Source organism: Streptomyces cadmiisoli (assembly GCF_003261055.1).
Classification (GTDB): domain Bacteria; phylum Actinomycetota; class Actinomycetes; order Streptomycetales; family Streptomycetaceae; genus Streptomyces; species Streptomyces cadmiisoli.
Window position 1 is genome coordinate 6,589,599 of sequence record NZ_CP030073.1, and the last position, 112,857, is coordinate 6,702,455.

The window sequence follows — 112,857 nt, forward strand, 5'->3', positions numbered from 1 at the left end:
GACCTCGGCAGTTGCGAGGCCGCCGCCGAGTCCAGCAGCCACAGGGTGCGGGCACGGCCCTGCGCGCCGGCCGCCGGGGCCTGGATCTCACCGGCACCGGACAGCGCGATCGCCGCGGCGTTCGCCTTGTCCTCGCCGGCGGCCAGGAGCCACACCTCACGGGCGGCCCGGATCGCGGGCAGGGTCAGGGTGATCCGGGTCGGCGGCGGCTTGGGCGCGCCGTGCACGCCGACCACCGTGCGCTCCGTCTCCCGCACGGCGGGCAGCTCGGGGAACAGCGACGCCACATGGGTGTCCGGTCCGACGCCCAGCATCAGCACGTCGAACGTGGGGACCGTGCCGTGGTTCTCGGGACCGCTCGCGCGGGCCAGTTCCTCGGCGTACGAGGCGGCCGCCGCCTCCACGTCCGAGCCGTACGGGCCGTCCGACGCGGGCATCGCGTGCACGCGCTTCGGGTCCAGCGGCACGGAGTCGAGCAGGGCCTCGCGGGCCTGGGTGACATTGCGCTCGGGGTCGCCCTCGGGCAGGAAGCGCTCGTCACCCCACCACAGGTCCAGCCGGCCCCAGTCGATCGCGTCGCGGGCGGGCGCGGCGGCCAGCGCGGCCAGCAGTCCGTTGCCGTTGCGGCCGCCCGTGAGGACGACGGACGCGGTGCCGCGCGAGGCCTGGGCGTCCACGATCTTCGTGATCAGCCGGGCCGCGGCGGCCTGCGCCATCAGCTCCTTGTCGTGGTGCACGACGAGTTGGGGAGTGCTCACTTCGCCGCCGCCTTCTTCACCGGTGCCGACCCCGCCGCGTCCTTCGCGGGAGCTTTCGCGGAGCTCCCGGCCGGAACCGGGACCGCGGCAGCTTCTCCTTTGGCCGGAGTCTGCCCGCCCTCGGGCCCGCCGTCGGTGGAGCGCAGCCGGTCCACTCCGTACCGCAGCGCCGAGGCGTAGGTGTCGTCGGGGTCGAGACGGCGCAGTTCCTCCGCGATCAGCTCGGCCGTGTCGCGGCGCTTGAGCGCCACCGCCCGGTCCGGCTGGCCCTGGATGGACAGGGTCGCCAGCGAACCGTCGGCCCGGTCCAGGGCGATCGCGCCGCAGTCGGTGTCCATACGGACCGCGGTCAGACCCGGCCCGGCGGACAGCGTGCGCCGCACGGGGACGGCGAGCCGGTCCGCGAGCCACATCGCCAGCAGCTCGCAGCTCGGGTTGAACTCCTCGCCCTCCACCTCGACGCCCCGGACCTCGCAGACCACCTGGTCGAGCGCCGCGGCCAGCATCGAGCGCCAGGGCGTGATGCGGGTCCACGACAGATCGGTGTCGCCGGGGGTGTAGGTCTTGGCGCGGGCCGCCAGGTCCCGCACCGGCTGCTCGGCCGCGTACGAGTCGGTGACCCGGCGCTGGGCCAGGGCGCCGAGGGGATCCTGCGCCGGGTCCACGGGCGCGTTCACCGGCCACCAGACGACCACGGGGGCGTCGGGCAGCAGCAGCGGCAGCACCACCGACTGGGCGTGGTCCGCCACGTCGCCGTACGTCCGCAGGACGACCGTCTCGCCGGAACCGGCGTCGGCGCCCACCCGTACCTCGGCGTCGAGCCGGGACTTGGTGCGGTCCCGGGGGCTGCGGGAGACCCGCCGGATGACGACCAGGGTGCGCGAGGGGTGCTCGCGCGAGGCGTCGGTGGCGGCCCGCATGGCGTCGTAGGCGTTCTCCTCGTCGGTGACGACGACCAGGGTGAGGACCATGCCGACGGCCGGCGTGCCGATGGCCCGCCGGCCCTGCACGAGCGCCTTGTTGATCTTGCTGGCGGTGGTGTCGGTGAGGTCTATCTTCATGGCCGGCGCCAGCTCCGTCCGTCTCGTTCGAGCATGTCGTCCGCCTCGACGGGGCCCCACGTCCCGGCCGGGTACTGCGCGGGCCTGCCGTGCTGGTCCCAGTACTGCTCGATCGGGTCGAGGATCTCCCAGGACAGCTCGACCTCCTCGGTGCGCGGGAAGAGGTTGGAGTCGCCGAGCAGCACGTCGAGGATGAGTCGCTCGTACGCCTCCGGGCTGGACTCCGTGAAGGACTCGCCGTAGGCGAAGTCCATGGACACGTCCCGGATCTCCATCGAGGTGCCCGGCACCTTGGAGCCGAAGCGGACGGTGACGCCCTCGTCGGGCTGCACCCGGATGACGATCGCGTTCTGGCCCAGTTCCTCGGTGGCCGTCGCGCCGAAGGGGGAGTGCGGGGCACTCTGGAAGACGACCGCGATCTCGGTGACACGGCGGCCGAGCCGCTTGCCGGTACGCAGGTAGAACGGCACGCCCGCCCAGCGGCGGTTGTCGATCCCCAGCTTGATCGCGGCGTAGGTGTCGGTCTTCGACCCGCGGTCGATGCCCTCTTCCTCCAGGTAGCCGATGACCTGCTCGCCGCCCTGCCAGCCGGCCGCGTACTGGGCGCGGACGGTGTTGCGGCCCAGGTCCTTGGGCACCTTCACGGCGCCGAGCACCTTGGTCTTCTCCGCGGCCAGCGCGTCCGCGTCGAAGGAGGCGGGCTCCTCCATCGCGGTCAGCGCGAGCAGCTGGAGCAGGTGGTTCTGGATGACGTCACGGGCGGCCCCGATGCCGTCGTAGTAGCCGGCCCGGCCGCCGATGCCGATGTCCTCGGCCATCGTGATCTGCACATGGTCGACGAAGGACCGGTTCCAGATCGGCTCGAACATCGTGTTGGCGAAGCGCAGCGCCAGGATGTTCTGGACGGTCTCCTTGCCCAGGTAGTGGTCGATGCGGAAGACCTGGTCCGGGGCGAAGACCTCGTGCACGACCTTGTTGAGCTCCTCGGCCGACTTCAGGTCGTGGCCGAAGGGCTTCTCGATGACCGCGCGCCGCCAGGAACCCCCCTTCTGGTCGGCCAGCCCGTGCTTCTTCAGCTGCTGGATGACCACCGGGAAGGAGCGGGGCGGCACGGACAGGTAGAAGGCGAAGTTGCCGCCCGTGCCCTGCGCCTTGTCCAGCTCCTCGATGGTGCCGCGCAGCCGCTCGAAGGCGTCGTCGTCGTCGAAGGTGCCCTGGACGAAGCGCATCCCCTGGATGAGCTGCTGCCAGACCTCCTCGCGGAACGGCGTGCGCGCGTGCTCCTTGACGGCGTCGTGGACCTCCTGCGCGAAGTCCTCGTTCTGCCACTCGCGGCGGGCGAACCCGACCAGCGAGAAGCCCGGCGGCAGCAGACCCCGGTTGGCGAGGTCGTACACCGCGGGCATCAGCTTCTTCCGTGACAAATCGCCCGTGACGCCGAAAATGACCAGGCCCGACGGCCCCGCGATACGCGGGAGCCGTCGGTCTGCGGGGTCACGAAGCGGATTCGCTCCTGTGACGAAGGGGGACAAGGTTTCAGCCCTCCGAGGGGGCGAGACGCTTCAGCTCGGCCTCGGTCGAGGCGAGCAGGTCGTTCCAGGACGCCTCGAACTTCTCGACGCCCTCGTCCTCCAGCAGCTGGACGACGTCGTCGTACTTGATCCCGAGCTTCTCGACCGCGTCCAGGTCGGCACGGGCCTGCTCGTAGGTACCGGTGATGGTGTCGCCGGTGATCCGGCCGTGGTCCTCGGTCGCGACGAGGGTGGCCTCGGGCATGGTGTTCACCGTGTTCGGCGCGACCAGGTCGTCGACGTACATGGTGTCCTTGTACGCCTTGTCCTTCACGCCGGTGGAGGCCCACAGCGCACGCTGCTTGTTGGCGCCCGCGTTCTCCAGCGCGCTCCACCGGTCCGAGGAGAAGACCTCCTCGTACGCCTGGTAGGCGAGCCGCGCGTTGGCGACCGCGGCCCGGCCGCGCGCGGCCTTGGCCTCGGGCGTGCCGAGCGCGTCGATCCGCTTGTCGATCTCGGTGTCCACACGGGACACGAAGAAGGACGCCACCGAGTGGATCAGGGAGACGTCGAGGCCCTTCTCGCGGGCCTTCTCCAGACCCGCCAGGTAGGCGTCCATGACCTCGCGGTAGCGCTCCAGCGAGAAGATCAGCGTGACGTTGACGCTGATGCCGTTGCCGATCACCTCGGTGATCGCCGGCAGGCCCGCCTTGGTCGCGGGGATCTTGATCAGGGTGTTCGGCCGGTCCACCAGCCACGCCAGCTGCTTGGCCTCGGCGACGGTCGCCCGGGTGTTGTGCGCCAGGCGCGGGTCGACCTCGATCGACACCCGCCCGTCCTGGCCGCCCGTGGCCTCGAAGACCGGGTGCAGGATGTCGGCGGCGTCCCGGACGTCCGCCGTGGTGATCATGCGGACCGCCTCTTCGACGGTCACCTTGCGGGCGGCGAGGTCGGCGAGCTGCTGCTCGTAGCCGTCGCCGCTGCTGATCGCCTTCTGGAAGATCGTCGGGTTGGTGGTGACGCCCACGACGTGCTGCTGGTCGATCAGTTCGGCGAGGTTGCCGGACGTGATCCGCTTGCGCGACAGGTCGTCCAGCCAGATCGCGACGCCTTCATCGGAGAGGCGCTTCAGTGCGTCTGTCATGGAAATTGCATCTCCTACGTGTCGTATATCAGCGTCAGCGCCGGGCGGCGGCGATCGATTCCCTCGCCTGGTCGGCCACGTTCTCGGCAGTGAAGCCGAACTCGCGGAAGAGGACCTTGCCGTCGGCGGAAGCACCGAAGTGCTCCAGGGAAACGATGCGGCCGGCGTCCCCGACGTACTTGTGCCAGGTCAGACCGATACCGGCCTCCACCGCGACACGGGCCTTCACGGACGGCGGCAGAACGCTGTCCCGGTACCCCTGGTCCTGCTCCTCGAACCACTCCACGGACGGCATGGACACCACCCGCGTGGGCACACCGTCGGCCTGGAGACGCTCGCGCGCCTCGACCGCCACGTGCACCTCGGAACCGGTCGCGATCAGCACGACCTCGGGCTCCGTGCTCCGCCCGGAGGACCCCTCCGCCTCGAACATCACGTAACCGCCGCGCGCGGCGTCCTCGTTGGGCTCGTAGGTCGGCACGCCCTGGCGGGTCAGCACGAGACCGTGCGGGGCGCCCTTGCCGAACACCTTGGTGTAGCGATCGAGGATCTCGCGCCAGGCGATGGCGGTCTCGTTGGCGTCGGCCGGGCGCACCACGTTCAGGCCCGGGATGGCGCGCAGCGAGGCCAGGTGCTCGACCGGCTGGTGGGTCGGGCCGTCCTCGCCGAGGCCGATGGAGTCGTGCGTCCACACGTACGTCACCGGCAGGTGCATCAGTGCCGACAGCCGCACCGCGTTGCGCATGTAGTCGGAGAACACGAGGAACGTGCCGCCGTAGACGCGGGTGTTGCCGTGCAGGGTGACGCCGTTCATCTCCGCGGCCATGGAGTGCTCGCGGATCCCGAAGTGGACCGTACGGCCGTACGGGTCCGCCTCCGGCAGGGGGTTGTCCGCCGGGAGGAACGACGACGTCTTGTCGATCGTGGTGTTGTTCGAGCCGGCCAGGTCGGCGGAACCGCCCCACAGTTCGGGGATGACCGGGCCGAGCGCCTGGAGCACCTTGCCGGAGGCGGCGCGGGTGGCGACGCCCTTGCCGGGCTCGAAGACCGGGAGCTTCTCCTCCCAGCCGGTGGGCAGCTCGCCCTTGCTGATGCGGTCGAACTCGGCGGCACGCTCCGTGTTGTTGCCGCGCCACTCCTGGAACGACTTCTCCCACTCCGCCTTGGCCGCGCGGCCCCGGTCGAGGGCCTGCCGGGTGTGGCCGAGGACCTCGTCGGAGACCTCGAAGGACTGCTCCGGGTCGAAGCCGAGGACGCGCTTGGTGGCCGCGACCTCCTCGTCGCCGAGCGCCGAGCCGTGGGCGGCCTCGGTGTTCTGCGCGTTCGGGGCGGGCCAGGCGATGATCGAGCGCATCGCGATGAAGGAGGGCCGGTCCGTGACCTGCCGGGCCGCCTCGATCGCGTCGTAGAGCGCGTGCGGGTCCAGGTCGCCGTCCGGCTTGGGGGCCACGCGCTGGACGTGCCAGCCGTAGGCCTCGTACCGCTTGACCGTGTCCTCGGAGACGGCGGTCTCGGTGTCGCCCTCGATCGAGATGTGGTTGTCGTCCCACAGCAGGATCAGATTGCCGAGCTTCTGGTGCCCGGCCAGGGAGGAGGCCTCCGCGGAGATGCCCTCCTGGAGGCAGCCGTCACCGGCGATGCAGTAGATGTAGTGGTCGAAGGGGGACTCGCCCTCGGGCGCGTCCGGGTCGAACAGACCGCGCTCGTAGCGGGACGCCATCGCCATGCCGACCGCGTTGGCGACACCCTGGCCGAGCGGGCCGGTGGTGGTCTCCACACCCTTGGTGTGCCCGTACTCCGGGTGGCCGGGGGTCTTCGAACCCCAGGTCCGGAACGCCTTCAGATCGTCCAGCTCCAGGCCGAAGCCGGCCAGGTACAGCTGGGTGTAGAGGGTCAGGGACGAGTGGCCCGCGGACAGGACGAAACGGTCGCGCGCGACCCACTCGGGGTCGGCGGGGTCGTGCCGCATCACCTTCTGGAAGAGGGTGTAGGCGGCGGGCGCCAGGCTCATCGCCGTACCCGGATGGCCGTTTCCGACCTTCTGTACGGCGTCGGCGGCCAGGACGCGGGCGGTGTCGACGGCCCGCTGGTCCAGTTCGGTCCACTCGAGGTCTGTGGTGGTCGGCTTGGTGCTCACCCTGGGTCAGGGCTCCTCTCCACATGTCGAAGGCCGGTGTCCTGGGCGTACACCGGCTGCCGGTGCACTTCGCGCCCACCGGCCGTTGTCGAGCCTACCCCCGTAGGAACACGCGTTTTTTCGAGTCATTCCAGACTGCCGGGAGTCGAGGCGATCCGCCTCCCGACCGGGCCGTTCCGTATTCGGCAAGTGAATACGGAACCGCTCATCCGACTGCTCAATCGACGCCCTGTCCGCACCTCGGAGCGCGCCGTCCAACACGACCCCACCCCCGCGAAGGTCGCGGTATGGGCAACGTCTACAGTGGCGTGGTACGCGCGAGCCTTTACCGGGACTTCACACGGGGAGGCTTGCTGGGATGTCTCTGTCAGGGGTGTGCGTGACGGCCGTTGAATCCCGTCCAGCGGGGGCGCTCGGGACGAACCGGCGCCAGAGCCACCGGCCGTTCGGGGCCCGTGTGATGGCGTTCGTGGCGCTGACCAAGCCGCGAATCATCGAGCTGCTGCTGATCACCACCGTTCCGGTGATGTTCCTCGCCCAGCAGGGCGTACCGGACCTCGGGCTGGTGCTCATCACCTGCCTGGCCGGTTACCTGTCGGCGGGCGGCGCCAACGCGCTGAACATGTACATCGACCGCGACATCGACGCGCTCATGGACCGCACCGCGCAGCGTCCGCTGGTCACCGGCATGGTCAGCCCGCGGGAGTGCCTGGCCTTCGGCATCGCGCTCGCGATCGCCTCGACCCTGTTGTTCGGCCTCGCCGTCAACTGGCTGTCGGCCTGGCTCGCCCTCGGCGCGCTCCTTTTCTACGTCGTCGTCTACACGATGATCCTCAAGCGCCGTACCGCGCAGAACATCGTGTGGGGCGGTATCGCGGGTTGCATGCCCGTGCTCATCGGCTGGTCGGCCGTGACGAACTCCGTGTCGTGGGCCTCGGTCATCCTCTTCCTGGTCATCTTCTTCTGGACGCCGCCGCACTACTGGCCGCTGTCCATGAAGGTGAAGGAGGACTACGCGCGCGTCGGCGTGCCGATGCTCCCGGTCATCGCCTCGAACAAGGTCGTCGCCCGGCAGATCGTGCTCTACAGCTGGGTGATGGTCGCGGTCTCGCTGCTGCTGACCCCGCTCGGCTACACCGGCTGGTTCTACACGGTGGTGGCGCTGGCGACCGGCGGCTGGTGGCTGTGGGAGGCGCACGCCCTCCAGAGCCGGGCCAAGGCCCAGGTGACGGGCGCGAAGCTCAAGGAGATGCGCCTGTTCCACTGGTCCATCACCTATGTGTCGCTGCTGTTCGTGGCCGTCGCGGTGGACCCCTTCGTGCGGTAGCCGGGCCCTTCCGGCGGCAGGACGGGCGGGGTGCGTGGGCGAGACCACGCACCCCGCCCGTCGCCGTTGGATCTACCCGTCGGTAGCATTCTGGCCATGGCAGACACGCAGCAGGTTGACGCGAAGGCCGAGCGCAAGGCGGCCCGGCTCGCCAAGCAGATCGGCTCCTTCGCCCGCGCCCACGGCGGCGCCGAGGGGAACATCGCTCACCTCGGGCAGCGGGGCGCCCGTATCGTCCTGGTCGGCGAGGACGGCGCCTGGGGCGACCTGGTCGCCCCCACCTGCGCCATCGCCGAGCAGGCGGTGCGGAAGGCCGGCATCACCACCCACGAGTCCTTCGACGGCGAGTTCGCGGCCAAGGTGCGGACGGGCCCCTACGAGTGGAAGCGCATGGCCGGCATCCAGCTCGGCGGCTGAGCAAGGCCGCCCGGACGCAACACCTCATCCCCGGTTCACCCGTTAGGCCCGTAAACGCACGAGCCACGGGAAGCCCGGATGATCGAAACGCCGTCCCTGGTGGACCAGTACTGCCACGGCGTCCTGAGAACAGAGCTGGGCCTCGGCACCTTCGAGGCCCAGCTGTCGCGCACCGAGGGCCCGCCGGCCCCCGGCACCACCCTTTTCGACACGCAGACCGGCTTCGCCGTGCGCAGATGGTGCCCGCCGCTGCTCGGCCTGGAGCCGCACTGCGCGCCCGCCCGCTACCTCGCCCGGCGCCGCGAACTCGGCGTACTGGAGGCGGACCGGCGGCTGCTGCGCGGCAGCGGCATCACCACCTACCTGGTCGACACCGGACTGCCCGGCGACCTCACCGGCCCCGCCGAGATGGCGAGCGCGTCGACCGCCGAGGCACGGGAGATCGTCCGGCTGGAGCTGCTGGCCGAGCAGGTCGCCGACACCTCCGGCACCGTCGAGTCGTTCCTCGCCAACCTCGCCGAGTCGGTGCACGGAGCCGCGGCCGGCGCCGTGGCCTTCACCTCCGTGGCGGGCGTACGGCACGGGCTCGCGCTCGCGCCCGAACCGCCGGGGCCGGGCGAGGTCCGGGGCGCGGCGGGCCGCTGGCTGGCCGGACGCCGGGTGGGCGGGGAACTGAGCGACCCGGTGCTGCTGCGCCATCTGCTGTGGATCGCGGTCGCCTCCGGCCTGCCCCTCCAGCTCCACGCCGGACTCGGGCAACCGGGGCTGCGCATCGACCGGACGGACCCGGTGCTGCTCACCGACTTCGTGCGGGCGACCGCCGGGATGGGCACCGACCTCGTCCTGCTGCACGGCTACCCCTACCACCGCCACGCCGCCCACCTCGCCGGGGTCTTCCCGCACGTCTACGCCGACTCCGGCGCCGCGCTGGTCCGCACGGGAGCGCGGGCCGCCACCGTGCTCGCCGAGATCCTGGAGCTCGCCCCCTTCGGCAAGATCCTCTTCTCCAGCGGCGCCCAGGGGCTGCCCGAACTGCACGTCGTCGGGGCACATCTGTTCCGGGAGGCACTCGGACGGGTGCTCGGCACCTGGGTCTCGGAGGGCGCGTGGTCGCTGGCCGACGCGGAGCGGGTCGCCGGTCTGATCGCGGCGGGGAACGCGCAGCGGGTGTACGGGCTGGAATGACACACGGGGTTCACGGGCCGCGACCGGACGGACAGACTGGGCGGATGCCGACCGACGCCCTGCTCGAACGGTTCCTCACGGAACTGAAGGTGCTCGCCCCCCGTGCCGTGTGGGCACACGGATCGCTGGCCGGCGGTGACTACCAGGAGGGCCGCAGCGACCTCGATCTGATCGCGGTGCTCCCCGGCCCCGTGACGCCCGGCGTGCTCTGGCGGGTGGCGGTGCTGCACAACCGGCTGCGCGCCCAGCCGCTCGCCGGGGGACTGCACTGCTCGTACCTCGCCCCCGCGGCCCTGGACGACCCCCGGCGAGCGCATCCGACATGGGCCCACCGGTGTCTGATGCGCCGGCCGGTCACCCCTGTCACCCGCCGTGAACTGCACACCTTCGGCCGGGTCCTGCACGGGGCACCGCCGGTGGGACTGCTCCCACCGGTGTCCGACCGCGAACTCGGCGACTTCGTCGTGCGCGACCAGCTGGAGTTCTGGCGGCCGGCGGTGCGCAAGGCGCGGCTGTGGACGCAGGACGCCTGGGTCGACGTGGGCCTGACGACCTTCGCCCGCGCCACCGTCACCGTGCGGGAGGGCCGGCTCATCGGCAAGCGGGAGGCACTGGACGTGCTGCCCGGCCTCGGGGCACCGGCCGAGGTGGTCGACGACATCCGGCGCCGGCGGTACGGGGATCCGGCGCCGCCCGCCGAGGAGTGGACCCTGCGGCGCGGCGAGCTGACCCGGGACTACCTGGGGTCGGCCATCGACGCGCTGGTCGCGGCGTACTCCTGAGCCGCCGGGGCCGGCACGTCGGCCGACTCGAGCTCCGGGCGTTCGCGCAGCGACAGCAGCACCCGCAGCACCCCGATCCACACCAGGCACGAGCCGAACATGTGCAGGCCGACCAGTACCTCGGGCAGGTCCGTGAAGTACTGGACGTAGCCGATGACGCCCTGGGCGAGCAGGATCAGGAACAGGTCGCGGGTGCGGTCGAGCGGGGCCTTCGGAGCGGCGACCGCCTTGAGGACGAACCACAGGGCGAAGGTGAGCGTCACCACGATCCACGCCAGCACGGCGTGCAGCTTGCTGACGGTCTCCCAGTCCACCGGCATGCGCGGCACATCGCTGGAGTCGCCCGCGTGCGGGCCCGCGCCGGTGACCACCGTGCCCACCACGATCAGCAGCGCCGTCACCGCGACCATGCACCACACCAGCTGCCGCACGGCCGTTCCGACCAGCTGCCGCGGCGGCGCGTCACCCTCCCTGGAGCGCTGCCACATGACCGCGGCGACCGTGATGAGCGCGGTCGTGGCCATGAAGTGGGCCGCCACCGTGTACGGGTTCAGACCGACGAGCACCACGATGCCGCCGAGCACCGCGTTGCTCATCACGACCCAGAACTGCGCCCAGCCCAGCCGGGTCAGTCCGCGCCGGTAGGGCTTGCGGGAACGCGCGGCGATGATCGCCCAGCCGACGGCCGCGCACAGCACGTACGTCAGCAGGCGGTTGCCGAACTCGATGGCGCCGTGCAGGCCCATCTCCCGGGTCGCGGTGAGCGAGTCGGAGGTGCACTTGGGCCAGGTCGGGCAGCCGAGGCCGGAGCCGGTCAGCCGTACCGCGCCGCCGGTGACCACGATCAGCACCGACATGACGAGCGCGGCGAGGGCCGCCCGCTGAACCGTCCGGGGTGCGGGGGTCCAGCGCGCGGCGATGAAGGCGAGGGGGTTGCGTACGGCGGCTGCCGCTCGGGCGCGGGTCACGTTTGGCACGCCGACCATCGTAGGCGGGTGTTTGTGCACGCTTTCACGAGGGGTCCCGGGCGGGGCCCGTCCGGCTCACTCCCAGCGGAAGAAGCGCCCCGCCGCGGCGAGGCCCGCGACACCCCAGCCGGCCAGCACGGCGACATCGCCCCAGGGCATCCCGGCGCCGTGCTGGAGCACGTCGCGCAGGCCGTCGGAGAGCGCCGTGATCGGCAGCAGCCCCAGCACGCCCTGCGCGGCGTCCGGGAACCTGTCCAGCGGGACGATCACACCGCCGCCGACCAGCAGCAGCAGGAAGACCAGGTTCGCGGCGGCCAGCGTGGCCTCCGCCTTCAGGGTGCCGGCCATCAGCAGACCGAGCCCCGAGAAGGCGGCCGTGCCCACCACCAGCAGCACGAGCACCGCGAGGGGGCTGCCCTGCGGCGACCAGCCGAGCGCGAAGGCGATCACCGTCACCAGGAGCACCTGGAGCACCTCGGTGACCAGCACCGACACCGTCTTCGCGGTCATCAGGCCCCAGCGCGGCAGCGGCGAGGAGGCGAGCCGCTTGAGCACTCCGTAGCGGCGTTCGAAGCCGGTCGCGATGGCCTGGCCGGTGAACGCCGTCGACATCACCGCGAGCGCCAGGATGCCCGGGGCGATGAAGTCGACGGCCTCGTCGGCGCCGGTGTCCACGACGTCGACCGCGCTGAACAGGACCAGCAGCAGCGTCGGGATGATCACCGTCAGCAGCAGCTGCTCGCCGTTGCGCAGCAGCATCCGGGTCTCCAGCGCCGCCTGCGCCGCGATCATGCGGGAGAGCGGGGCGGCGCCCGGCTTCGGCGTGTACGTACCCACGGTGGTCACGAGCGCAGCTCCTTGCCGGTCAGCTCCAGGAAGACGTCCTCCAGGGTGTGCCGCTCCACCGAGATCCGGTCCGGCATCACCCCGTGCTGCGCGCACCACGAGGTCACCGTCGCCAGCAGCTGCGGGTCGACCTTGCCCGCCACCCGGTAGCTGCCCGGCAGCAGCTCGGCGGCCGCGCAGTCCGCCGGGAGGGCCTTGAGCAGCGAGGCGACGTCGAGTCCGGGGCGGCCGGTGAAGCGCAGCGTGTTCTCGGCGCCGCCGCGGCACAGCTCCTCGGGGGAGCCCTGGGCGATGACCTTGCCGTCGTCGATGATCGCGACATCGTCGGCGAGCTGCTCGGCCTCGTCCATGTGGTGGGTGGTGAGGATCACCGAGACGCCGTCCCCGCGCAGGTCCCGCACGAGGTCCCAGGTGGCGCGGCGGGCCTGCGGGTCGAGGCCGGCCGTCGGCTCGTCCAGGAACACCAGTTCCGGGCGTCCGACCACGGCCATCGCCAGCGCGAGCCGCTGCTGCTGGCCGCCGGAGAGCCGGCGGTAGGCGGTCCGGCCGCAGCTGCCGAGACCGAGGCGTTCGATCAGTGCGTCCACGTCCAGCGGATGGGCGTGCAGGCCCGCCACGTGGCGCAGCATCTCCTCCGCGCGGGCACCGGAGTAGACCCCGCCGGACTGGAGCATCACACCGACGCGGGGGCGCAGCTCGCGGGACTGCCGCACCGGGTCGAGTCCCAGCACGCGCACGCTGCCGGAGTCCGGCCTGCGGTACCCCTCGCAGGTCTCGACGGTGGTGGTCTTGCCGGCGCCGTTGGGACCGAGTACGGCGGTGACGCCCGCCCCGGCCACCAGGTCGAGGCCGTTGACCGCGGTCTTGTCGCCGTAGCGCTTCACCAAGGCCTGGACCTGGAGGACGGGCTCACTTCGCATGGGTCCAGAGTCTAGGTAGGCGCCCTGTCCCTCGGACGGCCGGGTTCAGAACTCCTCGTCGCGCGGGCGGTGCACGGGCAGCCAGCGGGTGGCGTACGCCACCGCGTCCGCCAGCGGGAACAGGCGCGCGCCGGCCGCGCCCACCGCGCCCCGTACGACGGGGCGGTCCCGTTCGAAGTCGTGGCCCAGTTCGTCGAACCGGTCGGAGGAGATCGACACCTCGGTGACCACCTCCCAGCCGTCCGGCCCGGGACGGCCCACCGCGACGCGCGGGGCCGGGACGCGGTACTCGGCGAGGTGGAAGGCGGTGCAGGCGTCGTAGTCGGCGCCCAGCAGCAGGACCCGGGCGCCGAGTCGTTCCAGCCGGGCCAGCGGGCTCGCCTCGCCGAGCCGGCAGTCGGGGGCGTGCCCGTCGAGGATCTCGGCCGCGCGCGGGCCGAGCGCCGCGAACGAGGTCTGCGGGTGGGCGCTGCGCAGGGCGCCCGGCCAGGTCCGCACCGTCTCCGGGACGACCCCGACCCCGCGGGTGGGCGTGATGCGCGGGTCGTAGGCGGGCAGGCCGGCGCGGATCGCCTCCCACCACTCCTCGGGCACCGCCGGGCTGCTCCAGACCGCCGGATCGGACAGGTGCCCGGACTGGGCCGGAACCACCAGCGTGCCGTGCGGACCGAGCGCGTCGCACAGCGATCGGACGACTGTTTCGGCGCCGCCGCAGACCCAGCCGAGCGAGCTGAGCGAGGAGTGCACGAGAAGGATCTCGCCGGGGCGGACACCCAGCCCGCTCAGGTCCGCGGCGAGGCTGTCGCGGGTGACAAGAGGGCCGGTCGGAGAGGGTGTGGGCATGGTCCCGGAGTCTTTCGGACGGAGCCCGGCGGGGCCACCGGTTTGATCGATCAAAGATCGTTTGCGCAGGTCAGCTTAGGTATGCCTAAGTGACGCAGCGCACCGGCCGCTGATCCGGACGCCGCTTGTCACGCTCTCGGGAATTACGCAACAATGGCGTTGTGAAAAACGTCGGCGAGGCTCGAGAGACCCCCACGGGGGCCCCTCACGAGGAGCTAGCGACCGGTGAGCGCTCGACGCGCAACCGGGTCGCGCGGTCCATCCTGGACCACGGCCCGTCGACCGTCGCCGAACTCGCCGGACGGCTCGGACTCACCCAGGCGGCGGTACGCCGGCATCTGGACGCACTGGTCGCCGACGACGTCGTCGCGGCGCGCGAGCAGCGGGTCTACGGAGCGCGGACGCGCGGCCGTCCCGCCAAGGTCTTCGCGCTGACCGACTGCGGCCGGGACGCCTTCGACCAGTCGTACGATCAGCTCGCCGCCGACGCGCTGCGCTGGATCGCGGAGCAAGAGGGCGGGAGCGAGGCGGTCGCCGCCTTCGCCCGCGCCCGGATCGCCGCTCTGTCGGCCGCGTACCGCGAGGCGGTCGGGTCCGCAGCCCCCGAGGAGCGGGCCGAAGCGCTGGCCAAGGCCCTGAGCGCGGACGGGTACGCTGCAACGGCGCGCAGCGCTCCCACCGGCGAGCAGCTGTGCCAGCACCACTGCCCGGTCGCCCATGTCGCCGAGCAGTTTCCGCAACTGTGCGAGGCCGAGACGGAATTTTTCGCCGAGCTCCTCGGTACGCATGTTCAGCGGCTGGCCACCATCGCTCACGGCGACGGTGTCTGCACCACCTTCATCCCGAAGGTCCCGAACACTTCCACCACCCACAACGCATCTGCAAGCACGGCCGGGAGGAACCCCGCATGACTCTCCCCACGGAGACTGCCCACCCCGAACTCGAGGGTCTGGGCAAGTACGAATACGGCTGGGCCGACTCCGACGAGGCCGGTGCTGCGGCGAAGCGCGGCCTGAACGAGGACGTCGTCAGGGACATCTCCTCGAAGAAGTCCGAGCCGGAGTGGATGACCAAGCTCCGCCTCAAGGGCCTGAGGCTCTTCGAGAAGAAGCCCATGCCGAACTGGGGCTCGGACCTGTCGGGTATCGACTTCGACAACATCAAGTACTTCGTGCGCTCCACGGAGAAGCAGGCGGAGTCCTGGGAGGACCTGCCCGAGGACATCAAGAACACCTACGACAAGCTCGGCATCCCGGAGGCGGAGAAGCAGCGCCTCGTCGCCGGTGTCGCGGCCCAGTACGAGTCGGAGGTCGTCTACCACCAGATCCGCGAGGACCTGGAGGAGCAGGGCGTCATCTTCCTCGACACCGACACCGCGCTGAAGGAGCACCCGGAGCTCTTCAAGGAGTACTTCGGCACCGTCATCCCGGTCGGTGACAACAAGTTCGCGTCGCTGAACACCGCCGTGTGGTCGGGCGGCTCGTTCATCTACGTGCCGCCGGGCGTGCACGTCGAGATCCCGCTCCAGGCCTACTTCCGGATCAACACCGAGAACATGGGCCAGTTCGAGCGGACCCTGATCATCGTCGACGAGGGTGCCTACGTGCACTACGTCGAGGGCTGCACCGCCCCGATCTACAAGTCGGACTCGCTGCACTCCGCGGTCGTCGAGATCATCGTCAAGAAGAACGCCCGCTGCCGCTACACCACCATCCAGAACTGGTCGAACAACGTCTACAACCTGGTCACCAAGCGTGCCGTGGCCTACGAGGGCGCGACCATGGAGTGGGTCGACGGCAACATCGGCTCCAAGGTGACGATGAAGTACCCGGCCGTCTACCTGATGGGCGAGCACGCCAAGGGCGAGACCCTGTCCATCGCCTTCGCGGGCGAGGGCCAGCACCAGGACGCCGGCGCCAAGATGGTCCACATGGCGCCCAACACCTCGTCGAACATCGTCTCCAAGTCGGTGGCGCGCGGTGGCGGCCGTACGTCCTACCGCGGTCTGATCGAGATCGGCGAGGGCGCTGCGGGTGCGAAGTCCAACGTCCTCTGTGACGCTCTGCTCGTCGACACCATCTCCCGCTCGGACACCTACCCGTACGTGGACGTCCGTGAGGACGACGTGTCCATGGGCCACGAGGCGACCGTCTCCAAGGTCTCCGAGGACCAGCTCTTCTACCTGATGAGCCGCGGTCTGAGCGAGTTCGAGGCGATGGCGATGATCGTGCGCGGCTTCGTCGAGCCGATCGCCAAGGAACTGCCGATGGAGTACGCGCTGGAGCTCAACCGGCTGATCGAGCTGCAGATGGAAGGCGCGGTCGGCTGACCGCCCGCCGAAGAAGCAGCAGCAGATTTCTGACGTAGGAAGAGAGCACAACGACAGCCATGGCTGAGGCTCAGAACTCCCCCACCCTCAACTCCGTTCGGGCGGGGGGACCCCTACCGGTGGGCTCCACCACCGCCGGCTCGATCGCGGTCGCGGGCGAGTCGACCGTCGTCTCGCGCATGAGCGCGCCGCCCTCCTTCGACGTGGCGGACTTCCCCGTCCCGCACGGCCGTGAGGAGGAGTGGCGGTTCACCCCGCTGGAGCGCCTGCGCGGCCTGCACGACGGCACCGCCGTCGCGGGCGGCACCGGTGTGCGGGTGGACGTCCAGGCCCCCGAGGGCGTCACGGTCGAGACCGTCGGCCGCGACGACGCGCGGCTCGGCCGGGCCGGTACCCCGGTGGACCGCGTCGCCGCGCAGGCCTACTCGGCGTTCGAGAAGGCCGGTGTGGTCACCGTCCCCGAGGAGGCGGTCCTCACCGAGCCGATCCGCATCGCCGTGCACGGCGAGGGCGGCGTCGCCTACGGCCACCAGGTCATCGAGCTGGGAGCCTTCGCCGAGGCCGTCGTCGTCATCGACCACACCGGTGACGCCGTGCTCGCCGGCAACGTCGAGTACGTCCTGGGCGACGGCGCCAAGCTGACCGTCGTCTCCGTCCAGGACTGGGACGACAAGGCCGTGCACGTGGCGCAGCACGACGCGCTCGTCGGACGGGACGCCTCGTTCAAGTCCGTGGTCGTCACCTTCGGCGGCGACATGGTGCGGCTGCACCCGCGCGTCCGGTACGCCGGTCCCGGCGGCGAGGCCGAGCTGTTCGGGCTGTACTTCACCGACGCCGGCCAGCACCAGGAGCACCGCCTGCTGGTCACCCACAACACGCCGCACTGCAAGTCCAACGTCGTCTACAAGGGCGCGCTCCAGGGCGAGCAGGCGCACGCCGTGTGGATCGGCGACGTGCTGATCGAGGCCAGTGCCGAGGGCACGGACACCTACGAGATGAACCGCAACCTCGTCCTGACGGACGGCGCGCGGGTCGACTCGGTGCCGAACCTGGAGATCGAGACCGGCGAGATCGTCGGTGCCGGACACGCCTCCGCCACCGGCCGCTTCGACGACGAGCAGCTGTTCTACCTGATGGCCCGCGGCATCCCGGAGCACGAGGCGCGCCGCCTGGTGGTCCGCGGCTTCTTCGCCGAACTGGTCCAGCAGATCGGCCTCCCGGACATCGAGGAGCGCCTGATCGGCCGGATCGAGGAGGAGCTGGAGGCGTCGGTCGCATGACCACCTTCGTACGCGCGTGTGCGCTGAGCGAGCTGGAGGAGGACACCCCGAAGCGGGTGGAACTCGACGGCACGCCGGTGTCCATCGTGCACACCGAGGGCGAAGTGTTCGCGATCCACGACATCTGCTCCCACGCGAACGTCTCCCTCTCCGAGGGCGAGGTGGAGGACTGCCAGATCGAGTGCTGGCTGCACGGTTCCTCCTTCGACCTGCGCACCGGCAAGCCGTCCGGCCTGCCCGCGACGCGCCCCGTCCCCGTATACCCCGTAAAGATCGAAGGGGACGACGTTCTCGTCTCCCTCACCCAGGAGTCCTGAGGCACCCATGGCAACGCTTGAAATCCGAGACCTGCACGTCACCGTCGAGGCCGACAACGCCACGAAGGAGATCCTCAAGGGCGTCGACCTCACCGTGAAGCAGGGCGAGACGCACGCCATCATGGGCCCCAACGGCTCGGGCAAGTCGACGCTCGCCTACTCGCTCGCGGGTCACCCGAAGTACACGATCACCGGCGGCACCGTCACCCTCGACGGCGAGGACGTCCTGGAGATGTCCGTCGACGAGCGCGCCCGCGCCGGTCTGTTCCTCGCGATGCAGTACCCGGTCGAGGTCCCCGGCGTCTCGGTCTCCAACTTCCTGCGCACCTCCGCCACCGCCGTCCGCGGCGAGGCCCCCAAGCTGCGCACCTGGGTGAAGGAGGTCAAGGAGGCCATGGAGCGCCTGAACATGGACCCGGCCTTCGCCGAGCGCAACGTCAACGAGGGCTTCTCCGGCGGTGAGAAGAAGCGCCACGAGATCCTCCAGCTGGAGCTGCTCAAGCCGAAGGTGGCGATCCTCGACGAGACCGACTCCGGCCTGGACGTCGACGCCCTGCGCGTCGTCTCCGAGGGCGTCAACCGGGTCCGCGAGACCGGCGAGGTGGGCACCCTGCTCATCACGCACTACACGCGCATCCTGCGCTACATCAAGCCCGACTTCGTCCACGTCTTCTCGGCCGGCCGCATCGTCGAGTCCGGTGGCGCCGAGCTGGCCGACAAGCTGGAGAACGAGGGCTACGAGGCTTACACGAAGGGTGGCGTATCCGCGTGACACCTACCCGCCAAGGGCTTCCCGGCCTCCTCGACACCGAGGCGATCCGCAAGGACTTCCCCATCCTGGACCGCCAGGTCCACGACGGCCGGAAGCTCGTGTACCTGGACAACGCGGCGACCAGCCAGAAGCCGCGCCAGGTGCTGGACGCCCTGAGCGAGTACTACGAGCGCTACAACGCCAACGTCCACCGCGGTGTGCATGTGCTCGCCGAGGAGGCCACGGCGCTGTACGAGGGCGCGCGCGACAAGGTCGCCGAGTTCGTCAACGCGCCCAGCCGCAACGAGGTGATCTTCACCAAGAACGCCTCCGAGTCGCTGAACCTCGTGGCGAACATGCTCGGCTGGGCCGACGAGCCCTACCGGGTGGACTCCGACACCGAGATCGTCATCACGGAGATGGAGCACCACTCCAACATCGTGCCGTGGCAGCTGCTGGCGCAGCGCACGGGCGCGAAGCTGAAGTGGTTCGGCCTCACCGACGACGGGCGGCTCGACCTGTCGAACATCGACGAGGTCATCACCGAGAAGACGAAGATCGTCTCGTTCGTGCTGGTCTCGAACATCCTCGGTACGGTCAACCCGGTCGAGTCGATCGTGCGCCGGGCGCAGGAGGTCGGTGCGCTGGTCTGCATCGACGCCTCGCAGGCCGCGCCGCACATGCCGCTGGACGTGCAGGCCCTCCAGGCCGACTTCGTGGCCTTCACCGGACACAAGATGTGCGGCCCGACCGGCATCGGCGTCCTGTGGGGCCGCCAGGAGCTGCTGGAGGACCTGCCTCCGTTCCTGGGCGGCGGCGAGATGATCGAGACGGTCTCGATGCACTCGTCGACGTACGCGCCCGCTCCGCACAAGTTCGAGGCGGGCACCCCGCCGATCGCGCAGGCGGTCGGTCTGGGCGCGGCGATCGACTACCTCAACTCGATCGGCATGGACAAGATCCTCGCCCACGAGCACGCGCTGACCGAGTACGCGGTCAAGCGGCTGGCCGAGGTGCCCGACCTGCGCATCATCGGCCCGACCACGGCCGAGGACCGCGGCGCCGCGATCTCCTTCACGCTCGGCGACATACACCCGCACGACGTGGGCCAGGTCCTGGACGAGCAGGGCATCGCGGTCCGGGTCGGCCACCACTGCGCGCGGCCCGTGTGCCTGCGGTACGGAATTCCTGCGACCACGCGAGCGTCGTTCTATCTGTACTCCACGCCGGCCGAGATCGATGCTCTGGTCGACGGACTGGAGCACGTACGGAACTTCTTCGGCTGAGAGGCGTGAGCTGAGACCGTGAAGCTGGATTCGATGTACCAGGAAGTCATCCTGGACCACTACAAGAACCCGCACGGGCGTGGTCTGAGGGATGGCGACGCCGAGGTGCACCATGTGAACCCGACGTGCGGCGACGAGATCACCCTCCGTGTGAAGTACGACGGCACCACGATCAAGGACGTGTCGTACGAGGGTCAGGGCTGCTCCATCAGCCAGGCCTCGGCCTCGGTGCTGAACGAACTCCTCGTCGGCAAGGAGCTGGCGGACGCGCAGCGGATCCAGGAGACCTTCCTGGAGCTGATGCAGTCCAAGGGGAAGATCGAGCCGGACGACACGATGGAGGACATCCTGGAGGACGCGGTCGCGTTCGCCGGAGTCTCCAAGTACCCGGCCCGGGTCAAGTGCGCCCTCCTGAGCTGGATGGCGTGGAAGGACGCGACGGCCCAGGCCCTGGACGCCGACGCCGAAAGGAAGACGGCATGACCGAAACCGTGGAGATGAAGCCGGCGTCGGAGGAGGAACTCCGCGAGGCCCTGATGGACGTGGTCGACCCCGAGCTGGGCATCGACGTCGTCAACCTGGGCCTGATCTACGGCATCCACGTCGACGACTCCAATGTGGCGACCGTCGACATGACGCTGACGTCCGCGGCCTGCCCGCTGACCGACGTGATCGAGGACCAGGCCAAGTCGGCGACGGACGGCCTGGTCAGCGAGTTGCGCATCAACTGGGTCTGGATGCCGCCGTGGGGTCCGGACAAGATCACGGACGACGGGCGCGACCAGCTTCGGGCGCTGGGCTTCAACGTCTGAGCCGTACGCTTCGCACGCACGCAGTGGCCCCCGGCGGTGAGCCGGGGGCCACTGGCGTTCCCGGAGGCCGCCCGGGTCCCCTGCGGCGCTCGCGTCCTCGCGTACTCCGGCGTCGTTGTGTACGCACGTACGCATCGTTGTGTACGCTTGTACGCATGGGATATCTGCTGCTCGCCGGCGCCATCGCCGCCGAGGTGGGGGCCACCACGGCCATGAAGTACAGCGACGGTTTCAGCAGGCTGTGGCCCTCGCTGGTGACCGCGCTCGGGTACCTCGTCGCGTTCGCGCTGCTCGCGCAGACACTGAAGACGGTGTCGGTCGGCTCCGCGTACGCCATATGGTCCGGCGCCGGCACGGCCGTCGTCGCGCTGATCGGCACCCTGTTCCTCGGCGAGGGCATGACCGTCACGAAGGCCGCCGGGATCGCGCTGATCATCCTCGGTGTCGTGGTGCTCAACCTGGGAGGCGCGCACTGATGGCCCGCAGGTACGACCCCGAGCGCCGCCAGCGGATCATCGACGCGGCGATCCGGGTCGTCGGCGCGCAGGGCCTGGCCGGGCTGAGTCACCGGTCCGTCGCCGCCGAGGCCGACGTGCCGCTCGGCTCGACGACGTACCACTTCAAGACCCTCGACGAGCTGATGGTCGCCGCGCTGCGGCAGGCCAACGAGGGCTTCGCCGGCGTCGTCGCGGCCCGCCGCACCCTCACCGACCCGCACTGCGACCTCGCCGCCGAGCTGGCCGCCGTGCTCGGCGAGTGGCTGGCCGGCGACCGCACCGGCGTGGAGCTGGAGTACGAGCTGTACCTCGCGGCCCTGCGCCGGCCCGCTCTGCGCCCCGTCGCCGCGGAGTGGGCCGAGGGCGTCACCGAACTGCTCGTCCGCCGCACCGACCCGGTCACGGCACGGGCGCTGCTCGCGCTCATGGACGGGATCTGCCTCCAGGTGCTGCTGACCGACGTGCCGTACGACGAGGGGTACGCGCGCGAGGTGCTGGCCAGGGTGATCCCGGGTGGCGGCGAGGGCGCGCGGACCTGCGCGGCGCCCGTCACCTGAGACGGCCCGGCGCGGGTTCGCATCCGTGGCCCCCGGCCGGTTAGGTTGCCCTCATGACCGACACGACTGCTCCTCGCACCACCGGCGCCGTGGCCGCCGGCCTCGCCACGATCGCCGCCGACGGCACCGTTCTCGACACCTGGTTCCCCGCGCCCGAGCTGTCCGCGGCGAACGCCGACGCCACCGGACCCGCCGGCACCGAGCGCCTCGACGAGGCGCGCACCGCGGAGTTGCTCGGCGAGCACGGCGTCGCCGCCCTCGGCACGGACGAGGTGCGCGGCGTGGAGGTCGTGGCGGTCCGTACGGTCATCTCCTCGCTGGACGACAAGCCGCTGGACACCCACGACGCCTACCTGCGTCTGCACCTGCTCTCACACCGCCTGGTCCGGCCGAACGAGCTGAGCCTGGACGGCATCTTCGGTCTGCTCGCCAACGTCGCCTGGACCTCGCTCGGCCCGGTCGCCGTCGACACCCTGGAGACCGTCCGCCTCGCCGCCCGCGCGCGCCGACTGCACCTGAGCGTCTTCGGCGTCGACAAGTTCCCGCGCATGACCGACTACGTGGCCCCGGCCGGCGTGCGCATCGCCGACGCCGACCGCGTGCGGCTCGGCGCGCACCTGTCCGCCGGTACCACCGTCATGCACGAGGGCTTCGTCAACTTCAACGCCGGCACGCTCGGTACGTCGATGGTCGAGGGCCGGATCTCGCAGGGCGTCCTCGTCGGCGACGGCTCCGACATCGGCGGCGGCGCCTCCACCATGGGCACCCTCTCCGGCGGCGGCAAGGAGCGGGTCGCCATCGGCGAGCGCTCCCTCGTCGGCGCCGAGGCCGGCATCGGCATCGCGCTCGGCGACGACTGCGTGGTCGAGGCGGGCCTCTACCTCACCGCCGGCACCCGGGTCACCCTGCCCGACGGCCAGATCGTCAAGGCCCGCGAACTGTCCGGCGCGTCCAACATCCTCTTCCGCCGCAACTCGGTCTCCGGCACGGTCGAGGCCCGCCCGAACAACGCGGAGTGGGGCGGCTTGAACGAGATCCTGCACAGCCACAACTGACCGTCGCCGGCCGCCCCGTGCGGCCTGCCGGGCCCCGGTCGTCGGAGAGCGCCCTCCCGGAACCCCTGGAACGGGGTTTCCGGGAGGGCGCTCGCGCGTCTGCGGGGGACCGCGGTCCGGTCCGGCCCGGGTGGGGCGGACACCGTCGGTGACCGGGCCGGAGGTGCCCGCGAGGTGGCCGGTGATGCGGTCCGATCCTCTGACCTGCATATCAATCGGAACAGTCGCACCTCGCGTCGCCCTGGGATCACCGCGGTCGCTGGAAAGGATTACCGTCCGTGTCCTCGGGGTGCTTTCTGAAGATGAACGGGTGGACGCAGAGTCCGATCAGATGCCGAACCGCTGAGACGAGGAAGATCAATGACGAAAGAGCGGGCGAGGAGCGCGGCGCGCCGGCTGACCGGTGCGGTCGCGGCGGCGGCCGTGTGCTGGCTTCCGGCCGGTGTCGCGCACGCCGACGAGACCAACACGGCCTCGCACAACGGCCCGCGGGTCGGTCTGATCAACACCGGCCAGGTCGACGACCCGATGGAGGACGTACTGCAACACGTGGGCCTGATCGGCGACGAGTACATCTGGGGCTGACCGGCCGCCCCCCCCCCGGGCCCGGGGCCCGTACCGCGCACCCGCGCGGTACGGGCCCCGCCTTCGTTCCCCGCGGTTCGCGGCGGCTTGGGAGGCGGTGACGGAGATCTCGGCGCACAGGCATAGCGTCGGGCCGGTCCGCGCGTCACAGGGGAGTGGGGGCCGGGCACCGGGTCCGCCCCGGGGAAGAGAAGGTGACGATGGATGCCGACGCGCAGGAGGACTTCCGCAGATTCGTGGCGAACCGCTCGTCGGCGCTGCTGAGGACCGCGGTCCTGCTGTCCGGCGGTGACCGGCACGCAGCCGAGGATCTGCTCCAGAACGCGCTGATCAAAGCGGCCGGCCGCTGGCACCGGATCGAGGAGCCGGAGGCGTACGTCCGCCAGGTCCTGTACCGGCAGCAGATCAGCCGCTGGCGGCTGAAGTGGCCGCGCCGCGAACTGAGCGTCGCCGACCCGCCCGAGCCGGCCGCCGGCCGCGACACCACGTCGTCGGCGGAACTGCGCCTGGTACTGCGGCAGGCGCTGGCCCGGCTCACCGACCGGCAGCGCACCGTGCTGGTGCTGCGCTACTTCGAGGACCTCCCGGAGGCCGAGGTGGCCCGGCTGCTCGGCTGCTCCGTCGGCACCGTACGGTCCACCACCCATCGCTCGCTGGCCCGGCTGCGCGCCCTCGCGCCCGAACTGACCGCGCTCGGCCCCGGCGCCGAGCGCGGACCGCGCCCGTCCCGTGACAACTCGCCCGTGGAGGTGCGTCCGTGAACGTCGAGGAACTGGTGCGCGACTCGCTGCGCGAACAGGCGGCCGAACAGCGGCCCGCCGACCCCCGGTTCGCCGACCGGGTGCTCGCCGTCCGCAGGCGCCGCCGCACCCGCAGGCTGGCCTCGCTGGCCGGAGCCGCCGCCGTCGCGGTGGCCGTCGCGGTGGGGGTGCCGCTGCTGGACTCCGGCGACGAGCAGGTGCGCCCGGCCGGCCGGCCGGCCGGGTCCGGGACCAGCGCGCACCCCGACCAGTCCCCGCCCCGCGACCTGATCGCGGCGGGCGACACGGCGCTGGCCGCGTACTACACGACCGAGGTCGTCGCGCGCACCGAGGTCCGCGGCGTGGAGGAGCGCGCCTACTGGCTGCTGGACCCGGCAACCGGCCGGTACGAGAAGGACGGCAGGTGGTCCTTCGTCGCCGTCGCTCCCGGCCTGGGGACCGCCGCCGTGCTGGAACGGGCCCTGCCCGCCCGGCGGATCGGTCTGCTCGACCTCGCGACGGGGGAGGTCGAGCGGTGGATCCCGGCTCCGCAGGGCGCGGGCGGCCTCGCGTTCTCCGACGACGGCAGGCAGCTGATCGCGACGACCTACGACGAGAACCCGGATCTGCGCGACAGGGCGGCCGGGGCCGGGGGAGGGTCCGACTGGATCTCGCGGTTCGGCCGGTCGAGCCGGACCGGTTTCCTCGTCGCCGACGTGCGCGGCGGCGGTGCCGGCTGGAGCGCGGTCCCGGCGACGCTCGACATCAACGCACGCCAGGACTTCGCCTTCAGCCACGACGCCCGGCTGGTGTACACGCAGTTCATCGGCGGGCGGGACGGACTCCAGCGGTTCTACGACCTGACGGGCGAGCGGGTCGCCGCGCCCGTGGACGAGCGGCACCTCCGGTCGGACGTCACCGCGCGGCTGTCCCCGGACGGCCGGCTCGCCGCCCTCGGGCTGACGGCGGAGCGCAAGGACGCGTCGTACTCGGCGATCCTCGATCCGCGCTCGGGCAAGGAGGTCGCCAGGGTGCGCGGGGCGGAACTGCTGGCCTGGGCGGACGACCGGCGGCTCATCGCCTGGGAGCGGACGCCGGGTTCGGAGCCGTACCGGCCCCGGCTCGTCCTGGTGACCGTCGGCAGCGAGCGGGTCGTGCCCCTCAGTGGGGTCAACGCGCAGGGCCCGTCCGGTCCGGGGCGGAGGTGGTGGCCGGTCTTCGCGCCGCGCTGATCAGCCGGCGGCCGCGAGCCGTCCGTGCTCCGCCAGCAGCGCGTCGGCCGTCTCCCGGCCGGCGGGCCGCAGCGGCGGGCGGACCGGGCCCGCGGGCAGGCCGAGCGCGGCCAGCAGGGCCTTGGCGGTGACCGTGCCGGGCAGGCCCGCGGCCATCATCGCCTCGACCAGCGGCATGACCTGCCGCTGGCGGCGGGCCGCGCCCGCGGTGTCGCCCGCGTCGAACGCGTCGAGCACGGAGCGGATGTGGCGGGGGACCGCGTTCGCCACCGTGCTGACGCAGCCGGCCGCGCCCACCGCGTAGAGGGCGAGATTGTGCTCGTCGCAGCCCGCGTAGTACGCGAGGTCCGTCCGCGACAGGACCTTCTGGGTGCCGAGGAAGTCGTGGGAGCAGTCCTTGACCGCGACGATCCGCGGGTGCGCGGCGAGGCGGATCATCGTCTCCGGCTCGACGCGGGTGCCGGTGCGGCCCGGGATGTCGTAGACGACGACCGGCAGCCCGGAGGCGTCCGCCACCTCACGGAAGTGCGCCTCGACGGCGTCCTGCGGAGGCAGGCTGTAGTACGGGGTGACGACGAGTACGCCGTCCGCGCCCGCCTTCTCGGCCCGGAGCGGCAGCTCGACCGTGTGCCGGGTGTCGGAGGTGCCCACCCCGGCGACGACGGACGCCCGGTTCCCGACCGCCTCCCGGACCGCCCGGACGAGCGCCGTCTTCTCGGCGTCCGACGTGGTCGGCGACTCGCCGGTGGTCCCGTTGAGCACCAGGCCGTCGCAGCCCTCGGTCACCAGCCGGTCGGCGAGCCGCTGCGCGCCGTCGACGTCGAGCGCGCCCGAGGCGGTGAACGGCGTGACCATCGCGCACAGGACGCGTCCGAAGGGGGCGGCGGGAGAGGCGGCGAGGTTCGTCATGGGAGTAGTGTCGGCGCCGCGATCGTACAGCTCCACTTAAATCTTCTACGACGTATTGCTAAGCATCGCTGCGATGTTGTCGGGCGCGGCGCCCGAGGTGCCGTGCGCGGTTTCCGGCCCGCCCGTCAGTGATGCGCTCGGCGACCGTCGGCCCCTGTGCCCGCGGTGCGGCGGCGCCGGCCGGGGACGGCCCGGCTGGTACGCGCCGGCCCCCTGCTGCGCGGGCGGGCGGCCTCCGTGCCCCTGCCGCGGCGCCTGGACGGACGGACGGCCGGGAGCGGGAGGCGCGTCACGGCGGCCCGCGGCGGTGCCCCGCGCCGCCCGGTTTCGCCGCGTCCGGCGGTCCCGGCGCGCCCGAACCCGTCGCGGAGGCCGCCCTGTTGCCGGCCCGGCCCGGCCCGACCGGATCCGGAGTCGACCGGCCCGGCGAACCCGGCGGCGGCGCGGGCCAGGGGTAGGGCGGACCGGCCCGGGTACCCGGATGTTTCGAACCGAGAGGAGGCGGACACCGTGACCGGGATCCCGGACGCCGAGCCCGTGCGCGACGAGCGTCACTCGGTGGGCGAACTCGTGGGCCGGGCAACCGGACAGCCTTCCCGGCTCGTGCGGCAGGAAGCGGACCTCGCCGACGAGGAACTCGCGCAGCAGCGCCGGCGCGCGGGCCGCGGCGGCGGACTGATCGGCGCCGCCGGCGCCGTCGCGCACGCCGGACCGCTTACCCTCGCCGCCACGGCCACCGCCGCCCTCTCGCTGACGCTGCCCGTCCGGGCCGCGGCGCTCATCGTCACGGCGGTGCTCTTCGCGCTCGCCGGCGTGCTCGCCGCGAGCGGCCGCGCCCGACCGCGCCGGGCGGCACCCCCCACGCCCGAGGAGACCCTCGGCGGCGTCAGGGCCGATGTCGAGGAGATCAGGGAAAGGGCACACCGATGACGGACAGGACGAAGCACGGCGCGGGCGGGGCCAAGGGACCCGACGAGCTGCGCCGGCAGATCGAGCGCACCCGCAGCCAACTGGGCGACACCGTCGATCAGTTGGCGGCCAGGGCGGATGTGAAGGGCCGGGCGATGACCCGGGCCGCCGACCTGCGCGACAAGGCGGGCGCGCTGACCGTCCAGCTGCGCAGCAGCGCCGCCCAGGCGGGACACGCGGTCCAGGGCAGGGCGAGCCGGGCCGGCCACGCCCTCCAGGGCCGCGCCGGTCGGGCCGGCCACGCCCTCCAGGGCACGGCGGGCCGGGCCGGGCACACGATCGAGGGCCGGGCGGGGCAGGCCGGGCACACACTTCAGGGCCGGGCGGCGCAGGCCGGCGGCACCGTGCAGAACAAGGCGGCGCGGGCCGGCCGAGCGGTCGAGCAGGTCGCGCCGCAGCCCGTGCGCACGGCCGTGCGGGCGGCGCGGTTGCATCCGCGGCCGGTGCTGGTGGCCGGTGCCGCGGCGGTGGCGGCGGCGATGGTCGTGCAGCGGCGGCGCCACCGGCGGTGACGCGGTACGGGGCGGCCCCACCGGGCGCCCTTGACCTGAGGTCCGGTCGAGGCCGAAGGCTGGTCGGTGCGGTGACCGACCAGCCTTCGGCGGAGACCGACACGACCCGCGGCACAGACACCCCCCGGAGCTCACCCGCCCCGACGCCACGGCTCCCTTCTTCAGCACCTGGCGCGTCGGCACCCCCGAGCGGCGGCGGCGGACCATGGAGGCCGTGGCCCGCACCCGGGAGCGCCGCCCGCGGCCCGCCGCCGGACTGCTCGCCCACGACGTCCGCACGGGCCGCCGAGGCGCACTCCGCGGCCGACGCCGCCGAGCACGAACCACCCCCATGCACCACTCCCGGTGGGAGAGCGAGCGGTCCTGCGACGAGGCAGTCTCCGCACCCGGCGGGTGCGGACGCTCCCCGGAGCGAAGGGCTTCTCGGCCGCCCGCTACACCCGTGCCGTCGGTCTCGTGCCCGGATGACGCGCCGGAGGACGCCGCTCACCGAAAACTCTGGCCTCCTGGACAAAAAAAGTTTTCGGTGAGAGTGTGGGGGCCATGCTGGACGTGACCGTGATCGAGGACCCCGAGGCCGCAGCCGTCTCCCTGGACCCCACCCGGGCCCGGCTGCTCGCCGAGCTGGCGGCCGGCCCCGCGTCGGCCGCCATGCTGGCCGGAAAGGTCGGGCTGCCCAGGCAGAAGGTGAACTACCACCTCAAGGCGCTGGAGCGGCACGGCCTGGTCGAGCTGGCGGGGGAGCGCCGCAAGGGCAACGTCACCGAGCGGCTGATGCGGGCGACCGCCGCGTCGTACGTGATCTCGCCGCTGGCCCTGGCCGCGGTGCAGCCGGACCCGGACCGTTTCCGGGACCAGCTGTCCGCGCGCTGGCTGCTCGCGCTCGGCGCGCGGCTCGTGCGGGACGTCGGCACGCTGATCACCGGCGCGGCGAAGGCCCGCAAGCGGCTCGCGACCTACGCGCTCGACGGCGAGGTGCGGTTCGCCTCGGCGGCCGACCGGGCCGCGTTCATCGAGGAGCTGACGGCCGGCGTCGGCGCGCTGATCCGCAAGTACGACGCCCCCGATGCCGAGGCCGGCCGGGACCACCGGATCGTCGTCGCTGTCCATCCCACGGTCAAGCCCGAGACCCCCGAGAGTTAGAGCCCAGGAGCCCATGATGTCCAAGGAATTCGAGATCGCCCGAGAGTTCGAGGTCGACGCCCCGCCCCAGCAGGTGTGGGAGGCCGTGACCGCCGGGACCGGCGGCTGGCTGTGGCCGATGGAGGCGCCCGAGCCGCGCGAGGGCGGCCGGGGCCCCTTCGGGTCGAAGGTCACCGTGTGGGACCCGCCGCACCGCTACACCAACCGCGTCGAGGACGTCGACGGCATCGCCGAGCAGTCCGCCAACCAGCTGGACTACACCGTCGAACCGCGTGACGAGGGCCGGCGCGCCTGGGTGCGGTACGTGCACAGCGGGATCTTCGTCGACGACTGGGACAACCAGTACGACGGCGCCGGCCACCACACCGACTTCTATCTGCACACCCTGCGCGAGTACCTGACGCGCTTCGGCGGCCGTCCGGTCGTCGGCTTCGCCACCTTCGACGCCGCCCCCGAGGCCGCCAGGGCACCCGGCGCGCTCACCGCGGTCGCCCGGGCCCTGGGCCTGACCGAGGACACCACCGAGGGCGCGCGGATCCAGGCGCACGGGCCCGGGGGCCGGCCGGTCGACGCCGTCGTCGACTACCGCAACGAGTACTTCATCGGTCTGCGCACCCCGGACGCGATGATCCGCTTCTTCGGGCGCAACCACTGGGGCCACACGGTCGGCATGACGGTGCACGACTTCGCCCCGGACGCCGACGGCGAGGCCGCCGAGACCGCCTGGCAGGGCTGGCTGAAGGAGGTCTTCAGCCGGCCCTGACCGGGGTCTGCTACGGACGGAAGCGCAGTACCTGCGGGTCGTGGTCGCTGATCTGGTCGTGGAACTCGGCGTTGATGTGCACGCTGTCGTACTCGAAGTCGCAGTCGCGCCGGATCGACGGGCTGATCAGGATCTGGTCCAGCACCTGGCTGTTGCCCTGGTAGACGTACGAGTAGCGCTCGCGCCGGGGCAGCGACTTGACGGCCGACCACAGCTCGCCGTCGCCCTCCAGGACCTCGGTGGTGGCGGAGAACTCGAAGTCGTTGATGTCGCCGAGCGCGACGACGTCCGCGTTGCGCTGCGCGTCCAGGATCTCCTTGACGAAGGTGTTCACCGCGGTCGCCTGGAGGCGGCGCTGGGTCTCCGAGCTGCGCGCCGGCGGCTGGTACTGCGCGGTCAGACTCTGGTCGCCGCCCTTGGAGTTGAAGTGGTTGGCGATCACGAAGACCGTCTCACCCCGGAAGACGAACTCGCCGACCAGCGGCTTGCGGCTGTTCGTCCACGCCGTGTCCGCCGGGTCGATCCGGCCCGGGGAGGCGGTCAGCCGCGCCTTGCCGCGCACCTCGGTGACCCCGACGGGCGTCGTCGCGTCGCCGCCCGCACGGTCCGTGAAGGACACCCGCTCCGGGTCGAACAGGAACACCTGGCGGATGTTGCCGCCCGGCTCGCCGCCGTCGGCGTTGTCGACGGGGTCGACCGAACGCCACTCGTAGGCCGGGCCGCCCGCCGCGACGATCGCGTCGATCAGCGCGGTCACCGTCAGGTCGGCGGCGACCGTACCGTCGTTCTGCGCTCCGTTGTTGTCCTGGATCTCCTCCAGGGACACGATGTCGGGCGAGCGCAGGTTGTGCACGATCGCCGCGGCGTGCTCGTCGAAGGTGGCGTCGGACGGGTCGAGGTTCTCCACGTTGTAGGTCGCCACCGCCAGCTCGCCCCGGCGCGGCTCGCGGGTCGTCTCGCGCTCCAGGCCGCCCCGCTCCAGGGCGCCGATCTCGTTGGCGACCAGCGTGTAGCCGCCGAACTGGTTGTAGTCCAGCGGGCCGGTGGTGGCGCCCTCCAGGGAGTCGCCGACGTTCGCGTCCGGGAAGTCCGCGACCGGGCCGAGGGACTGGATCTGGAGGCGGCCGGTGTTCTGCGCGGTGTACGAGCCGTAGACCGCGCCCCCGTGGCCGCTGGTGTTCTCCCTCGGCTTGACGGTGACCCACAGCTCCGTGAACGGGTCGGTGGCGCCGACCACGCGGACGTCGGCGACCCGGACGTTCATGCCCTCCAGGGACTCGTAGAGGTCCAGGGCGTACTTCGACGGCCGCAGCGTGAGGCCGTTGACCGAGCCGTTCGCGGCGGTGTCGCCGGCCGGGGTGTAGCGGGACGGCACGGAGCGGGCGTCGATCACCGCCGGAGCCGGGACCGGGTTGCCGGCGGACACGACGGTGACCGTCGGGCGGGTGATCTCGGTGAGGGACTGGTTGCCGGAGGCGGCGCCGCCCGGGACGAACTCCGTGACCGTGCCCGAGACCGTCACCGCGTCGCCGACGGCGACCTTCGGGGTGGAGCTGGTGAAGACGAAAACGCCCTCGCTGGTGGCCGCGTCGCCGTCCGGGGACGGGTCCTGGATCCAGAAACCTCTCGACGATCCGTAGGTGCGCACGCCGGTGACGATTCCGGTCACGTCCGTGACCTGCTGACCGGCGTACGGAGATGTCCGGGTGGTGCCCTGGATGTCACGGATGCGCACGGTGTCGGCGTGCGCGGGCGACGTGAGGACGACGGTGGACGCCGCGGAGCACACGGCGGCGACGGTGAGCGCGGCGAGACGCGCGGAAGACTTGCTCGGCAACGGGATCCCTCCGGGGACGTACATGGGCGCCGGGACGAGGGTGAGGCACGGACAAAGGTGTGACGCGCGTAGAGACCGCGGTGACGGTGAACACTTGTCCCCCCACTTCTACGCGCGTCAATTTCCAGCCTGCTCGGGCCAGTTGTCAAGGTTTCGGCCATGTACGGGGCCCGGCCAGGAGATGAACCGGGCGGCATGGGTGGAAATCCGTCTAGGCTGAGCGGCTGAGACGAACATCGCCCGAGGAGACCCCCCGATGTCTGACAGCTCCCCCCTTCCGCCGGTGCTGCCGACCTCCGAAGCGGAGCTGGCGCGGGACGCGCTGTCCACGCCCCTGCTGTCCCGGGCCGCGCGGCTCGCCCGCTGGGCCGGGCCCGACACCCGCGTCGAGACCGGCGGCGGACTCGTCGACGATCAGTTGCCCGCCGCGGCCGAGGTGCTCGGGCTCGCCGGGGACGACGCCGCGGCGCTGGCGAGCGAGGCCTGGCGGGTGGCCGTCGACACCGGGCTCGTCGAGATCCTCGACGAGGAGGCCGGCACGGTCACCACGGGCGCCGGGACGGCCCTGCTCACCGGCGGTTCGCCGCACGACGTGCTCGGCGTGTGGCTGACCGCCCTGGAGACGGTGCTCGACGACGCGAGCGTGCCCGACCTCGACGACCTGGTCGGCGCGCTGGACGACAGCGGCCGGGTCGACTTCTCCTCGCTGGACTGGGACCCGCAGGCCGAGTCCGACTTCCTCGACGGCGTGCTCGGCAACCTCTACCTGATGACCGTCAGCGAGGACGGCGCCGGCCGGACGCCCGTTCCGCTGCCCGCCCTCGCGGCGTCCGTGATCGTGCCCGGCGACATGGCCGAGCCCACGAACGACGTGCTGGAGCAGGTCTCCGACGCGATGATGAAGCTCGACGACCGGTTCCGGATGCTGGAGCCGGTGGGGCTGGTGGAGTACCAGCCGGTCGACGAGGCGCTGATGGCCGACGCCGACGAGGAGCCGGCCGCCGTCGACGACACCGACGTCTCCCGCTACGGCATGGTCCGGCTCACTGCGCTCGGCCTGTACGGGCTGCGCGCCCGGCTGCTGGAGGCTGGCTTCGACGCGCCCGCCGTCGGCGACCTGGCCGACAAGGGTGCCGACGCGCTGCTCGACGGCACGGCCGGCTACGGGCCGGCCGCCGCGCAGGCCGAGATCGAACAGTGGCTGGCCCGCCACCGACCGCTCGTCGCCGCACGGGAGTTGCTGTCGGCCGCGCGCGGCGGCGACACCGGCGCCCCGCTGCGCCGACTGCGCTGCCAGCAGGCCCTGTCGCTGCTCGGCCCCGACGCCGAACCCGCCCTGCGCGAGGTCCTCGACGACGCCGAACTCGGCGGTCTCGCCCGGGTCTGGCTGACCGAGCACGGGTTCACGGACGTACCGCCCCCGTCCGAGGCGATGGTGTTCTGGCTCACCGTGGACACGCTGGCCGCCCAGCTCGCCGCCGAGGGCAACTCCGAGGAACTGCGCGCCCTCGTCGAGGGTCTGGCGCGGCAGCACAGCGGCTTCTTCGCGGCGGCCTGGCGGGTCGACCACCCGGCCACCGCCGACGTCCTGGAGGCGATGGGGCGCATCCACCCCGACCGGAAGATCGCGAAGGAGGCCCGCAAGGCCGCGTTCAAGGCACGGTCCCAGCAGGGCGGCTGACGGCGTCCCGGTTCCCGCGACGGGCGGGCCGGGCGCGGCGAGGCGGCCGGTTCCGGCGCGCGCGGCGTACGGATTCACGGAAGCGGGTGCGGTGAAGTCGCCGGGAGTTCAACCGGTGTTCAGCCCCGGGCGCGACCGTGTGGCCGCACCGAGGTCCGCCGTCCACGGCACTTCCCCCGTCACAGGAGACAGTATGTCGTTCACCCGCAGGGACTTCGCCAGAACCACCGTGATCACCGGGGCCGGGGTGGCCCTGGCGGGCAGCGTCGGCGTCCTCGCCACCGCGCCGGGCGCCCTCGCGTCCACGGAGACGGAGACCGCCGACGACGTGTCCCCGGCCGGGCACGGCGGCCTCGGCTACGGTCCACTGCTGCCGGACCCCGACGGCATCCTCGCGCTGCCCGCCGGGTTCTCGTACCGGATCCTCACCCACGCGGGCCGGACCAGGCTGGAGTCGGGCGAGTTCACCCCCGCCGACCACGACGGCACCGCCGCCTTCGACGGCCCGCGCGGCACCACGCTCCTGGTCAACAACCACGAGATGGACGGCCCCCGCTCCGACCACGAGCACCCCGTCCCGCTCGCCGAGGGCCTGGTCTACGACCCCGCCGCTCCCGGCGGCTGCACCGTCGTCGAGGTGCGCCCCGACGGCCGGGTCGCCGAGTGGGTCGGCATCGCCGGCACCGCCAACAACTGCGCCGGCGGCAGCACCCCGTGGGGCACCTGGCTGACCTGCGAGGAGAACGCCGACCGGGCCGGCGAGAACGGCATGACCAAGGACCACGGCTACGTCTTCGAGGTCGACCCCGGCGACCGGCGCGCCAACCGCGTCCCGGAGCCGCTGAAGTTCTTCGGCCGCTACGAGCACGAGGCCGTCGTCATCGACCCGAAGCGCGGCCACGCCTACCTCACCGAGGACGCCGACGAGCCCAACGGCCTCTTCTACCGCTGGACCCCGCCGAAGGGCTTCGAGCACGGCCCCCGCAGGTTCCGCGCCCTCGCCGACGACGCCGGTGTCCTCCAGGCGCCCAAGTGCTACAACTCCGGCGGCCGCTTCGTCGACGACCTCGCCCGGGCCACCAAGGTCGGCACCGTCTACGGCGTCGACTGGGTCGACGTCCCCGACCGGGACGCGAGGACGGTCCCCGTGCGCGAGCAGTTCGGGCCCGGCGAGGTCACCCGCGCCCGGAAGCTGGAGGGCATGTGGTGGGGGGACGGCGGCGCGTACCTCGTTTCCTCCTACGCCCGTGAGGAGAGCCCCGCCCGGCACGACGGCCAGGTCTGGTTCTACGACCCCAAGCGCCGCACGCTCACCCTGAAGGTCCTGCTGGGCGTGAACCCCGACCCCTCGGCGGACGGCGCCTTCGACGGCCCCGACAACATCACCGTCTCGCCGTACGGCGGCCTGATCATCGCCGAGGACGGAGAGGGCGTCCAGCATCTGTTCGGGGCGACCGACAGCGGCCGGACGTACCCCGTCGCACGCAACGAGCTGAACATCGGCACCGAGGAGGAGCCCGAGTACAGCGAGTTCACCGGCGTGACGTTCTCACCCGACGGAAAGACGCTCTACGCCAACATCCAGGAGCCCGGCATCATGCTCGCCGTCACGGGGCCGTGGAAGCGGCAGCGGCGGTGACCCCCTCGTGAACGGCGGCACGGCCCTGCCCCGCACTCCGGTGCGGGGCAGGGCCGTCGGCCGTCGCGGACCTCAGAGGGCCTGGGCGGCGGGCTTGACCATGTTGCGGACCGTGCGGGCCTTGACGAAGTCGCCCATCGCGGTCATCTCCCACTCGCCGGAGTACTGACGGATCAGCTTGGCCATCATCACGCCGGTCTGCGCCTCGGCGTTGGTGAGGTCGAAGCGGACCAGCTCCTCGCCGGTGGCGGCGTCCATCAGCCGGCAGTAGGCCTTGGCGACCTCGGTGAACTTCTGGCCGGAGAAGGAGTTCACGGTGAAGACCAGGCCGCTGACCTCCTGCGGGAGCCGGCCGAGGTCGACGGTGATCACCTCGTCGTCGCCACCGCCCTCACCGGTGAGGTTGTCACCGGAGTGGCGGATCGAGCCGCCCACGATCTGGAGCTTGCCGAAGTAGCAGCTGTCGATGTGGTTGCGCTGCGGGCCGTACGCGATGACGGAGGCGTCCAGGTCGATGTCCTTGCCGCGGTACGCGGGCTCCCAGCCGAGGCCCATCTTGACCTGGGAGAGCAGCGGGCGGCCGCCCTTCATCAGGGAGACGGTCTGGTTCTTCTGGAGGCTGACCCGGCCCTTGTCGAGGTTGATCTTCCCGGCGCCGGGCGCGGGGGCCGGCGGGACGGGCGGGGCCGGGGGAGCGGCCAGGCGCGGGTCCACGGCGGGGGCGGGCGGGGCCGCCGGGGGCTGCACCGGGGCCGGAGGCGGGGTCAGCGGCTGCTGCGGGGCGGCCGGCGGGGCGGGCTCCTCCACGCTGACACCGAAGTCGGTGGCGATGCCGGCCAGACCGTCGGCGTATCCCTGGCCCACCGCGCGGGCCTTCCAGGCGCCGTTGCGCAGATAGATCTCCACGACCACGAGTGCCGTCTCGGTGCCGAGCTGCGGGGGTGTGAACGTGGCCAGGACGCCGTTGTCGTCCGCGTTGCGGATCGTGGCCGTCGGTTCGACGCCCTGGAAGGTCTGGCCCGCGGCGTCCGGGCTCGCGGTGACGACGATCTTCTCGATGCCCGGGGGCAGGGCGGTGGTGTCCACCGTGATGGCGTCGGGGGCGGCGCCGCCTCCCGAGCGGTAGGTCACACCGGGGCCGGCGGGCTGGTTGTAGAAGATGAAGTCGTCGTCGGAGCGCACCTTGCCGTCGGCGGTGAGCAGCAGGCCCGATACGTCGAGCCGCACCGGGGCGGCGACGTCCACCGTCACACGGGCGGTGGGGAGAGGGATGTTCGAGCCGGGGGTCATAGCTGTCATGCCGGGTGAACGACCGGCGCCGCTTTACCGTTCCCTTACCGGACGCCGATCGGGTCACCGGCGGTTGCGGGGGTGCTCCCGGGCCGAGCGCTCGTTGCCCCGCCGGTAGTTTCCGGTCCAGCGGGCCATGACCAGCTGCGGGTCGCCGGCGTCGACCTCGGCCAGGAAGCGGGCGGCCCGGGGGCCGCGCAGGGTCCCGGCGGGCCGGTTGTGGTGGGTGATGACGACGGTGCCGGACGTGTGCGTCTCGTACCGGAATCCATGGGGTTGCGGCATGGACGGCAGGTTAGGGCCCGGGGCGTGCCCGGGCCCACCGGATTTTGCGCCGCCCGGGTGCCTACGGGACCACGACGATCTTCCTGCCGACGCCCGCCGCGAACTGGTCCAGGGCCTGCGGATAGCTGGTCAGGGGCAGCCGGTCGCTGATGAAGACCTCGGGGTCGAGGACGCCCGCCGCGAAGAGTTCGGCGGCCCGCTCGAAGCTGTGCAGGACCGCCATCGAGCCGGTGATGGTGATCTCCTGGTTGTAGATCCGGTACGGGTCGATCGTGACACGGGTCGCGTAGTCGGCCACACCGAACTGGAGGAACGTGCCGGCCTTCGCCACCCGGTCCAGACCGTCCTGGATCGCCGCCGCGTTGCCCGTCGCGTCGACGACCACGTCCCAGCCCTGCGGACGGTCCAGCTCGTCGGCGTTCGCCGCGGACGCCGAGACACCGAGCCGCCGCGCGGTCTCCAGGCGGGCCGGGTTCACGTCCACCATGTCCACGCTCGCCGCGCCCGTGCGTTTGGCCAGCTCCAGCATCATCAGGCCCATCGTGCCCGAGCCGTAGATCAGCACATGGGATCCCAGCCGGGAGCGCAGGACGTCGTAGCCGCGCACCGCGCAGGACAGCGGCTCGACCAGGGCGGCGTCCTGGGTGCGGATGTGCTCGGGGAGCTTCACGCAGTTCGCCACCGGTGCCACCGCGTACTGCGCGGCGCCGCCCGCCGTGGTCACGCCGATCGCGGCCCACCGCTCGCAGAGGTTGTTGTGGCCCGTGCGGCAGTACCGGCACTCGTGGCAGTACAGCGACGGGTCCACCGCGACCCGGTCGCCCCGCGACACCTCGGTGACCTGGGCGCCCACGGCCACGACCTCGCCCGCGAACTCGTGTCCGGGCACGATCGGCAGCTTCGGCGCGAACTCGCCCTGGAGGATGTGCAGATCCGTACCGCACAGGCCGCACGCGGCGACCTCCACGACGACCTCGCGCGGGCCCGGCGTCGGGTCCGGGACCTCGGCGACGACGGCCCGGCCCACGGACTCGATGACGGCGGCCTTCATTTCACGGCTCCCAACGACAGGCCCTGGACCAGCTTGTCCTGGGCGGCGAACCCCGCGGCGAGCACCGGCAGGGAGATGACGAGCGACGCGGCGCACACCTTCGCCAGGAACAGCCCCTGGCTGGTGATGAAGCCGGTCAGGAAGACGGGCGCGGTCTCGGCCACCACCCCGGTCAGGACCCGGGCGAACAGCAGCTCGTTCCAGCTGAAGATGAAGCAGATCAGCGCGGTCGCGGCGATGCCGGGCAGAGCCATCGGGGCGATCACCCGGGCCAGGACCGTGGGCAGCCGGGCGCCGTCCACCCGGGCGGCCTCGATCACCGCCACGGGCACCTCGGCCAGGAACGACTGCATCATCCACACCGCGATCGGCAGGTTCATCGAGGTGTACAGGACGACCAGCAGCCAGACGTTGTCCAGCAGCCCGGCGTTCTTGGCGAACAGGTAGACGGGCAGCAGGCCCGCCACGACCGGCAGCATCTTCGTGGACAGGAAGAAGAACAGGACGTCGGTCCACTTGCGCACCCGGCGGACGGACAGCGCGTAGGCGGCGGGGAGTGCCAGCAGCAGCACCAGCGCGGTCGAGCCGACCGACGCCACCGTCGAGTTGATCAGCGACGGCCAGGGGCTCGCCCCGCCGTCGGTGCCGAAGAACTCGCGGTAGCCGTCCAGGGTGAGCGCGGCCGTGAAGGACGGCGGGTTGGTGGCGGCGTCCGCCTCGGAGTGGAAGGACGTCAGCGCCATCCACGCGATGGGCAGGAAGAAGACGATTCCGGCCAGCCAGGCCACCAGGCCCAGGCCGACGCCCTTGCGGCGGACGCGTACGGCGGTGTCGCTCATGCGCGGGACCCCTCCTCACGGAACAGGGACGACACGACGCGCAGCGCGAAGGTCGCGATGATGATCGAGCCGATGACCACCAGCACGCCCGCGGCCGAGGCGAGGCCGTTCTCGTGGGCCTGGTAGAAGCTCTGGTAGACGGTGTAGGGGAGGTTCGCCGTGCCCAGCCCGCCGGACGTGATGGTGAACACCGCGTCGAAGTTCTGGACGATGTAGATCGAGCCGAGCAGGGCGCCGAGTTCCAGGTAGCGGCGCAGGTGCGGGAGGGTGAGATGGCGGAACACCTGCCAGTCGCTCGCGCCGTCGACCCGGGCGGCCTCGATCTGCTGGGGGTCGCGGCTCTGCAGGCCGGCCAGGATGATCAGCATCATGAACGGGGTCCACTGCCAGACCAGGGACGCCTCGACCGCGAGCAGCGGTGTGGAGGAGATCCAGTCCGGCTGCGGTCCGCCGACGTAGTGCAGCAGGCCGTTCAACAGGCCGTACTCGGGGTTGTACAGGACGTGCTTCCACAGCAGCGCCGCCGCGACGGGGACGACGAGGAACGGCGCGATCAGCAGCGTCCGGACGACACTCCGGCCCTTGAACCGGCGGTCCAGCAGCAGCGCCAGCAGCAGGCCGAGGACCAGGCTGACCAGCACGACGGTCACCGTCAGCAGCACCGTCGTCCACACCGAGCTGCGCAGGTCGGCGTCGGTCAGGACCTGCCGGTAGTTGTCGAGGCCGGTGAAGCGGCGGGCGTCGGGATAAAGGGAGTTCCAGTCGAAGAAGGAGATCACCAGCGTGGCCACGAACGGCAGCTGGGTCACGGCGATCATGAAGATCAGGGCGGGCAGCAGCGGGGCGCGGGTCGCCCAGGCGCGCAGCCGGGCCGACGGTTCGCGCCGCCCGGCGGGCGCGGACGGGGAGGCCACGGGGGCCGTGGTGGTGGCGGTCATCGTCCCTCGTACTCCTCGGAGATGCGCTCGGCGAGCTGCTGGGACTTCTTCAGGGCCTCGTCGACGGACTGGCGTCCGGCGACGGCCGCGCTGATCTCCTGGGAGACCTTGGTGCCGAGGTCGGTGAACTCGGGGATGCCGACGAACTGGATGCCGGGCGCGGGGCGCGGCTGCACACCGGGGTCACGCGGACGCGCTCCCTCGATGGCCTCCTTCGTCATCTCCTGGAAGGCGGCGGCCTCCTTGCGGTAGTCGGCGTTCCGGTACGTCGACGCCCGCTTGCCCGCGGGTACGTCGGACCAGCCGACCTTGTCGCCGACCAACTGCTCGTACTCCTTGCCGGAGGCCCAGGAGACGAACTGCCAGGCCTTGTCGGTGTTGCGGGAGGCGTTCTGGATGCCCCAGGCCCAGGTGTAGAGCCAGCCGGAGGACTCGGTCCGCTCCACGGGCGCGGGGGCGTAGCCGACCTTGCCCCGGACGGGGGAGTCGGCGGACTCCAGGGAGCCGGCCGCGGACGTGGCGTCGTACCACATGGCGACCTTGCCCTGGGTCATGTTGTTCAGGCATTCGGCGAAGCCGGACTGGGCGGCGCCGGACTGGCCGTGCTCACGTACCAGGCCGACGTAGAACTTCGTCGCCTTCTCCCACTCGGGGGAGTCGAGCCGCGCCGTCCAGTCCTCGTCGAACCAGGTGCCGCCGAAGGTGTTCACCACGGTCGTCAGCGGGGCCATGACCTCGCCCCAGCCGGGCAGTCCGCGCAGGCAGATGCCCTTCATGCCGGGCTCGGCGCCGTCAGCGCGGGCGGCGAGGTCGGCGATCTGCGTCCAGGTGGGGTGCTCGGGCATCGTCAGGCCCTGCGCGGCGAACACGTCCTTGCGGTACATGAGGAAGGAGGACTCGCCGTAGAACGGCTGGCCGTAGAGCTTGCCGTCGTCGCCGGTCAGCGACTCGCGCATGGGCTTGAGGACGTCCTGCTCGTCGTAGCCCGGGTCCCGCGCGACGTAGGAGTCCATCTCGTGCAGCCAGCCGTTGCGGGCGTAGATGGGTATCTCGTAGTTGGACAGGGTGGCCACGTCGTACTGGCCCGCCTGGTTGGCGAAGTCCTGGCTGATCTTGTCGCGGACGTCGTTCTCCGGCAGGACGGTGAAGTTGACCTCGATGCCGGTGTCCTTGGTGAAGTGGGCGGCGGTGAGCTTCTGGAGCTCGACCATCTGGGGGTTGTTGACCATCAGGACGTTGAGGGAGTCGCCGCCGGACCCGGACCCGCCCGCACCGACCCAGCAGCCGGAGAGCAGCGGGGCGAGCAGCGTCCCTGCGGCGGCCGCGGCGAGTGTGGCTCGCGGCCTCCGTCGGCTCTGGGTTCGCATGGATCGCTCCTGAAGATAGGGGTGCATATACGGATGTATGGGGCGCAGATGGGTGCGGGTATGGACCGCGGAGCGCCGGTCGGCTCTCCGGTGCGCGGGGCCGGCCCGCTCCTCAGACGCGGATGACCTGCGGGCCCAGCAGTGAGTAGCGGTGCGCCTCCGCCGCGGGGAGCAGCGTGCTCGTGACGATCGCCTCCAGCGCGCCGATCTCCGCGAACCGGCAGAAGCTGACCGCTCCGAACTTGGTGTGCACGCCCGCGAAGACGGTGCGCCGCGCGGCCCGCACCGCCTGCGCCTTGACCTCGCCGACGGCGGGGTCGGGTGTGGTCAGACCGTGTTCCCGGGAGATGCCGTTGGCGCCGATGTAGGCGAGGTCGACGACGAAGCCGGCGAGCATCTTGGTCGTCCAGTGGTCGACGGTCGCCAGCGTGCCGGAGCGCACCCGGCCGCCGAGCAGCAGCACGGAGAAGCCGTCGGCCTCGGCGAGCGCGCCCGCGACCGGCAGGGAGGCGGTGACCACGGTCAGCGGGCGGCCCCTGGGCAGTGCCTCGGCGATGAGCTGCGGGGTGAAGCCCTCGTCGACGAAGACCGTCTCGGCGTCCCCGAGCAGTTCGGCCGCGGCGGTCGCGATCCGCCGCTTCTCGGGCACATGGCTGGTGGCGCGGAAGGCGAGCGTCGTCTCGAAGCCGGCGCTCTCCACGGGGTAGGCGCCGCCATGGGTGCGGCGGATCAGGCCGTGGTCCTCCAGGGCGCGCAGATCCCGTCGTACGGTCTCCCTGGCCACGCCCAGTTGGGCGGCGAGCGCGGTGACGTCGACCGATCCGGCGGCGCGCGCGGCCCGCACGATCTCCCGCTGGCGTTCCTCCGCCGTCCTCGTGCCCATGGCCGACACCTGCCTTCGGTGATGCTGCGCTGCCCGTTCGGGCCCGGTGGGGCCCTTGGGGGAAGTTCTACAGCGGCGGTGCGGCACTGACCAGGCCTGTTGCATGCCCGATGCTGCCCGGGTGCGCCCGTTCGGCTCGTGGTGTGCCCGGCGCGGACCTGCGAGGTTGCGCGGCGGCGTGTGGGACCGGGCGGCCCGTGCGCCCGAACGCGGCGGCGGGCGGGCCCGTTCGGTGCCCGCCCGCCCCCTGCTTTCGGTCAGTAGGGCCAGATCGGGGGGTCGGTCACGAAGTGGCCGCCCAGGCAGGCGTGGGCCGGATCGGCCGGGTCGAGTTCACCGTGCTCGGCGACCAGCTTCGCCGCGTACGGCTCGGAGTCGTCCTGCGGTTCGTAGCCGAGGGCGCGTGCGCTGGACAGGTCCCACCACAGGCGGGTGTTGGCGGAGGAGCCGTGGACGACGGTGTGGCCGACGTTCTCGGCGGTCAGGGCCGCGTGGAACAGGCGCGCTCCGTCCGCGGGGCTCATCCAGACGGAGAGCATCCGCACGCTGGTGGGCTCGGGGAAGCAGGAGCCGATGCGCACCGAGACGGTCTCGACGCCGTGCTTGTCCCAGTAGAACTGCGCGAGGTCCTCGCCGAAGGACTTGGACAGCCCGTAGAAGGTGTCCGGGCGGCGCGGGGTGTCGATCGGGATCAGCGGGTCGTCGCCCCGGGGGCGGGGGGTGAAGCCGACCGCGTGGTTGGAGGAGGCGAAGACGATCCGCCCGATGTCCTCCTGGCGCGCGGCCTCGTACAGGTTGTAGGTGCCCTCGATGTTCGCCTTGAGGATCTTCTCGAACGGGGCTTCCAGGGAGATGCCCGCGAGGTGGACGATCGCGTCGACACCGCGCACGGCCTCGCGCAGGGCCTCCTTGTCGGCGAGGTCCGCGGTGATCGCGTCCGGTTCGCCCTCGACGGGGCGCAGGTCGAGCAGGCGCAGCCGGTAGCCGTACTTCGGGAGCAACTCCCGCATCAGGGTGCCGAGGCCGCCTGCGGCGCCGGTGAGCAGAACGGTGCGGGGAGCGGGCATCCTCGGGTCTCCTTGAGTGAGTGGCCGCATGCATGCACGTCATTCACATGCGTGGACACGCTAAGGAGCGGGCCTCCGGTGCGTCAAGTCTGCGGCGGATGCGGGAAATCCGCTGGTGTGATGGGTGTTGGTGCGCTTGACCGCCCCCAAGGGGGCGTCTTAGCGTGAAGATGTTCAGGAATGTGGACGCAAATCATAAATATATACCTTGGAGAGCCCGTGACGTCAGCACCGCTCCCCGACCGGCTCAGCGTCCCCAGCGGGCCGCTGTTCTTCCCGGTCACCGCCTACGGACCCGACGGCTCCGTGAACCTCGACGTCTACCGCGCCCATGTCCGCCGCGGCGTGGAGGCCGGCGCCGCCGCGGTCTTCGCGTGCTGCGGCACCGGAGAGTTCCACGCGCTCACCCCCGAGGAGTACGAGGCGTGTGTGGCGGCGGCGGTCGAGGAGACCGCGGGACGGGTCCCCGTAGTGGCCGGCGCCGGATACGGGACCGCGCTCGCCGTGCGCTTCGCGCGCCTCGCGGCCCGCGCCGGAGCGGATGGTCTGCTCGCCATGCCGCCGTACCTCGTCGTCGCCGGGCAGGAGGGACTGCTGCGGCACTACCGGGAGCTCGCGGCGGCCACCGAGCTGCCGGTCGTCGTCTACCAGCGCGACAACGCCGTGTTCACACCCGGCACCGTCGTCGAACTCGCCCGCACGGACGGGATCATCGGGCTCAAGGACGGACTCGGCGACCTGGACCTGATGCAGCGGACCGTCAGCGCCGTCCGCGGCGAGGTCCCCGGCGACTTCCTCTACTTCAACGGGCTGCCGACCGCCGAGCTGACCCAGCTCGCCTACCGCGGCATCGGCATCACGCTCTACTCCTCCGCCGTGTTCTGCTTCGTCCCGGAGATCGCCCTCGCCTTCCACCGCGCCCTGGAAACCGGTGACCGGGCCACCGTGCACCGCCTGCTCGACGGCTTCTACCGGCCGTTCGTCGAACTGCGCGCCCTGGGCCGCGGCTACGCCGTCTCCCTGGTCAAGGCCGGCGTGCGGCTGCGCGGCCTCGACGTGGGCGAGGTCCGGCCACCGCTGCACGAACCGGCGGAGGAGCACCTCAAGCAGCTCTCCGAGGTGATCGAGCGCGGCTGCGCGCTGCTGGAGGAGGACGCGTGAAGACGTCGGCGTTCGTCTACCCCTGGGACGTCAACGGGGACCCGGAGGCAGCCGCGCGGATCGCCGGCCTGGGCGTCGCGCAGGTGACGCTGGCCGCCGCCTACCACTCCACCCGCGCCCTCACCCCCCGCCACCCGCGCCACCGCGTCGTCACCGCCGGGCACGCCGCCGTGCTCTACCCGGTGGACGCCCGCTGGGACGGCCGGCCGCTGCGCCCCCACCCGGCGGGCGACTGGGCCCCGGGAGACGCGTACGGGCAGGCCGCGGAGAGCCTGGCCGGGGCGGGCCTGGACGTGCACACCTGGGTCGTGCTCGCGCACAACTCCCGCCTGGGCGCCGAGCATCCGCACACCTCGGTGGTCAACGCCTACGGCGACCGCTACCCCTGGGCGCCGTGCATCGCCCAGCCCGCCACGCGCGCGTACCTGGTGGAGCTGGCCGCGGAGGCGGCGGCACGGCCGGGCGCGCACGGCACCGAACTGGAGTCCCTGGGCTGGTACGGGCTGGCGCATCTGCACGCCCACGACAAGATCGCCGGGGTCGGACTCGGCGACGCCGGCCAGTACCTGATGTCGCTGTGCTTCTGCCCCGACTGCCGGGCCGGCTACGGCGCGCGGGGCCTGGACCCCGACGAACTGGCCGCCGCCGTACGGGCCGCGCTCGAACCGGTGTGGCGGGGGGCGCCGTCCGGCGGGGGCTGGGCCGGGGTCGGCGAACTCCTCGGCGAGGCGCGGGCCGCCGGCACGCGGGAGTGGCGGGACGAGACCGCGCGCACGCTCCAGACAGCGGCCGTCGCGGCCGTCCGGGCCGCGGCGCCGCGGGGCTTCCAGGTCCTCCTCCACGCCGATCCGGTGTCGTACCACTGCGGCGCCAACGCCGGGGTGGACCCGGAGCACATCCTGTCCGTCGCCGACGGAGTCGTGGTGCCCTGCACGGGCGGCGCCGAGGCGCTGACGCCGTTCGCGCGGCAGGGCCGCGAGGGCGCCGTCCTCGCGGCCAACCTCACCGTGGTCTCCGGCATGGGCGGCAGCCCCGGCACCCTCGCCGAGGACGCGGCACGCGCGCGTGACCTCGGTGCGACGGAACTGCGGCTCTATCACGCCGGGTTGGCCTCGGACGACGACCTGGAGTCGGTGCGGGCCGCTCTCAGGGCCGGCTGAACCGCCACCACCAGCAGCACCACGCCCAGCACCACCAGCACCGGCCGGTGGTCGACCAGAGCGACCAGGGCGGCACCCAGCGCCAGCCCGAACACGTTCGGCGCGTACATCAGGGTGCTCGCCGTCGCGGCCGTACGGCCGAGCAGGGCGTCCGGTGTCGCCCGCTGCACCGCGGTGAGCGCGGCGATCAGCACGCACGGCAGGCCCGCGCCGATCGCCGCGCCGCTCACCCACGCCACCGGGTCCGACGGCACCGCCCGCAGCGCCACCGCGACGGCGGTCAGCGCGATCCCGGCCGCCGCGAACCGGCGTTCGCCGAGCCGTCGCAGGGCGGGCCCGGACGCCAGCCCGGCCGCCACCGACCCCGCGCCCTGCACCGCGGCGAGCACCCCGGCGTAGGCCGGGGCGTGCCCGAGGCCCTCGACGACGGCGTACACCAGGGCGCCGTTGACACCCGCGCACAGCATCGTCGCGCCGCCCGCCGGCACCAGCAGGCGCAGCCCGGGGTGGGCCCACAGATGCCGGACGCCCTCCGCCGTCCGGGCGCGCCGTACCGTGCCGCGCGGCGGGGGAGGGGAGTCGTGGACCCGCAGCGCGGCGTACAGGGCCGCGGCGAGGACGAAGGTGAGCGCGTCCAGCAGGGCCACGCCCGCCCCGCCGTACGCCGCGTAGAGACCCGCCCCGGCCAGTGGCGCGACCAGCTTCGTGCCCTCGGTCGCGGTCATGCGCAGCCCGTTGAAGTCGCCGAGCAGGGCCGGTCCCACGGCGGAGACGACCAGCGCCGACTCCGCGGCGTCGTGCACGACGCCCGCGGCGCCGTACGCCGGCAGGACCGCGAACAGCAGCCACAGGTCCCCCGGCGCCTCGACGGTGACGAGGGTGAGCAGCAGGGCCGCCATGACCAGGTTCGTGCCGATCAGCAGGGGGCGGCGGCGGACCCGGTCGGCGAGCGTGCCCAGCAGCGGGCCGGCCAGGGTCGGCGCCCACATGGCGAGCAGGCACAGCGCGGCCAGCGGGTCCGAGCCCGTCAGGTCCTTCACCCACACCCCGGACGCCAGCCACAGGGCCGACGTGCCGAAGCCGGAGACCACCACGCCCACCAGGTACAGCCCCGCGTCGCGCTGCCGCAGCAGCCGCACCACGGCCCAACTCCTCGCGCCGGTCGGGGTGTTCGCCCCGTCCGCCCCTTCCGCCCCTTCCGCCCCTTCCGTGCCGTCCGTGCCGTCTGTGTTTTCCGGGCCGTTCATCTCGTTCATGCCGGTCATGCCCGGTCATCGTGGGGCTAAGGCCCGGGGGAGCGGATCGGCAGGATGCCGTAGAAACCGGGCCGCGCGGGCCGCCGCGTCCTCTCAACTCCCTTTGCCGGAAGCATTGACGAAACACACCGGCACTCCTACCGTCATCGCGTCGTACCTCGTACGTCATATATGAGACGCGATATGTGAGATCCGATACGCGAGATCCGAGAGGCGCGCATGACCTCTGTGCCCACCCCGATCCCCTCCCGCACGCAGTACGTGCTGGAGGAGATCAAACGCCGCATCCTCACCGGGCAGCTGACGCCAGGTCAGGCCCTGGTCGAGACCGACCTCGCCGCGCAGTTCGGGGTGTCCAAGACCCCGGTGCGCGAGGCGCTCAAGACCCTGGCCGGGACCGGACTGGTGATCATGAGCCAGTACAAGGGCGTCACCGTGCGCATGGTGGACGCGGACATGGCGCGCGAGGTGTACGACGTGCGGCTGCTCCTGGAGCCGGAGGCACTGCGCCGCAGCGTCCGGCGCGGAGCCTCCCTCGACGCCGCCCGCGACGCGCTGACCCGGGCCGACGGCGCCGCCGACACCGCCGAACGCTCCCTGGCCAACCGGGAGTTCCACCGCGCCCTGTACGCGCCGTGCGGCAATCCGCTGCTCGGCCGGATGCTCGACGAGGTCCGCGACCAGGCGGCGCTCGTCTCCGCCGTCGCGTGGGCCGCCGACCCCTCGTGGGAGCGGGAGGCCCAGGAACACCGCGAGATCCTGCGGCTGGCCCTGGCCGGTGACTCCGACGGCGCGGCGCGCGCCCTGCACGCGCACATCGCGTCGTTCGTGGAGCGGGCCTTCCCCGGCGCGGAGACCGGGGACCGGAACGAGGACGGTCAGCGATGACAACGACGTTCGAGTCCCAGCGGGCGGCCCTGGCCGACGTGGTGGCGATCCCGGTGACCCCGTTCGCCGAGGACGGCTCCGTCGACCGGGACACCCACCGGGCCCTGCTGCGTCGTCTGCTCGACGGTGGGGTCAGGACCCTCACCCCCAACGGCAACACCGGCGAGTTCTACGCCCTGGCGCCCGAGGAGCGGCGGCTGGTCACCGAGTCGACCGTCGAGGAGGCCGGGGAGCGCGCGGCGATCCTGGTCGGCGTCGGCCACGACGTGCCGACCGCCGTCGCCTCCGCCCGGCACGCCCGCGCCCTCGGTGTCCGCATGGTGATGGTCCACCAGCCCGTGCACCCGTACGTCTCGCAGAGCGGCTGGGTCGACTACCACCGCGCGATCGCCGAGTCCGTGCCCGAACTGGGCGTCGTCCCCTACATCCGCAACGCCCGGCTGGCCGGCGACCGGCTCGCCGAACTCGCCGACGCCTGCCCCAACGTGATCGGGGTCAAGTACGCCGTGCCGGACGCCGCGCGCTTCGCCGGCTTCGCCCGCGACGCGGGACTGGACCGGTTCGTCTGGGTCGCCGGCCTCGCCGAGCCGTACGCCCCCTCGTACTTCTCGGCCGGCGCCACCGGCTTCACCTCGGGACTCGTGAACGTCGCCCCGTCCGTCTCGCTGAACATGATCGAGGCGCTGCGCTCGGGCGACTACCCGGCCGCCATGAAGGTCTGGGAGCAGATCCGCCGCTTCGAGGAGCTGCGTGCCGCCGACGGCTCCGCCAACAACGTCACCGTCGTCAAGGAGGCCCTCGCCTCGCTCGGACTGTGCCGCCGGGAGGTCCGCCCGCCCAGCAGGCCGCTGCCCGAGAGCGAGCGCGCCGAGGTCGCCGCCATCGCCGCCGGGTGGTCGACATGACCGGCCGCCGGCGTCCCGAGGACCTCAGAAGCCATCAGTGGTACGGCACCGAGGGGCTGCGCTCCTTCAGCCACCGGGCCCGCACCCGTCAGCTCGGCTACCTCCCCGAGGAACACCTCGGCAAGCCCGTCATCGCGATCCTCAACACCTGGTCCGACATCAACCCCTGCCACGTCCATCTGCGCGACCGCGCGCAGGCCGTGAAGCGGGGCGTGTGGCAGGCGGGCGGTTTCCCGCTGGAGTTCCCGGTCTCCACGCTCAGCGAGACCTTCCAGAAGCCGACCCCGATGCTCTACCGCAACATGCTCGCGATGGAGACCGAGGAACTGCTGCGGTCGTACCCGGTCGACGGCGCCGTGCTGATGGGCGGCTGCGACAAGTCGACGCCCGCGCTGCTGATGGGCGCGGCCAGCGCCGGACTGCCCGCCGTCTTCGTGCCGGCCGGGCCGATGCTCCCCGGCCACTGGCGCAACGAGGTCCTCGGCTCCGGCACCGACATGTGGAAGTACTGGGACGACCGGCGGGCCGGCCTGATCGGCGACTGCGAGATGACCGAACTGGAGAGCGGTCTCGCGCGCTCGCCGGGCCACTGCATGACGATGGGCACCGCGTCCACGCTGACCGCCGCCGCCGAGGCACTCGGGGTGACCGTGCCGGGGGCGTCCAGCATCCCCGCCGTGGACTCGGGCCACGACCGGATGGCCGCGGCCTCCGGCATGAGGATCGTCGAACAGGTCCACCTCGGGCGCCCGCTGTCCGACATCCTCACCGCCGAGGCGTTCGAGGACGCGGTCACCACCGTGCTGGGGCTCGGCGGCTCCACCAACGCCGTCATCCACCTCATCGCCATGGCGGGCCGGGCCGGCGTCCGGCTCACCCTGGACGACTTCGACCGCATCGCCCGCACGGTCCCCGTCCTCGCCAATGTCCGGCCGGGCGGGCGGACGTACCTGATGGAGGACTTCCACTTCGCCGGCGGACTGCCCGGGTTCCTCTCCCGGATCCCGGACCTGCTGCACCTGGACCGGCCCACGGTGTCGTACGACACGATGCGCGAGCAGATCGCCGGCGCGCGGGTGCACAACGACGACGTCATCCGCACCCGGGACGACCCGGTCGCGAGCGAGGGCGGGGTCGCCGTGCTGCGCGGCAACCTCTGCCCGGACGGCGCCGTCATCAAGCACATCGCCGCCGAACCCCATCTGCTCAAGCACACCGGCAGGGCGGTCGTCTTCGACGACTACCGGACGATGCAGCGCACCATCGACGACCCGTCGCTCGGCATCACCGCGGACAGCGTGCTGGTGCTGCGCAACGCCGGTCCCAAGGGCGGTCCCGGCATGCCCGAGTACGGCATGCTGCCCCTGCCCGACCACCTGCTGAAGCAGGGAGTGCGGGACATGGTGCGGATCTCCGACGCCCGGATGAGCGGCACGAGCTACGGCGCCTGCGTCCTGCACGTGGCGCCCGAGTCGTACGTCGGCGGACCGCTGGCCCTGGTGCGCACCGGGGACGCCATCACCCTCGACGTCGAGGCGCGCCTCCTGCGGCTCGACGTGGACGACGAGGAACTGGCACGCAGGCGGGCGGAGTGGACACCGCCGCCCGTCCGGTACGAGCGCGGCTACGGAGCGCTCTACAACGAACAGATCACCCAGGCGGACACGGGCTGCGACTTCGAGTTCCTCGCCCGGCCGGGCAAGGTGCAGGACCCGTACGCGGGCTGAACCCCCTTCGGCCGCGCCCCGCTTTGGCCGAAATCTCGAACATTGATCGGCAAGCGCTTCACCCGCACGAGAACGTACAAGATCGGAGAACAGTCATGGCCCGAGCCGCAGCCGTGGCGAAACCGCCCGCGCCACCGGGGCGGCGCCGTGCCTCCGCCACGCCCCGCAGGCTGCCGTACCTGCTGATCGCCCCGGCGGCCCTGCTGATGCTGGGCTTCATCGCCTACCCGGTGCTCAGCGTCTTCTACTACAGCCTGCGCAACTACAACCCCACCAAGCCGTGGCGCAACGGCTTCGCGGGCTTCGACAACTTCGTCCACGCCTTCACCGAGGACCCGCAGTTCTGGGGCACGCTGACCTTCAGCGCGAAGTGGGTCGTCGTCGAGGTCGGACTCCAGCTGCTGTTCGGCCTGGCCCTCGCCCTCATCGTCAACCAGACCTTCGTGGGCCGGGCACTCGGCCGGGCCATGGTCTTCTCCCCGTGGGCCGTCTCCGGCGTGCTGACCTCCGCGATCTGGGTGCTGCTGTACAACTCCCAGACCGGCATCACCCGCTACCTCGCCGACCTCGGCATGGGCTCCTACGGCACGAGCTGGCTGTCGGACACCTCCACGGTGTTCCCGGCGGCGGTCGTCGCCGACCTGTGGCGCGGCGTGCCCTTCTTCGCCATCCTCATCCTCGCCGACCTCCAGTCCGTCTCGAAGGACCTGTACGAGGCCGCCGAAGTCGACGGGGCGAGCCGGCTGAAGCAGTTCTGGCACATCACCCTGCCGCACCTGAAGGACGCCATCGTCCTGTCGACGCTGCTGCGCGCGGTGTGGGAGTTCAACAACGTCGATCTGCTCTACACCCTGACCGGAGGCGGGCCGGCCGGTGTGACCACGACACTCCCGCTCTACATAGCCAACACCAGCGTCGACGCCCACGACTTCGGCTACGCGTCGGCCCTGACCACCGTCGCGTTCGTGATCCTGCTGTTCTGCTCGATCGTCTACCTGCGGCTGAGCAAGTTCGGAGGTGGGGACAAGTGAGCACCGTCGAGAAGGCCCCCGCGGTCGCGCCGGCGCCCGAGAGCGCGGTCCGCGCGCCGCGGGGCCCGGTGAACCGGCGCCGCGCCTGGGACGAGGCCCCGCGCTGGCAGATCTACCTGCCGCTGTCGGTCTACCTCCTCTTCACCCTGATCCCCTTCTACTGGATCCTGCTGTTCGCCCTGCGCCCGGCCGGCTCCACCTCGCTCGTGCCGTGGCCCATGACCTTCGACCACTTCGAGAAGGTCTGGACGGAACGCAGCTTCGGCACCTACTTCCAGAACAGCGTGTACGTCGGCCTCGCCACCCTGGTGCTGACCACCGGCGTCGCGCTGGCCGGCGGCTACGCCCTGGCCCGGTTCGACTTCCGGATCAAGCGGGGCTTCATGCTCGCCCTGCTCTGCTCGCAGTTCGTGCCCGGCGCCCTGCTGCTGGTCCCGCTGTTCGAGATCTTCGCCGAACTCCGCATGATCAACTCCCTGGGCAGCGTCATCATCGCCGAGACGGTGTTCCAGCTGCCGCTGTCGATGATCCTGATCAGCAACTTCATCAAGAACGTGCCGTACTCGCTGGAGGAGGCGGCCTGGGTCGACGGCTGCAACCGCATGACCGGCTTCCGGGTCGTCGTTCTCCCGCTGCTGCGCCCCGGGCTGATCGCGGTCGGGTCGTTCGCCTTCGTGCACTCCTGGAACCACTTCCTGTTCGCGCTGATGTTCCTCAACAACCAGCACAAGCAGACCATCCCGGTCGGCCTGAACAACCTGATGAGCGCCGACAGCGTCGACCTGGGCGCACTGGCCGCGGGCGGCATCATCGCCGCGGTTCCCGTGGTGCTCGTGTTCGCCTTCATCCAGAAGTGGCTCATCACCGGCTTCAGCGCGGGGGCGGTGAAGGGATGACGACACCTCGTACACCTCGTGCGCCTCGCCCGCCTCGCAGCCCCGGCCGAACCGGGGCGGCCGTCGGCGCCGCCGGCCCCGGCACGGCGTCGGCACCTCGCCCCGGCACGGCGTCGGCACCTCGCCCCGGCACGGCGTCGGCACCTCGCCCCGGCACGGCGTCGGCACCTCGCGCCGGCACGGCGTCGGCACCTCGCCCCGGCACCGGGAGGACCCCATGACCACACCCCTGCCCGTGGTGCTCGCGGGTGCCCGGGGACACGGCCGCTGGCACGTGGAGAACATCCGCCGACTCCAGCGCCAGGGCCTCGTACGGCTGGCCGGCGTCTGCGAGACGACCCCGCTCGCCGCGGCGGAGTTCGGCGGCGAGCCCCCGGCGCAGTCCGCCGACCTCGGCGCCCTGCTCGACGCCACCGGCGCCCGCGTCGCCGTCGTCAGCACCCCGATCCACACCCACGCCGACCTCGCGGTGACGGCCGCCCGCCGAGGCGTCCACCTCCTGCTGGAGAAGCCGCCCGCGCCCTCCTGGGCCGAGTTCCACCGGATGGCGGAGGCGGTCGCCGAGGCGGGCGTCGCCTGCCAGATCGGCTTCCAGTCGCTGGGCTCGCGCGCCGTGCCCGCGATCCGCGAGCTGATCGCCGACGGGGCGATCGGGACGGTCACCGGGATCGGCGCGGCCGGGGCCTGGGCGCGCGACGAGGCCTACTACCGGCGGGCGCCCTGGGCGGGCCGGCGCAGGATGAACGGCGCCGACGTCGTCGACGGGGCGCTGACCAACCCGCTCGCGCACGCCGTCGCCACCGCCCTCGCGCTGGGCGGCGCCGACCGGGCCGAGGACGTCACCGCCGTCGAGACCGAGCTGTGGCGGGCCAACGCCATCGAGTCCGACGACACCTCCTGCGTCCGCGTCTCCACCGCCGGCGGCGTCCCGGTCACCGTCGCCGCGACACTGTGCGCCGAACGGCCGCGCGAGCCGTACGTCCTGGTGCACGGCAGCCAGGGCCGGATCACCCTCTGGTACAAGCAGGACCGGGTCCTGCTCCAGCGCGCGGACCAGGGCCCGCGGGAGTTCGGCCACGACCGCACCGACCTGCTGGAGAACCTGGTCGCGCACCTCACCACCGACGCCGAACTGCTCGTCCCGCCGCACACCACGGGCGCCTTCATGCGCGTGGTGGAGGCGATCCGGCTGGCCCCCGACCCCGCTCGGCTGCCCGGCTCCGCCTGGCGGCTGCTCCCCGACGAGAACCGCCGGGTGGTGCCCGGGGTCGACGAACTCGTCGCGGAGGCGGCCGACACCCTCGCCCTCTACTCGGAGCTGAATGCCCCCTGGGCCCAGCCGAGCACGCCACGCGACCACCACCGAGGGGTGAGCACCCGATGACGCACCACGACACCGCGGTCCTGCGCGTCGCGGGCCGGCCCGTCGCCCGGTACACCGCCCGGCCCGCGATCCCGGCGCGGCTCGCCCCGCGCCCCTACCTGCACCCGGTCACCACCCTGGCCGGTACGGCGGTCACCGAGCTGAGCCCCGACGACCACACGCACCACCTCGGCGTCGGTGTCGCCGTACCCGACGTCGAGGGGCACAACTTCTGGGGCGGACGCACCTACGTCCGCGACCGCGGCCCGACCGAGCTCGACAACCACGGCGCCCAGCGGCACGTCGCCTTCGTTCGGTGCGACCCCGGCGGATTCGTCGAGGAGCTGCGCTGGGTGGCCGCGGGAGCCGAGCTGCTGCGCGAGCGCCGGACGGTCACGGCACGCGAACTCACCGACACCGCCTGGGCGCTGGACTTCGCCTTCGCCCTGACGAACACCACCTCCGGCCCGCTGTCGATCGGCAGCCCCGCCACCAACGGGCGCCCGGGAGCGGCCTACGGCGGCTTCTTCTGGCGGGCCCGCAGACAACAGGAGGCACCTTCCGTGTTCACCGCCGCCGGCGAGGGAGAGACAGAGGTCCACGGCACCCGCGCAGACTGGCTCGCCATGACCGCGCCGGACACCCCCCGTCCGGGCGGTGCCGACGGCGCGGGCGGCTGGACGCTGGTCCTCGCCGGGGCCACCGACGCCACCCGCCGCGACCCCTGGTTCGTCCGCACCGCCGGCTACCCCGGCGTCGGTTCCAGCCTCGCGTCCGACGCGCGGCTGCCGATCCCGCCCGGCGGCAGCGTCGTGCGCCGGATCGTCACCGTCGTCGCCGACGGCACGCTCGGCCGGGACGAGGCCGCCGCCCTGGCCCGCAAGGCGGTGACCGTATGAGCGTCCGGCCGACCGACCGCACCTACCGCAACCCGGTCCTCGACGCCGACTGGTCCGACCCGGACGTCGTCCGCGTCGGCGACGACTTCTACCTCACGGCGTCCAGCTTCGGCCGCGTCCCGGGCCTGCCCCTGCTGCACTCGCGCGACCTGGTCAACTGGACGCTGATCGGCCACGCCCTGGACCGGCTGGAACCGGCGGACGCGTTCGCCGCGCCCCGTCACGACTGCGGGGTCTGGGCGCCCTCCCTGCGCCGCCACGACGACCGCTTCTGGATCTTCTGGGGCGACCCCGACCAGGGGATCTTCCAGATCAACGCCCCGCGGATCCGCGGCCCCTGGACCGCGCCGCACCTGCTGAAACCGGGCAGGGGCCTGATCGACCCCTGCCCGCTGTGGGACGACGAGACCGGCGAGGCCTACCTCGTGCACGCCTGGGCGAAGTCCCGCTCCGGCATCAAGAACCGCCTCACCGGCCACCGGATGCGCCCCGACGGCACCGGACTGCTCGACGAGGGCAAGGTGATCGTGGACGCCGACCGGATCCCCGGCTGGTTCACCCTCGAAGGCCCCAAGCTCTACCGCCACGACGGCTGGTTCTGGATCCTGGCGCCCGCCGGCGGTGTGGAGACGGGCTGGCAGGGCGCGCTGCGCGCCCGCGACTTCTTCGGGCCGTACGAGGAGAAGGTGGTCCTCGCGCAGCAGGACACCGACGTCAACGGCCCGCACCAGGGCGGCTGGGTGCGCACCCCGTCCGGCGAGGACTGGTTCGTGCACTTCCAGCAGCGCGGCGCCTACGGCCGGGTGGTGCACCTCCAGCCGATGCGCTGGGGCGCGGACGGCTGGCCGGTGATCGGCCGCGACGGCGCCCCGGTGGCCGTGCACGAGCGGCCGGACCTGCCCCCGCAGCCGCCCGCCGCGCCCGCCACCGACGACGACTTCCCCGGCGGGCGGTACGGCCGCCAGTGGCAATGGACGGCCGACCCGCGGGACGGCTGGGCCACCCGGCACTCCGCCGACGGGCTGCGGCTGACCTGTGTACGCTCGGCCGACCCGCACGATCTGCGCGCTGCCCCGAACGTCCTCACCCAGCGGCTGCCCGGCAAGCCGGCGGTTGTCGAGGTGGAGCTGCGGCTCGACACGGAGCAGCCGGGAGCACGGGCCGGACTCGCGGTGCTGGGCGACGCGTTCACCTGGATCGGACTGGAGCGGGGGGCCGACGGGACGGTCCGCCTCGTGCACCGGTTCGCCGAGGGCGGGCAGCCGGGCGGACACCGGGACGCCGCCCCTTCGCATCCCGCGCCCGAGGGGCGGGCACTGCTGCGGATCGAGATCGGTCCCGGCGCGCGCTGCCGCTTCCACCACGACGTCGGTGACGGCCTCCGTCCTTCCGGGCAGGTCTTCGCCGCCACCCCCTGGCGCTGGGTCGGCGCCCTGCTGGGCCTGTTCGCCCTCGCCCCCGAGGAGGGGCACGGGCCGGCCGGCGCCGCCACGTTCACACACTTCCGCATCACCGACATGTGAGGTCCCGTCCGCCTGCGGGGGCGCGACGACGCACCCCCTATGCAAGCGCTTGCCGGGCGCCGTGACCGCCATCGAACCCCACGAGTGCACATCTCCGTTGGATCCAGAAGAAGAGAGCCGACCAATGATAATCAGCAATCGCAGAAGCAGCACAGGCAGGCGTCGTGCGGCGGCCGCCGTCGCCCTGACCGCCGTCCTCGCGCTGACCGCCACCGCCTGCGGTGACGACGGCAGCGGGGCGGGCGGCGACAGCGGCGCCGAGGGCAGCGGCAAGGGCAGCATCGTCTTCTGGGACAACAACGGCGGTGTCCGCACCGACATCTGGAAGGAGATCATCGCCGAGTTCGAGAAGGCCAACCCGGACATCGACGTCGAGTACGTCGGGATCGCCGCCACCGAGTACCAGTCCAAGGTCGACACCGCCATCCAGGGCGGCGGCCTGCCGGACGTCGGCGGTGTCGGCGCCGCCATGCTCGCCGGCTTCGCCGCGCAGGACGCGCTGGAACCGCTGGACGAGCGCCTCGACGGATCCTCGCTGAACGGCAAGCTCAACAAGGACATGGTCGAGTCGCTGAAGGCCGCCGGCGGCGGCGACGGCACCCTGTACTCCATCCCGACCTCCGCCAACAACGGCGTCCTCTACTACCGCACCGACCTGTTCGAGGCGGCGGGCCTCGATGCGCCGACCACGTGGGACGCCTTCTACGAGGCGGCCGAGGAACTCACCGACTCCGGCAGCAACAAGTTCGGCTACACCATCCGCGGCGGCGCGGGGTCGATAGCCCAGGCCCTGGACGCCATGTACGGGCAGTCCGGGATCACGTCCTTCTGGGACGAGGGCAAAGAGCGGACGACGGTCAACGACCCCGAGAACGTGGCGGCGCTGGAGAAGTACGCCGCGCTCTACAAGAAGGTCACCCCGGCCGCCGACCTCAACAACGACTTCACCAAGATGGTCGCGCAGTGGGACTCCGGCACGATCGGCATGCTGAACCACAACCTGGGCTCCTACCAGGACCATGTGAAGGCGTTCGGCGCCGACAGGTTCCGGGGCATTCCGCAGCCGATCGGGCCCGGCGGCAAGCGGGTGCAGGTGTCCAACCCGGTCGACGGCCTCGGGGTGTTCAAGAGCTCCAAGAACAAGGAGGCCGCGTGGAAGTTCATCGAGTTCGTGACCGCTCCCGGGCCGAACTCGAAGTTCAACGAGTCGGCGGGGCAGGTGCCGGCGCACACCGACGCGGCGAAGGACGAGTGGATCACGAAGGCGGAGCCGACCAAGCTCGCCGCGGACGCGCTGAGCGACGGTTCCACCACCATCGTGCAACTGCCGTACTACCTGCCGGACTGGAACACGATCTCCAAGGCCGACAACGAGCCCAACTTCCAGAAGGTGCTGCTCGGTGACATGAGCGCCGAGGAGTTCCTGGACACGCTGGCCGGCGAGCTCAACGAGGCGCAGGCCGAGTGGAAGCAGCAGAACGGCTGAGTCGCCGCGAGCCCCGCCGGCTCCCGGCGCGGGACGGTCCGTCGTACCACGGGGCGACGGACCGTCCCCGTCTTTCCGGGCTTTCCCGTTTCTTGGCCACCCCGCGCGACCCGGACTCCGTAACACGGTGAAAACCTGAAACAGGATCAACAGGGGAACAATCCAGCCAGCACCGCACCCGCACACCGATCCCTCAGGCACCGAGGAGCATCCGCCATGACCGACACGCAGAAGGCGACCGATCGGCCAAGTGCCCCGCCACCGGGGACGAACACCGTCGACCGCGCCTTCAGGATCTCCGAACGGGGCTCCACCTTCGGCCGGGAGATACGCGGCGGCCTCGCCACGTTCTTCACGATGGCCTACATCCTCGTCCTGAATCCCATCATCCTGGGCAGCGCCGAGGACAAGTTCGGCCGGCAGCTCGATCCCGTCCAACTCACCACCGCCACCGCCCTGGTGGCCGCCGTGATGACCGTCATCATGGGCACGGTCGGCAATCTGCCGCTGGCCCTGGCCGCCGGACTCGGCCTCAACGCCGTCGTCGCCTTCCAGATCGCCCCGCTGATGAGCTGGGACGACGCCATGGGCCTGATCGTCCTCGAAGGCCTGCTGATCTGCGTGCTGGTGGTGACCGGACTGCGCGAGGCCGTCATGCACGCCATCCCGCAGCCCCTCAAGCAGGCCATCAGCGTCGGCATCGGCCTGTTCATCGCCTTCATCGGCTTCGTCGACGCGGGCTTCGTCAGCCGCATCCCGGACGCCGCGAACACCACGGTGCCGGTCCAGCTCGGCGGCTCCGGCGCACTCACCGGCTGGCCGGTTCTGGTGTTCTGCCTCGGAGTGCTGCTCACCGTCGGACTGCTCGCCCGCAAGGTCAAGGGCGCGATCCTGATCAGCATCGTCACCATGACCGTCGTCGCGATCGTCATCGACTCGATCGCCGAGGTCGAGACCTGGGGCCTGACCACACCCGCGTGGCCCGACGAGGTGGTCGGCAGCCCCGACTTCGCGCTGCTCGGCGACTTCAGCCTGTTCGGGGCGTTCGGGGCGCCCGGCGTCGGCGTCATCACCGTCGTCCTGCTGGTGTTCACCCTGATCCTGTCCGACTTCTTCGACACCATGGGCACCGTGGTCGGCATCAGCACCGAGGCCGGGCTGCTGGACGAGGACGGCAAGGTCCCGAACCTCGGCCGCGTGCTGCTGGTGGACGGCGCCGCGGCCGTCGCGGGTGGCGCCGCCTCGTCGTCCTCGGCGACCTCCTACATCGAGTCGGCGGCCGGCGTCGGAGAGGGCGCGCGCACCGGCTTCGCCAACCTGGTGACCGGCGGCCTGTTCGCCCTCGCGCTGTTCTTCACCCCGCTGCTCACCATCGTGCCGCTCCAGGCGGCCGCCCCGGCACTGGTCGCCGTCGGCTTCCTGATGATGACTCAGGTCAAGCAGATCGACTGGGACAAGTACGAGATCGCCGTTCCGGCCTTCCTGACCATCGCCGTGATGCCGTTCACCTACTCCATCACCAACGGCATCGGCGCCGGCTTCGTCGCCTACGTCGTGATCAAGACGGTGCTGGGCAGGGCCAAGGAGGTGCACTGGCTGCTGTGGGGGACCTCGGCGCTGTTCCTGGTGTACTTCGCGATCGACCCGATCGAGCAGATCCTCGGCGTCAAGTGAGGCCGGGGGCGGCCCCGGCGGGCCGCCCTCTCCCTCTTGTGGGGTCTCTACCGCAACGACGTCTCCATCACGGCCTCGGTCACCGGGGCTCACAGCCTCCGGGTGGCGAGGGTCAGCCGGTCGCGGGCGTCGAACAGGGCGTCCTTGACCATCTGCTCGTGCGCCGGGGTGAGCCGGGCCACCGGGATCGAGCAGCTGATCGCGTCCCGGGCCGGGGTGCGGTAGGGGATCGCCACGCCGAAGCAGCGCAGGCCCAGCGTGTTCTCCTCGCGGTCGACGGCGTACCCCTGCTCGCGCACCTGGTGCAGCTCCTCGATCAACCGCTCCCGGTCGGTGATCGTGTGCTCGGTCAGCGCGGGCAGGGTCTCGGGCAGCATCTTGCGCACCTGCTCGTCGGAGCAGGTGCTCAGCAGCGCCTTGCCCAGGGAGGTGGAGTGGGCGGGCAGCCGGCGGCCGACGCGGGTGAAGGGGCGCAGGTAGTGCTGCGACTGCCGGGTGGCCAGGTACACGACGTTCGTGCCGTCGAGCCGGGCGAGGTGGATCGTCTCCGTCGTGTCGTCCGACAGCCGGTCCAGGGTGGGCCGGGCCGCCGCGACCACCTCGTCGCCGTCGATGTACGACGTGCCCACCAGCAGCGCCCGTACGCCGATGCCGTACCGCGTGCCCGTCGCGTCCGTCTCCACCCAGCCGAGCTCGACCAGGGTGCGCAGCAGCATGTAGAGGCTCGACTTGGGGTAGCCGACGGCCTCCTGCACGGCGGCCAGGGAGTGCATGCCGGGGCGTCCGGCGAAGTACTCGAGCAACTCAACGGTCCGCACCGCGGACTTGACCTGCGCACCGCCGCCTGTCTCGCCTGCCGACATCGCCCTTGACCCCTTCGTTCGACGAGAAGCTGGAGATATAGTCTCGACATCACATTCACCATCAGAGACAGCGTTCAGTATATCGAACGAGACTGGTGGCTGACCCGGTGAACGACGTAAGTACTGCGGCAAGACATGTGGAGGGACCCGCGGTGGCAGCAGCACCAGTCTGGAGTGTCGACCCCCGAACCGGGAAGCAGCGTGAACAGGTTGCTGTGGAGGCCACCGGCCAGGAGGTGGACGCCGCCGTCCGCGCGGCGCGCGACGCGCGCGGCGCCCTGGAGGACCGCACGGTCCGCGCGGCCTTCCTGCGCACCGCCGCCGACCGGCTGGAGGCGGCCCGCGACCAGCTCGTCGAGGCCGCCGACGCCGAGACCGCGCTCGGTCCGGTGCGGCTGACCGGCGAACTCGCCCGCACCTGCTACCAGCTGCGCGCCTTCGCCGGCATCGTCGAGGAGGGCGCCTTCCTCGACGTCGTCATCAACCACCCCGACGACACCGCCACCCCGCCCGTCCCCGACCTGCGCCGCTACAAGGTGCCGCTCGGCGTCGTCGCCGTGTACTCCGCCTCCAACTTCCCCTTCGCCTTCTCCGTCGCCGGCGGCGACACCGCGAGCGCGCTGGCCGCGGGCTGCCCCGTGGTCGTCAAGGCGCACCCCGACCATCCCGCGCTGTCGGAGCTGGTCGCGGCCGTGCTGCGGCGGGCCGCCGCCGAGCACGGCATCCCGGACGGGGTGCTGGGTCTCGTCCACGGCTTCGCGGCGGGCGTCGAGCTGATCAAGCACCCCCAGGTCACTGCCGCGGGCTTCACCGGCTCGGTGCGCGGGGGCCGGGCCCTGTTCGACGCGGCCGCCGCCCGGCCGGTGCCGATCCCCTTCCACGGCGAGCTCGGCTCCCTGAACCCGGTGCTGGTCACCGAGGCCGCCGCCGCGGAGCGCGCCGAGCAGATCGGCAGCGGGCTCGCGGGCTCGATGACGCTGGGCGTCGGACAGTTCTGCGTGAAGCCCGGGCTGGTGCTCGCGCCGCAGGGCGCGGCGGGCGACCGGCTGGTGAAGTCGCTGACGGAGGCCGTCAGCGACACCGAGGCGGGTGTGCTGCTCGACCACCGCATGCGGGACAACTTCGTCGCGGGTGTCGCCGAGCGCGCGCGGCTCGCCGACGTGGAGACCCCGGTGACACCGGGGGCGAACGGGGAGCACACCGTCAGCGCCGGGTTCCTGACCGTCCCGGCGGGGCGGCTGGCCCAGGAGGGCGAGTACGACCTGCTCCTGGAGGAGTGCTTCGGGCCGGTGACCGTCGTCGCCCGCTACGAGGACGAGGACGAGGCCACGGCCGTCCTGTCCCGGCTGCCGGGGAACCTCACGGCGACGGTGCACCTCTCGGCCGAGGAGGCGGCGGGCGAGGGGCGCGGGCCCCGGGTGCTGGCCGAGCTGACGCCGCTGGCCGGACGGGTGCTGGTGAACGGCTGGCCGACCGGCGTCGCCGTGGCGCCGGCCCAGCACCACGGCGGGCCGTACCCGGCGACGACCTCGACGTCCACCTCCGTGGGCGGCACGGCGATCGAGCGCTGGCTGCGGCCGGTCGTGTACCAGGGTGCCCCCGCGGCGCTGCTGCCCGCGGAGCTGCGGGACGACAACCCCCTGGGGCTGCCCCGGCGGTTCGACGGGCGCCTGGAGCGGTAGCGGGCCGGACCCCGGGAGCGCGGACGGCGCGGTGGGGCCGCGGGTCGAGCGCGGCCCCGCCCCGCCCCGCCCCGCCCCGCGGCCGGCCGGCCGCGCCTGGGACGATGGCCCGATGGACGTGGAACTCGCCGAACTGCCCTTCGCCCTGCGCACCTACGGCCCCGACGGCGGCTGGTCCTACGAGGACGGTGTGCTCACCGGATGGGCCGGGCCCCGGCAGGACCGGTTCGTGCCGCCCGCGGGCGAGGCGCTGGATCCGGCGTCCGACGCACCCCGGCTGCTGGGGGCGCCCGAGGGCGACTTCCAGCTGATCGCCCGGGTCACCGTGGGGTTCGGCGCGTCCTTCGACGCGGGTGTCCTCTACGTCCACGTGGGCGAGCGGGCCTGGGCCAAGCTGTGTCTGGAGTACTCGCCGGACGTGCCGACCGTCTGCACCGTGGTCACCCGGGGGCACTCCGACGACGCCAATTCCTTCACCGTCGAGGGCGGCTCCGTCTGGCTCCGGGTGAGCCGCACCGGCCGCGCCTTCGCCTTCCACGCCTCGCACGACGGTGAGCGCTGGGTCTTCGTGCGCCTGTTCACCCTGGGTGACGAGAAGGAGACGGGAGCGGCCCTGGTCGGATTCATGACCCAGTCGCCGCTGGGGGCGGGCTGTGTGGTGACGTACGACCACCTCGAGTACCGGCCGAGCTGGCCGCGTGACCTGCGGGACGGCAGCTGAACCGGCCCCCGGGAACCGATCCGGTCGCTTGAAGGTTAAAATACTGAGGCGGGAATCCCCGTACCCGTGCGAACCGGAAAGAGCCGTGCCCATGCGTGTCGAGATCTGGACTGACATCGCTTGCCCCTGGTGCTACGTAGGAAAGGCCCGTTTCGAGAAGGCGCTGGCGGACTTCCCGCACCGCGAGGCGGTCGAGGTCGTCCACCGTTCCTTCGAGCTGGACCCCGGGCGGGCCAAGGACGACGTGCAGCCCGTGCTGACGATGCTCTCCCGGAAGTACGGGATGACCGAGGCGCAGGCGCAGGCCGGTGAGGACAACCTCGGCGCGCAGGCCGCCGCCGAGGGACTCGCGTACCGCACCCGCGACCGGGACCACGGCAACACCTTCGACATGCACCGGCTGCTCCACTTCGCCAAGGAGCACGGCCGGCAGGGCGAACTGATCCAGCGCCTGTACGAGGCCAACTTCGCCGAGGAGCGGTCCCTCTTCAACGACGACGAGCGGCTGGTGGAGATCGCCGTGGCCGCCGGGCTCGACGAGGACGGCGCCCGCAAGGTGGTCGCCGACCCCGACGCGTACGCCGACGAGGTGCGGGCCGACGAACACGAGGCCGCCCAACTGGGAGCCAACGGGGTGCCCTTCTTCGTCATCGACCGGAAGTACGGCGTCTCGGGCGCCCAGCCCTCCGAGGTCTTCGAGCGGGCGTTGACCCGGGCATGGGGCGAGAGGACGCCGCTGAAGCTGCTCGACGACGGCGCCACGGGGGGCGGGGACGCCTGTGGTCCGGACGGGTGCGCGGTGCCGCAGCACTGAAAAGCCGCAGGTCGGCGCGGACGCATAAGGGAACCTTGAGGGATCCGCTTAGAAATCCGCGATGGACGTGGACTGCCCGGGGCCGCAGAGTGGTCCCATGGAGACCTTCGAGAGCCTCGTCCGCGCCGAGTTCGCCCCGAAGAACACCTATCTCAACACCGCGAGCACCGGCCTGCTGCCGTCCCGCACCGTGGCGGCGATGCACACCGCCGCGCAGTCCCTCGCCGACGGCGCGCCGCAGGACATGTTCGCCGACGTGGAGGCCTGCCGGGCGGCGTTCGCCCGGATCGTCGGGGTGCCCGCCGGCCGGGTGGCGGCCGGGGCCTCCGTCGCCGTGTACAGCGGGCTGATCGCCTCCGCGCTGCCCGAGGGCGCCGAAGTGCTCACCGCCGAGGCCGACTTCAGCTCCCTCGTGAACCCCTTCCACGTCCGCCGGGACCTCAAGGTGCGCAGCGTCCCCCTGGAACGGCTCGCCGAGTCGGTCCGCCCGGACACCGCGCTCGTCGCGGTCAGCGCCGTGCAGTCGGCGGACGGCCGGATCGCCGACCTCACGGCGGTACGCGAGGCGGCCCGGGCGCAGGGGGCGCGCACCTGCATCGACGTCTCCCAGGCCGTCGGATGGCTGCCGCTGGCCGCGGACGACTTCGACTACGTCTCCTGCGTCGCCTACAAGTGGGTCGTCTGCCCGCGCGGCGTGGCCTTCCTCGTCGTACCGGAGGACCTCGGCGGGCTCACGCCGGTGTTCGCCGGCTGGGCGGCCGGCGAACACCCCTGGGACAGCTGCTACGGCCCGGTCCGGGAACTCGCCCGCTCGGCCCGCCGGTTCGACGAGAGCCCCGCCCTGCTGTCCTACGCCGGCGCGGTGCGGTCCCTCGCCCTGATCGAGGAGATCGGCCCGGCCGCCGTGCACGCCCACGACGTGTCACTGGCCGACCGCTTCCGCGCGGGCCTCGCCACGCTCGGCCACGAACCCGTCGCGGCGCCCGGCTCGGCGATCGTCGCGGTGCCCGGCCTCGGCCACCGCCGGGACGACCTCGCCCGCGCCGGGGTCGAGGTCTCCGACCGCGCCGGCAATCTGCGCGCCGCGTTCCACCTCTACAACACGCCCGCGGATGTCGACCGGCTGCTCGACGTCCTCTCGGACTGACCCCGACCCCTGGCGCGGGCGGGGCCGGGCCGCTAGGAAAGGCACCGGGGGGTGGTGCCGGTGGAGCCGACGACCGGCGGTTCCGACGCGGAACTGCACCGGCGGCTGGTGTACGGCGACGAGTCCGCGCTGGCCGAGGTGTACACGGCGTACGGAGGGCTGGTGCGGCGTGTCGCCGCGCGGGTGACGCGCAGCCCGGCCGCCGCGGAGGACGTGGCGCAGGAGGTGTTCGCCCAGCTGTGGGGCAGGCCGTACGCCTTCGATCCGGACCGGGGCTCGTTGCGCACCTGGCTGTCGCTGCTCGCCCATCGCCGGGCGGTGGACTGGGTGCGCGGCGAGGCCCGGCACCGCAAGGACGCCGGCGCCGACGACTCCGCGCTGCACGCCATCCCCGAGCCCGGCCCCGGCCCCGACGAGACGGTCGTGCACCGGGAACGCTCCCACCTGCTGCACTGCGCCCTCGCCGAACTCCCGCAGCCGCAGCGGGAGGTGGTGCACCTGGCCTACTTCGCGGGCCGCACCTACCGGCAGGCGGCCGTGGAACTCGGCATACCGGAGGGCACCGCCAAGACCCGGCTGCGCTCCGCCCTGCGCAGACTGGCCGAATCCCTGGCCGATCCCCCGGATCCGGCCCTCGAAAGGGGCGCATGATGGGGACAGCGGAAGGAGGCGCAGGGTGACCACCGAGCACGACGCCGTACGGGACCTGCTGGCCGCGTGGGCCCTGGGCGCCCTGGAACCGGCCGACGAACGGACGACCACCGCGCACCTCGCCGACTGCGCGGTGTGCGCCGATGAGGCGCGGCGGCTGCGGACGGTGGTGCGGGCACTGGACGGATCACCGGCGGACGGGACTGCCTTCGACGAGCCGCGGCCGGGCCGGCCGGGGCCCCCGAAGGCGCCTCCCGCGGAGCCGGCGTCCGCGGGCCCCCGGGCGGACGGGCCGCCCACCGCCGTGCCGGCCCGCGCCCTGCGGCGGCGCTCCGCCGCCCCCGCGGTGGCCGCGCACGCCGCGCCCTACGCCGCCGCGGTGGCCGGGCTGAGCGGGCTGCTGCCCGAGGCGGAGGGCCGGTGGACGACGCCCGTCGTGCACGACTGGGACGTGCACGCGACGGTGGCGCACCTGATCGCCGCCGACGAGCCGCTGGCGACCCGGCTCGGGATCGACACCCCCCGGCCGCTCTCCGGGATCGAGGCGGACGCCGACTGGGACGCCGCCTGGAACCGGCGGACCGGCGAGCTGATCGCCCATGAGCACGGGCGCACGCCCGCGGAGACCGTCGCCGCATGGTCCGCGCAGGCGGGTGCCCTGCTGGCCGCGCCCGAGGCCCGCGACCCGCAGGCCGCGGCCCGCGCGGTGACCCTGATGGGCATGCGGCTGCCCGTCGCCGACCACTTCCTGGTGCGCGGCTTCGAGACGTGGATCCACACCGACGACCTGGGCCGCGCCCTGGGCCTGACCGTGCCGCCGCCGCCCGAGGAGCATCTGAGGCGACTGGTCCGGCTCGCGGTGCGCGTGCTCGGCGCGGCCCTCGGCCCCGGCGCGCCGGCGGTCCTCTTCTCCGTGACCGGCGGCCCGGAATGGGTGCTGGGCTCCGACGCCGAACCCGTACGCGCCGAACTCGCCCTGGACCCGGTCGACTTCTGCCTGCTGGTCGGCGGACGGTACACGCCGCCGGAGGTGCCGCGCGGCGCGACCGGCGACGAGTCGGCCGTACGGAACGTACTGGAGCGCGCGGCGTCGCTGGCCTGGCTCTAGGGCCGCGTCGGGCAACGTCTGCCCGACGGGGCGAAGGTCGCCTGACGCGGCACCGGTGCGTCGGTTCAGGCCGGGCCGGGTGCACCGGGCACGGGAACGGGCCGGGGCCCCCGCGGAAGGGACCCCGGCCCGGCACGGGCGGCGCCGTCGTCACCGCACCGGGGTGAAGTCCCGCGACCCGATGAACTCCGGCCGTCGCACCGGAGCCGCGAACGGCTCCACCGCCGCGTTCTCCACGCTGTTGAAGACGATGAAGACGTTGCTGCGCGGGAACGGGGTGATGTTGTCACCCGAGCCGTGCATGCAGTTGCAGTCGAACCAGGTCGCCGAACCCGCCTTGCCCGTGAACAGCTTGATGCCGTACCGCGAGGCCATGGCGGTCAGCGCCTCGTCCGAGGGGGTGCCCGCGTCCTGCATCTGGAGCGACTTCTTGTAGTTGTCCTCCGGCGTGGCTCCCGCGCAGCCGAGGAACGTCCGGTGCGACCCCGGCATGATCATGAGGCCGCCGTTGGTGTCGTGGTTCTCGGTCAGCGCGATGGAGACGGACACGGCGCGCATGTTCGGCAGCCCGTCCTCGGCGTGCCAGGTCTCGAAGTCGGAGTGCCAGTAGAAGCCGCTGGCGCCGAAGCCCGGCTTGACGTTGATCCGCGACTGGTGGACGTACACGTCCGAGCCGAGGATCTGCCGGGCCCGTCCGACGACCCGCTCGTCGCGCACCAGGGCGGCGAACACCTCGCTGATCCGGTGCACCTCGAAGACGGAGCGGATCTCCTGCGACTTCGGCTCGACGATCGAGCGCTCGTCGGCCCGGATCGCCGGGTCCGCCACCAGCCGGTCCAGCTCCTGCCGGTAGACGGCGACCTCGTCGTCCGTGATGAGCTGGTCGACGGCGAGGAAGCCGTCCCGCTCGTAGGTCTGGAGACCGCCGACGTCGATCGGCCCGGGGGTGCCGGGCGCGCCCCAGACGACGGGGTCCTGACGGGGGACGGACACCTCGGTGCCGCCGCGGCTGGGGTAGAGGTCGGGGATCGTCGTGGTCGTCGTGGTCATGGTGACTCACACCTCCTCGGGTTCGGTGAGCAGCGGGTAGACGCCGTTCTGGTCGTGGTCCTCCCGTCCGGTCACGGGCGGATTGAAGACACAGATGCAGCGGAAGTCCTCCTTGATCCGCATCGTGTGCCGCTCGTGCCCGTCGAGGAGGTACATGGTCCCGGGCGTGATCGTGTACTTCCGCCCGGTCTCGTCGTCGGTCAGCTCGGCCTCGCCCGCCACGCAGACGACGGCCTCGATGTGGTTCGCGTACCACATCGACGTCTCCGTCCCGGCGTACAGGATCGTCTCGTGCAGCGAGAAGCCGACCCTCTCCTTGGCGAGGACGATGCGCTTGCTCTCCCAGGTGCCGGACGCGGCCCTGACATGCCGGTCGGTGCCCTCGATGTCCTTGAACGAACGGACGATCACGGTGTCGAACAGCTCCTTCTCTCAGCTCAGACGGTTTCGCGCACGGCGCGGGCGAGGACGCGCAGGCCCTCGTCCAGTTCGTCGGGCGTGACGGTGAGCGCGGGCAGCAGCTTGACCACCTCGCTCTCGGGACCGGACGTCTCGATGAGCAGCCCCAGTTCGAAGGCGCGCCGGGCGATGCGCTCGGCGCGGCCCTTGTCGTGGAACTCGATGCCCCAGACCAGCCCGCGGCCCCGGTACTCCTTGACGTCGGCGAGGTTCTCCTCGGTGACGGCGATCAGCGCCTGCTCGACCTGCTCGCCCCGCGCACGGGTCTGCTTCTCCATGGCGGAGCCGTCGGTCCAGTACGTCTCCAGGGCGGCGGTGGCCGTGACGAACGCGGGGTTGTTGCCGCGGAAGGTCCCGTTGTGCTCCCCGGGCTCCCACACGTCCAGTTCCGGTTTGAACAGGCACAGCGACATCGGCAGGCCGTAGCCGCTGATGGACTTCGACACGGTGACGATGTCGGGCACGATCCCGGCCTCCTCGAACGAGAAGAACGCGCCGGTGCGGCCGCAGCCCATCTGGATGTCGTCGACGATCAGCAGCATGTCGCGGCGGTGGCACAGCTCGGCCAGCGCCCGCAGCCACTCCGCACGGGCCACATTGATGCCGCCCTCGCCCTGCACGGTCTCGACGATCACCGCGGCGGGCCGGTTCAGCCCGGAGCCCTGGTCCTCCAGGAGCCGCTCGAACCACAGGAAGTCCTCGACCTTGCCGTCGAGGTAGTGGTCGAACGGCATCGGGGTGCCGTGCACCAGCGGGATGCCGGCGCCGGCCCGCTTGAAGGCGTTGCCGGTCACGGCGAGGGCCCCGAGGGACATCCCGTGGAAGGCGTTGGTGAAGGACACGATGGCCTCGCGCCCCTTGACCTTGCGCGCCAGTTTCAGCGCGGACTCCACGGCGTTGGTGCCGGTCGGGCCCGGGAACATGACCTTGTAGGGCAGGTCGCGCGGCCGCAGCACCAGGTCCTGGAAGGTCTGGAGGAAGGCGCGTTTGGCGGTGGTCGACATGTCGAGCCCGTGGGTCACGCCGTCCCGCTCCAGATAGTCGAGCAGGGCGCGTTTGAGCACCGGGTTGTTGTGCCCGTAGTTGAGTGAGCCGGCACCCGCGAAGAAGTCGAGGTACTCGTGGCCGTCCTCGTCGTACATGCGGCTGCCGCGCGCCCGGTCGAACACGGTGGGCCAGCCGCGGCAGTAGCTGCGCACCTCGGACTCCACGGTCTCGAAGACGCTGAGGTCGGGCTGGGTGATGGTCACGAAGATTCGCTCCTCGGTGCGACGGTCGTGCGGGGGGTCGGTGCGGCGGGGCGGGCGGCGCCGGGGGCGCCGGTCACCGCGCCGAACGGCTCAACGGGCCGATGCGGTAGAGGACTTCGGGGTCGTGCGGGCCGTCCGGGAACAGCCCCGTGCCGAACAGCACCTCGCGCTCGACACGGGCGCCGTGCCGGGCCGCGTACGAGGTGAACAGCCGCTCGGAGGCGGTGTTGCCCGGAGTGATGGTGGTCTCGACGCAGCTCAGGGTGTGCTCGGCGGCGACCCGGTCGGTCAGCGCGTCGAGCAGTCGCGCGGCGATGCCGCGTCCCCGGTGCGCGGGGTCGACGGCCACCTGCCACACCAGCAGGGTCCCCGGGCGGTCCGGCCGCAGATACCCGGTGACGAACCCGGCGGCCGTCCCGTCGTCCGCGCGGGCCACCGCCGAGGTGTCGGCGAAGTCCCGGCACCACAGCAGATAGCTGTAGGAGGAGTTCAGGTCGAGGGTTCCGGATTCTTTGGCGAGCCGCCAGAACGCGGCCCCGTCCGCAACCGACGGACGGTCGATGTGCAGGTCTGCTTGTGCGGCAGTCATGCGAATTGAATTTACCGAGGGAAATTCGAAATTGCATGGCCGGCGGGGCTTACGTGTGACCGCTGACCGTGTTATCACGCGTGCGCGCGCAGCCGCGCGACCGGTAGGCGGAATGCCCGTATTTGCGGGGTATATAGCGCACAAATCGGGCGCGATGTGTAACGCGTCACACCCATGTGACCCGGAGGGGATTCGCCCCGGACAAGCCGCTCGGCGTTCGCGAAATCTTTGCGTTTAGGGTGAGGGAAAGCGGGCAGGAGAATGCGGGGAGCTGCTCCCGATTAAAGAGCTGAATTCCAGCGGTAGGAATTATTTGAATTCGCTGTGAAAACCGCCCGCCGCTGATTACCGCCAGGCGGCGTCGGCGGCCTCGCGCGCAGCCCGGGGATCCACCGGCCGGGCGCCGCGCTCGGCGAGGGCGGCACCCAGGGCGGCCAGGCTCGACCGCACCGCGGCCGGCGTCGCGTCGGACCCGTAGTGGTTGACGCGGATCATCTCCTCGGCCAGCGCGCCCCCGCCGGCGGCCAGCGGCAGCCCCGGGTCGCGCTCCAGGGCGCGGGCCACCAGATCGGAGGCGGCGAGGCCCGCGGGGGCCCGCAGCGTGGTCGCCACCGGGGCCGCGTCCGCCGCCTCGCGCACGTACGGCTCCAGGCCGCCGCCCAGCGCGAGCGCCCCCGCCCGGGTCGCCGCCGCGGCCGACGCGTGCCGGGACATCACCGCCGGCAGGCCCTCGGCCTCGATCCGTTCGACGCACGCCTCCAGCGCCAGCATCTCCAGCTGGGCCGGCGCGTGCAGCAGGGCCGTGCGGCCGGCGTCGGTCCAGCGTTCCTTCCAGTCCAGCAGGGAGAGGTAGGAGCGGCGCGGGGCGTTCGGGTTCGCCGCCATCCGCGCCCAGGCCCGCTCGCTGACCGACACCGCCGACACCCCGGCGGGGCCGCCCATCGCCTTCTGCGCGCCGATCACGCACAGGTCCACGCCCCACGCGTCGGGAAGCACCGGCTCGGCACCGACGGAGGCGACCGCGTCCAGGTAGAACAGCGCCCCGTGCTCCCGCACCACCTCGCCGATCGCCGCGACCGGGTTGGTGTTCCCGGTGGCCGCCTCGGCGTGCACCAGGGACACGAAGTCGATCTCGGGGTGCCGGGCGAGGGCCGTCCGGATCTGCTCCGCGGTGACCGCGGTGCGGAAGGGCACCGCGAGGTCGTGGACGGTCGCCCCGCAGTCCCGCAGCCAGTTCCCGAAGGTCTGGCCGTACGGACCCGTGATCACGTTCAGCGCCGTCGTCCCCGGACCGGCCGCCGCGCGGATCGCGCCCTCCAGCGGCAGCAGCGCCTCGCCCTGCATGATCACCACGTCCTGGCGGGTGTCGAGCAGCCGGGCGACCCGGTCCTCGATCGAGGCGAAGCGCGCCGCGGTCAGCGGGGCGAGGTCCAGCAGGGGGTGTGTCACGGCGGTGCTCTCCATCACTCACGGGGTGAACGGGTCGAGCCTAACCGGCGGGCCGGGCGCCGCCGTTACCCGCGCCTTTCGGGGCCGAGCCGGACCTGTGACCATCGTTTGGTTTGAGGCACTCAAAGCTCTCCTTATAATCGGAGCGCAAAGTTCCCCCACAGGAGGTTCTCAGTGATCACGGTCCTCGGGCGCCGGGCCCGCATTCTGGCCGCCACCACCGCTACGGCCGGGCTGGTGCTGGTCGCCGGCTGCTCGTCGGACGACGGCGGCGGCAGCGGCAAGAAGACCGCCGCCGGCGGCGTCGAGCTGGTCGAGGCGGGTCAGCTCACCACGTGCACCCACCTGCCCTACCCGCCCTTCCAGTCGGAGATCGACGGCAAGGTGCAGGGCTTCGACGTATCCCTCGTCGACCTCGTCGCCGAGAACCTCGGCGTCAAGCAGGAGATCCTCGACACACCGTTCGAGAACTTCAAGACCGGCGCGTTCCTCAACTCCGGCCAGTGCGACCTGGCCGCCGCCGGCATGACCATCACCGAGGAGCGCAAGAAGAACGTCGATTTCTCCGACCCCTACTTCGACGCCACGCAGGCGGTCCTGGCCGACAAGAAGAGCGGCATCACGTCCTTCGCGGACCTCAAGGGCAAGAAGGTCGGCGCCCAGGCGCAGACCACCGGCGAGGAGTACGCCAAGAGCCAGGGCCTCGACCCGGTCTCCTTCGAGTCCTCCGACGCCGTGCTCAACGGCCTGCGCACCGGCCAGGTCGAGGCGGTCGTGATCGATTACCCGGTCGTGCAGGGCTGGCTCAAGGACAAGGCCACCTCCGACGCCTTCGAGGTGGCCGAGCAGGTCAACACCGGCGAGCAGTACGGCATCACGGTCAAGAAGGGCAACACGGCGCTGCTCGAGGCCGTCGACAAGGCCCTCGCCGACGCCAAGGCCGACGGCACCTACAAGAAGCTGTACGAGCAGTGGATCGGCCCGTACACCCCCGCCGCGGAGAGCGGTGCGCCCGCCTCGCCGTCGGCCTCATGACGGACGCCACCAAGGCCGAGGTGCAGCCCCGCAGGAAGGGGCTGACACGGCGCCAGAAGCGCAGTGTCTCGCGCGGTGCCCAGTACGTCCTGTTCGTCGGCGCCCTGGTCGCCCTGGCGGTCGGGGCGGACTGGGGCCGGCTGCAGAACCAGTTCGCCCAGTGGGACATCGCGGAGCAGATGTTCCCGGACGTCATCACGCTGGCACTGAAGAACACCGTGCTCTACACCGTGTCCGGCTTCCTCGTCGGGCTGGTGCTGGGCATGGTCCTGGCGCTGATGCGGCTGTCGTCCGTGGGTCCCTACCGCTGGATCGCCGGTGTCTACATCGAGATCTTCCGCGGACTGCCCGCCCTGCTGATCTTCATCTTCATCGGTGTGGCCGTCCCGCTGGCCTTCCCGGGCACGGAGATCCCCGGCGGGACCTATGGCAAGGTGGCCCTCGCCCTCGGCCTGGTGGCCGCCGCGTACATGGCGGAGACGTTCCGAGCGGGCATCCAGGCGGTGCCCAAGGGACAGATGGAGGCGGCGCGCTCGCTGGGGTTCTCGCCCGCCCGTGCCATGGTCTCGATCATCCTCCCGCAGGCCTTCCGGATCATCCTCCCGCCGCTGACCAACGAACTCGTCCTGCTGTTCAAGGACTCCTCGCTGGTGCTGTTCCTGGGTGTCACGCTGACGGAGCGGGAGCTGTCCAAGTTCGGCCGCGACCTCGCGAGCCAGACCGCGAACTCCACGCCGATCCTGGTCGCGGGCCTGTGCTACCTGCTGGTCACGATCCCGCTCGGCTTCGTCGTGCGCCGTATGGAGGGCAAAGCCCAGGAGGCCGTGAAATGAGCCGTCCCGAAATCGAGATCCGCGACCTGCACAAGTCCTTCGGCGACAACCACGTCCTGCGCGGCATCGACCTGGAGATCGGCCAGGGCGAGGTCGTCTGCGTCATCGGCCCGTCGGGCTCCGGCAAGTCGACGCTGCTGCGCTGTGTGAACCTCCTGGAGGAGCCGACCCGGGGCCAGGTCTTCGTCGGCGGTACGGAGGTCACCGACCCCGACGTCGACATCGACGCGGTGCGCCGCCGGATCGGCATGGTCTTCCAGCAGTTCAACCTGTTCCCGCACCTCACGGTGACCGAGAACCTCGCGCTGCCGCAGCGCCGGGTGCTGCGGCGCGACAAGGCGAGCGCCCTGCGGATCGCGGCGCAGAACCTGGAGCGGGTCGGCCTCGCCGAGAAGGCGACCGCCTACCCGTCCTCGCTGTCCGGCGGCCAGCAGCAGCGGGTGGCCATCGCCCGCGCCCTGGCGATGGGGCCCGAGGTCATGCTGTTCGACGAGCCGACCTCGGCGCTCGACCCCGAGCTGGTCGGCGACGTGCTGGCGGTCATGCGGATGCTGGCCGACGACGGCATGACGATGATGGTCGTCACCCACGAGATGACCTTCGCCCGCGAGGTGGCCGACCGGGTCGTCTTCATGGACGGCGGCGTGGTCGTCGAGGACGGCACTCCGGAGCAGGTCATCGCCCACCCCCGGCACGAGCGCACCCGGCACTTCCTCTCCCGGCTCCTCGACCCCGCCATGGCGGACGTGGAGGAGGGGACGGCGGACCAGGTGGGCAGGTCCGACCCCGCGGGCGGCCGCGACTAAGGTGCCGTGCATGAGCGATCACGCCGTGCTGCACGTGACGGGCCGGGTTCTCGTCGGCCCCGACGACATCCGCGACGAGCTGTGGGTGGTCGACGGACGGATCTCCCTCGACCGCCCGGCCGGCGCCCGCGACGTGCGCACGGTGCGGGGCTGGGCGCTGCCCGGCCTCGTCGACGCCCACTGCCACGTGGGCCTCGACGCGCACGGTGCCGTCCCCCAGGACGTGGCGGAGAAGCAGGCGCTCACCGACCGGGACGTCGGGACCCTGCTGATCCGTGACGCGGGTTCGCCCTCCGACACCCGCTGGATCGACGACCGCGAGGACCTGCCGAAGATCATCCGGGCGGGCCGGCACATCGCCCGCACCCGCCGCTACATCCGCAACTACGCCCACGAGATCGAGCCGGACGAACTCGTCGCGTACGTCGCCCAGGAGGCCCGGCGGGGCGACGGCTGGGTCAAGCTGGTCGGCGACTGGATCGACCGCGAACTGGGCGACCTGTCGGCCTGCTGGCCGCGGGAGGCCGTCGAGGCCGCCATCGCCGAGGCCCACCGCCTCGGCGCCCGGGTGACCGCGCACTGCTTCGCCGAGGACTCCCTGCGGGACCTGGTCGAAGCCGGCATCGACTGCATCGAGCACGCCACGGGCCTGACCGAGGAGCTGATCCCCCTCTTCGCCGAGCGGCGGGTGGCGATCGTCCCGACCCTGGTCAACATCGCCACCTTCCCCCGGCTCGCCGACGGCGGCGAGGCCCGCTTCCCCCGCTGGTCGGCCCATATGCGCCGGCTCCACGAACGCCGCTACGACACCGTGCGCGCCGCCTACGACGCGGGTATCCCGGTCTACGTCGGCACCGACGCCGGTGGCGGACTCGCGCACGGTCTGGCCGCCGCCGAGGTGGTGGAACTGACCACCGCCGGCATCCCGCCCGTCGAGGCGCTGTCGGCCACCACCTGGGCGGCCCGGGAATGGCTCGGCCGCCCCGGCATCGAGGAGGGGGCGCCGGCGGACCTGGTGGTGTACGAGTCGGACCCGCGGGCGGACGTCCGCGTACTGGCCGCCCCGCGGCGCGTGGTGCTGAACGGGCGGGTCGTCGGCTGACGCGGGCCCGGCGTCGCCGGGCAGGCGGGCGGGGCGGGATTCTCGAAACACGCCTCAGCGGCCCGCGGGCTGGGCCGGCAGGTCGAAGACGTGCTCCGGGCTGACGATCTTCGTGATCGCGTCCCCGAAGAGGGTGCTGGGCTCGGAGCCGTCGTGGTCGACGTCGGTGTTCAGCAGGACGACCATGGTCGCGCGGGCCGAGGGCAGATACACCGTCAGCGACTCGTAGCCCGGCAGCGAGCCGTTGTGCCCGAGCCAGCCGCCGACGTCGAAGATGCCCAGACCGTACCCGGCGCCCGGGATGGAGGAGGCCCGTGTGTCCAGCCGCTGCTGCTGGGTGGCCGGGCTGATCAGGATCTCGCCGTCCGGCAGGACGCCGGTGGCGACGGTGGGCGCCCACACCCGCAGATCCTCCAGGGTGGAGATCATCGCGCCGGCCGCCCAGGCCCAGGAGGGGTTCCACCCGGCGGTGTCGGCGATCTTCCCGTCCGCGGTCTGGTCCGTGTACCCCTGGGCGTGCGGTGACGGGAACGCCGCGTTCGTCGGGAGGAGGGTGCGCTCCATGCCGGCCGGTTCCAGGACGGTGCGGCCGATGTACTCCTGGAGCGGCTGACGCGCGACCTGTTCGACGACCAGACCGAGCAGGATGAGGTTGGTGTTGCTGTAGGAGAACTTCTCACCCGGCTGGAACAGCACGGGGTGCTTGAACGCGTAGTCCAGCAACTGCCGTGGTGTGAAAGACCGTTCGGGATCGGACGTCAGGGCCTTGAAGAAGTCCTGGTCCTCGGTGTAGTTGAACAGCCCGCTGCGCATCCCGGCCAACTGGCGCAGGGTCGTCTCGTCCCCGTTGGGCACGCCGTCGACGTACTCGCCGATCGTGTCGTCCAGGCCGAGCCTGCCCTCGTCGACCAGTTTCAGCAGCGCCGTGACGGTGAACGTCTTGGTCTCGCTGCCGATCCGCAGGGACAGGTCCGGCGACATCTCCTGGCCGGTGGCCTTGTCGGCCACTCCGAACGACCGCACATGGGTGCCCTTGTCGGGCGTCCACAGGCCCACCGTCACCCCGGGGACGTCCGCCTCGCGCATGACCCGCAGGACCGCCTCGTCCACCTGCCGTTTCACCTCGGGGGTCAGGGCGCGGAAGCCGTCGTCCGACGTCGTGGGGGAGGGCGAGGGCTGCACGGTGGCGGCGGCGGGTGCCGGTGCGGGCGAGGCGAGGACGGGTCCCGTGCCGGCCGGAACCACGAGGACACCCAGCGCCGCGGCGGTGACGGCCCCCCTGCGCAGCTGTCGGCAGGAACAGATCATGGGCTGACTCCCGAGACACCCGAGGAGCGGCCCGCGACCGGGCCGCGGGGCCCTGTGCGACCAGCATAGGAGCGCTCGTGCCGGGTCGCCCGTCGGAGGGTGACGGACCGCCGCCCGGCTCGTTGTGCACTCCCGCGTGTGTGCCGGAGCGTCAACCGGCGTGTTCGGACGGGGACAGGGAAACGAGTGACGAAGGGGAACACCCGTGCCGCGGGATTCGAATTTGCGCGCGAGGACCACGCGTTGGAGTGAAGTTGCCTCGGGTCGCTGACCCTTCACTCTCAGTGCGTAATCCTTGCCGGGTCCCGAGCATTCCATCCGTGGGGGGTCCCACCCTTGAACAGCATCAACTTCCGTACGTCCGCACGCCGTTCGGCCGCAGCGGTGACCGCTGCCCTCCTCGTCGCCGGATCCGCCGCGCTGGCCGGCGCGGGTCCGGCGCGGGCGACCGAGGACCAGGGCCGCGCGAGCGCCGTCGTCCTGCGAACCGGCCTGGACGTCTCCCTGCTCGACAAGACCGTGACCGTCCCGCTGGCGGTCTCCCTCAACGAGGTCCGGGCACCGCGGAGCGCCGAGCAGACCGCCCTGACCGCGCGGCTGGACGGCGTCGACGGCGGCGAGCCGTTCACCGTGCTGCGCGCGGAGGTGGCGCGGGCCGCGGCGACGGTGACCGCCGGCAAGGCGGAGGGCACCACCCGGCTGGCCGGTGCCCGCCTCCACGTTCCGGGCCTGCCGCTGCTGTCCCTGATCGAGGTCGAGTCGGTCACCTCGACGGCGACGTGCGAAGCGGGGCGGGCACCGGTCGCCGACTCCCGTGTGATCGGCACCGTGACGGTGCTGGGCAAGCGGGTCACGCTCACCGCCGGCGGCCCCACGGACGTGAAGGTGCCCGGGGTCGGCGGGGTCCGCCTGGACCTGTCCGAGCGGCAGACGACGTCCCGCACCGCGGCGGCCACCGCCCTCCGGCTCACCGTCTCCGTCGACCCGCTGGACCTCAACGTCGCGGAGGTGCACGGCACCGTGACCCTGGCGGAGGCGACCTGCGAGGCGCCGGCCGCCGCGGAGGAACCCGCCGAGTCGCCCGCGGCGGGCTCCGGCCCGGTCTCCGAGGCCCGACCGCAGGGCGCACCCGCGCAGGCCGATCTCGCGCGTACCGGCGGCGGTACGGCGACGCCGTACATCGCCGGCGGAGCGCTCGCCCTCGTCGCGGCCGGTGGGGGAGCGCTGGTCCTCGCCCGCCGGCGCGCCCGGGGCTGACGGACCGCGGCGGTCCGGGGTTCCCCGGCCTCGGCCGTCGCGCCGCACCGCCGTACCGGTTCAGGTACGGCGGTGCGTTCCGCGGGTGCGGAGCCGGTGCGTACCCCGCCGCGAGGGGCGTGCCGTGCCGGTCAGCCGCCGTCGCCGGCCATGGCCCGGCGCAGGGCCGCGAGGAAGCGGTCCACCGTGGCCCGGTCGCGCACCGCCAGCCGCAGCCACTCCTCGCCCAGACCCGGGAACGTGTCGCCGCGCCGGACCGCGAAGCCGAGGTCCCGCAGCCGCCCGCGCACCGCGGCGGCGTGCGGCAGCCGTACGAGGACGAAGGGCCCCTCGGCGGGCCCCACGACCCGCACCCCCGCGATGTCCGAGAGTCCCGCGACCAGATGGGCCCGGTCGGCGGCGACCCGGTGCGCGGCGTGCGCCGCCTCCGCCAGGGCCCGCGGCCCCACACAGGTCTGCGCGGCGGTCAGCGCGGGTGTGGAGACCGGCCACAGCGGCTGCGCGCGAGCGAGGTCGGCGACGGTCTCCGGGGACGCCAGCAGGTACCCGATCCGCAGTCCGGCCAGTCCCCACGTCTTGGTCAGACTGCGCAGGACCACCAGACCGGGGACGTCCGTCCGGCCGGCCAGCGCCTCGCGCTCGCCCGGCACGGCGTCCATGAAGGCCTCGTCGACCACCAACGTCCGCCCGGGACGGGCCAGTCGGGCGACGGCGCCGGCGGGATGCAGCACGGACGTCGGATTGGTCGGATTGCCGATCACGACCAGGTCGGCGTCCTCGGGCACCGCCGCCGGATCCAGCCGGAAGCCGTCCTGCGCCCGCAGCAGCACCCGGTCGACGCTGTGCCCCGCGTCCCGCAGCGCCGCCTCCGGCTCCGTGAACTGGGGGTGCACGACCACCGGCCGCCGCACCTTCAGGGCCCGCGCGAGCAGGACGAAGGCCTCCGCCGCGCCCGCCGTCAGCAGCACCCGGTTCGGGGTGAGCCCGTGCCGGGCCGCGACGGCGGCCCGCGCCGCCCGCCCGTCCGGGTAGGCCGCCAGCCCGTCGAGCGACCCGGCGACGACCTCCCGCAGCCACCCGGGCGGGGTGCCGGCGCGGACGTTCACCGCCAGGTCGACCAGGGTCCGCCCGTCGTCACGGACCTCGGCGTCGCCGTGGTGGCGCAGATCGTGCGGGTCCCGCTCAGTGGGCATGGGAGTGGGTGTGACCGCCGTGGTGGTGCCCGTGGTGGTGACCGTCGTCGTCGGGGTGGTAATGCGGCTGCTGCGGCAGGCCCACCTTCTCCTCGAAGCCGGGCAGCGCGACGCGGTACACGCACGAGTCGCAGTTCATCCGCAGATCGCCCTTCACCGCCTCCTCGTACCGCTCCATCACCAGGTCGAGCAGCTCCGGCTCCGGCCCGATCACGTCCGCCGACAGCACCTCGACCTCCGGGTGGGCGGCCGACCAGCCCTCCGTCTGGAGCCGCACCCGGTCCGGCAGGACGCCGGTGAACAGGAAGTACGGCAGCACCACGATCCGCCGGGCGCCCAGCCGAACGCACCGGTCCAGTCCGCTCGGCACGTCCGGGGCCGCGAGCGACACGAACGCCGTCTCCACGCCCGCGTAGCCACGGCCCTCCCACAGCAGCCGGGCCGCCTTGTGGACCTCGGCGTTCGCGTCCGGGTCCGTCGAGCCGCGCCCGACCAGCAGCACCGTCACATCGGCGCGGTCGGCGGGTGTGCGGGCCCGCCCGCCGAGCGCCTCGTCCAGCCGGCGCTCCAGCACCGACAGCAGCCCCGGGTGCGGGCCGAGCGGACGCCCGTAGGAGTACGAGAGCCCCGGGTGCCGCTCCTTCTCGCGGGCCAGCGCCGCCGGTATGTCGCCCTTGGCGTGCCCGGCGGACACCAGCATCAGCGGTACGGCGGCGAACCGCCGTACGCCCCGCTCGACCAGCTCCGCCACGGCCTCGCCCAGCGGCGGCGGGGACAGCTCGATGAAGCCGCCCGCGACGGGCAGTTCGGGGTGGCGGCGTCCCAGCTCCCGGACGAAGTCGCGGAACGCCTCGGCCCCGGCGTCGTCCCGGGTGCCGTGTCCGGCGATGAGCAGGGCGGGCGGCGCGGTCGTCACTGTTTCTCCTCGGTGTGCGAAGTGCTGTGGTACAGCAGGGCGTTGAGCGCGGCCGCGGCGACCGCGGAACCGCCCTTCTCGGACACGTTGCTCACGGCGGGCAGTCCGCTGGCCCGCAGGGCCGCCTTGGACTCGGCGGCCCCGACGAAGCCGACCGGCAGTCCGATCACCAGCGCCGGTGCGGCGTCCAGTGTCAGCAGCTCCTCCAGGGCGGTCGGCGCACAGCCGATCACCCAGAGCGCGCCCGGTCCGACCTGTTCGTACGCCAGCCGCACGGCGTGCGCCGAACGCGTCAGCCCCGGGCCCGATCGGGCGTCCGCGAGCCGGCAGACCGTCTCGCGCCGGGTGATGCCCGCGGCCACCATCTCGACGTCCGTCACGACGGGCGCGCCGGAGTGCAGCGCGGTGTGCGCCCGCTCCAGGTCGTGCTCGGCCATGACGAGGTCGGTGGCGTACTCCAGGTCGGCGGCGGAGTGGATGACCCGCTCCACCACCGCCCGGGTCAGCGGCGCGAGGCCCGAGGTGTCGAGGCGGGCGCGCAGCCGCCGGAACGACTCCTGTTCGATCGGGTGGACCACGCGGTTCACCGGGTCTCCTCCTGCCAGCGGTAGCCGCGCGGGGTCACCATGCGCCCCGCGATCTGCCTCGTCGCCGTGTTGCCGACGGTCACGACGGTCATCATGTCGACCGTCGCCGGGTCCAGCGCGGCCAGGGTCGTCAAACGGCTGGACTCGTCCGCCCGGGACGCGTTGCGGACGACGCCGACCGGTGTCCCGGGGGACCGGTGCCCGGCCAGGATCCGCAGCGCCCGCGGCAGTTGCCAGTCACGGCCGCGGCTGCGCGGGTTGTAGAAGGTCACGACGATGTCCGCCTCCGCCGCGGCCCGCACCCGGCGTTCGATGACCTCCCACGGCGTGTGCAGGTCGGACAGGCTGATCGACACATGGTCGTGCCCGAGCGGCGCCCCGAGGACCGCGCCCGCCGCGAGCGCGGCGGTCACCCCGGGCACGCCCACCACGTCGATGTCGTCGCCCGCCTCCGCGAGCGCCGGCGACGCCATCGCGTAGACGCCCGCGTCGCCGCTGCCGATCAGCGCGACCGCGTGCCCCCTGCGGGCCTCGTCGACCGCCGTGCGGGCCCGTTCCTCCTCGGCCCCGAGCCCCGACTCCAGCACCCGGGTGCCCGGTCGCAGCAGATCGCGGATCTGGGCGACGTACTGGTCGAGCCCGACGAGCACGGAGGCACGTCGCAGTTCGGCCGCGGCCCGCGGCGTCAGCAGGTCACGGGCCCCCGGTCCGAGACCGACCACCGCGAGCCGCCCCCGGCCCGGCCGCCGGGCCACGGCGCAGGTGACCATGGCCGACTTCCGCTTGGACACGAGGAGTTCACCGCCGCTCACCAGCGCCGACGCCTCCGCCACGGAGGGGGTCCCGACGGCCGCGAGGGGCGCGTCCGAGGGGTTGGGCACGGCGACCCGGGCCAGTTCCTCCGCCGGGTGGGTCACGAGCGGTACGCCGAGGCGTTCGGCGGCCGCGACGATCCCGGGTTCGTCGGCCTTGGCGTCGACGGTGGCGAGCTCGGCGATGCTGCGCGGGGACAGTCCCGCCTCGCGCAGGGTGCTCTCGACCAGCCCGAGCACCTCGTCGACCGGGGCGTTCCTGGACGCCCCCACACCGACGACGAGGGAGGGCGGCCGCAGCACGACCTCGCGCTCCGAGAGGTCGACGACGCGGTCGGTCAGGCGGATCCTGTACGCGCCCCGCGGCGCCACGGGCAGCGGAGGCAGCGGCCACGGCACCTCGGCGTCGAGAGCGACGGGCTCACCGTCCAGCAGGGCACGGGAGACCGCGGGCACCGCCCCCTCCACCGGAAGCCCGAGCGTGTCCAGCCCCGGCACCCCGGCGGAGTCCGTCGCCGTCGTCACGACCGGCGAGGCGCCCAGCACCTCGCCCACCTCGCGGGCGAGGTCGTTGGCCCCGCCGCCGTGCCCGCCGACCAGCGACACGGCGAACCGCCCGCTCTCGTCGACGCACACCACGCCGGGATCGCTGCCCTTGTCGGTCAGCAGCGGGGCGACGAGCCGCACCACCGCGCCCGTGGCCAGGAAGCACACCAGTTGCCCGCACTCCGCGAAAGCGGCCCGCACGGCGTCCCCGACAGCACCCTCGTACACCCGCGTCCGGTCCGGCCACGCCGCCGCCAGCCGGTCCCGCGCCGCAGCGCCCGCCGCGGTGGCGGAGATGAGGCCGATCACTGAACAACTCCTTCGACAAGGGCCGCGGGCCTGACGCCCCACAGCAGGAAGACGGGGTTGGCCGCCGCGAGCCGGGTCACGTCCCCCGGCAGCGGCGTGAGCCGGGAGGACTGCAACAGCACCCCGTCGCAGTCGAACCCGGCGCCGCGCAGCGCCTCGCGCACCGCCGGCACCCGGTCGAGCGCGGCCAGCGCGACGACCACGGCCCGCCGGGCCCGTCGCGCGCACGCGGTGACGACGGCGGGCAGCTCGCGCCCTCCGCCGCCGACGAACACGGTGTCGGGATCGTCCAGTTCCGACAGTGCGGCCGGCGCCGTGCCGTGCACGACCCGCACATCGACGCCGTGCGTCCGGGCGTTGGCGCGGATCCGCTCGACCCCGTCGGCCGCCTTCTCCACGGCGACGACGGCGGCGCCCAGCCGCGCGCACTCCACGGCCACGGATCCGGAGCCGGACCCGACGTCCCACACCAGGTCGCCGAGCCGGGGTCCGAGCCGGGCCAGCGCCAGCGCCCGCACCTCGAACTTGGTGATCATCGAGTCGCGGTGGGTGAACTCGGACTCGCCCAGCGCCCATCCAGCCGACGCGCCCGCCGGTCCGGCGACCGTCCGCGAACCGCGCGGCACACGCCGCTCGTCCAGGCACAGCACGACGCTCACGGCCGTGCCCCAGTCCCGCGCCGCGGCCTCGGCGGGCGTCACCCGCCGCACGCTCTCGCGGTCCGGGTCGCCCAGCGCCGACGCCACCACCAGGACCCGCTCACTGTCCAGCAGCGCGGCCCCCAGCTCGGCCGGGCCCGCGCCGGGACCGGTCAGGACGGCGACCTTCGGATGCGCCCGGCACACGTTGACGGCCGTGCGCGGGTCACGCCCGTGCGCGCTGACCACCACGGCGTCGTCCCAGGGCAGACCGATCCGCGCGAACGCCGCGGCGACGGACGACACCCCGGGCCGCACCTCGAGCCGTCGCGCCCCGAACCGCTCCACCAGCGCCCGAACGATCCCGAAGAACCCCGGATCGCCCGAGGCCAGCACGACGACCGGCCGGTCCTTCGCGTCGTACTCCCCGATGGTGTCCAGCGCGGGCGCCAGCGGCCCGAGCACGACCCGCTCCGCGCCCTCGGGCAGGCGTACGGCGTCCAGGTGCCGCCGCCCGCCCACGACGAGCTCCGCGCCGGCCGCGACGTCCTCGGACAGCGGCACCCCGGTGCCCGCGCCGACGACGGTGATCATGTGCTCGCCCCCCGCTCGCGCAGCTCCCTGCGGGCCTGCGGGTCGGCCTTGCGGTGACCGTGGAAGTGACCCGGGTGGTACAGGTGCGAGCGGGTGCCGTGCGCGGCCAGCGCGGGGCCGACCAGGAAGAGGGTGTGCTTCCAGAGCCGGTGCTCCTTGACGGTCTCCTCCAGCGTGCCGATCGTGCACTTCACGATCAGTTCCTCGGGCCAGGTCGCCTGGTGGGCGACGACGACCGGAGTGCCGGTCGGGTAGCCGCCCTCCAGCAGCTCCCGGACGAGCTGCCCGCTGCGCGCCGCCGACAGGAAGATCGCCATGGTGGTGCCGTGCCGGGCGAACTCCCGCACCTCCTCGCCCGGCGGCATCGGCGTCTTGCCGCCGCCGAGCCGGGTGAGCACCACGGACTGCGCCACCTCGGGAATGGTCAGCTCCCGCCGCGCGAGCGCCGCGACGGCGGAGAAGGACGACACCCCGGGCACGATCTCGGTCGCGATGCCGATCCCGGCACAGCGGTCGAGCTGCTCCTGCGTGCCGCCCCACAGCGCGGGGTCGCCGGAGTGGACGCGGGCCACCGCCAGGTTCTCGGCGTGCGCCCGCTCGTACACGGCGACGACGTCCTCCAGCGACATCGTCGCCGAGTCGAGGATCTCGGCGTCCTCGCGCGCGTGCTCCAGGACCTCCTCCTGCACCAGGCTCGCCGCCCAGATCACGACATCGGCCTCGGCGATGGCGCGCGCGGCACGGAACGTCAGCAGATCGGCGGCGCCGGGGCCGGCACCGACGAAGGTCACCTTGCCGGCGGGGGCATCGGCCATGGGAATCGGTCCTCTCCTACAAGTCGTGGAAGTACTGCGGGCGGTGACGCCGCGACGGTCCAACCGCGCGGGCGGTACCGCCCGCGCGAGGGAAGTCGAGCGTGGAGGAGTGCGCGGACGCCCGCCGATCGGATACCAAGGTCGGATGGCTGTCCTCGTCGCGCTCGGCGCGTTCCTGATGACGCTGGCCGGCGGCTGGACGGCGCAGCGCGTGACGGACCGGCGCCATCTGGTCCTGGGCCTGGCCGGCGGCCTGATGCTGGGCGTCGTCGGCCTCGACCTGCTGCCGGAGGCGCTGGAGGCGGCGGACGGCGAACTGTTCGGCGTGCCCACGGCGCTGCTGCTGTTCGTGGCCGGTTTCCTGCTGGCCCATCTGGTGGAGCGGCTGCTCGCCGCGCGCCGGGCCGCGCACGGCGCCGACGAGCGTGCGCGCGCCCCCGAGGTGGGACTGACCGCGGCCGCCGCGATGGTCGGCCACAGCGCGATGGACGGCGTGGCGATCGGCGCCGCGTTCCAGGTGGGCGGCGGCATGGGGGCCGCGGTCGCGGTGGCCGTCGTCGCCCACGACTTCGCGGACGGCTTCAACACCTTCACCCTCACCACGCTCTACGGCAACGCCCGGCGCCGCGCCTACGCGATGCTGTTCGCGGACGCCGTCGCCCCGATCGCCGGCGCCGCGTCCACCCTGCTGTTCGCCATCCCGGAACAGGTGCTCGGTGCCTATCTCGGCTTCTTCGGCGGGGCCCTGCTCTACCTCGCCGCGGCCGAGATCCTGCCCGAGGCCCACCACGAGCACCCCGCCGGCCCGACGCTGCTGTGCACGGTCGCCGGAGCGGGCTTCATCTGGCTGGTGGTGGGCATCGCCGAGTGAGCCCGCGCCGGACCCGGTCACAGCTTGCCGCCCCGACCGCCCTCGCGCCGCGCGGGCGCGATCAGCGTGGACAGGTACGGCAGCGCCGCCCCGTCGAGCTCCGCGGCCGGCCGCACGGACTCCTCCGGCAGCCCGAGCGCCGAACCCCACACGGCGCCCTCCAGCCGCCCGCTCTCGCGCAACGCCGCCGCGACCTCGGCCGCCTGCCGCCCGAACTTGTAGGCGACCACGGTGCCGGGCCCGTTCAGCGCGTCCTTGAGCACACCGGTACCGGCGGTGACCGGCACCAGCGTCAGCGGCTCGGTGCCCTCCGTCAGCACCGCACCCGAGCGTGCGGCGAGATCCTGCATCGCGGTGATGCCGGGCACCGTCTCGACGACGCTGCCCGGGACCAGGCCGGCGACGGTCTGCGCGAGGTAGGTGAAGGTGGAGTACACGTTCGGGTCGCCGATGGTCGCGAAGGCGACGGACGCGTGCCGGCGCAGCAGCGCGGCGACGTGCTCACCGGCCGCGTCCCAGGCGGCCTCCCGGCGGGCCCGGTCGGTCCGCTCGTTCAGCGCGAACACGACCCGTACGACCTTGTCCGCCGGCACGTAGTGCAGCACGGTCGCCTCGGCCCGCCCCCGCTCCCCGGTGTCCATGACCGGGACGACGACGACGTCGGCGGCGCGCAGCGCGTTGACGCCCTTGACGGTCACCAGCTCCGGATCGCCGGGGCCCACCCCGACTCCGATCAGCCTGCTGCTCATGACGTCCGGCACCTCTCCACGAACCGACGGGCGGCACCGGGCGCACCGGCCCAGTGCGTGTGCAGGTAACTCGCGTGCACACCGCGCTGTACGAAACCCTCGAAGCGCCGCTCGGGCGCCCGCACCCCCCAGGCCGGCGCGGTCCCGGCGCCCGGCTCCACGGCCGTCCGGTGGAACTCGTGCCCCCGCATCCGCGTCCCGGCCACCGCCAGGGCACTGTCGGTCACGGCCACGGCGTCCCGGTACCCGAGGGTGAGCCGGTCCGACATCCGGGCGGTCGCGTCCAGCACCCCGCACATCGGCCGCCCGTCCAGCTCCCGGCACAGATACAGCAGCCCCGCGCACTCGGCGGCGACGGGCGCGCCCGAGTCGGCGAGGTCGCGGACGGCCTTGCGCAGCGGCTCGTTGGCGGACAGCTCCTCGCCGTACACCTCGGGAAACCCGCCCCCGATCACCACGGCCCGGGTCCCGTCCGGCAGCCACTCGTCCCGCAGGGGGTCGAACGGGACCACCTCGGCCCCGGCCGCGGTGAGGAGTTCGGCGTGCTCGGCGTAGGAGAACGTGAACGCCGCCCCGCCGGCGACCGCGACCACCGGCCCGGACGTCGGGCCGGGACGAGGACGTACGGGGTGCGCCGTGGCCGGGGGAGCGGCGGCACCCGGGTCCGGGACCGCGCGGGGCGGAACGGAGGCGGTGCGTACGGCCTCGGCGGCGTCCCAGGGCGCGCAGGGCAACGCGCCGGCGCCGCGCGCCAGCTCGGCCAGCGCCCGGAGATCGCACCCGGCCTCGACCTGCGCGGCCATCGCCGCCACGGCCTCGACGGCCTGCGACCGCCGTTCGGCGACGGGCACCAGCCCCAGATGCCGGGAGGGCGTGTCGACCTGGGGCACGCGGCGCAGCACGCCCAGCACCGGCACCCCGGCGCTGTCCAGCGCCTCCCGCAGCAGCGCCTCGTGCCGGTCCGAGCCGACCTTGTTCAGGATCACGCCGCCGACCCGCACCTCCGGGTCCCAGGACGCGAAGCCGTGCACCAGCGCCGCCACCGAACGGGACTGCGCGGACGCGTCGACCGCCAGCACGACCGGCGCCCGCAGCAGCTTGGCGACCTGGGCGGTGGACGCCAGCTCGCCCTCGCCCGCGGCCCCGTCGTACAGGCCCATCACGCCCTCGACGACGGCGATGTCGCAGCCGCGGGCCCCGTGCAGGAACAGCGGCCCGACCAGCTCGGGCCCGCACAGGTACGCGTCGAGGTTGCGCCCCGTCCGCCCGGTGGCGAGCGCGTGGTACCCGGGGTCGATGTAGTCGGGACCGACCTTGTGCGGGGACACGGACAGCCCGCGCCGCGCCCAGGCCGCCATCAGCCCCGTCGCCACGGTGGTCTTGCCGCTGCCCGAGGACGGCGCGGCGACGACCAGCCGCGGTACGGACCGGGTCACCACTCGATGCCCCTCTGCCCCTTCTGGCCCGCGTCCATGGGGTGCTTGACCTTGGACATGTCGGTCACGAGGTCGGCGAAGTCCACCAGTGCGGCGGGCGCGTTCCGGCCGGTGACGACGACATGCTGGGTGCCGGGCCGGTCGCGCAGCACGGAGACGACCTCGTCGGTGTCGATCCATCCCCAGTGCATCGGGTAGGCGAACTCGTCGAGCACGTACAGCCGGTACGTCTCGGCGGCCAGGTCCCGCTTGACCTGCTCCCAGCCCTCGCGGGCCTTCTCCTCGTTGCCGGCGTTGTCGCCCAGGAGGCCGCGCTGGACCCACGACCAGCCCTCGCCCATCTTGTGCCAGGCGACACTCCCGCCCTCGCCGGAGTCGCCGAGCACCCGCAGCGCCCGCTCCTCGCCGACCTTCCACTTGGCCGACTTCACGAACTGGAACACCCCGATCGGCCACCCCTGGTTCCAGGCGCGCAGCGCGAGCCCGAAAGCGGCGGTCGACTTGCCCTTGCCCACACCCGTGTGCACGACGACGAGCGGCCGGTTCCGCCGCTGACGGGTCGTCAGTCCGTCGTCCGGTACGGCACTCGGCTGTCCCTGTGGCACTACGCGGCCCTCCTGTTGCCCTGAACATCCCTGACCAGCCCGGCGATCGAGTCCGCCCGCAGCTCGTCCAGCGTCACCGCCGTACCGCCCAGCTCGTCCGCGAGCCGGCCCGCCAGCCCCAGCCGTACCGGACCCGACTCGCAGTCCACGACGACCGACGCCACGCCCCCGGCCGCGAACAGCCCGGCCGCACGCGACGCCGCCACCAGCGGCTCCGGGCCTCCCGTGGCCCGTCCGTCGGTCACCACCACGACCAGCGCCCGCCGCGCCGGATCCCTCAGCCGCTCCACCCGCAGCACCTCGTGCGCCCTGAGCAGCCCCGCCCCGAGCGGGGTGCGCCCGCCCGTCGGCAGCGTCTGCAGCCGAGCCGCCGCCGCGTCCACCGACGAGGTCGGCGGCAGCGCGACCTCGGCCGCCGCACCGCGGAAGGTCACCAGCCCGACCTTGTCGCGCCGCTGGTAGGCGTCGAGGAGCAGCGACAGCACCGCGCCCTTGACCGCGGACATCCGCTGCCGGGCCGCCATCGACCCGGAGGCGTCGACCACGAACAGCACGAGGTTTCCCTCGCGCCCCTCCCGCGCCGCCTGCCGCAGATCGTCCCGGCGCACCACGAGCCCCGGTCCGCTGCGCCCGCGGGCCCGCTGATGCGGGGCCGCCGCCTGGACCGTCGCCGCCAGATGCAGCTTGGTCAGCGTGCCGCGCGGGCGCCGGGCCCCCGTGGTCCGCCCGTGCTCGGTGCGCGCCCGCGACCGCCGCCCGGCGGCGCCCTGACCGATCCCGGGCACGCTCAGCACCTTGGTGCGGAACGGCTCGGCGGCCCGGACCGCGGACTGCTCGCCGCCGCCCGACGGCAGCCCGTCCGCGCCGGACTCGGGCTCGGCGGCGGAGTCACCGCCCTCGGGCCCCTCACCCGGCTCCGGCTGCCCGCCGCCCCCGCCGGGGCCGTCCGGACCGGGATCGGGATCGTCGTCGTCCTCACCGGAGTGCTGCTCCAGCGTCTCGTCCAGCTTGTCCTCGTCCAGGCCCGGCGCGTCGAAGGGGTTGCGGCGCCGCCGGTGCGGCAGCGCCAGCAGCGCGGCCTGCCGCACGTCCTCGGCGAGCACCTCGGTACGTCCGGCCCACGCCGCCAGCGCGGTCGCCGTGCGCGCCATCACGATGTCGGCCCGCATGCCGTCCACCTCGAAGGCGGCACAGGTCGCCGCGATCTGCCGCAGCGCCCCGTCGCCCAGCCGCACCGACGGCAGCAGTTCCCGCGCCGCCACGACCCGGGCCCGCACGGCGGCCTCCTCCGAGGCCCACCGCGCGGCGAACGCGGCCGGGTCGTCGTCGTACGCGAGCCGCCGCCGGACCACCTCCACGCGCTGGTCCGGCTCGCGCGAGGCCGCGACCTCGACGGTCAGCCCGAACCGGTCGAGCAACTGCGGCCGCAACTCGCCCTCTTCGGGGTTCATGGTGCCGACGAGCAGGAACCGGGCGGCGTGCCGCACCGACACGCCCTCGCGTTCCACGTACGAGGCGCCCATCGCGGCCGCGTCCAGCAGCAGGTCGACCAGATGGTCGTGGAGCAGGTTGACCTCGTCGACGTACAGGATCCCGCGGTGCGCGTCGGCGAGCAGTCCGGGCTCGAAGGCCTTCACGCCCTCCGCGAGCGCCCGCTCGATGTCGAGGGCGCCCACCAGCCGGTCCTCGGAGGCGCCGACCGGCAGTTCGACCATGCGCGCCGGGCGACGCCGCGGCGGCCCCGGCTCGTGCGGCCCGTCGGGGCAGCCCGGATCGGGCGCGCCGGGGTCGCAGGAGAAGCGGCAGCCGGGCACCACCGGCACCTCGGGCAGCAGCGCCGACAGCGCGCGTACCGCGGTCGACTTGGCGGTGCCCTTCTCGCCGCGCACCAGCACCCCGCCGACCGCCGGGGACACCGCGTTCAGCAGCAGCGCGAGCCGCAGGTCGTCCTGACCGACGACGGCCGTGAACGGAAACGGGGTGGTCACTTGTCGTCGCCCTCCAGTTCGCCTTCGAGCTCCAGGTAGGTGGCGCGCAGCCGTTCCAGCGTGTCCGCGTCCGGCTCGGCCCACAGCCCGCGCTCGGCGGCCTCCAGCAGCCGCTCGGTGATGCCGCGCAGCGCCCACGGGTTGGACTTCCTCATGAAGTCCCGGTTCTCCGGCGCGAAGACGTACTCGGCGCTGAGCCGTTCGTACATCCAGTCGTCCACGACCCCGGCCGTGGCGTCGTAGCCGAAGAGGTAGTCGACGGTCGCGGCCATCTCGAACGCGCCCTTGTAGCCGTGCCGGCGCATCGCCGCCATCCAGCGCGGGTTGACCACGCGGGCCCGGAAGACGCGGTGGGTCTCCTCGCCCAGCGTGCGGGTCCTCACCTGGTCCGGGGTGGCGGAGTCGCCGACGTACGCCTCCGGGCTGTCGCCCGTCAGATGGCGGACCATGGCCACCATGCCGCCGTGGTACTGGAAGTAGTCGTCGGCGTCGACGAGGTCGTGCTCGCGCGTGTCGATGTTCTTCGCCGCCACCGCGATCCGCCGGAACGCCGTCTCCATGTCGCCGCGCGCCGCACGCCCGTCCAGCCCCCGGCCGTAGGCGTAGCCGCCCCACACCGCGTACACCTCGGCCAGGTCGGCGTCGGAGCGCCAGTTGCGGGCGTCGATCAGCGGCAGCAGGCCGGCGCCGTACGCGCCCGGCTTGGAGCCGAAGATGCGGGCCGTGGCCCGGCGCCGGTCGCCGTGCGCGGCGGTGTCCTCGTCGGCGTGGGCGCGGACGTAGTTCTGCTCGGCGGGCTCGTCCAGCTCCGCCACCGCCCGCACCGCGTCGTCGAGCAACCCGACGACGTGCGGGAAGGCGTCCCGGAAGAAGCCGGAGATGCGCACCGTGACATCGATGCGCGGCCGGCCCAGCTCCGTGAGCGGCACCACGTCGAAGCCGGTCACGCGGCGCGAGGCGTCGTCCCAGACCGGGCGGCAGCCCAGCAGTGCCAGGATCTCGGCGATGTCGTCGCCCTGGGTGCGCATGGCGGAGGTGCCCCACACCGTCAGGCCCACGGACTTCGGGTACGCGCCGGTGTCCTGGACGTAGCGGGCCACGAGGGAGTCCGCCAGCGACTGGCCCACCTCCCAGCTCAGCCGGGACGGGATCGCCTTGGGGTCGACGGAGTAGAAGTTGCGGCCGGTCGGCAGCACGTTCACCAGGCCGCGCGTCGGCGAACCCGACGGCCCGGCCGGGACGTAACCGCCGTCCAGCGCCCGCAGGACGTGCCCGATCTCGTCCGTGGTCCGGGCCAGCCGCGGGACGACCTCGGCGCAGGCGAACTCCAGCACGGCGACCGCGTCGGGGAGTTCGGCGCCCAGCACCTCCCGTACGAGCGCGGCGCTCTCGGAGACCGCCCAGTCGCGCTCCTCCAGGCCCAGCGCGATCCGCCGGCACAACTGCTCCAGCAGATCGATCGCGTCGGCGGCGCTGCGGGCGGGGCCCGCCACCAGATCGGTCAGCTCCACCGGCACCTTGACCGGCGCGCCCGGCTCGGCCAGCAGCTCCTTCTCCACCAGACCGAAGTGCGCGGCCAGCGTCGACCGCAGTCCCGGCAGCGCGTCGGCGCGCCCGCCCCACACCTGGGAGGCGCGCAGCACCGCCAGCACCAGATTGACGCGCGCCTCGCCCACCGGGCCGCCACCGAGGATGTGCAGACCGTCACGGATCTGCACATCCTTGATCTCGCACAGATAGCCGTCGATGTGCATGACGAACTCGTCGAACTCGGTGTCGTCCGGCTGCTCGTCGACGTGCAGGTCGTGGTGGAGCTCCGCCGCCTTGACGAGCGTCCAGATCTGCGCGCGGACCGCGGGCGCCTTGGCCGGGTCCAGGTCGGACACGAGCGCGTACTCGTCGAGCAGCTGCTCCAGCTTGGCCAGGTCGCCGTAGGTGTCGGCGCGGGCCATCGGCGGCACCAGGTGGTCCACGACGGTGGCGTGTCCGCGCCGCTTGGCCTGCGTGCCCTCGCCGGGGTCGTTGACGATGAACGGGTAGACCAGCGGCAGGTCGCCGAGGACCGCGTCGGGCGCGCAGCCCGCGCTCAGCCCGAGTCCCTTGCCCGGCAGCCACTCCATCGTGCCGTGCTTGCCCATGTGCACGATCGCGTCGGCGCCGAAGGAGTTCTCCAGCCAGCGGTAGGCCGCCACGTAGTGGTGGGAGGGCGGCATGTCCGGGTCGTGGTAGATCGCGATCGGGTTCTCGCCGAAGCCGCGCGGCGGCTGGATCATCACGACGACGTTCCCGAACCGCAGCGAGGCGAGCACGATGTCGTCCCCGTCGACGTACAGGGAGCCCGGCGGCTCGCCCCAGGCGGTGAGCATCGCGTCGCGCAGCGCGGGGTCGAGCCGGTCGAACCACGCCCGGTAGTCGGCCAGCGGCACGCGCGCGGGCGCGGCGGCCAGCTGGTCCTCCGTCAGCCACTCGACGTCGTGGCCGCCGGCCTCGATCAGACGGTGGATCAGCTCGTCGCCGTTGTCGGGGTGGTCGGTGAGGGAGTAGCCGGCGTCCCTGAGCGCGTCCAGCACCCGCACCGCGGAGGCGGGTGTGTCGAGGCCGACCGCGTTGCCGACCCGCGAGTGCTTCGTCGGGTACGCGGTGAAGACCAGCGCCAGCCTCTTGTCCGCGTTCGCCTTGTGCTTGAGCGCCGCGTGCCGTACGGCGATACCGGCGACGCGCCCGGCCCGCTCGGGGTCGGCCACGTACACGGGCACGTCGTCCGGGCCCTGCTCCTTGAAGGAGAACGGCACGGTGATCAGACGGCCGTCGAACTCCGGGATGGCGACCTGCATCGCCGCGTCCATGGGGGACAGGGCGGCGTCCGACGCCTCCCACACCGCGCGCGAGGAGGTCAGGCACAGACCCTGCAGCACCGGGACGTCCAGGTCGGCCAGCGCCCCGATGTCCCAGGCCTCCTCGTCGCCGCCCGCCGACGCCTGCGAGGCGTGCGTGCCGCCCGCGGCGAGGACGGTGGCGACCAGGGCGTCGGCCCCGCCGAGGAGCTCGTAGAGCCCGGCGTCCGCGCCGCGCAGCGAACCGCAGTACACCGGGAGGGCGTTGGCGCCGTGGGCCTCGATCGCGTCGCACAGCGTGTCGACGAACGCCGTGTTGCCGCTCAGCTCGTGGGCCCGGTAGAACAGCACGCCGACCGTCGGCCGGCCCTCGGTGCGCGGGCGCTGCCCGCTGACCCCGTACTCCGGCATCCGCTGCGGTTCGACGAAGCCCTCACCCGTGAGCAGCACGGTGTCGGACAGGAACCTCGCCAGCTCGGTCAGGTTGGCCGGACCGCCCTCGACGAGATACCGCAGCGCCTCGGCCACCACACCGGCCGGCACCGACGACTCGGCCATCAGCTCGGCGTCGGGCACCGCCTCGCCGCCCAGCAGCACGGTGGGGATCCCCGACGCCTTCAGGGCGGCCAGGCCGTCCTCCCAGGCGCGCTTGCCGCCGAGCAGCCGTACGACGGCGACGTCCGTGCCGTCGAGGAGGCCCGGCAGCTCCCCGCGGACGTCCACCCGGGTCGGGTTGCCGATCCGGTACGCGGCCTCGGAGGCTCGGGCCGCCAGCAGATCGGTGTCCGCGGTCGACAACAACAACACAGTGCTCATGCGGGCGCTCCCGGTGGGATGAAGGGCAGTCCTTGCGGCGCGCCGGACTCGATGAGCCGCCACAGCGCGTCCGTGTCCGCGTGCTGTTCGATCAGGTCGCCGAGCCGGTCGAGCTGCTCCTCGCGCAGCGCGGCGAAAGACGTGTCCGGCGCCGGTACGAAGCGGCGGCCCGCGGCGGCGGCCACCTCGCGCAGGAAGGCGCGCCGGAAACCGTCCGACTCCAGGGAGCCGTGCCAGTGCGTGCCCCAGGTCCGGCCGACCCGGCAGCCGTCCAGAAAGGCCTCGCCGCCGAGGATCTCGGCGACGCCGTGATGGATCTCGTAGCCCTCGACCGGTTCGCCGAGTGCCTCGCCGACGGGACGGGCGAGGGTCTTCTCGCGGGCGAACCGCACCCGCACGGGCAGCAGTCCGAGGCCGTCGACGTGCCCGCGGCGGCTCTCCACGTCGTCCTCGATGTGCTCGCCGAGCAGTTGGAAACCGCCGCAGATGCCGAGCACGGGCCGGTCCTCGGCGGCCCTGCGCGCGATCGCCTCGGCCAGTCCCCGCTCCCGCAGCCACTCCAGCGCCCTTACCGTGCCCCGCGTGCCGGGCACGATCACCAGGTCGGCGTCGGCCAGTTCCTCGGGGCGGTCCACGAACCGGACCACCACGCCGGGCTCGGCGGCCAGCGCGTCGACGTCGGTGAAGTTGGACATCAGCGGTACGGCGCACACGGCGACCCGCAGCACGTCCTCACCGGCGGGCGGCGCCACGGCGGACTCCCGCACGGTCCCGCGCAGCGAGACCCGCAGCCCGTCCTCCTCGTCGATGCCGAGGCCGTGCCGGAACGGCAGGACACCGTAGGTCCGCCGCCCGGTCAGGCCGTGCAGCATGTCGAGGCCCGGCTCCAGCAGGGACACGTCGCCGCGGAACTTGTTGACGAGGAACCCGGCGACGAGCGCCTGGTCCTCGGGCCCGAGCAGCGCCACCGTCCCGAAGAACGAGGCGAAGACACCGCCCCGGTCGATGTCCCCCACGACGAGGACGGGCAGCCCGGCGTTGCGGGCGATGCCCATGTTCACGATGTCGGTCCGCCGCAGATTGATCTCGGCCGGACTGCCGGCCCCCTCGCAGATCACCGCGTCGTACGTGTCCCGCAACTCGGACAGGCAGTCCAGCACCGTTCCCAGCAGCTGCTGCTGCCGGCCCCCGTGGTACCCGCGCGCGCTCATCTCACCGACCGGCCTGCCCATCAGCACGACCTGACTGCTCCGCTCGCCGCCCGGCTTGAGCAGTACGGGATTCATCAGCGCCGACGGCTCGACGCGCGCGGCCTGCGCCTGCATGGCCTGCGCCCGCCCGATCTCGGCGCCCTCACGGGTGACGAACGAGTTCAGCGACATGTTCTGCGCCTTGAACGGCGCCACCTTCACGCCGCGGCGCACCAGCCAGCGGCAGATCCCGGCGGTGACGACGCTCTTGCCGGCGTCGGAGGTGGTGCCGGCGACCAGCAGACCCCCACCACTCATGACGTACGCCCCTTTGTCAGCAGTCGCCCGGCGGCACAGGCGCCGAGCGCGAGCAGTGCGACGCGCCGGGACAGCCGTACCGCCCGCTCGACGTCGGTGACCCGGACGGCGCGCCCCGTCCCGTTGAGCACCGGCCGGTGTTCGACCCGGCCCGCGTAGGACAGCGTTCCGCCGAGCCGGACGCCGAGCGCACCCGCGAACGAGGCCTCCACCGGCCCGGCGTTCGGGCTGGGATGCCGGCCGGCGTCCGCGCGCCAGGCCCGTACGGCGCCCCGCGGATCGGGACCGGCCACCGTGGCGAGCCCGGCCGTCAGCCGGGCGCCGGGCCAGCCGGCCAGGTCGTCGAGGCGGGCCGAAGCCCACCCGTACCGCAGGTGCCGTGGCGACCTGTGCCCGACCATGGCGTCGAGGGTGTTCACCGCGCGGAAGCCGAGCAGCCCGGGCACTCCCGCCACCGCACCCCACACCAGCGCCCCGACGACGGCGTCGGAGGTGTTCTCGGCGACGGACTCCACGACCGCGCGGGCGATCCCGTCGGCGTCCAGCGCCTGCGGATCGCGCCCGCACAGATGCGGCAGCCGGCGCCGCGCGCCTTCGACGTCCCCCGCTTCCAGGGCACGCCCGACGGCGCGCGCCTCACGGGCGAGCGAGGTGCCCCCGACGACGGCCCAGGTGGCGACGCCGGTCAGCGCGACGGAAGCGACGGCGGAGGGACGCGCGGCCCGCCGGGCGAGGGCTCCGAGCGCCACGGCACCGCCGACGCACACGGCGGTGTGCACCGCCCCCCGTCCGCGGTGGTCCCGCCACAGCCGCCGTTCCACGGCGGCGGCGGCGCGCCCGAACAGGGCGACGGGATGGCCGCGGCGTGGATCGCCGAGAAGCAGATCCCCCAGAAGACCGGCGGTGGCGCCGTACGCGAAGACGCGATCGGCACGCACGCGGCTCAGCCGACCGTCGGCTCGGGCGGAACCCCGGTACTGAACCTCAACCTCGAACGGCAGCCGAGCATGGCGATATGTCCTCACTCAGGGTGTCCACGCCCTGGTTCGACGAGACCGGCGGTGAGAGTTCCTGGCTCCCGGGGGTTACTACCCCGGTCACAGTGGCGGGACCGCGCCGGATTCGCACCGGCTTCCTCTCTTGCCGCCGTACATGGCCCCGGAAGTCCACCATGGGGCCCGAAGGGCCGTCAACTTGCTGTTGACCTGCGACGGGACAGTGTGCCGCGTTCCACACCGCCCGGCACGGGCGCCTCTCGCGGCACCCCTTCAACACGCGCCCGGGCGTGCGGAGTTGCCGCGGTTCGATCCGGCGCCGGACATGTCGGCGCCCTGCCGGAACGATCCGAGGGGACGTTCCGGCAGGGCGCCGGCCGAGGCGGGACCTCGGCCGTGAACTGTGTGCGGGCCGTGTGTGGTCGGTGGACCATGCGCGGTCGGTGGACCGTGTGCGGTCGGTGGGCCGTGTGCGGTCGGTGGGCCCGGCCGGTCGCCCGGCCCGGCCGTCAGGCCACGATCAGGTAGATCCCGTAGGTCACCGCCGCCACACACGCCGCGAACGCCGCATACGCGCCGGTCACCGCGAGCGCGGCCGACTCACCGCGCTCCGCCGCCCGCTCGCGGTGCGACAGACCCGCGATGCCGAGGGTGAACAGGCCCACGAGGGCCACGGTGGCCACGAGGCTGACGCCGAAGACGGATCCGAGGGCCGCCCAGTCGATCTTCATGCTGCTTCCGATTCCTTCGTACCGGGGCTCAGACGCTCGCCCGGGAGGGCGCCGAGTCCGTGGCCGTGGACTGCGCGGGGATCGTCGCCGCGGCGTCGTCGGCCGCCGCGACCGGCGGGGGCGGGGTGACGGCGGCGATCGCCGTGGTCACCACGTCGGCCTGGTCCTCCGTGTCGTTGACGTTGGTGTGGTCGACGACCTCGCGCCGGGAGACCTTCCAGATCGCGGCGCTGGAGCCGACCAGGAAGATCGCCACGAGCGCGGTGCCCCAGCTGCCGAAGCCGGTCACCCACTCTGCGACGGCACCGACGAGCGCGGCGGCCGGCAGGGTCAGACCCCAGGCGACGAACATGCGGGTGGCGGTGGACCAGCGTACGACGCCGCCCTTGCGGCCGAGGCCCGCGCCCATCACGGCACCGGAGACCGAGTGCGTGGTGGACAGGGAGAAGCCCAGGTGGGAGGAGGCGAGGATGACCGTCGCGGCGCTGGTCTGCGCGGCGAAGCCCTGCTGCGGCTGGAGGTCGGTCAGCCCCTTGCCCATGGTGCGGATGATGCGCCAGCCGCCGAGGTAGGTGCCGAGCGCGATGGCGAGGCCCGCGGACAGGACGACCCACAAGGGCGGGTCGGAGTCGGGGGCGAGGGAGCCGCCGGCGACCAGGGCCAGGGTGATGATGCCCATGGTCTTCTGGGCGTCGTTGGTGCCGTGGGCGAGGGAGACCAGGCCCGCGGAGGCGATCTGGCCGGTCCGGTAGCCCTTCGCGGCCGCCTTGCCGTCGGCCTTCCGGCCGAGCGAGTACGTCAGCCGGGTCGCGAGCATCGCGGCGATTCCGGCGACCAGCGGCGCGGCGATCGCCGGGATCAGCACCTTGGTGACCAGCGCGTCGCCGTGCACGGCGCCCACGCCGGCCGAGGCGACGGTGGCACCGATCAGTCCGCCCATCAGGGCGTGCGAGGAGGAGGACGGCAGGCCCACGAGCCAGGTCAGCAGGTTCCACAGGATCGCGCCGACCAGCGCGGCGAAGATGACCTCGGGACGAATGCCGCTTTCGTCGACCAGGCCTTTGGAGATCGTGTTGGCGACCTCCACGGACAGGAACGCGCCGACAAGGTTGAGGACGGCGGACATGGCCACCGCGACCTTGGGCCGGAGAGCACCGGTGGAAATGGTGGTCGCCATCGCGTTCGCGGTGTCGTGGAAACCGTTCGTGAAATCGAACGCGAGTGCGGTAACCACCACAATCGCGAGGATCAGCGAGATGCCTTCCATTTACCCAGGCAATCGTTCGAAGGTCATTGGCCGGTTGAACTTAAGTAACCTAGGTGAACGATAGGTGAACTGAGGGGGGCATCCGGGTGTCTGTAGGAGGGGGCCGTCGTGTGCTCGGGAGCCGACGGCCCCGCGGCGCCGGGCTAGGAGCCCTTCGCGAAACGCTTCAGCTGTGTTGTTGAGCCGTTGAAGAGATTTTGGTCACCCGGCAGCCTGCCGCTGTTGTCGTACTGCCAGAGCGTCCAGAACGACCATCCGGCCGGCAGCGTCCCGGCGGTCGCCGAGTCGTAGCGGGCCACCCACAGGGCGTGGTCGCGGGCGAAGGCGCGACTGGCGCCCGTGCAGGTGTTCCACCAGTGGGCCGTCGTGTAGATCACCGGCCGCCGGCCGGTGAGCCGCTTCACCTCGTCGCTGAACGCCTTGATCCAGCCGACCATCCTCGCGCTGCTCAGCCCGTAGCACTTGTGCTTCTTGTCGTAGGGGTTGTATTCGATGTCGAGGGCCGGGGGCAGCGTCCAGCCGTCCGCGCGCCAGGCGCCGCCGTTGCGGACGAAGTACCCCGCCTGCGCCGTGCCCGACGACCGGTCCGGCAGCGCGAAGTGGTACGCCCCGCGGATCAGGCCCGCGCCGCGCGCGCCGTCGTACTGCCCGGCGAAGTAGGGGTTGCGGTAGGTCGTGGACTCGGTGGCCTTCACGTAGACGAAGCGGGCGCCCCTGGCCTTCGCCTGCTGCCAGTCGACGTTCTTCTGATGGGACGAGACGTCGTGCCCCTCGGGTCTGCTCGCCGCCGAGGCGTGAACCTCGGCGAGTGCGGTCCCCCCGATGGCGAGGGCCGTCACCGACGCCGCGACGAGGCGGCTGCGGCGGCGGGGCGGTTTGTGGTCACGGGCCATGTTTCCCCCCCGGAACGGCGACGTGCGTGACAAATCACCCGAGACGGTACGGGAAGATCGTTGAATACTCATCGATCTCCGGCCAAGTCCGGTGAGAGCCGCTTACATGGCGATATGCGCTCTTCCGGAGCTGTGGGCTCCGCCCTAAAGTGCCCCGGCGCGGCGACCGCCCGACGGCCCTGCTGGCAGGATCGCCGCATGGCGGAGAATCAGCGGGACCAGGGTGGCCGGCGGGACGGCCCGGGCGACCGGGAGCCCGCTCCGGATGCGCGGGAGCCCCGGGGGAACGGTGTGCGGGACGAGGAGGCACTGGCGTGGCGGGTCCTGGTGGCCACCGCCCGCCGCACGGTGGCCGACGGACTGGTCGTCGGCACCTCGGGCAACGTCTCCGTGCGGGTCGGCGACACGGTGCTGGTCACGCCGTCGGGCGTGCCCTACGACCGGCTGACCCCCGACGACCTCACCGGTGTCGCCCTCGACGGACGGCAGGTGCGCGGCACACTCGTGCCGACCAGCGAACTGCCCATGCACCTCGCCGTCTACCGCGGCACCGACGCCCGCGCCGTCGTCCACACCCACGCGGTGCACGCCACCGCCGTCTCCACGCTCGTCGAGGAGCTCCCGGCGATCCACTACATGACCGGGGCGCTCGGCGGTCCGGTCCGAGTCGCCCCGTATGCGACGTACGGCACCGAGGAGTTGGCCGAGAACATGCTGCGGGCCCTCACCGACCGCTCCGGCTGCCTCCTTCAGAACCACGGCACCATGACCTACGGCGCCTCGCTCGACCAGGCCTACGACCGCACCGCCCAACTGGAGTGGATGTGCCGTCTGTGGCTGACGGCCTCCTCGCTGCCCGGCCGCTCCCCGAACCTGCTCTCCGCCGACCAGCTCGAGGAGGCGGGGGAGCGGCTGCGGGGGTACGGGCAGCGGACCTGACCGGCTCCCGGGACTGTCCGGCACGGCTCACTCTCCCTGTCCTCGCTTCCTTTCCTCCGCCTGTCGGCGGCGCGCTTTCGCACGTCTCCGGCAGCCCCGAACGCATCGAGCCGGCCCACCGAGGGCGGCCTCCCGCTGGCCGCCGCGGGAGTCCACCAGGACACTGGAGCAGTGCGCCCTGTCAGAGCGACGGCCGCTGCCGTCACCGCCATGACCGTGGCCGGCGCCGCCGCCGTGGCCGCCGGCCGCCTCGCCAGCGACGCCGCGTTGAAGGCGCCGCCGGGCCGGCCCCTGCCCACCGAGCCCCGCCTCACCGTGCACGGCACGGCCGCGGGCCAAGTGACCCTCACCCGGGCGCTGGCCTCCCAGCGCCCCGGTCTCTACGGCCTCGCCGGGGACGGCTCCCATGCCGTCGTCGGCCCCGTCCTGGACAGCACCCCCCACCCCGCCGACACCGTCGTCCGCCGACTGAAGGGCGTCACGCACGGAACCCTGAAGGCCGGCGACAAGGTCTGGCTCACCCCCGGCCTGTACGTCGGCAACCCCGGCGCCGCCCTCGGCCTCGACCACACCGACGTCGAGGTGCCCGGCGAACTCGGCAACCTGCCCGCCTGGTTCGTGCCCGGCGCCCGGGACACCTGGGTGATCACCGTGCACGGCCTGGGCACCACCAGGGAACACCCCATGAACGTCATGGAGTTCCTGCACGGGCTGCGCTGCCCCGTGCTGGACCTCGCCCTTCGCGGCGATCCCGGCGCGCCCCGTCCGCCGGACGGCCTGAACCATCTGGGCGAGACCGAATGGCGCGACCTCGACGCGGCCATCCGCCACGCCGTCCGGCACGGCGCCGAACGGGTCGTCCTGTACGGCTGGTCCACCGGTGCCGCCATGGCCCTGCGCGCGGCCGTGCACTCCGCGATGCGTGACCGCATCCAGGGCCTGGTGCTCGACTCGCCGGTGCTCAACTGGGCGGCGACGCTGCGCGCGCTGGCCGCCGCACGGCACACCCCGGCCCCGCTGCTGCCGCTGGCCGTGCGTGCCGCCCAGGGCCGCACGGGACTGTACGACGGCCGCGCGGAGGCGGCCGACGCCGACCCCGCGCGCCTCACGGTCCCGGCCCTGATCCTGCACGGCCCCGACGACGAGGTGGCCCCCTGGGTCTTCTCCCGCCGGCTCGCCGGCCGCCGCCCCGACCTGATCACCCTGCACACCGTGCGGAACGCCCCGCACAACGCCATGTGGAACGCCGACCCGGTGACCTACGAGGAGGCCCTCCGCCGATTCCTCACGCCACTCATGTGAGCCCGCGCCCGCCCCGGCGCACCACCCACTCCTGCACGCCCCCTTCGCGCTCCGGTCGCGACGGTTCCGTTTGGTGCCGCACCGCTGTCCGGATCTCGGTGTGCGGCCCCGCCGGGACCCCTGCGTTGGCCAGTCCCGTCGCCCCACGTGACATTCCGTTTGGGTTTTCGGACCGTCAACCGGAAGACTGCACCCGTGACGTCCCGTATCCCGCGCGACTCCAGGCTCCGACTCGTCCGCCCGCGACCCCTGGCCGCCGCCCCCCGAGCGATGACCCAGCGGCCCGCCCGCCGTCCCGCGCCCCGCCCGCCGGAGGGCACACCGGCCCCGTCGGAGCTGGCTGGAATGGCTCGTTCCAGGCTGGCCGGGGCGGCCCGCCTGGCCCGCTGGGCCGACACCGCGCTCGGCCCCGGCAGCGGCAACGCGCCCTCCGACGGCACGGCCGTGCTGGCCGACGCGACCGCCGAACGAGCGGCCGGCGACCTGGGCCTGACACCGGCCCAGGTCCGCGCCGACTGGGACACCGCCCGCCTCGCCGGACTGGTCGAGGTGCACGGCGACAGCGCCCGCCCCGGCTGGCGCCTGCGCGCCTGGAACCGCGACGACACCGCCGTCCTGCGCGGCTGGGTCGCCCTCTTCGACGCCTGGTCGCTCGCCCATCCGGAACCGGAGGGCCACGAGCCCGCGGCCGTCGCCGAGGCCGTCTCGGCCATGCCCCAGGTGCTCTCCTTCCTCCAGCTGTCCGCCGGGCCCGTCCCCGTCGAACAGCTCCTGGACCTCCTTCGGCAGCGTGTCGGGGAACTGCGCACCGAGCGCTGCGAAGTCCCCTACGGCCCGCGCCGCGAACCGGTCGGAGCACCCGACGCCGACGCCGACGCCGACGCCGACCCGGCGCAGCCCGCGGCACCCGACCCCGGCACGACGCCCGCCGAGCTCCCCGACCTCCTCGACTGGGCCTTGCACGCCCTCGCCTCCGTCGGAGCCCTCACCTGCGGCGACGGACAGGCCACCCTCACCCCCCTCGGCAGCTGGGCGGTCTGGGTCAAGCTGGAGCAGATCTGCGTCGCCGCGCAGAGCCCCGCCGGGAACATCGAGGCCGCCGCCGAGGACATGCTGCGCGGCTGCGCCCGACTGCGCCCGAACGCGGCCCGCGCCGAGTACCGGGCCTGGCTCGCCGCCCGCACCGTCGGCAGCGCCCTGTCCGAACTCCTCGACGCCGCCCGCGGCGAGGACGCCCTGCTGCGCGGTCTCGCCTTCGAAGCACTGCGTGTCGTCGGCGCCCCCGCCGAACCCGGAGTGCGCGCCGCGCTCCACGAGCCCACGCTGCGGCCGTACGCCCTGCTGTGGCTGGCCGAGCACGAGGGTGCCGACCCGGACGACGCCCACGAGGTGCTCACCCGCAAGGAGGCCACCTGGCTGTGGGTCGACACCGCCGCCGCGGTCGCCGACCACGGCGAGGCCCCGCTGCTGGTACGGCATCTGGAGTCCGCGGTGCAGCCGACGGTGCCCGCCCTGCTCGACGAGGTGCGCGCGGTCGGCCACCCCCGCACGGTTCAGGTGCTGGTCGCGCTGGCCGCGGCGCACCCCGACCCCGCCCTGGCCAAAGCCGTGCGCCGCGCGGCCTTCCAGGTGCACACCGGGGGCAGCTGACCGGTCAGGCCTCTATCTGCGGGCCGTACGTCCCGAAGGTCCAGATGTTGCCCTCCAGGTCCAGGGCCATGTAGTCCCGTGAGCCGTAGTCCTGGTCCGTCGGGGGCATCAGGATCTCCGCGCCGTGGTCCACGGCCCGCTGATGGTGTGCGTCGATGTCGTCCACCACGACGTACACCCCTGTCGGGCCCGCGCCCTTCATCGCCTCGTCGAAGCGGCCGCCGCGGCCCTTAGAGCCGAGCATCACCGCGCCGTTGCCCTGGGTCAGCTCGGCGTGCAGCACCGAGCCGTCCTCGCCCTCGTACACGGACAGTTCCGTGAAGCCGAACGCCTCCGTCAGCTGCCTGATCGCCGCCTTCGCGTCCGTGTACAGCAGTGCCGGAAAGATGCTGGGACGTCCGCCGCCCGTACCCGCCATGCCGATCACTCCCCTTGTGCGTCGCCGTCCGGGATCCCCCGCTCCCGCAGCCGAATGGGCGCGGAATGCGGCCTGTTGCTCAGTCTCGCACCCGCCACCGACAACGCCCGGCCGAGCGGCCGGACCGTCAGCGGAAGGTGTCGCACTGCGCCATGTCCCCCGTCCGGTAGCCCCGGTAGAACCACGCCTGCCGCTGCTCGGCGGACCCGTGCGTCCAGGTCTCCGGCGTCACCTGCCCCTGGTACCGCTCCTGGATCCGGTCGTCGCCCACCGCCGCCGCCGCGTCCATGCCGTCCCGGATGTCGGCGGCGGTCAGGTCGGTGATCAGCGGCCGTCCGGTCGACTCGTCGGGTGTCGTGGTCGCGTGGTGCGCCCACACCCCGGCGTAGCAGTCCGCCTGGAGCTCCACCCGCACCGCGTTGCTGTTCGCGCCCATCAGCCCGTCCTGCGAACGGTTCAGGGTGCCCATCAGGTCCTGCACGTGGTGGCCGTACTCGTGGGCCACCACGTACGCCTGCGCGAACGGACCGCCCTGGGCGCCGAACTTCGTCCGCAGCTCCCGGAAGAACCCCAGGTCCAGATACACCTTCTGGTCACCGGGGCAGTAGAACGGCCCGACCGCGGAGGTCGCCGCGCCGCAGGCGGTGGCGACCTGGCCGGTGAAGAACACCGTGGGGGAGCGGGTGTAGGTCCCGCCGCGCCGTTCGAACTCCTGGTTCCAGAAGTCCTGCACGCTGTTGACGACCGCCACCATCCGGCAGTCGTCCCGCACGTTCGCGTCCTGCCCGGTCCGGCAGGTCTGCTGCACCTGCGCCAGGGAGGATTCCGTCGCCGTGGGCTGCCCGTCCCCGGACGACAGTCCCAGCTGATCCGGCCCCACACCGAGGAACAGCCCGAGGATCAGCGCGATGAGCCCCGCGAGGCCACCGCCGACCGTCGCCCGGCCGCCGGGGAGCCGGCGGCCGCGCACGTCCTGCACCTCGGAGGTGTCGAGCCTGGCGTCGTCGTCGAACTGCATGAGGCTCCGCCCTCTGTCCGAGTGGCCCCCTGGCGCCCATCCTCGCCGGACGCCGGTCGCCCGGCGCCGGACGGGCGTCCGAACGGGGTACAGGCGCCCCGCGGCCGCCGTGTAACCAACGGCACAGCACGGCCCCGCGCGGTCACGCCCCGCGCACGCGCGTGTGCGAGCCGGAACCCGGCCCCACGGGGTCACCCCGCCGACCTGCCACGGCGGCCTCCCGCCACCCCTCGGGCGGCGGTCTCCGGCCCCGGTCCGAACACCCGAACCCGGGAAAACGGGTTGCATCGCCCCGTTAGAATCGACCCCATGGCCATTCTCCTCGCGCATTAGACGGCGGGAACGCCCTCAGCCGCCCGTCCCGCCAACCACCCGCCCTGGAGTCTGTCCGTGATTTCCGCCTCCGGTATCGAGCTGCGCGCCGGTGCCCGCGTCCTCATCGAGTCCGCAACGTTCCGTGTCGCCAAGGGCGACCGCATCGGCCTGGTCGGCCGCAACGGCGCCGGCAAGACCACCCTCACCAAGGTCCTGGCCGGCGAGGGAATCCCCGCCGCGGGCGCCGTCACCCGCTCCGGCGAGGTCGGCTACCTCCCGCAGGACCCCCGCACCGGCGACCTCGACATCCTCGCCCGCGACCGCGTCCTGTCCGCCCGCGGCCTGGACGTGCTGATCCGCAAGATGCGCGAGAACGAGCAGCGCATCGCCAACGGCACGGGCGCCACCCGTGAGAAGGCCCTGCGGCAGTACGAGCGCCAGGAGACGGAGTTCCTCACCAAGGGCGGGTACGCCGCCGAGGCGGAGGCCGCCACCATCGCCGCCGCGCTCAACCTGCCAGACCGGGTCCTCGGCCAGCCGCTGCACACGCTCTCCGGCGGTCAGCGCCGCCGTATCGAGCTCGCCCGGATCCTGTTCTCCGACGCGGACACCCTGCTGCTCGACGAGCCGACGAACCACCTCGACGCCGACTCGATCGTCTGGCTGCGGGACTACCTCAAGACCTACCGCGGCGGCTTCATCGTCATCTCCCACGACGTCGACCTGGTCGAGACCGTCGTCAACAAGGTGTTCTACCTGGACGCCAACCGGGCCGCGATCGACATCTACAACATGGGCTGGAAGCTCTACCAGCAGCAGCGCGAGGCCGACGAGAAGCGCCGCAAGCGCGAGCGGGCCAACGCCGAGAAGAAGGCCGCCGCCCTGAACGCGCAGGCCGACAAGATGCGCGCCAAGGCCACCAAGACGGTCGCCGCGCAGAACATGGCCCGCCGTGCGGAGAAGCTGCTGTCCGGCCTGGACGCGGTCCGCCAGTCCGACAAGGTCGCCAAGCTCCGCTTCCCCGAGCCCGCGCCCTGCGGCAAGACCCCGCTGACCGCCGAGGGCCTGTCCAAGTCGTACGGCTCGCTGGAGATCTTCACCGATGTCGACCTCGCCATCGACAAGGGCTCCCGGGTGGTCATCCTCGGCCTCAACGGCGCGGGCAAGACCACGCTGCTGCGCCTGCTGGGCGGGGTGGAGAAGCCCGACACCGGCGCCGTGGTCGAGGGCCACGGCCTGAAGCTGGGTTACTACGCCCAGGAGCACGAGACCCTCGACCCCGACCGCACGGTGCTGGAGAACATGCGCTCCGCCGCGCCCGACATGGACCTGGTCGAGGTCCGCAAGGTGCTCGGTTCGTTCCTGTTCTCCGGCGACGACGTCGACAAGCCGGCGGCCGTCCTCTCCGGCGGTGAGAAGACCCGCCTGGCCCTCGCCACCCTCGTGGTGTCGTCGGCGAACGTCCTCCTGCTCGACGAACCGACCAACAACCTCGACCCGGCCAGCCGTGAGGAGATCCTCAGCGCGCTGCGCACCTACAAGGGCGCGGTCGTCCTGGTCACCCACGACGAGGGAGCCGTGGAGGCGCTCCAGCCGGAGCGGATCATCCTGCTGCCGGACGGTGTCGAGGACCTGTGGGGCGCCGACTACGCGGACCTCGTGGCGCTCGCCTGAGCCGTGCGGCGGGTCAGCCGCGCTTGATCGAATGGTTGATCCACGGGGTATGGATCATTCGGCCCATCGGTGATCCATCATCTGTGTGAGATCTCCTCGTACCCGGGTGTGTCCTACATCGATTTCACGGCCGGCCCCTCTGTCGACGGGGGGCCGGCCGCTCCGCGTTCCTGACCTGCTGCTTCGCGGAACAACCCGTTCGGCCGCACGCACATCACCGGGTGGAGTTACAGATTCCGCTTGTGGGGATGCGCTCCTGTCGTCAAAAGCCTCTCGCACGGACCTTGCCGAATGGGTGGCCATGAAGCCCCGGAGGGGTGATCATGAGGGGACCAGAGCGCACTTCCCATGAGGAGGCACGGGTGGCCGAGACTCTGAAGAAGGGCAGCCGGGTGACCGGCGCCGCGCGCGACAAGCTCGCGGCAGACCTGAAGAAGAAGTATGACGCCGGTGCGAGCATCCGGGCGTTGGCCGAGGAGACCGGCCGCTCGTATGGCTTCGTGCACCGCATGCTCAGCGAGTCGGGCGTCACGCTCCGTGGGCGTGGCGGGGCGACACGGGGCAAGAAGGCCGCTACGGCCTGACCTCCGGGCGGAGCCCGTCGACTTCGATGGTGACCACCCGGTCGGTCGGCCGATCGGCCGGGTGGTTACTGTGCAGTCACTTGTGCGTGCCGTGATACGGCACGGCTGAGGCCGTGCCGTCCTGCGGCACGGAAGACGACCGCACTCATCGGAGGCGCTCCATGGCTTCGCCCGAGCAGGACGCAGTGACCGCCGTTCCCGCACTCGACAAGGACGGCGTACGGCTCACCGTCGACGACGCGATCGCCACGGTGACGCTGACCAATCCGGCCAAGCGCAACGCGCAGAGCCCCGCTCTGTGGCGCGCGCTGACCGAGGCGGGCCGGCTGTTGCCGGGCACGGTGCGCGTGGTCGTGCTGCGCGCCGAGGGCAAGTCGTTCTCGGCCGGGCTCGACCGGCAGGCGTTCACTCCCGAGGGCTTCGACGGCGAACCGTCCTTCATGGACCTCGCCCGCGGTGGTGACGCCGAACTCGACGCGACCATCACCGAGTACCAGGAGGCGTTCACCTGGTGGCGGCGCAGCGACATCGTCTCCGTCGCCGCCGTGCAGGGGCACGCCATCGGCGCGGGCTTCCAGCTCGCGCTCGCCTGTGACCTGCGCGTCGTCGCGGACGACGTGCAGTTCGCCATGCGCGAGACCAGCCTCGGGCTGGTGCCGGACCTGGCGGGCACCCACCCGCTGGTGGGCCTCGTCGGGTACGCCCGCGCGCTGGAGATCTGCGCGACCGGTCGCTCGGTGCACGCCGAGGAGGCCGTCGGCACGGGCCTGGCGAACATCGCCGTACCCTCGGCCGACCTCGACGCCGCCGTACAGGACCTGACGGCGGCGCTGCTCGCCGCGCCGCGCGACGCCGTGATCGAGACGAAGGCGCTGCTGCGGGGCGCGGGCGAGCGCACCTACGAGGAGCAGCGCGTCGCTGAACGCGCCGCGCAGGCGCGCCGGCTGCGGGACCTCGCGGGCGTCGGCGAGTGAACCGTCAGGTGACCGCCGTGACCAGGACGGCCACCGTCGGGTGATCCCGCAGGGCCTCGCCCACCCGTGCCCGGACCGCGCGGGCCACGTCCAGGGCCCGGTGGTCCGCGCGCACGGCCAGCTCCACCCGGACGTGCCGGCGCGGCAGCGCCGCCCCCGACCCGCCACCCTGCTCGATGTGCACGGCGCGGCCCACCCCGCCGAGCGCGCCGGTCAGCCGCGCCACGCCCGCGACACCGAGTGCGGCCGTGGCCGCCATCGCCTCGTCGGGCTCCTCGGAGGCCCGGGCGGCGTCAGAGGTCTCGGTGTCCGCGGTGGCTTCGCCGGCGTCCTCGGCCTCCCGGGCGCCCTCGCCGGTTCCGGCGTCCCCGGCCGTCACGTCCAGCAGGTCCGTCACCCGCAGGTCCACCTCCGTGACCGTCAGCCCGATTCCCTGTTCCGCGGCCGTCGACACGGCCGTGCGCAGGCGTGAGGCCGTCGTCGGCAACGGTTCGGCGGCCGTGGCCGCGAAGTCGGCGGCCACCCGGAGCGGGCCGGGCGGCAGGGCGCTCGGCGGGGCCGGGACCGCGGGGTCGTGAACGTCCTCCGGATCGGCCAGGGTGATCCGGACGGAGCCCAGCCGCACGCCCGGTACCTCGTTTGCCGCGCGCCGCAGAACCGCCCGCGCCGCCGTCTCGGCGATCCACGCCCCGTCGCCGGGGCCGCCCAGCGGGAGCAGCCTGCCGAGACCCAGTTGCTGTCGTACCGCTCGTGTCCATCGGTCCGCCGTCGTCATTGCTCCAGCCTGCCGCATTCCCGGCGCGAGGCCGCACAACCCCGCTTACGGTGAGGAAAGGACGACGACCGAAAGGGACGTACGGCGATGACCGAGACGGAACGGAACCGGCCCCAGCCCCTCGACGGCGAGGCCGAGACCCAGGTGCAGGCCCGCAAGCCCGTCCGCCGCGGGGGCGGCGATCCGGGGACCCGGGGGAGGACCACCATCGCCGACGGCGTCGTGGAGAAGATCGCCGGGCTCGCCGCCCGCGACGTGCTGGGCGTGCACGCCATGGGCGGCGGGCTGAGCCGTACCTTCGGCGCCGTACGCGACCGGGTGCCCGGGACCAAGTCCCCGACGCGCGGGGTGAAGGCCGAGGTCGGCGAGGTGCAGACGGCGCTCGACCTGGAGATCGTCGTCGACTACGGCGTGTCCATCTCCGATGTGGCGCGGGCCGTCCGGGAGAACGTGGTCTCGGCGGTGGAGCGGATGACCGGGCTGGAGGTCGTCGAGGTGAACCTCGCGGTGAGTGACGTCAAGCTTCCGGAGGAAGAGGAGGAGGAGACGGAACCCCGGATCCAGTGAAGCCCCGCCGGCCGCACACCCGTCCGGCCGGCGCACCGCTGACGAGCTGAGGAGCGCACGATGAGCATGGCCGTGGTCGGCATGATCGCGGGGATGGCCTTGGGCTTCGCCGGTTACTTCGGCGGGTTCGGAGCCTTTCTGCTGGTGGCGGCCCTGGGCGCCGTCGGGTTCGTGGCTGGCCGCTTCCTGGAGGGCGACCTGGAGCTCGGCGACTTCTTCCGGTCGCGTGACGAACGACGGCGGTGACGTCGGTGAGCAGCGGGACCGAGGAACACCGCGGACCGGTCACCGCCGTCCCGGCAGGTGAGCGCGGAGCGACCCGGATCGCCGACCGGGTCGTCGCGAAGATCGCCGCGCAAGCGGCCCGCGAGGCGCTCGGCGCGCTGCCGCCGGACGTGGCCCGCCCGCACGCCACGGTCGTGGTGCACCACGACACCGCCCGGGTCCGCATCCACCTCGAACTGGGCTACCCCGCCGATATCGGCGCCCGCTGCCGGGACGTGCGTCGTCATGTCGCCGAGCGGGTAGGCGCGTTGGTGGGAATGGACGTACCCGAGGTCGCCGTCGAGGTGGAACGACTGCATCTGGCGGCGGCGTACGGCGCGGCGGAGGGGAGGACGCGATGAGCGAGCCCGAGGGCTCGGACGGCACGACACAGCGACTGCCGGTCCTGGAGAAGGAGCCGGCCGGGCCGGGACTCGGCCAGTCCGCGTCGGCGGCGGCCTACGAGCCACTGCCCGGTGCCGACCAGGACGGCGGCCCCGAGCGGCGCTTCTGGTCCGCCCGCCGGATCCCCGCCGGCATCGTGGCCCTGCTGCTCCTGGCCCTGTTCGGCGCCTTCCTCTACGACGTCGCCGCCGTGCGCGCCGACGAGCCGGCCATGGGCTGGCGCCGCGCACTCGCCCGGCAGCTCGCCGAACGGCCCCTGGACGACATCTGGGTCCTGGTCGGCGCGGGCGTCGCCGCCGCCCTCGGCCTCTGGCTGATCGTGCTGGCCGCCACGCCCGGACTGCGCGGCGTGCTGCCGATGCGGCGCACCCACGCCGACGTCCGTGCCGGGCTGAACCGGGACGCCGCCGCGACCGTCCTGCGCGACCGGGCGATGGAGGTCGCCGGTGTGCAGTCGGTCCGGGTGCGCATGGGCCGCGGACGGGCCGACGTACGGGCGGTGTCCCACTTCCGTGAACTGGACGACGTACGCGCCGACCTGGACGGTGTGCTCGCCGACGCGATCAAGGCGCTGGGCCTGGCCCGCTCGCCTGCGCTGTCGGTGCACGTCCGGCGGCCCGGCCGGAAGGGGTGAGCCGCGGTGCTCAAGACAGTCAACCGGTTGCTGCTCGGGCTCGTCGGGCTCGTGCTGCTCGTGCTCGGCGGCGCGGTGCTCGCCGTCGGGCTGGGGGTCGGACCACCCTCCTGGTGGATCCATCACGGCAGCAGCGACGTGCTGCTCGACGTCGCCGAGCGGACCCGCTGGCGGGAGGCCGGCTGGTGGTGGCCGACCCTCCTCGCCGTCCTCGCCCTGCTCTTCCTGCTCGCGCTGTGGTGGCTGGTCGCGGTGGTGCGCCGGCACCGGCTCGCCGAGGTGCTCGTGGACACCGGCGACGGCGAGGGCGCACTGCTGCGGGGTACGGCCCTGGAGGGCGTCCTCGCCGACGAGGCCGGCGCACCGGACGGTGTCGCCCGCGCCCGGGTCCGGCTCGCCGGCCGGCGCACCGCGCCGCGGGCCCGCGTCCAGCTCCTCCTGGAACCCCATGTCGACCCCGGCGAGGCCCTGAACCACCTCACGAACCGGGCCCTGGACCACGCACGGGGTTCGGCGGGCCTGGCGAGTCTGCCCGCGAAGGTCCGGCTGAGCGGCGTCAAGCACCGCGCGGAGCGGGTGACCTGACGCCGGCGCGTGTCAGAACCCGTGCCGCGCGCCGCCGTCCACCGGCACCATGACGCCGGTCAGATACGAAGCGGCCGGTGAGAGCAGGAACGCGGCCGTGCGCCCGAACTCCTCCGGGGCGCCGTAGCGGCGCAGCGGAATCCGCGACTCGCTCGCCGCCCGCGTGGCCTCCGGGTCGGCGGACAGGGCGTCGAGCTGGCGCACCCGGTCGGTGTCGATACGGCCGGGCAGCACGCCGACGACTCGGATGCCGCGCGGCCCCAGTTCGTCGGAGAGCGACTTGGCGAGGCCGGCCAGTCCGGGGCGCAGTCCGTTGGAGATGGTCAGCCCCGGAATGGGCTCGTACACCGAGCCCGACAGCACGAACCCGATCACACCGCCCGCGTCGAGCTCCGCGGCCGCCGCGCGGGCGAGCCGTACCGCGCCCAGGAAGACCGACTCGAACGCCGACTGCCACTGCTCGTCGGTGTTGTCGGCGACGAACCCCGCGGGCGGCCCGCCCACGCTGATCAGGATGCCGTCGAAGCCGCCGAACCGGTCGCGCGCGGCACCGATCAGGCGGGCGGCCGCCTCGGGGTCGGCGTTGTCCACGGCCACCCCGTACGCGTCGGGACCCAGCTCGGCGGCCACCTCCGCGACCCGCTGCTCGTCCCGGCCGGTGACGACCACCTTCGCGCCGTCGGCGAGCAGTTCGCGCGCGGTGGCGTTGCCCAGTCCGCGCGTGCTGCCGGTGACGATGTACACGCGGTCCTTCAGTCCAAGATCCATGGCCCCTATCCTGCCCCGTCGGTGCCGAAGAGGGCGAGGGCCGTGTTCACCAGGCCGATATGGCTGAACGCCTGGGGGAAGTTGCCCAGCAGGCGGCCGCTCACCGGGTCGTACTCCTCGGACAGCAGCCCCACGTCGTTGGCCAGTCCCACCAGCCGCTCGAACAGCTCGTGGGCCTCCCGGGTGCGGCCCGTCATGTGCAGCGCGTCCGCGAGCCAGAACGAGCACACCAGGAAGGCGCCCTCGTCGCCGGGCAGCCCGTCGACGTCCGTGCGGTCGACGCTGTAGCGGCGCAGCAGACCGTCGTGGCTGAGTTCCGCGCGGACGGCGTCGATCGTGCCCGTCACACGGGGATCGTCCGGCGGCAGGAAGCCCACACGCGGGATGAGCAGCAGCGCGGCGTCCAGTTCACGCGAGCCGTAGTGCTGGGTGAAGGTGTTCCGCTCGGGGTCCCAGCCCCGTTCGCACACCTCGCGGTGCACCTCGTCGCGCATCTGGCGCCAGCCGTCGATGTCGCCCTTGAGATGGGGGTGCCGTTGCAGGGTGCGCACCGCGCGGTCGGCGGCCACCCACACCATCACCTTCGAGTGCACGAAGTGGCGCCGGCCGCCGCGCACCTCCCACAGTCCCTCGTCCGGCTGCCGCCAGGCCGTGCGCAGGAACTCCATCAGGGCGCACTCGAGGCTCCAGATGTGCGGCTTGGCGGTCAGACCCGACAGCCGGGCCAGCGACAGGGAGTCCATCACCTCGCCGTAGACGTCCAGCTGCAACTGCCGGACGGCGTCGTTGCCGATCCGCACGGGCACGGAACCGGCGAATCCGGACAGCCACGGGAGCTCCCACTCCGGCAGCCGTCGCTCGCCCGCCAGGCCGTACATGATCTGCAGGTCCGCGGGGTCGCCCGCGACCGCCCGCAGCAGCCAGTCGCGCCAGGCCTCGGCCTCCTCCTGGTAGCCCGCGGTCAGCAGCGCGCCCAGGGTGAGGGTGGAGTCGCGCAGCCAGCAGTAGCGGTAGTCCCAGTTGCGCACGCCGCCCATCTCCTCGGGCAGGGAGGTGGTCAGGGCGGCCACGATGCCGCCGGTCGGCGCGTACGTGAGCGCCTTCAGCGTGATCAGCGAGCGCTGCACCGCGTCCTTGTGCGGGCCGTCGTAGCGGCAGCGGGCCGTCCACGCCTGCCAGTCGGCGACACTGTCGCGCAGCGCCCGGAACGGGTTGATCAGCGCGGGGCGGGGCTCGTGCGAGGGGTGCCAGGTGAGGACGAACGCGACCTGCTCGCCCTCCTCGACGGTGAACTCGGAGAGCGTGCTGAAGTTCTCGCCCCAGGTGTCCACGGACGGCTCACTGCGCAGCCACACCGAGTCCGGGCCCGCGACGGCCACGTGGTGGCCGCCGGACCGGCGCATCCACGGCACGATCAGGCCGTAGTCGAAGCGCAGGCGCAGTCTGCTGCGGACGGTCACGCGGCCGCTGAGGCCCTCCACGATGCGGACGAGGTCGGGGGCGTGGTGGCGCTGCGGCATCAGGTCGGTGACGCGGACCGAGCCCTGCGGGGTGTCCCACTCGGTGTCCAGCACCAGGGTGCCGGGCCGGTAGGCGCGCCGGGTGCACGGGCCCTCGGTGTCCTTGGGGGCGATCCGCCAGTGGCCGTTCTCCTCGTCGCCGAGCAGCTTGGCGAAGCAGGCGGGCGAATCGAAGCGGGGCAGGCACAGCCAGTCGACGGAGCCGTCCCTGCCGACGAGGGCGCCGGTCTGCTCGTCGCCGACGAGGGCGTAGTCCTCGATGCGGTTGCCGTCGCCGGCGCTGTTCTCGATGGGCGGGTGCACGGAATCCGGGTTCCCGAAGCGCCCCGGGCACAATCGGCGCGAGGGCCGCCCGGGTGACGGGGTCACACCGTCGCCGGTTCCTCCGCCTCCGTCTGCTCCCGCGGCGCCGGCTGCGTGCGGTCCCGGACCTCGCGGCGGGCCAGCACGACCCAGCCGACGGGGACGCCCGCGGCGAACAGCCACCACTGGACGGCGTAGGCCATGTGGTTGCCGATGCTGTCGTGGTCGGGGGCCGGGAGCAGCTCGGGTGTGCCGTCCCCGGGTTCGGGCGCGGTCATCTCCACGTATCCGCCGAGGACCTGCCGGCCCAGCCGCTCCGCCTGCTGCTCGCTGCTGATCAGCATCACCTGCCGGTCCGGCAGGCCCTGCACGTCCTTGATGCCGCTCTCGGCGGTCGTCTGGTCGGGCATCAGCCGGCCGGTGACGGTGATCTCGCCCCCGGCGGGTGCGGGG

General features: G+C 72.7%; 108 protein-coding genes and 1 riboswitch (2 of these 109 running past the window's edge). Of the genes, 59 read left to right on the top strand and 49 right to left on the bottom strand.

Annotated elements, in window-relative coordinates:
* The 5 genes in view from pgl to tkt are tightly spaced (at most 34 nt apart) and all read right to left on the bottom strand, a layout consistent with a single transcriptional unit that may run on beyond the window.
* A protein-coding gene (pgl, locus tag DN051_RS28855; RefSeq protein WP_053762323.1) for a 6-phosphogluconolactonase crosses the window boundary here: on the bottom strand, positions 1-758 show its 5' portion. 25 nt of this gene lie to the left of the window's left edge; the window shows 758 of its 783 coding nt (coding positions 1-758); the start codon lies at positions 756-758; its stop codon lies beyond the left edge, outside the window.
* Positions 755-1,819, bottom strand: coding sequence for a glucose-6-phosphate dehydrogenase assembly protein OpcA (opcA, locus tag DN051_RS28860; protein ID WP_112439793.1), 1,065 nt, complete (start codon positions 1,817-1,819; stop codon positions 755-757). The genes pgl and opcA overlap by 4 nt, the downstream gene beginning before the upstream one ends.
* Positions 1,816-3,351: a glucose-6-phosphate dehydrogenase gene (zwf, locus tag DN051_RS28865; RefSeq protein WP_053762325.1), complete on the bottom strand. Its 1,536-nt coding sequence runs from the start codon at positions 3,349-3,351 to the stop codon at positions 1,816-1,818. The genes opcA and zwf overlap by 4 nt, the downstream gene beginning before the upstream one ends.
* Positions 3,352-3,355: 4 nt before the next feature.
* Positions 3,356-4,474 carry a transaldolase gene (gene tal, locus DN051_RS28870; protein WP_053762326.1) on the bottom strand — a complete coding sequence of 373 codons (1,119 nt, stop codon included), beginning with the start codon at positions 4,472-4,474 and terminating at the stop codon, positions 3,356-3,358.
* A gap of 34 nt (positions 4,475-4,508) precedes the next feature.
* The gene (gene tkt / locus DN051_RS28875; protein ID WP_112439794.1) at positions 4,509-6,611 is read right to left on the bottom strand and encodes a transketolase; all 2,103 of its coding nucleotides are present in this window, start codon (positions 6,609-6,611) and stop codon (positions 4,509-4,511) included.
* Between the two features lie 373 nt (positions 6,612-6,984).
* Between tkt and DN051_RS28885 the strand changes: the two genes are divergently transcribed.
* The 4 genes from DN051_RS28885 (at position 6,985) to DN051_RS28900 (ending at position 10,322) form a co-directional block, all read left to right on the top strand.
* Positions 6,985-7,938, top strand: a complete 954-nt coding sequence (locus DN051_RS28885) for a heme o synthase (protein ID WP_079001648.1) — start codon at positions 6,985-6,987, stop codon at positions 7,936-7,938.
* Positions 7,939-8,034: 96 nt separating this feature from the next.
* The gene (locus tag DN051_RS28890; RefSeq protein WP_053762329.1) at positions 8,035-8,355 is read left to right on the top strand and encodes a hypothetical protein; all 321 of its coding nucleotides are present in this window, start codon (positions 8,035-8,037) and stop codon (positions 8,353-8,355) included.
* A gap of 78 nt (positions 8,356-8,433) precedes the next feature.
* The gene (locus DN051_RS28895; RefSeq protein WP_112439795.1) at positions 8,434-9,540 is read left to right on the top strand and encodes an amidohydrolase family protein; all 1,107 of its coding nucleotides are present in this window, start codon (positions 8,434-8,436) and stop codon (positions 9,538-9,540) included.
* 44 nt (positions 9,541-9,584) lie between these two features.
* Positions 9,585-10,322 (top strand): nucleotidyltransferase domain-containing protein, encoded by a 738-nt coding sequence (locus DN051_RS28900; protein WP_112439796.1) that lies wholly within the window; start codon positions 9,585-9,587, stop codon positions 10,320-10,322.
* On the opposite strand, the gene DN051_RS28905 is transcribed toward DN051_RS28900, so the two are convergent.
* Genes DN051_RS28905 through DN051_RS28920 form a run of 4 tightly spaced genes read right to left on the bottom strand, consistent with a single transcriptional unit; the run spans position 10,277 to position 13,899 of the window.
* A complete protein-coding gene (locus DN051_RS28905) occupies positions 10,277-11,308 on the bottom strand; it encodes a COX15/CtaA family protein (protein ID WP_053762332.1) in 1,032 nt (343 codons plus the stop codon). The two genes, DN051_RS28900 and DN051_RS28905, sit on opposite strands and share 46 nt — an antisense overlap.
* A gap of 57 nt (positions 11,309-11,365) precedes the next feature.
* The gene (locus DN051_RS28910; RefSeq protein ID WP_053762358.1) at positions 11,366-12,082 is read right to left on the bottom strand and encodes an ABC transporter permease; all 717 of its coding nucleotides are present in this window, start codon (positions 12,080-12,082) and stop codon (positions 11,366-11,368) included.
* A gap of 50 nt (positions 12,083-12,132) precedes the next feature.
* Positions 12,133-13,056 (bottom strand): ABC transporter ATP-binding protein, encoded by a 924-nt coding sequence (locus DN051_RS28915; protein ID WP_053762333.1) that lies wholly within the window; start codon positions 13,054-13,056, stop codon positions 12,133-12,135.
* Positions 13,057-13,101: 45 nt separating this feature from the next.
* Positions 13,102-13,899 carry an AAC(3) family N-acetyltransferase gene (locus DN051_RS28920; RefSeq protein WP_112439797.1) on the bottom strand — a complete coding sequence of 266 codons (798 nt, stop codon included), beginning with the start codon at positions 13,897-13,899 and terminating at the stop codon, positions 13,102-13,104.
* A 161-nt stretch (positions 13,900-14,060) separates the two neighbouring features.
* On the opposite strand from DN051_RS28920, the gene DN051_RS28925 reads away from it, so the two are divergent.
* The 14 genes from DN051_RS28925 to DN051_RS28990 all read left to right on the top strand — a co-directional run bounded on the left by DN051_RS28925 (position 14,061) and on the right by DN051_RS28990 (position 25,340).
* Positions 14,061-14,810 carry a helix-turn-helix transcriptional regulator gene (locus tag DN051_RS28925; RefSeq protein WP_053762335.1) on the top strand — a complete coding sequence of 250 codons (750 nt, stop codon included), beginning with the start codon at positions 14,061-14,063 and terminating at the stop codon, positions 14,808-14,810.
* Positions 14,807-16,228 carry a Fe-S cluster assembly protein SufB gene (gene sufB / locus DN051_RS28930; protein WP_053762336.1) on the top strand — a complete coding sequence of 474 codons (1,422 nt, stop codon included), beginning with the start codon at positions 14,807-14,809 and terminating at the stop codon, positions 16,226-16,228. The genes DN051_RS28925 and sufB overlap by 4 nt, the downstream gene beginning before the upstream one ends.
* Positions 16,229-16,287: 59 nt before the next feature.
* Entirely contained in the window at positions 16,288-17,508 is a 1,221-nt protein-coding gene (sufD, locus tag DN051_RS28935; protein WP_112439798.1) for a Fe-S cluster assembly protein SufD, read from the top strand.
* Positions 17,505-17,825 carry a bifunctional 3-phenylpropionate/cinnamic acid dioxygenase ferredoxin subunit gene (locus tag DN051_RS28940; RefSeq protein WP_053762338.1) on the top strand — a complete coding sequence of 107 codons (321 nt, stop codon included), beginning with the start codon at positions 17,505-17,507 and terminating at the stop codon, positions 17,823-17,825. Before sufD ends, DN051_RS28940 begins: the two co-directional genes overlap by 4 nt.
* 7 nt (positions 17,826-17,832) lie before the next feature.
* Entirely contained in the window at positions 17,833-18,597 is a 765-nt protein-coding gene (gene sufC / locus DN051_RS28945) for a Fe-S cluster assembly ATPase SufC (protein ID WP_053762339.1), read from the top strand.
* Positions 18,594-19,862 (top strand): cysteine desulfurase, encoded by a 1,269-nt coding sequence (locus tag DN051_RS28950; RefSeq protein ID WP_112439799.1) that lies wholly within the window; start codon positions 18,594-18,596, stop codon positions 19,860-19,862. The genes sufC and DN051_RS28950 overlap by 4 nt, the downstream gene beginning before the upstream one ends.
* 18 nt (positions 19,863-19,880) lie before the next feature.
* A complete protein-coding gene (sufU, locus tag DN051_RS28955) occupies positions 19,881-20,345 on the top strand; it encodes a Fe-S cluster assembly sulfur transfer protein SufU (protein ID WP_053762341.1) in 465 nt (154 codons plus the stop codon).
* Complete coding sequence (locus DN051_RS28960; protein ID WP_053762342.1) at positions 20,342-20,674, top strand: metal-sulfur cluster assembly factor; 333 nt, start codon at positions 20,342-20,344, stop codon at positions 20,672-20,674. Before sufU ends, DN051_RS28960 begins: the two co-directional genes overlap by 4 nt.
* A 155-nt stretch (positions 20,675-20,829) precedes the next feature.
* Positions 20,830-21,150 carry a DMT family transporter gene (locus tag DN051_RS28965; RefSeq protein ID WP_053762343.1) on the top strand — a complete coding sequence of 107 codons (321 nt, stop codon included), beginning with the start codon at positions 20,830-20,832 and terminating at the stop codon, positions 21,148-21,150.
* Positions 21,150-21,728: a TetR/AcrR family transcriptional regulator gene (locus DN051_RS28970; protein WP_053762344.1), complete on the top strand. Its 579-nt coding sequence runs from the start codon at positions 21,150-21,152 to the stop codon at positions 21,726-21,728. Before DN051_RS28965 ends, DN051_RS28970 begins: the two co-directional genes overlap by 1 nt.
* A 53-nt stretch (positions 21,729-21,781) precedes the next feature.
* Positions 21,782-22,783 carry a 2,3,4,5-tetrahydropyridine-2,6-dicarboxylate N-succinyltransferase gene (gene dapD / locus DN051_RS28975; protein WP_053762345.1) on the top strand — a complete coding sequence of 334 codons (1,002 nt, stop codon included), beginning with the start codon at positions 21,782-21,784 and terminating at the stop codon, positions 22,781-22,783.
* Between the two features lie 360 nt (positions 22,784-23,143).
* On the top strand, positions 23,144-23,368 hold the full coding sequence (locus tag DN051_RS28980) for a hypothetical protein (RefSeq protein WP_053762346.1): 225 nt from the start codon (positions 23,144-23,146) through the stop codon (positions 23,366-23,368).
* A 200-nt stretch (positions 23,369-23,568) separates the two neighbouring features.
* Positions 23,569-24,129 (top strand): SigE family RNA polymerase sigma factor, encoded by a 561-nt coding sequence (locus DN051_RS28985; protein WP_053762347.1) that lies wholly within the window; start codon positions 23,569-23,571, stop codon positions 24,127-24,129.
* Complete coding sequence (locus DN051_RS28990; RefSeq protein WP_112439800.1) at positions 24,126-25,340, top strand: WD40 repeat domain-containing protein; 1,215 nt, start codon at positions 24,126-24,128, stop codon at positions 25,338-25,340. Before DN051_RS28985 ends, DN051_RS28990 begins: the two co-directional genes overlap by 4 nt.
* Here DN051_RS28990 and dapA read toward each other — a convergent pair whose 3' ends face one another.
* Complete coding sequence (dapA, locus tag DN051_RS28995) at positions 25,341-26,249, bottom strand: 4-hydroxy-tetrahydrodipicolinate synthase (RefSeq protein ID WP_162624987.1); 909 nt, start codon at positions 26,247-26,249, stop codon at positions 25,341-25,343.
* 510 nt (positions 26,250-26,759) lie between these two features.
* Here dapA and DN051_RS29000 point away from each other — a divergent pair.
* The 4 genes from DN051_RS29000 to DN051_RS29015 all read left to right on the top strand — a co-directional run bounded on the left by DN051_RS29000 (position 26,760) and on the right by DN051_RS29015 (position 29,636).
* Positions 26,760-27,179: a phage holin family protein gene (locus DN051_RS29000; RefSeq protein WP_112439802.1), complete on the top strand. Its 420-nt coding sequence runs from the start codon at positions 26,760-26,762 to the stop codon at positions 27,177-27,179.
* Positions 27,176-27,730, top strand: coding sequence for a DUF3618 domain-containing protein (locus tag DN051_RS29005; RefSeq protein ID WP_112439803.1), 555 nt, complete (start codon positions 27,176-27,178; stop codon positions 27,728-27,730). Before DN051_RS29000 ends, DN051_RS29005 begins: the two co-directional genes overlap by 4 nt.
* 543 nt (positions 27,731-28,273) lie before the next feature.
* Positions 28,274-28,873, top strand: a complete 600-nt coding sequence (locus DN051_RS29010) for an ArsR/SmtB family transcription factor (protein ID WP_112439804.1) — start codon at positions 28,274-28,276, stop codon at positions 28,871-28,873.
* Positions 28,874-28,889: 16 nt separating this feature from the next.
* The gene (locus DN051_RS29015) at positions 28,890-29,636 is read left to right on the top strand and encodes an SRPBCC family protein (protein WP_053762359.1); all 747 of its coding nucleotides are present in this window, start codon (positions 28,890-28,892) and stop codon (positions 29,634-29,636) included.
* A gap of 10 nt (positions 29,637-29,646) precedes the next feature.
* Here DN051_RS29015 and DN051_RS29020 read toward each other — a convergent pair whose 3' ends face one another.
* Complete coding sequence (locus DN051_RS29020) at positions 29,647-31,473, bottom strand: endonuclease/exonuclease/phosphatase family protein (RefSeq protein WP_053762353.1); 1,827 nt, start codon at positions 31,471-31,473, stop codon at positions 29,647-29,649.
* 256 nt (positions 31,474-31,729) lie between these two features.
* Here DN051_RS29020 and DN051_RS29025 point away from each other — a divergent pair, with 256 nt between their 5' ends.
* Positions 31,730-33,154 carry a hypothetical protein gene (locus DN051_RS29025; protein ID WP_112439805.1) on the top strand — a complete coding sequence of 475 codons (1,425 nt, stop codon included), beginning with the start codon at positions 31,730-31,732 and terminating at the stop codon, positions 33,152-33,154.
* Between the two features lie 193 nt (positions 33,155-33,347).
* Positions 33,348-34,793, top strand: coding sequence for an alkaline phosphatase PhoX (locus DN051_RS29030; protein ID WP_112439806.1), 1,446 nt, complete (start codon positions 33,348-33,350; stop codon positions 34,791-34,793).
* A gap of 72 nt (positions 34,794-34,865) precedes the next feature.
* Here the strand turns inward: DN051_RS29030 and DN051_RS29035 are convergent, their stop codons facing one another.
* The 8 genes from DN051_RS29035 to DN051_RS29070 all read right to left on the bottom strand — a co-directional run bounded on the left by DN051_RS29035 (position 34,866) and on the right by DN051_RS29070 (position 42,513).
* A complete protein-coding gene (locus tag DN051_RS29035; protein ID WP_112439807.1) occupies positions 34,866-36,083 on the bottom strand; it encodes a TerD family protein in 1,218 nt (405 codons plus the stop codon).
* Positions 36,084-36,146: 63 nt separating this feature from the next.
* The gene (locus tag DN051_RS29040; protein WP_053759535.1) at positions 36,147-36,368 is read right to left on the bottom strand and encodes a hypothetical protein; all 222 of its coding nucleotides are present in this window, start codon (positions 36,366-36,368) and stop codon (positions 36,147-36,149) included.
* 61 nt (positions 36,369-36,429) lie between these two features.
* A complete protein-coding gene (locus tag DN051_RS29045; protein WP_053759536.1) occupies positions 36,430-37,419 on the bottom strand; it encodes a zinc-dependent alcohol dehydrogenase family protein in 990 nt (329 codons plus the stop codon).
* Positions 37,416-38,258, bottom strand: a complete 843-nt coding sequence (locus DN051_RS29050; RefSeq protein WP_112439808.1) for a carbohydrate ABC transporter permease — start codon at positions 38,256-38,258, stop codon at positions 37,416-37,418. The genes DN051_RS29045 and DN051_RS29050 overlap by 4 nt, the downstream gene beginning before the upstream one ends.
* Positions 38,255-39,196 (bottom strand): carbohydrate ABC transporter permease, encoded by a 942-nt coding sequence (locus DN051_RS29055; protein WP_053759538.1) that lies wholly within the window; start codon positions 39,194-39,196, stop codon positions 38,255-38,257. Before DN051_RS29055 ends, DN051_RS29050 begins: the two co-directional genes overlap by 4 nt.
* On the bottom strand, positions 39,193-40,563 hold the full coding sequence (locus tag DN051_RS29060) for an ABC transporter substrate-binding protein (RefSeq protein WP_053759539.1): 1,371 nt from the start codon (positions 40,561-40,563) through the stop codon (positions 39,193-39,195). Before DN051_RS29060 ends, DN051_RS29055 begins: the two co-directional genes overlap by 4 nt.
* 112 nt (positions 40,564-40,675) lie before the next feature.
* On the bottom strand, positions 40,676-41,446 hold the full coding sequence (locus DN051_RS29065) for a DeoR/GlpR family DNA-binding transcription regulator (protein ID WP_112439809.1): 771 nt from the start codon (positions 41,444-41,446) through the stop codon (positions 40,676-40,678).
* Between the two features lie 257 nt (positions 41,447-41,703).
* Positions 41,704-42,513 (bottom strand): NAD-dependent epimerase/dehydratase family protein, encoded by an 810-nt coding sequence (locus tag DN051_RS29070; protein ID WP_053759541.1) that lies wholly within the window; start codon positions 42,511-42,513, stop codon positions 41,704-41,706.
* A gap of 219 nt (positions 42,514-42,732) precedes the next feature.
* On the opposite strand from DN051_RS29070, the gene DN051_RS29075 reads away from it, so the two are divergent.
* Both DN051_RS29075 and DN051_RS29080 read left to right on the top strand, forming a co-directional pair.
* Entirely contained in the window at positions 42,733-43,674 is a 942-nt protein-coding gene (locus DN051_RS29075; protein WP_112439810.1) for a 5-dehydro-4-deoxyglucarate dehydratase, read from the top strand.
* Positions 43,671-44,834, top strand: coding sequence for a hypothetical protein (locus DN051_RS29080; RefSeq protein ID WP_053759543.1), 1,164 nt, complete (start codon positions 43,671-43,673; stop codon positions 44,832-44,834). Before DN051_RS29075 ends, DN051_RS29080 begins: the two co-directional genes overlap by 4 nt.
* On the opposite strand, the gene DN051_RS29085 is transcribed toward DN051_RS29080, so the two are convergent.
* Positions 44,771-45,967, bottom strand: coding sequence for an MFS transporter (locus DN051_RS29085; RefSeq protein ID WP_425471790.1), 1,197 nt, complete (start codon positions 45,965-45,967; stop codon positions 44,771-44,773). The genes DN051_RS29080 and DN051_RS29085 overlap by 64 nt on opposite strands.
* Positions 45,968-46,309: 342 nt before the next feature.
* Between DN051_RS29085 and DN051_RS29090 the strand changes: the two genes are divergently transcribed.
* The 10 genes from DN051_RS29090 (at position 46,310) to DN051_RS29140 (ending at position 58,482) form a co-directional block, all read left to right on the top strand.
* Entirely contained in the window at positions 46,310-46,978 is a 669-nt protein-coding gene (locus tag DN051_RS29090) for a GntR family transcriptional regulator (protein ID WP_053759544.1), read from the top strand.
* Positions 46,975-47,883 carry a dihydrodipicolinate synthase family protein gene (locus DN051_RS29095; RefSeq protein ID WP_053759545.1) on the top strand — a complete coding sequence of 303 codons (909 nt, stop codon included), beginning with the start codon at positions 46,975-46,977 and terminating at the stop codon, positions 47,881-47,883. The genes DN051_RS29090 and DN051_RS29095 overlap by 4 nt, the downstream gene beginning before the upstream one ends.
* A complete protein-coding gene (gene araD, locus DN051_RS29100) occupies positions 47,880-49,610 on the top strand; it encodes an L-arabinonate dehydratase (RefSeq protein WP_053759637.1) in 1,731 nt (576 codons plus the stop codon). The genes DN051_RS29095 and araD overlap by 4 nt, the downstream gene beginning before the upstream one ends.
* A 95-nt stretch (positions 49,611-49,705) precedes the next feature.
* The gene (locus tag DN051_RS29105; RefSeq protein WP_053759546.1) at positions 49,706-50,641 is read left to right on the top strand and encodes a carbohydrate ABC transporter permease; all 936 of its coding nucleotides are present in this window, start codon (positions 49,706-49,708) and stop codon (positions 50,639-50,641) included.
* A complete protein-coding gene (locus DN051_RS29110; protein WP_053759547.1) occupies positions 50,638-51,537 on the top strand; it encodes a carbohydrate ABC transporter permease in 900 nt (299 codons plus the stop codon). Before DN051_RS29105 ends, DN051_RS29110 begins: the two co-directional genes overlap by 4 nt.
* A gap of 217 nt (positions 51,538-51,754) precedes the next feature.
* Entirely contained in the window at positions 51,755-52,921 is a 1,167-nt protein-coding gene (locus DN051_RS29120; protein ID WP_112439811.1) for a Gfo/Idh/MocA family protein, read from the top strand.
* A complete protein-coding gene (locus tag DN051_RS29125) occupies positions 52,918-53,799 on the top strand; it encodes a DUF6807 domain-containing protein (RefSeq protein ID WP_112439812.1) in 882 nt (293 codons plus the stop codon). The genes DN051_RS29120 and DN051_RS29125 overlap by 4 nt, the downstream gene beginning before the upstream one ends.
* Positions 53,796-55,322 carry a glycoside hydrolase family 43 protein gene (locus DN051_RS29130; protein ID WP_112439813.1) on the top strand — a complete coding sequence of 509 codons (1,527 nt, stop codon included), beginning with the start codon at positions 53,796-53,798 and terminating at the stop codon, positions 55,320-55,322. The genes DN051_RS29125 and DN051_RS29130 overlap by 4 nt, the downstream gene beginning before the upstream one ends.
* A gap of 124 nt (positions 55,323-55,446) precedes the next feature.
* The gene (locus DN051_RS29135) at positions 55,447-56,808 is read left to right on the top strand and encodes an ABC transporter substrate-binding protein (protein WP_162624988.1); all 1,362 of its coding nucleotides are present in this window, start codon (positions 55,447-55,449) and stop codon (positions 56,806-56,808) included.
* Between the two features lie 216 nt (positions 56,809-57,024).
* On the top strand, positions 57,025-58,482 hold the full coding sequence (locus DN051_RS29140) for an NCS2 family permease (RefSeq protein ID WP_053759552.1): 1,458 nt from the start codon (positions 57,025-57,027) through the stop codon (positions 58,480-58,482).
* 89 nt (positions 58,483-58,571) lie between these two features.
* Here the strand turns inward: DN051_RS29140 and DN051_RS29145 are convergent, their stop codons facing one another.
* Positions 58,572-59,345, bottom strand: a complete 774-nt coding sequence (locus tag DN051_RS29145) for an IclR family transcriptional regulator (RefSeq protein WP_053759553.1) — start codon at positions 59,343-59,345, stop codon at positions 58,572-58,574.
* Between the two features lie 152 nt (positions 59,346-59,497).
* Here DN051_RS29145 and DN051_RS29150 point away from each other — a divergent pair, with 152 nt between their 5' ends.
* The 6 genes from DN051_RS29150 to DN051_RS29175 all read left to right on the top strand — a co-directional run bounded on the left by DN051_RS29150 (position 59,498) and on the right by DN051_RS29175 (position 65,468).
* Complete coding sequence (locus DN051_RS29150; RefSeq protein ID WP_112439814.1) at positions 59,498-61,027, top strand: aldehyde dehydrogenase (NADP(+)); 1,530 nt, start codon at positions 59,498-59,500, stop codon at positions 61,025-61,027.
* Between the two features lie 112 nt (positions 61,028-61,139).
* On the top strand, positions 61,140-61,748 hold the full coding sequence (locus tag DN051_RS29155; protein ID WP_053759555.1) for a DUF1349 domain-containing protein: 609 nt from the start codon (positions 61,140-61,142) through the stop codon (positions 61,746-61,748).
* A gap of 91 nt (positions 61,749-61,839) precedes the next feature.
* Positions 61,840-62,562 (top strand): DsbA family oxidoreductase, encoded by a 723-nt coding sequence (locus tag DN051_RS29160; protein WP_112439815.1) that lies wholly within the window; start codon positions 61,840-61,842, stop codon positions 62,560-62,562.
* A 97-nt stretch (positions 62,563-62,659) separates the two neighbouring features.
* Entirely contained in the window at positions 62,660-63,709 is a 1,050-nt protein-coding gene (locus DN051_RS29165; RefSeq protein ID WP_053759557.1) for an aminotransferase class V-fold PLP-dependent enzyme, read from the top strand.
* A gap of 54 nt (positions 63,710-63,763) precedes the next feature.
* Complete coding sequence (locus tag DN051_RS29170) at positions 63,764-64,360, top strand: RNA polymerase sigma factor (RefSeq protein ID WP_199315005.1); 597 nt, start codon at positions 63,764-63,766, stop codon at positions 64,358-64,360.
* Positions 64,361-64,385: 25 nt separating this feature from the next.
* Positions 64,386-65,468 (top strand): maleylpyruvate isomerase family mycothiol-dependent enzyme, encoded by a 1,083-nt coding sequence (locus DN051_RS29175; protein WP_112439816.1) that lies wholly within the window; start codon positions 64,386-64,388, stop codon positions 65,466-65,468.
* A 150-nt stretch (positions 65,469-65,618) separates the two neighbouring features.
* Here the strand turns inward: DN051_RS29175 and thpD are convergent, their stop codons facing one another.
* From thpD to DN051_RS29200, 5 genes are all read right to left on the bottom strand, one after another.
* Complete coding sequence (gene thpD / locus DN051_RS29180) at positions 65,619-66,518, bottom strand: ectoine hydroxylase (RefSeq protein ID WP_053759560.1); 900 nt, start codon at positions 66,516-66,518, stop codon at positions 65,619-65,621.
* A gap of 6 nt (positions 66,519-66,524) precedes the next feature.
* Positions 66,525-66,929: an ectoine synthase gene (locus tag DN051_RS29185; RefSeq protein ID WP_053759561.1), complete on the bottom strand. Its 405-nt coding sequence runs from the start codon at positions 66,927-66,929 to the stop codon at positions 66,525-66,527.
* 26 nt (positions 66,930-66,955) lie between these two features.
* A complete protein-coding gene (gene ectB / locus DN051_RS29190; protein WP_053759562.1) occupies positions 66,956-68,227 on the bottom strand; it encodes a diaminobutyrate--2-oxoglutarate transaminase in 1,272 nt (423 codons plus the stop codon).
* A gap of 73 nt (positions 68,228-68,300) precedes the next feature.
* A complete protein-coding gene (gene ectA, locus DN051_RS29195) occupies positions 68,301-68,816 on the bottom strand; it encodes a diaminobutyrate acetyltransferase (RefSeq protein ID WP_053759563.1) in 516 nt (171 codons plus the stop codon).
* Positions 68,817-69,161: 345 nt separating this feature from the next.
* Complete coding sequence (locus tag DN051_RS29200) at positions 69,162-70,265, bottom strand: pyridoxal-phosphate-dependent aminotransferase family protein (RefSeq protein ID WP_112442498.1); 1,104 nt, start codon at positions 70,263-70,265, stop codon at positions 69,162-69,164.
* Between the two features lie 174 nt (positions 70,266-70,439).
* Here DN051_RS29200 and DN051_RS29205 point away from each other — a divergent pair, with 174 nt between their 5' ends.
* From DN051_RS29205 to DN051_RS29220, 4 genes are read left to right on the top strand one after another with little or no spacing between them, the layout of a single operon-like run.
* A complete protein-coding gene (locus tag DN051_RS29205) occupies positions 70,440-71,300 on the top strand; it encodes a transporter substrate-binding domain-containing protein (protein WP_112439817.1) in 861 nt (286 codons plus the stop codon).
* Positions 71,297-72,133, top strand: coding sequence for an amino acid ABC transporter permease (locus DN051_RS29210; RefSeq protein WP_053759565.1), 837 nt, complete (start codon positions 71,297-71,299; stop codon positions 72,131-72,133). The genes DN051_RS29205 and DN051_RS29210 overlap by 4 nt, the downstream gene beginning before the upstream one ends.
* Positions 72,130-72,939 carry an amino acid ABC transporter ATP-binding protein gene (locus DN051_RS29215; protein WP_053759566.1) on the top strand — a complete coding sequence of 270 codons (810 nt, stop codon included), beginning with the start codon at positions 72,130-72,132 and terminating at the stop codon, positions 72,937-72,939. Before DN051_RS29210 ends, DN051_RS29215 begins: the two co-directional genes overlap by 4 nt.
* A gap of 10 nt (positions 72,940-72,949) precedes the next feature.
* Positions 72,950-74,041, top strand: coding sequence for an amidohydrolase family protein (locus DN051_RS29220; RefSeq protein WP_053759567.1), 1,092 nt, complete (start codon positions 72,950-72,952; stop codon positions 74,039-74,041).
* Between the two features lie 54 nt (positions 74,042-74,095).
* Here DN051_RS29220 and DN051_RS29225 read toward each other — a convergent pair whose 3' ends face one another.
* Positions 74,096-75,349, bottom strand: coding sequence for a serine hydrolase domain-containing protein (locus DN051_RS29225; protein WP_112439818.1), 1,254 nt, complete (start codon positions 75,347-75,349; stop codon positions 74,096-74,098).
* 336 nt (positions 75,350-75,685) lie between these two features.
* Here DN051_RS29225 and DN051_RS29230 point away from each other — a divergent pair, with 336 nt between their 5' ends.
* On the top strand, positions 75,686-76,606 hold the full coding sequence (locus DN051_RS29230) for an SCO1860 family LAETG-anchored protein (protein ID WP_053759569.1): 921 nt from the start codon (positions 75,686-75,688) through the stop codon (positions 76,604-76,606).
* Positions 76,607-76,737: 131 nt separating this feature from the next.
* Here DN051_RS29230 and cobC read toward each other — a convergent pair whose 3' ends face one another.
* From cobC to cobM, 6 genes are read right to left on the bottom strand one after another with little or no spacing between them, the layout of a single operon-like run.
* The gene (gene cobC, locus DN051_RS29235; protein ID WP_112439819.1) at positions 76,738-77,799 is read right to left on the bottom strand and encodes an Rv2231c family histidinol phosphate aminotransferase CobC; all 1,062 of its coding nucleotides are present in this window, start codon (positions 77,797-77,799) and stop codon (positions 76,738-76,740) included.
* Positions 77,789-78,715, bottom strand: coding sequence for a sirohydrochlorin chelatase (locus tag DN051_RS29240; RefSeq protein WP_053759571.1), 927 nt, complete (start codon positions 78,713-78,715; stop codon positions 77,789-77,791). Before DN051_RS29240 ends, cobC begins: the two co-directional genes overlap by 11 nt.
* Positions 78,712-79,302, bottom strand: coding sequence for a precorrin-8X methylmutase (locus tag DN051_RS29245; protein ID WP_053759572.1), 591 nt, complete (start codon positions 79,300-79,302; stop codon positions 78,712-78,714). The genes DN051_RS29240 and DN051_RS29245 overlap by 4 nt, the downstream gene beginning before the upstream one ends.
* The gene (gene cobJ, locus DN051_RS29250; protein WP_112439820.1) at positions 79,299-80,969 is read right to left on the bottom strand and encodes a precorrin-3B C(17)-methyltransferase; all 1,671 of its coding nucleotides are present in this window, start codon (positions 80,967-80,969) and stop codon (positions 79,299-79,301) included. Before cobJ ends, DN051_RS29245 begins: the two co-directional genes overlap by 4 nt.
* Complete coding sequence (gene cbiE, locus DN051_RS29255; RefSeq protein WP_112439821.1) at positions 80,966-82,201, bottom strand: precorrin-6y C5,15-methyltransferase (decarboxylating) subunit CbiE; 1,236 nt, start codon at positions 82,199-82,201, stop codon at positions 80,966-80,968. The genes cobJ and cbiE overlap by 4 nt, the downstream gene beginning before the upstream one ends.
* Entirely contained in the window at positions 82,198-83,016 is an 819-nt protein-coding gene (gene cobM / locus DN051_RS29260; RefSeq protein ID WP_053759575.1) for a precorrin-4 C(11)-methyltransferase, read from the bottom strand. Before cobM ends, cbiE begins: the two co-directional genes overlap by 4 nt.
* Positions 83,017-83,161: 145 nt before the next feature.
* Between cobM and DN051_RS29265 the strand changes: the two genes are divergently transcribed.
* Complete coding sequence (locus DN051_RS29265) at positions 83,162-83,887, top strand: ZIP family metal transporter (RefSeq protein WP_112439822.1); 726 nt, start codon at positions 83,162-83,164, stop codon at positions 83,885-83,887.
* 17 nt (positions 83,888-83,904) lie between these two features.
* On the opposite strand, the gene cobI is transcribed toward DN051_RS29265, so the two are convergent.
* From cobI to DN051_RS29315, 10 genes are all read right to left on the bottom strand, one after another.
* Complete coding sequence (cobI, locus tag DN051_RS29270; RefSeq protein ID WP_107093950.1) at positions 83,905-84,636, bottom strand: precorrin-2 C(20)-methyltransferase; 732 nt, start codon at positions 84,634-84,636, stop codon at positions 83,905-83,907.
* The gene (locus DN051_RS29275) at positions 84,633-86,072 is read right to left on the bottom strand and encodes a cobyrinic acid a,c-diamide synthase CobB (protein ID WP_425471680.1); all 1,440 of its coding nucleotides are present in this window, start codon (positions 86,070-86,072) and stop codon (positions 84,633-84,635) included. Before DN051_RS29275 ends, cobI begins: the two co-directional genes overlap by 4 nt.
* On the bottom strand, positions 86,069-86,677 hold the full coding sequence (cobO, locus tag DN051_RS29280; protein WP_053759579.1) for a cob(I)yrinic acid a,c-diamide adenosyltransferase: 609 nt from the start codon (positions 86,675-86,677) through the stop codon (positions 86,069-86,071). Before cobO ends, DN051_RS29275 begins: the two co-directional genes overlap by 4 nt.
* On the bottom strand, positions 86,677-88,665 hold the full coding sequence (locus DN051_RS29285; protein WP_112439824.1) for a putative cobaltochelatase: 1,989 nt from the start codon (positions 88,663-88,665) through the stop codon (positions 86,677-86,679). Before DN051_RS29285 ends, cobO begins: the two co-directional genes overlap by 1 nt.
* A complete protein-coding gene (gene cobN / locus DN051_RS29290; RefSeq protein ID WP_112439825.1) occupies positions 88,662-92,315 on the bottom strand; it encodes a cobaltochelatase subunit CobN in 3,654 nt (1,217 codons plus the stop codon). Before cobN ends, DN051_RS29285 begins: the two co-directional genes overlap by 4 nt.
* On the bottom strand, positions 92,312-93,823 hold the full coding sequence (locus DN051_RS29295) for a cobyric acid synthase (protein WP_112439826.1): 1,512 nt from the start codon (positions 93,821-93,823) through the stop codon (positions 92,312-92,314). The genes cobN and DN051_RS29295 overlap by 4 nt, the downstream gene beginning before the upstream one ends.
* The gene (locus DN051_RS29300; RefSeq protein WP_112439828.1) at positions 93,820-94,761 is read right to left on the bottom strand and encodes a cobalamin biosynthesis protein; all 942 of its coding nucleotides are present in this window, start codon (positions 94,759-94,761) and stop codon (positions 93,820-93,822) included. Before DN051_RS29300 ends, DN051_RS29295 begins: the two co-directional genes overlap by 4 nt.
* Before the next feature lie 108 nt (positions 94,762-94,869).
* Positions 94,870-95,009, bottom strand: a riboswitch (cobalamin riboswitch).
* 318 nt (positions 95,010-95,327) lie between these two features.
* A complete protein-coding gene (locus DN051_RS29305) occupies positions 95,328-95,549 on the bottom strand; it encodes a hypothetical protein (RefSeq protein WP_053759584.1) in 222 nt (73 codons plus the stop codon).
* A 28-nt stretch (positions 95,550-95,577) separates the two neighbouring features.
* Complete coding sequence (locus tag DN051_RS29310) at positions 95,578-96,816, bottom strand: inorganic phosphate transporter (RefSeq protein WP_053759585.1); 1,239 nt, start codon at positions 96,814-96,816, stop codon at positions 95,578-95,580.
* 143 nt (positions 96,817-96,959) lie between these two features.
* Positions 96,960-97,709: a lysozyme gene (locus tag DN051_RS29315; protein ID WP_053759586.1), complete on the bottom strand. Its 750-nt coding sequence runs from the start codon at positions 97,707-97,709 to the stop codon at positions 96,960-96,962.
* A 198-nt stretch (positions 97,710-97,907) separates the two neighbouring features.
* On the opposite strand from DN051_RS29315, the gene DN051_RS29320 reads away from it, so the two are divergent.
* From DN051_RS29320 to DN051_RS29330, 3 genes are all read left to right on the top strand, one after another.
* Positions 97,908-98,648, top strand: a complete 741-nt coding sequence (locus tag DN051_RS29320) for a class II aldolase/adducin family protein (protein WP_112439830.1) — start codon at positions 97,908-97,910, stop codon at positions 98,646-98,648.
* Between the two features lie 171 nt (positions 98,649-98,819).
* Positions 98,820-99,950 (top strand): alpha/beta hydrolase, encoded by a 1,131-nt coding sequence (locus DN051_RS29325; protein ID WP_112439831.1) that lies wholly within the window; start codon positions 98,820-98,822, stop codon positions 99,948-99,950.
* Between the two features lie 195 nt (positions 99,951-100,145).
* Positions 100,146-101,600: a hypothetical protein gene (locus tag DN051_RS29330; protein ID WP_199314703.1), complete on the top strand. Its 1,455-nt coding sequence runs from the start codon at positions 100,146-100,148 to the stop codon at positions 101,598-101,600.
* 4 nt (positions 101,601-101,604) lie between these two features.
* Here the strand turns inward: DN051_RS29330 and DN051_RS29335 are convergent, their stop codons facing one another.
* Together DN051_RS29335 and ypfJ are read right to left on the bottom strand one after the other, a co-directional pair.
* The gene (locus tag DN051_RS29335; protein ID WP_053759639.1) at positions 101,605-102,018 is read right to left on the bottom strand and encodes a VOC family protein; all 414 of its coding nucleotides are present in this window, start codon (positions 102,016-102,018) and stop codon (positions 101,605-101,607) included.
* A gap of 127 nt (positions 102,019-102,145) precedes the next feature.
* A complete protein-coding gene (ypfJ, locus tag DN051_RS29340; protein WP_053759590.1) occupies positions 102,146-103,036 on the bottom strand; it encodes a KPN_02809 family neutral zinc metallopeptidase in 891 nt (296 codons plus the stop codon).
* Positions 103,037-103,426: 390 nt separating this feature from the next.
* Here ypfJ and DN051_RS29345 point away from each other — a divergent pair, with 390 nt between their 5' ends.
* From DN051_RS29345 to DN051_RS29355, 3 genes are all read left to right on the top strand, one after another.
* Positions 103,427-105,025: an ABC-F family ATP-binding cassette domain-containing protein gene (locus tag DN051_RS29345; protein WP_053759591.1), complete on the top strand. Its 1,599-nt coding sequence runs from the start codon at positions 103,427-103,429 to the stop codon at positions 105,023-105,025.
* A 362-nt stretch (positions 105,026-105,387) separates the two neighbouring features.
* On the top strand, positions 105,388-105,609 hold the full coding sequence (locus DN051_RS29350) for a helix-turn-helix domain-containing protein (protein WP_053759592.1): 222 nt from the start codon (positions 105,388-105,390) through the stop codon (positions 105,607-105,609).
* A gap of 161 nt (positions 105,610-105,770) precedes the next feature.
* Positions 105,771-106,583, top strand: a complete 813-nt coding sequence (locus tag DN051_RS29355; protein WP_053759593.1) for an enoyl-CoA hydratase/isomerase family protein — start codon at positions 105,771-105,773, stop codon at positions 106,581-106,583.
* A 4-nt stretch (positions 106,584-106,587) separates the two neighbouring features.
* Here DN051_RS29355 and DN051_RS29360 read toward each other — a convergent pair whose 3' ends face one another.
* Positions 106,588-107,358, bottom strand: coding sequence for a hypothetical protein (locus DN051_RS29360; RefSeq protein WP_053759594.1), 771 nt, complete (start codon positions 107,356-107,358; stop codon positions 106,588-106,590).
* Positions 107,359-107,445: 87 nt separating this feature from the next.
* On the opposite strand from DN051_RS29360, the gene DN051_RS29365 reads away from it, so the two are divergent.
* The 5 genes from DN051_RS29365 to amaP are packed head-to-tail and all read left to right on the top strand — an operon-like array spanning position 107,446 to position 109,813.
* On the top strand, positions 107,446-107,925 hold the full coding sequence (locus tag DN051_RS29365; protein WP_112439835.1) for an Asp23/Gls24 family envelope stress response protein: 480 nt from the start codon (positions 107,446-107,448) through the stop codon (positions 107,923-107,925).
* 60 nt (positions 107,926-107,985) lie between these two features.
* Entirely contained in the window at positions 107,986-108,171 is a 186-nt protein-coding gene (locus DN051_RS29370) for a hypothetical protein (protein ID WP_053759596.1), read from the top strand.
* On the top strand, positions 108,168-108,551 hold the full coding sequence (locus DN051_RS29375) for an Asp23/Gls24 family envelope stress response protein (protein ID WP_053759597.1): 384 nt from the start codon (positions 108,168-108,170) through the stop codon (positions 108,549-108,551). The genes DN051_RS29370 and DN051_RS29375 overlap by 4 nt, the downstream gene beginning before the upstream one ends.
* Positions 108,548-109,228 carry a DUF6286 domain-containing protein gene (locus DN051_RS29380; RefSeq protein WP_112439837.1) on the top strand — a complete coding sequence of 227 codons (681 nt, stop codon included), beginning with the start codon at positions 108,548-108,550 and terminating at the stop codon, positions 109,226-109,228. The genes DN051_RS29375 and DN051_RS29380 overlap by 4 nt, the downstream gene beginning before the upstream one ends.
* Before the next feature lie 6 nt (positions 109,229-109,234).
* A complete protein-coding gene (gene amaP / locus DN051_RS29385; RefSeq protein WP_053759599.1) occupies positions 109,235-109,813 on the top strand; it encodes an alkaline shock response membrane anchor protein AmaP in 579 nt (192 codons plus the stop codon).
* A gap of 12 nt (positions 109,814-109,825) precedes the next feature.
* Here amaP and DN051_RS29390 read toward each other — a convergent pair whose 3' ends face one another.
* The 3 genes from DN051_RS29390 to DN051_RS29400 all read right to left on the bottom strand — a co-directional run.
* Positions 109,826-110,581, bottom strand: a complete 756-nt coding sequence (locus tag DN051_RS29390) for an SDR family oxidoreductase (protein WP_053759600.1) — start codon at positions 110,579-110,581, stop codon at positions 109,826-109,828.
* A gap of 5 nt (positions 110,582-110,586) precedes the next feature.
* Positions 110,587-112,404: a glycoside hydrolase family 15 protein gene (locus DN051_RS29395; RefSeq protein WP_246040673.1), complete on the bottom strand. Its 1,818-nt coding sequence runs from the start codon at positions 112,402-112,404 to the stop codon at positions 110,587-110,589.
* A gap of 62 nt (positions 112,405-112,466) precedes the next feature.
* On the bottom strand, positions 112,467-112,857 hold the 3' portion of the coding sequence (locus DN051_RS29400) for an SURF1 family cytochrome oxidase biogenesis protein (RefSeq protein ID WP_053759601.1). 404 nt of this gene lie beyond the right edge of the window; the window shows 391 of its 795 coding nt (coding positions 405-795); the start codon falls outside the window, past its right edge; the stop codon is at positions 112,467-112,469.

Excerpts from the sequence above, each read along its gene's own strand:
- DN051_RS29025 (WP_112439805.1), top strand. The coding sequence starts at position 31,730 with ATGTCTGACAGCTCCCCCCTTCCGCCGGTGCTGCCGACCTCCGAAGCG.
- DN051_RS29105 (WP_053759546.1), top strand. The coding sequence starts at position 49,706 with ATGGCCCGAGCCGCAGCCGTGGCGAAACCGCCCGCGCCACCGGGGCGG.
- DN051_RS28900 (WP_112439796.1), top strand. The coding sequence starts at position 9,585 with ATGCCGACCGACGCCCTGCTCGAACGGTTCCTCACGGAACTGAAGGTG.
- DN051_RS29155 (WP_053759555.1), top strand. The coding sequence starts at position 61,140 with ATGGACGTGGAACTCGCCGAACTGCCCTTCGCCCTGCGCACCTACGGC.
- DN051_RS29215 (WP_053759566.1), top strand. The coding sequence starts at position 72,130 with ATGAGCCGTCCCGAAATCGAGATCCGCGACCTGCACAAGTCCTTCGGC.
- DN051_RS28905 (WP_053762332.1), bottom strand. The coding sequence starts at position 11,308 with ATGGTCGGCGTGCCAAACGTGACCCGCGCCCGAGCGGCAGCCGCCGTA.
- DN051_RS28970 (WP_053762344.1), top strand. The coding sequence starts at position 21,150 with ATGGCCCGCAGGTACGACCCCGAGCGCCGCCAGCGGATCATCGACGCG.
- DN051_RS29090 (WP_053759544.1), top strand. The coding sequence starts at position 46,310 with ATGACCTCTGTGCCCACCCCGATCCCCTCCCGCACGCAGTACGTGCTG.
- DN051_RS29225 (WP_112439818.1), bottom strand. The coding sequence starts at position 75,349 with ATGATCTGTTCCTGCCGACAGCTGCGCAGGGGGGCCGTCACCGCCGCG.
- DN051_RS29040 (WP_053759535.1), bottom strand. The coding sequence starts at position 36,368 with ATGCCGCAACCCCATGGATTCCGGTACGAGACGCACACGTCCGGCACC.
- DN051_RS29005 (WP_112439803.1), top strand. The coding sequence starts at position 27,176 with ATGACGGACAGGACGAAGCACGGCGCGGGCGGGGCCAAGGGACCCGAC.
- DN051_RS28940 (WP_053762338.1), top strand. The coding sequence starts at position 17,505 with ATGACCACCTTCGTACGCGCGTGTGCGCTGAGCGAGCTGGAGGAGGAC.
- sufC (WP_053762339.1), top strand. The coding sequence starts at position 17,833 with ATGGCAACGCTTGAAATCCGAGACCTGCACGTCACCGTCGAGGCCGAC.
- DN051_RS29070 (WP_053759541.1), bottom strand. The coding sequence starts at position 42,513 with ATGCCCGCTCCCCGCACCGTTCTGCTCACCGGCGCCGCAGGCGGCCTC.
- DN051_RS29035 (WP_112439807.1), bottom strand. The coding sequence starts at position 36,083 with ATGACCCCCGGCTCGAACATCCCTCTCCCCACCGCCCGTGTGACGGTG.
- DN051_RS29125 (WP_112439812.1), top strand. The coding sequence starts at position 52,918 with ATGACGCACCACGACACCGCGGTCCTGCGCGTCGCGGGCCGGCCCGTC.
- DN051_RS29220 (WP_053759567.1), top strand. The coding sequence starts at position 72,950 with ATGAGCGATCACGCCGTGCTGCACGTGACGGGCCGGGTTCTCGTCGGC.
- tal (WP_053762326.1), bottom strand. The coding sequence starts at position 4,474 with ATGACAGACGCACTGAAGCGCCTCTCCGATGAAGGCGTCGCGATCTGG.
- DN051_RS29135 (WP_162624988.1), top strand. The coding sequence starts at position 55,447 with ATGATAATCAGCAATCGCAGAAGCAGCACAGGCAGGCGTCGTGCGGCG.
- DN051_RS29120 (WP_112439811.1), top strand. The coding sequence starts at position 51,755 with ATGACCACACCCCTGCCCGTGGTGCTCGCGGGTGCCCGGGGACACGGC.
- cobI (WP_107093950.1), bottom strand. The coding sequence starts at position 84,636 with ATGAGCAGCAGGCTGATCGGAGTCGGGGTGGGCCCCGGCGATCCGGAG.
- cobC (WP_112439819.1), bottom strand. The coding sequence starts at position 77,799 with ATGCCCACTGAGCGGGACCCGCACGATCTGCGCCACCACGGCGACGCC.
- DN051_RS28965 (WP_053762343.1), top strand. The coding sequence starts at position 20,830 with ATGGGATATCTGCTGCTCGCCGGCGCCATCGCCGCCGAGGTGGGGGCC.
- DN051_RS29060 (WP_053759539.1), bottom strand. The coding sequence starts at position 40,563 with ATGCGAACCCAGAGCCGACGGAGGCCGCGAGCCACACTCGCCGCGGCC.
- DN051_RS29050 (WP_112439808.1), bottom strand. The coding sequence starts at position 38,258 with ATGAGCGACACCGCCGTACGCGTCCGCCGCAAGGGCGTCGGCCTGGGC.
- thpD (WP_053759560.1), bottom strand. The coding sequence starts at position 66,518 with ATGACCACGACGACCACGACGATCCCCGACCTCTACCCCAGCCGCGGC.
- DN051_RS29335 (WP_053759639.1), bottom strand. The coding sequence starts at position 102,018 with ATGGCGGGTACGGGCGGCGGACGTCCCAGCATCTTTCCGGCACTGCTG.
- DN051_RS29140 (WP_053759552.1), top strand. The coding sequence starts at position 57,025 with ATGACCGACACGCAGAAGGCGACCGATCGGCCAAGTGCCCCGCCACCG.
- DN051_RS29045 (WP_053759536.1), bottom strand. The coding sequence starts at position 37,419 with ATGAAGGCCGCCGTCATCGAGTCCGTGGGCCGGGCCGTCGTCGCCGAG.
- DN051_RS29295 (WP_112439826.1), bottom strand. The coding sequence starts at position 93,823 with ATGAGTGGTGGGGGTCTGCTGGTCGCCGGCACCACCTCCGACGCCGGC.
- DN051_RS29055 (WP_053759538.1), bottom strand. The coding sequence starts at position 39,196 with ATGACCGCCACCACCACGGCCCCCGTGGCCTCCCCGTCCGCGCCCGCC.
- DN051_RS29095 (WP_053759545.1), top strand. The coding sequence starts at position 46,975 with ATGACAACGACGTTCGAGTCCCAGCGGGCGGCCCTGGCCGACGTGGTG.
- opcA (WP_112439793.1), bottom strand. The coding sequence starts at position 1,819 with ATGAAGATAGACCTCACCGACACCACCGCCAGCAAGATCAACAAGGCG.
- DN051_RS29210 (WP_053759565.1), top strand. The coding sequence starts at position 71,297 with ATGACGGACGCCACCAAGGCCGAGGTGCAGCCCCGCAGGAAGGGGCTG.
- DN051_RS29365 (WP_112439835.1), top strand. The coding sequence starts at position 107,446 with ATGACCGAGACGGAACGGAACCGGCCCCAGCCCCTCGACGGCGAGGCC.
- DN051_RS28895 (WP_112439795.1), top strand. The coding sequence starts at position 8,434 with ATGATCGAAACGCCGTCCCTGGTGGACCAGTACTGCCACGGCGTCCTG.
- DN051_RS29065 (WP_112439809.1), bottom strand. The coding sequence starts at position 41,446 with ATGGGCACGAGGACGGCGGAGGAACGCCAGCGGGAGATCGTGCGGGCC.
- DN051_RS29360 (WP_053759594.1), bottom strand. The coding sequence starts at position 107,358 with ATGACGACGGCGGACCGATGGACACGAGCGGTACGACAGCAACTGGGT.
- dapA (WP_162624987.1), bottom strand. The coding sequence starts at position 26,249 with ATGACGAACCTCGCCGCCTCTCCCGCCGCCCCCTTCGGACGCGTCCTG.
- sufB (WP_053762336.1), top strand. The coding sequence starts at position 14,807 with ATGACTCTCCCCACGGAGACTGCCCACCCCGAACTCGAGGGTCTGGGC.
- DN051_RS29145 (WP_053759553.1), bottom strand. The coding sequence starts at position 59,345 with ATGTCGGCAGGCGAGACAGGCGGCGGTGCGCAGGTCAAGTCCGCGGTG.
- DN051_RS28960 (WP_053762342.1), top strand. The coding sequence starts at position 20,342 with ATGACCGAAACCGTGGAGATGAAGCCGGCGTCGGAGGAGGAACTCCGC.
- DN051_RS28985 (WP_053762347.1), top strand. The coding sequence starts at position 23,569 with ATGGATGCCGACGCGCAGGAGGACTTCCGCAGATTCGTGGCGAACCGC.
- DN051_RS28980 (WP_053762346.1), top strand. The coding sequence starts at position 23,144 with ATGACGAAAGAGCGGGCGAGGAGCGCGGCGCGCCGGCTGACCGGTGCG.
- DN051_RS29010 (WP_112439804.1), top strand. The coding sequence starts at position 28,274 with ATGCTGGACGTGACCGTGATCGAGGACCCCGAGGCCGCAGCCGTCTCC.
- dapD (WP_053762345.1), top strand. The coding sequence starts at position 21,782 with ATGACCGACACGACTGCTCCTCGCACCACCGGCGCCGTGGCCGCCGGC.
- DN051_RS29310 (WP_053759585.1), bottom strand. The coding sequence starts at position 96,816 with ATGGAAGGCATCTCGCTGATCCTCGCGATTGTGGTGGTTACCGCACTC.
- DN051_RS29305 (WP_053759584.1), bottom strand. The coding sequence starts at position 95,549 with ATGAAGATCGACTGGGCGGCCCTCGGATCCGTCTTCGGCGTCAGCCTC.
- DN051_RS29265 (WP_112439822.1), top strand. The coding sequence starts at position 83,162 with ATGGCTGTCCTCGTCGCGCTCGGCGCGTTCCTGATGACGCTGGCCGGC.
- DN051_RS29030 (WP_112439806.1), top strand. The coding sequence starts at position 33,348 with ATGTCGTTCACCCGCAGGGACTTCGCCAGAACCACCGTGATCACCGGG.
- DN051_RS29380 (WP_112439837.1), top strand. The coding sequence starts at position 108,548 with ATGAGCGAGCCCGAGGGCTCGGACGGCACGACACAGCGACTGCCGGTC.
- DN051_RS28920 (WP_112439797.1), bottom strand. The coding sequence starts at position 13,899 with ATGCCCACACCCTCTCCGACCGGCCCTCTTGTCACCCGCGACAGCCTC.
- DN051_RS29165 (WP_053759557.1), top strand. The coding sequence starts at position 62,660 with ATGGAGACCTTCGAGAGCCTCGTCCGCGCCGAGTTCGCCCCGAAGAAC.
- sufD (WP_112439798.1), top strand. The coding sequence starts at position 16,288 with ATGGCTGAGGCTCAGAACTCCCCCACCCTCAACTCCGTTCGGGCGGGG.
- DN051_RS29355 (WP_053759593.1), top strand. The coding sequence starts at position 105,771 with ATGGCTTCGCCCGAGCAGGACGCAGTGACCGCCGTTCCCGCACTCGAC.
- DN051_RS29130 (WP_112439813.1), top strand. The coding sequence starts at position 53,796 with ATGAGCGTCCGGCCGACCGACCGCACCTACCGCAACCCGGTCCTCGAC.
- DN051_RS29390 (WP_053759600.1), bottom strand. The coding sequence starts at position 110,581 with ATGGATCTTGGACTGAAGGACCGCGTGTACATCGTCACCGGCAGCACG.
- DN051_RS28915 (WP_053762333.1), bottom strand. The coding sequence starts at position 13,056 with ATGCGAAGTGAGCCCGTCCTCCAGGTCCAGGCCTTGGTGAAGCGCTAC.
- DN051_RS28890 (WP_053762329.1), top strand. The coding sequence starts at position 8,035 with ATGGCAGACACGCAGCAGGTTGACGCGAAGGCCGAGCGCAAGGCGGCC.
- ectA (WP_053759563.1), bottom strand. The coding sequence starts at position 68,816 with ATGACTGCCGCACAAGCAGACCTGCACATCGACCGTCCGTCGGTTGCG.
- DN051_RS28910 (WP_053762358.1), bottom strand. The coding sequence starts at position 12,082 with ATGATCGCGGCGCAGGCGGCGCTGGAGACCCGGATGCTGCTGCGCAAC.
- cobM (WP_053759575.1), bottom strand. The coding sequence starts at position 83,016 with ATGGCCGATGCCCCCGCCGGCAAGGTGACCTTCGTCGGTGCCGGCCCC.
- araD (WP_053759637.1), top strand. The coding sequence starts at position 47,880 with ATGACCGGCCGCCGGCGTCCCGAGGACCTCAGAAGCCATCAGTGGTAC.
- DN051_RS29160 (WP_112439815.1), top strand. The coding sequence starts at position 61,840 with ATGCGTGTCGAGATCTGGACTGACATCGCTTGCCCCTGGTGCTACGTA.
- cobN (WP_112439825.1), bottom strand. The coding sequence starts at position 92,315 with ATGAGCACTGTGTTGTTGTTGTCGACCGCGGACACCGATCTGCTGGCG.
- DN051_RS29315 (WP_053759586.1), bottom strand. The coding sequence starts at position 97,709 with ATGGCCCGTGACCACAAACCGCCCCGCCGCCGCAGCCGCCTCGTCGCG.
- ypfJ (WP_053759590.1), bottom strand. The coding sequence starts at position 103,036 with ATGCAGTTCGACGACGACGCCAGGCTCGACACCTCCGAGGTGCAGGAC.
- DN051_RS29370 (WP_053759596.1), top strand. The coding sequence starts at position 107,986 with ATGAGCATGGCCGTGGTCGGCATGATCGCGGGGATGGCCTTGGGCTTC.
- DN051_RS29320 (WP_112439830.1), top strand. The coding sequence starts at position 97,908 with ATGGCGGAGAATCAGCGGGACCAGGGTGGCCGGCGGGACGGCCCGGGC.
- cbiE (WP_112439821.1), bottom strand. The coding sequence starts at position 82,201 with ATGATCACCGTCGTCGGCGCGGGCACCGGGGTGCCGCTGTCCGAGGAC.
- DN051_RS29015 (WP_053762359.1), top strand. The coding sequence starts at position 28,890 with ATGTCCAAGGAATTCGAGATCGCCCGAGAGTTCGAGGTCGACGCCCCG.